We start from the raw sequence: 115,343 nt of genomic DNA on the forward strand, positions 1-115,343 counted from the left end.
ATTCCATTTGTATGGGTTTATAAGTTATGACGGTGCAAAGATGAAAACGATTTTTAAATTACACAAGAAAAAATCAATTTAATTTATTGATAATCAGATAGTTACATTGAAATATGAACAATAGAATCCCTGTCCGTCATATTGCGGATTTTGAACATTTATTACAACTGTCTGTCTACCAATTGTTTTCTGTTTCAACTATGCTATTTTATTCGTTTACTTCTTTTCACATTTAACTTTAAAAAATTCCACAAAAAAAGCGTCCAATTGTAATTGGACGCTTTCATTTTATCGCTTAATCGAGTTATTTCATAGAATCAACTGTTGGATAAAGTCACATAGCGTCCGTTTCGCTCACTATATTCTGAGCGAAAATCGCAGAGCCAAAGCTCTATTTGTTGCATGATATGTAACTTTCTCGGTGTCATTTGTTTTACAAAGATGTGATTTTATATGTATAACTTCCAAATATTATCGATTTCTGGGCTTCTTCTTCCAAGGCGCATTCTTCATCCAATCCCCAGCCATGATACACCCGTAAGGCATCACTTCATCTTGAACCGTACCTAAACCAAATTCATCCATTTGGCCTCTAACTGCAGCTGCATTTTTATAGGCACTAGGCAATTCAGAAACATCAATCTCATTCGAGAAGAAACGCACATCCAATCCTTTGGTTTCTTCAAAGAATACTTCTTCATTAGTGAACTCAGCTTTGTTTTTCTTATGCTGTGTTCTACTCATGTTTCGACCTGCACCGTGAGGCGCAAAACCTAAGTTTGTTGCTGTAGTACTTCCATCAACTATTAATACAGGTTCGGCCATGTTCAACGGAATCAATCTTGGACCCGTAATATCAGGCATAAATTTGGCATCCAAAGGTGTAGCACCTTTTGCGTGATAAAAAACATCATCATCTTGGAATACAAAATTATGTTCGTTCCAAAAACGGTTTTCAATTTTGACCCCCAAAGCTTCCAAAGTAGCATCATGAATAACTTCATGGTTTTTCTTTGTCCATGCTCTTATGATTTGCAAAGCATGCCAATAGTTTTCACCTTCTTCCGTATCAAAGGGAATCCACGCATTCTGCTTTAAGGTTTCTGGAGAAAGTTCTTTTCTGAAACGTTCAGCAATTTTCATCCCTTTGGTGTACAACCGAGCGCCAGGACCACGCGAACCGTGATGGGTAATTAACATGGCGTTTCCGGTTTCTTTTGAAATTCCAACAAACAAGAAATGGTTTCCATCACCTTGTGTTCCTAAATGTGTTCTCGCAATTTGAATCATTTGATTATCCCTAAGGAAATAATTTCTTTCAAATGCTTCTAACAGTTCCGTAGGAAATCGATACTGGGCATTTCTATCTCGTCCACCAGGACCAAAATGTGTACTGGTATGTGCGGCATTCAAGACATCCTTTGGGTCAGCTGAACCAAAATCCGTCAACATCACTGAGCAGCAGATATCAGCGCTATGCATACCTGGGTGAATGGCATTCTTAGCAGCAACAACTCCACCAACGGGAATAGTTCCTTTAGGTCCAGCCGGACAAGCATCAGGCATCACTGCCCCATCAACTAGGGTAGGCGTGCGCATCAAAATATCCATAGATTCCAATACGGAGTTTACATTTTTTTCATCGAACAGGATGATTTTTTTTCCGCAGTCATCACCACAATGGTAACATTGGTTACTCGTCATAATTACATTTGCTTATACCTTTGACAAAGTTGAGTACAGATGATTTCTTAAAACATGATATTTATCAGGTTTTAATTAATTGTGCCAGACTACCTTTACAACATCAGGTATAAAAAGCAAAATCATGGAAAGCAGATGTGAAAATTGTATCGTTCGACAGTTCAACTCATTACGGGCCATGAACAAGGAGGAATTGAAAAAGGTTTCCGATTCAAAAGTGTATAAGACAATCAAAAAGGGGGAAGCTCTTTTTCAAGAAGGGGAGAAGCTCGATGGAATTTTTTGCGTACGAGATGGCGTTTCAAAATTATCAAAACTTAGTGCAAATGGTAAGGACCAAATTGTAAAACTAGCAAGTAAAGGTGAGGTAATCGGACAACGTTCGGTAATAGCTGAAGAATCTACAAATCTTAGTGCGGTTGCCGTTAATGATATGGAAGTGTGTTTTATTCCAAAGGAAATCATTTCAAATACCTTGAATACAAATCCGAATTTTGCGGTTGAGGTACTTCGGCATATGGCGCATGACCTCAAAGAGGCTGATGACGTCATCGTGAATATGTCCCAAAAAACGGTAAAGCAACGTATGGCAGAGGCTTTCCTGTATTTAAAAAACAACTATGGGGAAACCGAAGACGGGTTTCTAACACTTACCCTGTCCCGTGAAGATTATGCAAATGTTGTGGGTACAGCCACGGAATCTTGTATCCGAATAATTTCTGAATTCAAGAAAAAGGGCTTTATCAAAACCTCTGGCAAACAAATAGGAGTTGCTAACGAGAAACAACTCCAAGATTTGATAGACGGATTTTGAATTTTCGTTACTTCATAAAAGCTAACAAATGTCATAGTCCGCGGCAAACTATCAATTTACTTTTACTTCAAAGATTACAATAAAATGTAGATGAAGAATATACTCATACCGACGGATTTTTCAGAGAACGCATGGAATGCTACGAAATATGCACTTGAACTCTTCAAAAACGAAGAATGCGTTTTTCACCTGTTAAATACATACACACCGGCGATTGCAAGTAGTCGCTTTATGGCGGCAACCCTTGATGGTGGTTCCATTGAAAATGGAGCTCACCTTCAATCAAAAAGAGGTCTTCAAAATTGGGTAGAACGTATTGGTAAAACATCTAAAAACTCAAAACATAATTTTAAGACCATCTCTTCTTTTAGCTTTCTTGTGGATGAAATCAAGGAAACAATTGAAGAAATAGGTATTGACTTAATTGTAACTGGAACCAAAGGTGCTTCTGGCATGGAAGAAGTTTTTATGGGAAGTAACACCGTTCGTATTATCAAAAGTGTAAAAGACTGCCCAGTTTCGGCCATTCCTCAGGATTTTGAATTCACTACACCAAAAGAAATAGCTTTTGCGACCGATTTTAATCGATTCTATACGACATCGGAATTGCAGCCACTTATCGAAATGGCAAAAACATTTGATGCGGTAATACGCATTGTTCATGTGCAATACAAAATTGAGGCATTGACTGAATTACAGCAGTTCAATCTAAACATGTTGCTTAAGTATCTTAAAGAAGTCGAGCATTATGTGCATACGGTTTCAGAACTGAATTCCGTTTCAAAAACCTTGGAGGTTTTTAGCGAGGAACTCGACATTCATTTGCTGGCGATGTTGAATTATCAGCACAGTTATATGGAACGTATGACACGTGAACCTGTTATAAAAAGAGTTGCGTTTCATACGCAAGTGCCTTTATTGGTGATTCCTGAATTAGGGATGTCAAAGATTACTAAAAAGGATGATGAGGTATCTGCCACTTCCATTTAGCAAGAGATTACAGGGAGGAGGATTATCTTCTTAATTATAATTTTATCTCAGATAGATTGATTTCAACTGTTTTACCATAAATCCTTTTCCAAATACGGTAATCTCACAAGTTTTCTCGGTAATCTTTTCAAGGTATTCAATTTCCTTCATTTTGAATAACATTTCGTTGTCTCCTTTGTTTTTACTTTACTTCCTCTTCTGGCTAACTTATATCGATACACCTCCAAATATTTAATTCCATTCTCTCTATCCGCAACGAATTCTAGTTTATGCTCGACGAATTCTAAAACGGGTCTAATAGGCCTTCCTTTTCACGGTTACATTTGGTAAAAATAACAGTAATCTAAATGTATTATTATGAAACTACTTTGTACAATTTTACTTTTCTGTAGCACTTACATTGGTTTAGCACAACAGACTGACAGTCCATATTTATTGATATCCACTAAAGATGCATCGATTCCGTTAAAGGCTTCCAAAACTGATGTCCAGATTTCTGGAGCTATCGCTCATGTCCGTGTTACTCAGGTGTATCAAAACAAGGGAACCCAAGCCATCGAGGCCAAATATGTATTTCCACTTTCAACGCAAGCAGCGGTGCATAAAATGCAAATGACGATTGGTGAACGCATCGTGAACGCCAAAATATTAGAGCGGGAAGAAGCTCAAAAAGTGTATAAGACAGCTTTGAGCGAAGGGAAACGTGCAGCAAAACTAGACCAAGACAGACCTAATGTATTTCAAATGAATGTCGGTAATATTATGCCGAAGGATGAGATTACAATAGATATTTATTATACCGAAATGTTGCTGCCTGTTAATGAGGAATACCAATTTGTGGCTCCGGCGGTTGTAGGACCCCGATTTACGGACGAAAGTTTAAAAAACACAGAAAGCTTCAACATGCCGTATACCACAAGGGGAATTTCCGACACTTTTGATTTTGATATGACCGTTGCCATCAATGCGGGAATGATTATTCAAAACATCAATTGCAGTAGCCATAAAGTAAATGTGAGGTATCCGGATGTCAAAACTGCGGAAATCTATTTATCCAAGAGCAATGAAAATCCATCGAATAGAGATTTTATCTTGAACTATAACCTCCGTGGAAATAAAATACAATCAGGACTACTCTTATACGAGCACGAAGATGAAAATTTCTTCACCTATCAAATGGAACCTACAAAGCGTTTTGTCTTAGAAGACATCCCCGCTCGGGAATACCTTTTTATTGTAGATGTTTCCGGTTCTATGAATGGTTATCCTTTAGATGTTTCCAAAGAACTGATGCGGAATCTACTTTGCAATCTCCGATTGACAGACACTTTTAATGTGCAATTGTTTGCTTCAAGTTCTACGGTTTTTAGTCCGACACCAGTTGAAACGAATGAGCAGAATATTGAAGCTGCAATCCGCTTTCTTTCCGAAGGTCAAGGAGGCGGAGGTACCCAATTGTTAAGTGCCTTGCATGAGGCTTATAAACTTCCGCGGAAAGACTTGAGTAGTGCTAGGTCTATGGTAGTAATTACCGATGGTTATGTGAGCATTGAAAAGGAAGCTTTCGAACTTATTAGGAGAAATCTTGACCAAGCGAACGTATTCACTTTTGGAATAGGGTCTAGCGTAAATCGGTATCTGATTGAGGGCATGGCCAAAGTTTCGAACAGCGAATCTTTTATCTCGACCTCGATGACAGAGGCACAAGAGGTAGCAAAAAAGTTTCAGGAATATATCGCGACACCTTTATTGACACAAGTGAAAATTGAATCGCAAGGTTTTGATATGTACGACATTGCTCCAAGCAGTATTCCAGATGTTTTTGCGGCAAGACCTGTGGTCGTTCATGGCAAATATCATGGTAAAGCATCGGGTAAAATTATTGTTACAGGATATCAAGGCAAGAAAAAGTTCAGGCAAGAATATAAGGTTTCCGATGGGCACTTAAGCAATGCCAACAAAGCGCTACGCTATTTATGGGCAAGAAAGAAAATAGCAGAACTAGACGACTATAAAAAGCTCTTCTATGAAGACATAAAAGATAGTGTTGTCGCATTGGGACTGAAGTACAGCTTGGCCACGAACTATACCTCATTTGTTGCGGTAGATGAATCTGTGGTGAACAAAGATGGCGGATTGAAAACTGTAAAACAACCTTTGCCTATGCCTAAAAACGTGAACAATTCAGCGGTAGGTGCAGAGGCGGAAGTGAACGAAAGAACAAAGTTTAAACCGTCATATACGATTGTCTTTGATGAAAACATAATCAAAACGGAAAAAAGAAAAGTTACCATGGAATTCAAATTGAAATACTCAAAACTGGTCATGAAATATTTAGAAAAATATGAAGGACTTCGGGTACGATTTAATGCAAAAGGAAAGCTGATTAGCATTGAGAAAAAGGAAAACGGAAAATGGATTTCAGACGAAACCATACTAAAAGAATTTACAACGGTTTCCGTCAAGAAAATGACGCTAAATAAGGAAATGACTTTGACCTTGAAAAAATAGTTTAGTCAGTGTTTGGTTGGTTTGTTGATTCCCTGTCTGGGGAAATAAGGCCTGTAAGTATCGAAAGAACTTGCAGGTTTTTCTTTTTGTAGCCATTTAAATTAGCCAAGTTTAATCCAGCGTCTTGATATTCTCAACGAATTCTAGTTTAGGTGCTACGAATACTAGAACACCCCCGATAACCCCTTAAGTCTGCTGTAGTTTAGAGGTATAGAAATCAAATAATTAAAACAAATATCATGAAAAACAGTATTCTTTTATCCCTTACATTTTTAACCTGCACATTTGGTCTTTCGGTTACAAATGCACAACAATTCCGGACTACGGAAAAGTACACCTTAATCAATGAACGCGGTATTGGTCAAGAAGAGGAAGGCGCTGCGCAAATTGATTTTGTAGCATTAGAGGATAACGGCGAGACAATTGCCATATTGGACATTGGCTCATTAGAGTTATTAGAAGATGTGCACGTCACTTTACTCTCAGAACCTAATCTAGAGGATATTAGTGAAATCTTAAAAGTAGAATTGGAATATTCTGCCTGCTGCACAAGTACAGATACCTATTACTTTTTGGTGACCGATGAAAATGATTTCATCGCCTTACCCAAACTAGAAAACGAGTATTGCGGTGAGACGCAATTAGACATGCATTACATTTTTCCAAGTCAGGAATGCGGACAGGAAGGTGCGATTCTCAAGGCAGAATTACAGTACACTGAAACATATACAATCAAAGACATCGATGTGCTTCAAAGCATTGTTTGGAATGATGATGACTTTGATTATGAAGACGCTATTACAGCAAATTATTAATTGATTATTAACCCTTTAAAATTTAGTATTATGAAAAATTTGAAAAAAAGTATCCTAATTTTAAGTCTGTTTGCGGCCGCAAATATTTTTGCTCAAACAGCTCCCGATGTACAATTTGAAACCAATTCCGATTCGACTGCAATAGAAGATGTATCCTACGAGTATCTTTTGGCTCACCGAGTCCATTTGCGCGAAAAACCTTCTTTGAAATCTAAAAGATTGGCAGTTTTAAATATTGGCTCAAAGTTATCCTTATGGGAAAAGAGCGCCAATTATGAAGAACTAAATGGTATTAGAAGCAACTGGTATCGTGCACGAGTAGGGGATGCTGAAGGATGGATTTGGGGGGGGATGATTGCCCAAAAAACCTTTGGAAGCGAAGCCAATTACGACGTTAAATTCGCATACGGACTTGAAAGCGTACGGGTAAACGAAGAAGGAGTTTTGGAGAAAAACCATCAGTTAAGAGCTTTTAAAAATGGACGGCAAATCGACAAGATTGTTTTTGACGGACATGAGGCTATTCCCATGGAAATCAAGAATATTGGAAACAAAGGTTTATTCAATGTTGAAGATATTTTGACGCTTCAAATCCCTAGTCTTGAACACGGAAGTTCCATAGGTGAAATGTATATTTTCTGGAATAACGGCAAGTTCACAAATGTTGCGAGCTTAATTGATTATGCTGATACGACCTATGCCAAAAGCGAGTCTTTCGTATTTCCTTCGGATATGGAAGGTTTGAAAAGCACCATAGTTTTAGAAACTACGATTACCGATTTTAATAAGGTAAAAGATGAGGAAATAGTTAAAGGCAGCAAAAAGCTAGTGGTTAGTTTCTACACTTGGGATGGGTATAAATTAGTTCAAAAAGAAACCTTACCCACTATTTCTAAAGACCTCGCTTTTAATACGAATGAATAATTAAAAGAAGAATGAAACAAATCATTGTTTTACTATCATTTATACTAGTAAATATAGGCTGCAAGAAGCCGTTTTCGCAAAGTCCGGAAACGGCACTTGCTTTGCCTCTAGAAAAAAAGCCTACTAACGGATCCGTTGTTTTTATTGCGGGTTTTGATGAAGGAACGAATGCTTACTACACTAAAGCCAAACAGTATTTTGAAGGCCAGGGAATACAAGTAATCGATAGTTTGTTTTCTTTGAATGAGATACTTACCTATATAAATCACCAAGCAGAAAACCGGATACATTTTGATGAAATACATATTGTTAGTCATAGCAACGCTTGGCTTGGAATGTCTCTAAAAACCATAAGAAACGGGGAACGTATTACCCTAAAAACCTTACAAAAAACTAGAGCAGAAAATCAGATTAAAGACGTGCAGAATGGTATCACAAATGACACAAAAATCATTTTTCATTCCTGCGGTCTGGGCGAAAACCAAGCCCTGTTACAAGAATTAAAAGACACATTTACAACAACTAAAGCCCCAAAGGTATATGCATCAACTTTCTTCAATGTCTTTGGCGGGAAATTTGCCGGACACTATTTAGCGAAACCCTATTATACATTTTACCCTACAGCTGAATCTAAAGGACCTGCGCATCTAGCGAAAGAATTTAAATCGACTTATCCCCAAACGCAAATTGATTGGTTTACAGCCATAAAAACAAGACGTGAAACTTCTCTTGGGGAGGCCTATAGTTTTAAGTTCAATATCCCCGTAAATTGGGAGTTTAAATTTGACAATTTTTCTGATATTCCAGTTTTAAAGGATAAAGATGCCATAATGGATTGGGTATCTGAATCTCAAGAAATGGCAGAAGTGCTTTTTGAACTGAATATTCCCATTGAAAAATATCGTTGGAAGACTGAAGTTCGAGGTAGAAAATTAATGATTAAAGGAAAAACCACAGTACTCTGCGTATTGGCACCTATTTTGCAAGATAGAGGTAAAGGAGAATATCAAAAACCAAGGGTTGAAGACCCAAACTTGTATCAAATATTATAGTGCTAAATTCGTTAGTCAAGTGAAGTTTAAATCACTTCAGCACTTAAAAATATAAGCTAAAACGTCTATTTGAGTCCGTATTTAAAATACCTATTTCTATGTCTGTGCTTTGCAATGGCGCACCAAACTGTAGCACAAAATAGTCAGCTACGGGCGTATACGATAGAAGATGGTTTGCCGCACTCTCAAGTCTACGATATTGTACAAGATGATATGGGCTATCTATGGTTGGGAACACAAGGTGGCGGACTCGCCAATTTCGACGGAGATAAATTCGAAGTCTGGAATGAAAGTGATGGCCTACTTTCAAACTACATCCATGCTTTATATGCGTCAAATGATTCCCTTTTTATTGGAAGTAAAAAAGGACTTTCTGTAAAGGTAAAGAACAGCTTTGTAAATTTTGAAGCTCCGCAAATACTGCAATTTCATCCCTCTAAAAAAAGCATCTTTATAGCAACGAAAAAGGGAGTGTATTCTTTTTCCAAGGAAGAAAACCTAAAAAATATTTCCATTAATCCAGAAATAGATGCAAGTGAAATCAATGCCATGCTTTTTGATGGAAACTACTATTGGCTAGCCACCAACAACGGATTGTGGAGACTTAGCGAATTAAATAGTTCCGCGCTTGAGATGACTAAGTTGGAAATTTACAATTTCTCGGCTGTTCTTTTACAAAAGGGCAAGATTATCGCTGCAACCTTTGATGATGGTATTTTTGTTTTGGATAGTAAAAACCCTGCTGATTCATTCTTATTACCCGAACCACCACGTATCAATTCGATGTCGATTCACAACAAAAATGAACTCTGGATAGCCACGGATAACGATGGTATTACCGTCTTAGAAACGGAAAAGTACGCAGAGATAAAACGTTTGAACATCTCAAATGGATTATCGACAAATCATGTGAGAAGAATTCGAAGTGATGACCGAGACAACCTTTGGATTGCGACATCTGGCGGAGGATTTTATAAGTATTTCCAGAATAATTTTAAGCATTTTGATAAAACTACAGGCTTAAAAGGAAACCGAATTTTTGCAGTTCACAACGCAAAGGATGGGGTATGGTTGTCGAGTTCAGAATCGGGTCTGACAAGGATAGATTCCCTTGGAATTCATCCGATTCCGAATGAAAATCCCTTTTTCGATGTAAAAGTCAAGACGATTACAAGTGATGCAAAAGGCAATGTTTGGGCAGGTTCTGATGATAGAGGCATCCTATTTCGGGAAACTAAAATGGTGGATAGTTTGGTATATACTGTAAGCAGTTCTCTCCAGATAAAAATTGATACGATTTCAAAAGAAGTAACGAAGAATCATATCATAGATGAAAGCAAAGGATTTCTATCGGATTGGGTTCGTAAGATTGTTGTTGATGACAATGCCATCTGGGCAGCTACCTATGCCAGTGGTATTGTAAAATTTAACTACGATTCAGATACCGACAGTCTTATGATTCAAAAAACTTTTGGAAGACAAGATGGTATCACCGACCTACTGATAAATGATTTAGCGAAAGATGCAAAAGGTAGATTTTGGTTCTCCTCTAAAAACGGACACTTAGCTTTTATCGCCGATGATAAAGTTAACTACGTTGAAACTGAGCTAAAGGAACAAACTGCTATTGGAACCCTACTTTTTCATGATGATACTATGTTCTTGGGTACTTCCGGAAAAGGAATTTGGTATGCTAATAGTAGTGACCCTAGCAATTTTCAACAATTGAAAGGTGCAAAAAAGCTATCCTCGAATAACATTTACCAACTAATTTTTGACGACCAAGGCTACTTATGGGCAGGCACCGAACGTGGCATAGATAAGATTGAATTAAATACTGCCAACGAAATCATTGATGTCTATCATTTTGGAAGAAACGATGGATTTTTAGGTATAGAAACCTGTTTGAACGCGGTGGATAAAGATGATAAAGGCAACCTTTGGTTTGGCGCGATTTATGGGTTGACACAACATGTACCCAATGAAAATGTAAAAATAGCCGTACAACCAAAAGTATATTTCACAGGAGTAGAGGAGCGTTATAAAAATATCGATTCCCTCAATCTAAAAGATTGGACGAATAGCGATAAAATATTGCAATTGACTCCAGAGCAAACTCAATTGGGCTTTTCCTTCAGAACTTTGGATTTGGACCATCCGAAGGAAATTGAATATCGGACGAAATTAGATGATACGAAATGGAGCCCTTGGGTGAAGGAAAACAAACAAAACTTTGCCGGTCTAGCCTTTGGTTCACATACCTTTTCGGTACAGTCTAGAAATTATCGTTGGGTGGAAAGTAGTCCCATTCAGTTTCGGTTTTTTATCGATAGTCCTCTGTACAAGAAAGACTGGTTTCAATGGGCAGTTCTGACCTTCATTTTTTTGGCTTTATTGGGAATAAGTCTGTTCTATATCAAAAAGATAAAGGCAAAAAACAAAGCAGCGCAAGAGCGTTTAGAAACTCAAAATTACTTATTGAGTTTAGAGCAAAAAGCACTGCGTTTGCAGATGAATCCGCATTTTGTCTTCAATGTTTTAAACGGTATAAAAGCCATGGCAAAAAGTAAACCCGAAAAGATGAATACAACCATCAATAGTTTTGCTGTTTTACTTCGGGAAACACTTCAAAATTCACGAAAGGAAACCATCAGTTTGGACCAAGAAATCAAAGCCTTACGACAATATATAGAAGTGGAAAAGTTAATGGCGACGAAAGCTTTTACATATGATATTGAAGTGCAAACAGAACCGAGTGCTGAAGAAATTTTGATTCCCCCAATGTTGATACAACCCTTTGTGGAGAATGCTATCAGGCATGGTATTTTAAAGGGAGATAAAGAAGGGGTACTCCAGGTTAGTTTCCATACCTCGGAAACTCGTTTGCATTGTACCATTTCAGACAATGGGATGGGTATTTTCAAATCGCAAAGTGAAAAGACCAAAACTGACCATCAATCGATGGCACTAGTGGTGACCAAGGAAAGGTTGGAGTCTATTTCTGGGAAAAATTCATTGCAAATTGAAGAAATCAAAAAAGAAGATGGTACTATTGAAGGAACTGAGATAGCTTTTGAAATACCTTTGTTAACTGATTATTAGAGAAAGTATGCTTACAGCAATTATTGTAGAAGACATGCCAGACGCGCTAGCTTTGTTGCGGAAGGATATTGAAACCCAACATCCAGAAATCGAGATTATTGCTACTGCCCGAAGTGTTGTAGAAGCTGCAAAGGTTTTGCGAAAAAATCAAGCTGATATTCTTTTTCTAGACATCATGTTAGGTGATGGGACTGGATTTGATATTTTAGAGATTTTCCCAGATTTAAAATCAAAAATCATTTTTGTAACGGCGAGTGACGAGTTTGCGATACGCGCCTTCAAATTTGCGGCCATAGACTATGTGTTGAAACCCTATTCCCAAGAGGATTTAGGTTTAGCAATCAATCGTGCGAAAGAACAAATACAGCCTAATAAAGAGCGTTTGCGGATTTTGAAAGACACCATTTCAGCACCCGAGCAAAAACCGGATAAGATTTCGCTACACACTTTAGACCAAATCATCATCGTAAGCCTAGATGATATCGTGCGATGCGAATCAGACAGCAACAATACTATTTTTCACCTTCAAGACAAGCGTAAAATATTCGTTACCAAGACCTTAAAGTATTTTGCTGATATGCTTCAGAGTTATGACTTTTTACGAATCCATCAAAGTCATTTAGTCAATTTACAATGCATCAGTGCCTACATCAAAACAGATGGGGGCTATCTCATGCTCAAAAACGGCGAAAATGTACCCGTATCCGTCCGTAAAAAAACCGAGGTTATGGAGATTTTAGATAAAATGCACAGATAATACTTTACCTAAGTTAAAGAACGACTTCACGTATTGAAAAGGACACTTCCCTAAATATCGATTGATTCATAAATGGTTCCGATGCTATTTTCGAGTAAAACAATAGTATGAGAACACTAATGAAAACTACTGTACTTTTAAGCTTTTTCCTTGTTTTAATGGGGTGTAAGGAAGAAGTAAAACCAGAAATAGCTCAAAATATTCCTCAAGAAGTATTTGCTGTAGATGGTATCACCATCAATGACCCAAAAACCGTAGAAAACCTGAGTCTTTTTATCCTAACAGGAAAAGAAAAGGTAATCGGTAAGAACTACAATACCTTATCTGAGGCAATGGAGCGAAAGCAAGTGACGGTTAAGGAAACGGGTTCCGTAAACGAACTTGCGATTGATAACAATAGTTCTGATTATGTATTCATACATTCCGGAGACATTGTAAAAGGAGGGAAGCAAGACCGAACCATTAGTTATGATGTAATCATTCCGCCGAATACAAAGGATATTCCACTAGAAAGTTTTTGTGTTGAACAGGGCAGATGGCAACAACGCGCCGATGAGCAAGTAGTAGCTTTTAGCACCAATACAAAAATGCTTTCTTCTAGGGATTTGAAACTAGCCGCTAAACATGAAAATAATCAAGGTAAGGTCTGGAGTAAAGTTTCAGAACAAAAAGAATATTTGAATGAAAAATTATCACTACGAAAGGGATATGACGTTGATGTTGCAGCTAATGAATCGAACAGTAGTTTGCAGTTGGCTTTGGAGAGCGATGAACTCAAAAAAAGCAGGGATTCTATTTATGAAAAATTAAAGGACTTGATTGATACACCGGATGCTATCGGCTATGCCTATGCCATTAACGGAGAGATTTATGGTGTCGAAGTCTATAACAACAAACAGCTTTTTGCCGATTTATGGGATAAAATATTAGAATCCGTGATTGTGGAAGCTATTAGTAAAGAAGGCGAGGAGGCAGAAGCTGAGAAAAGCAAAAAGGAAGTCCTAGTGTATATGGAAGCAGTAAAAGCCAATGACAAGAAGACGAGCAAGATATTAAACAAAGCCACCAAATTTAGAACCATTAAGAATGAAAAGGGAAATATCGTCTTTTCAACTGAAGACTTAGAAAAACAAAAATGGATTCATAAAAGTTATATGAAAGTTGATACTTCGGCGACTGCACAGCATGAAAATGGGTTGCTGAACACGCGATTGCGCATTGAAAATTGATAAAATTAGGTTTCTATAAATCACTAGTTAAATCATTGTTTAAATCAAAGCTTATGACTTTGTTCAGAGTTATCGCTCAAATTGGCAATTTGTGTAAATCTTACGGATTTTCAGCACGAGCTTTTTTTGTACCTTGTATTTTCACATCACAAGGACTTGAAAATGAATTTCAGAATCATAACCCTTATTTTCATTGGCTTAAGTAGTTTTTATGGATTAAGTCAGTCCCTTTCATTTTCAGAAATTAAAGCTTACGAGCGTGCTAATTACAATCGAGAAGTTACATTATGCGATAAACTAGCGGGTCATCCGAGTGATCCAGAGGGAGTCTCTGACGGTGTGACTCAAGAAGCAATGGATAAACCTGCGGCAATCTCGGCTTGTTTGAAAGCATTAAAAAAAGATTCTGAAAACCCAAGACTCAACTACCAATTGGCTAGAGCTTATGGATATTCAGGACGTCACGTCGAGAGTGACCCCTACCGCTTAAAGGCTTTACGAGCTGGTTATCCACAATCCCTGTTCGTGATCGGATACATCCGCATTGAGGGATGGGATGGTCGAGAGGCCGATCCCTGTTATGGCGGTGAATTGGTGCGGAGGTCTGCCGAAGCCGGGCGATTTGCTGGGTTGGTCGGATTTCCGCATTACGTGATGACGGGAACTTTTAAAGATTGCACAAGTTATCCAAAAATAGATAATAATGAGATAAGTTATTTTTTAGACGAAGCGGAGAAAAAAGCGGAAGACTATTATCAACAGATTTTGGTCAAAACTCTCAAGACCTATTTTGACAAGAAATCAGATAATACCGGCTATACTTCAGATGTTTTCAAACAAATTTTTGATGGTAAATCGTTAGAAGGTTGGCATGGCGACACGAATTATTGGCGTGTTGAAAATGGTACATTGGTTGGCGAAGTGACTCCAACAACACCCTTGAAAAGCAACACTTTCCTTATTTGGCAGGGTGGTGAGCCCGCTGATTTTGAATTGAAATTGGAATTCCGAATTTCCGAGGCTGGTAATAGTGGAATCAATTATCGCAGTGAAACTTTGGATAGTATTCCATATGCTTTGCGCGGGTATCAAGCTGATATCGATGGCAAAATAAGATATACCGGACAGAATTATGAGGAAAGAAAACGAACCACTTTGGCCTATAGGGGTGAAAAAGTGATTATTTCGTCTCAAGGCGATCCCGATGAGGTCGGCTCTTTAAGGGCCAATGTGAAAAACAATTGTTGGCAGAGTAGGGAAGTGGTTTCGCAATTGGGAGAATCGGATTCCCTAAAAACAAAAATCAAATTTGAAGATTGGAACGAATTGTATTTAATAGTTGAAGGCAATCGCATGCGTCATTTTGTAAATGGTATTTTAATGAGCGATGTTCAAGATGATGATTCTGTCAACCGAAAAATGTCTGGCAAACTGGGAATGCAGGTTCATGTTGGGCCGCCTATGAAAGTAGAATATCGGAATATTCGACTGAAAAACCTGTAGTTATTCAATCGCTACTTCCGAATTTTCACTCAAATAGCCCAAAGATTGTAGAAATTTATCCGTTTCGATAACTGTCTTTTTATAATTCTCTAATTTATCGTAATTGAAAAAACCGTGTGGCTCATTTTCATAAAGGTGTAATTCACATCTACTACCCACTTTTTCCATTACGGTTTTGTAATATTCCATCGTTTTTACAGGAATCAGTTTGTCTTTTGTTCCCAAGAATATAATGGTTGGAGGAGCATCTTTTTTGATGTTGTGTAAAGGTGAAAAATCTTTATAACTATCACCAACGCGTTCATACCCATACCCGCCGGGGCCATTATCAATAACAGGATTGTAAAGTACTAAAGCATTTGGAATACTACTTTGGCTTAAATCGTCTGTGGCTTCATTGTAATCATCAATCAAAGCCGTAGCCGCCGCCAGGTGCCCTCCAGCGGAACCTCCTGAAGCAATTAATTTGTCCGGGTCTATTTGAAATTTCTCTGCATTCGCTCTAACAAAACGAATTGCCGACTTGGCATCCTTTAATGATTCGAAGGGAGTAGTTCCTTGTCTACTTTCGACCCTATAATCTACCAAAAAACAGACGATTCCTCTTTTTGAAAAATATTGGGCATGATGTTCAAAATGTTTGATGGTACCACCCTTCCAGCCACCTCCAAAAAAGAAAACCATTGCTGGATAATTTATTGTAGAATCCATATTGGGCGGACGGTGGACTTCCATCACCAAATCAGTTGTATCAACTTGTTTATAAAGTATTTTTTCCTGTGCGAAAGAGCTTGCAATAACAAACATGGAAAATATCAGGAAGTATGTATATTGTTTTATACGCATCGATTTTAATGTTACATTTAAGGTAAAAGGTACCATTTTGAATTTTCAAATCAATGTATAAAATAATATTCTTTTGCTTGGGAATTACGCTATTACTAATGTTGAGTTGTAAGTCCAAAGAAGAACAGCCATCCGAAGCTAATACCCAGAAAAGGCCTAATATCATTTTTATTCTAACGGACGACCAAAGATTTGATGCATTAGGATACGCCGGAAATCCTTTGATTCATACGCCTCAAATGGATGAGCTTGCCAAAAATGGAACTTACTTTAAAAATGCCATGGTCACTACTCCGATATGCGCAGCGAGCCGTGCGAGTATCTTAACCGGACTTTATGAGCGAACCCATGGATATGATTTCACTTCAGGGAAAATAGGTTCCTCGTATATGCAAACTTCGTATCCAATTATTTTAAAAGAGAATGGATATCAAACGGCTTTCTATGGCAAGTATGGAGTAAAATACGACAGTCTTGAAAAGCAATTTGACACTTATGAATCCTACGACCGTAATGGTAAATTACCAGATAGAAGGGGATACTATTACAAAACCCTTGGGAAAGATTCGGTTCACTTAACAAGATATACAGGGCAAAAAGCACTTGACTATATCGATACTGTGGATAAAGGGAAACCGTTCTGCCTTTCCCTTAGTTTTAGCGCGCCACATGCCCATGACAATGCCGAGGAGCAATATTTTTGGCAAAAGAAATCTGATTTGTTACTTCAAGAAGTTGATATGCCCGAACCAGATTTAGCCGAGGATGAATTTTTTAATCAACAACCAAAATTTGTACGTGAAGGTTTTAATCGCTCACGTTGGTACTGGCGCTATGATACTCCTGAAAAATACCAGCATAGTTTAAAAGGCTATTATCGAATGATTTCTGGAATAGACAATGAAATTGGAAAAATACGTACTGAGCTCAAAAAAAACGGACTTGATAAAAACACGGTCATCATTTTAATGGGAGATAACGGATACTTCTTAGGAGAACGGCAACTTGCTGGCAAATGGTTACTTTACGACAACTCTGTTCGTGTACCTCTAATTGTATACGACCCGCGAGAAAAGAAACATTATGATAGTGATGAAATGGCTTTGAATATTGATGTTCCTGCAACTATTTTGGATTTAGCAGATGTAAAGAAACCTACTAATTGGCATGGAAAAAGCTTGATGCCTATTGTAAAGAACGGCGGTATTTCTTCGGAACGCGATACCGTATTAATAGAACACCTTTGGGATTTTGAACACATTCCCCCAAGTGAAGGAATCAGAACAAAAGATTGGAAATATTTCCGGTACGTAAATAACAAATCCTTTGAGGAACTATACTATCTAAAAGATGACCCAAAGGAAATTAACAACTTAGCATCCGACCCAAACTACAAAGATAAATTAGATGCTTTTCGAAAATCATGTGATGCTTTAATTGTAATCCATACAGAATAATTATCATAAGGATTTCCTCCCAATAAAAAAAACCATACTTAATACTATATTTGAATAGCAACCAAAATCCATGATTAACTTAATACGAAACGCTGAAAGCCATCTTCAACGAATTGCTATAAAGAGCGAAGGGAACTCCTACTCTTATCAGGAATTATTAGATGCCTCTGAAAATATCGCCTTAGAATTATTAAATACTAACGATGATTTGAGGGAGCAGCGAATTGCCTTTCTAGTCCAACCAGGCTTCATCTATACTACTATCCAATGGGGAATTTGGCGTGCTGGCGGTATTGCCGTTCCCTTATGTGTAAAACATCCGTATTCCTCCATAAAATATGTTATTGAGGATACTTCAGCATCTACAATTATTTGTTCTTCGGATTTCGAGGAACTACTATCTCCATTAAAGAGTAAATCCGAAATTCGATTTTTATCATCAGAGTCATTTTCTGAAAGCGAGGGAAGTCTTCCAGATATAGCCATGAATCGTCGAGCGATGATTTTATACACCAGTGGTACTACAGGAAATCCTAAAGGGGTGGTTACCACCCATGATAATATCGAAACACAAATCACCGCACTTACCACCTCATGGGAATGGCAGAAAGATGACCATATTCTAAATGTCTTGCCCCTACATCATGTACATGGCATCATCAATGTAATGTCTTGCGCTCTTTGGTCAGGGGCTTGTTGTGAGTTCTTACCCAAATTTAGTGCAGATAAAATATTTGAGATTTTTTGCAGAAAAGAAGTCAATGTTTTTATGGCTGTACCTACCATATATTACAAATTAATAGCCTTTTACAACGAACTTTCTAGTGCTAGAAAGAATGAAATATCCGAAGCTTTAAACCCCTTTCGATTAATGGTTTCAGGTTCTGCTGCACTACCAATATCGGTACTAGAAGAATGGCAAAAGATAAGTGGACATATTTTATTGGAACGATACGGGATGACCGAAATGGGCATGGCAATTAGTAATTCATATCGTGATAAACGGATGCCCGGGTATATTGGTCTGCCACTTCATAAAGTTACGGTTAGAATAGCCGACGAGCAGAATAATAGGGTTGAGGTAGGGAGTCAAGGTGAAATTCAGGTAAAAGGTCCTAACGTTTTTAAGGAATATTGGGGGAAACCAGAAGCTACGGCCGAAACCTTTACACAGGATGGTTGGTTCAAGACCGGAGATATTGCGGTCTTCGAAAATGGCAATTATCGAATTTTAGGGCGGAATTCTGTGGATATTATTAAGTCCGGAGGATATAAAATATCGGCCTTAGAGATTGAAGAAGTGCTTCGCAAACACCCACAAATAAAAGAATGTGGCGTTGTTGGAATTCCTGATGAGGAATGGGGCGAGATTATCGGTGCTAGTCTAATCCTGTCTTCGGATGAAATTGATTTGGATGAACTTAAAGATTGGCTGAAGGACAAACTCCCAGGTTATAAAACGCCCAGAAAATATATTTTCCAAGAGGATTTGCCTAGAAATGTAATGGGTAAAGTGACCAAAAAAGAGCTTCAAAAACTATTTGCCAACTAATTTAAACCAATATGAAAATTTACGGAGTAGCCCTTCTGGCTTTTTGCTTTCTTACCGGAAAGTTTATCGGTAATCTATTAGGGGCTGCTATAGGTATAAGTGGTGATGTGGGTGGAGTTGGTTTTGGAATGTTGTTGCTTATTTTGGGAAATATGTATCTCAAAAGAAAAGGTTTGCTGGAACCGCCTACGGAAAAAGGAATTCTTTTCTGGAGCTCAATGTACATTCCGGTAGTCGTTGCTATGTCAGCCACGCAGAACGTAAAAGCGGCAATTTCTGAGGGTCCTATAGCGATTATAGTCGGGGTAATTGTAACCATAACTGGTTTCTTCTTAGTTCCATTGATTTCCAAAATTGGAAGAAAAAAACAAAACGACTAGGCCATGGAAATCATCGAAAAACTAGTTGATAAAAACGGGTTGATTTTTGCCTTTTTAGTGGTTGGGCTAATCATGTGGGCTTCCTATTGGGTTTCGAAAAACATACTTCGAAAGAAGATTCCTGGAGTTGCTATTGCCATTATAGTAGGATTGATGCTAGCGTTTTTTGGAGATAAAAAAGGCATCGCCGACATATCTTTATTCTCTGGGATGGCTTTGTTAGGTGGGTCGATGCTACGAGATTTTACAGTGGTCTCAACGGCAATGGGCGCCGACCTTAATAAAATCAAACAAGCTGGTTTAGCAGGAACTGTTGGATTGTTCGTAGGAGTGATTTTTTCTTTTTTTCTAGGTGTAATACTAGCGTCAATTTTAGGTTATACCGATGTAGTTAGTTTAACCACTATTGGAGCTGGGGCTTGTACATATATTGTTGGTCCAGTTACTGGGTCGGCTTTGGGTGCTAGTTCTGATATAATTGCCATAAGTATTGCTACAGGAGTGGTTAAAGTAATTGTCACAACGATTGGCACCCCGATTATTGCCAAGAAAATAGGTTTGGATAATCCACATTCGGCAGTGGTTTTTGGTGGATTAATGGGAACCACAAGTGGTGTTGCAGCCGGTCTGGCGGCTACTGACCCAAAACTTGTGCCTTATGGTGCTTTAACGGCAACCTTTTCCACAGGTTTGGGATGTTTGCTTTGTCCTTCTATTTTCTACTTCCTCTTAAATGCTGTATTCGGTTAAATCGATGAACATGCCTATTCAAAATTTAAGTTTTAACGGGAAGTATCTAATTTTTCAAAGAGAATACCTTTTTTACTAAAATCAAATGCAGAGTTTACCACTTTTTTATACGCTTCATAGTGCTCAATATCCATTTTAAGTAGGTTATAGGTTTCACTTGCCTTGATAATTATTTTGTCATCTTGTACCTCGTAATTAGAAATAAATGAACAAGCTTCTTCACCCTCTATCATTACTTTTTCATCAATCTTAAAGGCTTCCAAACCACTTGGCTGAAACCCTTCAGGAATGTCAATTTCAAAATGATAGTCATACAAATTCGGAAATTGTATCTCTACCGGGTTTACTCTTTCTACTTCTTGGTAGAATTCCATCTGTGTGCCGATTACCTTTCCAATATTGAACATCAAATCATCACCTAATTCATCAACAAGACTTTCGGCAGTATACGTCCAATCGTTTACGAAAGGAACATTCTCTGTGATTAAATCGAGTCTTTCGTTTTCGACATCAAATTGGCTTATCTCAGCATCTTCAATTCCCGATGTGGCAAAAATTTCCTTGAACTTATTATAATCCTCCTTTAAAAAATATTTATGTGCTCCGCGAACTACATCGGCTTTATAACCGGTAAGTTCTTGTTTGCATTCTACTAATCCCACCATATCCTCATTAATGGAAAGATTATAGGTTCGAACGGTTTTAGTATGCTCTGCGTCGGGTGTGCCAATGGTTTTAAATTGATAATCATTATTAGTAATAAAGACACCCACATTAGATATGTATTTGTCAGGCGCGTAGTCCAACCTGGAATTTACACTACTCGGATTTATGTACTTATCACTCGCTGGAAAATAGAGTAGCAATTCCTGTAAATTAAAATTTGTATAGAAGGTTTCATCAAACTTATGACGGAATCTATTTGAAGTCAAAACCACTTCATAGTCAATATCATAATGGTTTAGTAAAGCAGTGAAAACCTTAGCGATTCCCTGTTCTGTTGCTTGTTTTTTACTAATTATTGTATTGATGTCATCGTACTCGGGAGCCCGACTTCTAATGATGTTATAGGTATTATGCACGTAGTTGGCAATGTCGTTTATTGGTTCGGAATTTTCCGTTTTGTTTTTATCATTGTATGCTGAAAAATCTGCAAGCAGGTTTTTCATCCTCCTAGGCTCTATATCAATGTAGGTCCGTTTAATGCCATTTTTGAGGTTTTGCCACATTCCACTTCCAAAGCTACCGCGAACAACATATGAAACCTTCATTCTATTGGCTTCGGGTGTAGCTGAGCCCTCATCTATCATTGCGGGAATATTTTTAGCGGTTGCTGTATAGGCATACTTATTCCCTTGAAAAACATTTCTTGCAAATTCTGGAAAGTCGTTATAAGATTTAATTTTAGAAGTAAGGGAAGCGGGCTTTCTTAGAATTACTTCAGCTTCCTTGACTTTATAATCTTTTTGAACGATGATACTACCCGTGGCAGTAATTTCCTTTTCCAAGGTATAGATGAATTCCAGTTGTGAATTCTTGGTGACTCCTTCAATAGCAAATATTTTGAAGCTACCGAGATCTTTTACATTCTTAACTTCTTTGATATTCTTTTTATTCAATACTTTGATTTTGCCGTCTTGTGTAAGTACGCGGGCCTTTATGTCAATTACTTTTCGAACACTTCTTATTGGAATGTAAACCCGATTATGTCGATTGACTCCCTTTTCTGAGTTCACTCGTATGATACTATGCTTGGTTTCAAAAAGACGATATGAATTACCCATTACCGGTTGGTAATATTGTATCATATACTTTTCCTTTATGGCAACGGACGCAAGGGCCTCTTCTTCTGCGTCGATTTCATAAAAAGTTGGCGTTTTTTCCCAATCATTGTTTTTATAAAATTGAGCGAAAGTTGCACTTGAAAGAAAAAGAAAAAGGATAAAGAATTTAAATTTAACTGACATAGAATTAGGCTTTTTGTTGAAGAACTATGGTCTTTTTATTTGCTTTTAGTAAAGATTTGATAAAGGTGTTCCATTGATTCATGGCTTCAACATCAATCTTTAAAGTATTAATAGTTATTTGTTTTTGAATGATAATTTCATCGCCCAGTTTTTCATAGGTAATCGAATAATTGAATTGTTCATTTTCAAAAACCTCGTTTTTAGGAATAAAATCAACATCATATCCCGCTGGAATCTGTAAAACCGTATGAAAGGTTTTGTTGGATTTATGATCTATTTTTTTTGCAAAGGCTTTGCTTTCATCTTTAACTAAGTCATTTAGCATATGGTGATCTATGTTGGGTTTGACATAAAGCTTCCCGTTAATGTTCTTGATAAATCCTTTGGTCTCAGAATTAAAGCTAATGGTAAGAGTGTCCTTGGCCCTTTCCATATCTTGATAATCAATATTGAAAAAAGAAGTTTGCTTTGTCCCTAATTTTAGATTCCAGTAGAGAAAATCAAGATCTTCCCTGCTTTTATTTTCAATGCGGTGCATGATGCCCAGTTTTTCATAGCCGTTCAATTTTGTGGTATGGGTTCCAACGAGTTTTTCATTTTCAATGTTAAGTTTGTTTAGGACAATAATTTTATTTTTTTCTGCGGCTACCTCAGGCACATTGGCTATTTTGTGTTCAGTGGTTGATAGCCCAATAAGTGCCTCTTTACCTTGTATGAAGGGAGAAGGATAACCAAACGGCAAATACTTCGCAGTGGCATCTAGGTAAAGTGTGTCTTTATTTTCGCTTATAACCGCTGTTATCATATGATTGTCAGTTACGGGCGTAGGAACATCTTTGTACGAGTATGGTTTTGTTCGTGTTCCTATCCAAGTGAGATGCGAATCGATTCCGGCATAGTGTAACATTTCATTTAGAATATTTGCCATATCCTTACAATCGCCATATTTATTTACAAATACTTTAGCGGCATCTCTGGGAATAAATCCATTAAGACCGTCTTCGAATGCAATGTAATTGATTCTGTCTTGAATGAAATAGTAGATGTTTTTTATTTTTTCCTCCTCGGATGATGCATTCTTTGTGAGTTCTTTGGTGATGTTTTGGAGTTCCGCCTGATTGGTTTTATTGATTTTTTCCGTTAGGGAAGTGTACCATTGATACAAATCCTTAGAACTATTTAAAACCGGAATTTTTTGACCACGATGCTCATAAGAGTCAATAAATACGATTATTTGGGGAATATAGAATAAAGGAGAAAAATCGTAATGTCTGTTTAATTTAGGTATTTCGGTTAGCGTCCAACTATAGATTGTTTTTCCGTTAAGCTCTTTCTTTTCAAACTTGGAATTTACCGTATCCAGATTAAACTCTTTAAAAGAGACCTTTACGTTATTTGGAAATTCTACGGATACTTTTGCATTCACAACTGGAATGCCGCTTCCAAAAATAAAAGGAGGAATAAAATGTGGGTCATTTATACTGAGCTTATATTCTAAATCTGTGATTGAATTCTCTTCAACATTTGAATAAATAATTTTCTTTTCTTTTTGATCATTAAAGAAAACATTGTTCATCAAAACATCTTTGTCGATAAAATCAGTTACCGGATATCTTTTTGGTTTACCATTTGACTGATTCAACGTATGTGCCTTTAGTTCGGCTACACGATTGAAGGTGTTATAGCTGATTCTATCCTCGGTGTGGCGAAGCGTATTAGTGGTTAAGAATAAATTCTGTTTATGAACATTTTGGCTAATGCTTAATTTACCTCGTACTTCTTTTATTTCAATATGTTTTTCTAAAGAGATAGTAATTACATCCTCATCAGGATATTGAGACCTGAAATCGTTAGGAGCTTGTGCATAAAGGCCATAGGCTATTAAAAAGCATACTAGCAGAGGGGAGAATTTCTTTGATTGCATAGGTTTTACAACGATAAAACCGAATAATTATTTGAATTTATAGACCAGTCGCATGTAATCTCGAAATATAGCAAAGAAACTCCGTTTTTGAAATTTTTTATTGAAATTCTTCAAACCGAATAAGTGCAATATCTTTGTAATATGGAACAAAATCAGCTTGCAAATAACCTAAATATGCTCCAAAAAGATGATTTTATGTAGAATCTTAAAATCACAAATAGACAAAAAACCCCAATGTGACCGAATATTGGAAGGAACCTTCAAAATGATGGGTATATAACAAATCAAATTCACCTAATATACTATTAGCCGCTTTAAACGTTAGCCATGATAACCCTGCTCTAATATAGTTTCCCGCATCCAAATCCAAATCAACTTCATTACAATTCGAACAATTGGGAATTGAACGTTCGGCGGAAAAATTGCGTTGGCCGTAGTTCGCGTTGAACTGCAACTGTTTAGTAATCGGTATTCTTCCGCCAATTGAATAATAAATCCCGCTAGAGGATATTTTCGACTTTCCATTTGATGGCAAGCCGGACAATTGTCCTGAAGTAAAAACCAATGCTTCGTTGAAGGGAAGCTCGTCTTTGAAATTGGATCCGCTCCATCCAATATCGAGATTGATATATTTAATGAAATTCAGTCTTCCTCGAAAATCTATCCAAGTCCCCCCAATAGCTGAAATGCCCACATCTTCTGCAATCGTTTTATCCATTGACTCCATACCAATACTCATTCCAAAACCAAAAGTTACTATTTTAGGTTTGTCACGTTTGGACGTCTGAGCAACCAAAGAGGAGTTTATCAAAAAAATAACTAATAGGATGTGATTTTTCATATGATTATTTTATTCTAATGCAGTCATCAACATTGCCAGTTGAGGGACAGTATCCAATAGTACAATCACCATTTTCAGGTTCGGCGGCCATTTGGCGACAACCTTCTTCCGTGCTTCTTACCGATTTAACCGTAAAAGAAGTGCCAAATCGAAATCCACCACATTCGAGGGTACATGTACCCCCTCCTGGACCATCTTTACTGCAAGAAATTGGTAGCACAATAAATATGAGGATAAGAAATATGGCGTGAAGCGTTTTTTTCATGGTTTATTTATTTAAGAATACAACTCGCAATTTCAATCAAATTAGATTGATAGTTTTCTTTTAGCACTTCAAAATCTATGAACATTCCAAGGTCATCGACGGTGCGATCATAGTCGGAGGTCTCTTTCTGTAAAGTGTAGTATATTTTTATGTGTTTAATAGAATTGGAAGCCAGTAGGTTTATCTGATTTTCGTCAACTTTATAATAGGCCTTATTGTACTCCGTCATTACTGGTAATGTAAATTTTCCTGGTATTGACTTATCTGGATAGAGGGTAAGAATACTATCATTTACGAACTGTAACTGTATAGGGTTGTCATCATTAAGATCGATTCTAACTCCCAATTCTCTTACAAGTACAAAACCGAGGTAATACCCTTTGTCTGATTGAACGAAAAAACCCGTTCCGGCCTTACTGAACTTTTTGAAAATCGGTTTGAATTTGGTTGCCCTAGTTATCTCTGCTTCCTTAAAATGTTTTTGAGCTATTTTACGCATTTTGTTAGGATATTTGCATTTTTGAGCGTTGCAGATACCTGATGAAAGGAAAAGTAATAGGGTAAGTATAAATAGTATTTGTTTCATAATGGTATGGTTATTTTAACGGACCTTATCTTTTTGAGTTTTAAAATTTAAATTCATGGGTAAGTTTAGACCTAGAAATTCTCCTCTATAGTAAATTTGCTTCCTTTTTGGAAAGGATGATCCAATAATGGCGCCAAAAGCCCCGGCTGCTGAGGTGATGCCAATATATTCTTCAATAGTTACCACGTTAGGCCTTCCAAAAGTATCCTCATCAATATCAACAAGCAGCCCTGTTAAAGCCCCTATTAATGCAGCATAGACTGCGCCTTCCCAAATATGACTTGTTTTTTGTACCCTACTCAGATTAATGTTGTCAAGGGGCATCGTTTCTGATTTGTCGGTGGCCTTATTGTAAAAAGAAGCTTTCATATCGCCGATTTTCAGTTTCCTGACATTAACTATACTATAATCATTTAAATACAATTTTGCCTTGTTGTAGGTGGACTGAGGGAATAGATCAAAACAGAAAATATTTACTAAGAGATAGAGTAGGGTGAACTTTGAATTACTCATTGGATGGTTTATGGTTAGGCTTACTAAATGTCACCACCAAATTATAAATTGGAGTCTATGCTCACGAACACATATGTTGCAGTTTCTTACATAAATGTGTCAAAATATTGAAGGCTAGGAGTGTACTAGGGATTATACTGGGAAGGGGGAACACCAAATGTCTCACTGAAACATTTTGAAAAGTAACCGACATTTTCAAAACCAACCTTATAAGCAATTTCGGTAACAGTTCCTGTATTTCCCTTAAGAAGTTGCGCCGCTCTTTTGAGTCGAATCAAACGGATAAATTCGGTAGTTGAATTACCGGTCGCTGATTTTAGTTTACGATGAAGTTTTGACCTACTCATAAACATTTCGTCTTTAAATTTTTCCACGTCGAAGGAAGAATCGCCAATATTTTCTTCCACAATTTGAATGGCTCGATCTAGAAATTTCTGATCCATTGATACTACCTCTTCATCTTTTTCCTGCAAGGATATGGCTAAGGTGCTTTTTGGAGTTACAGTCGATCCGTTTTCATTTTCCCAGTTGGTTATTTTCAATTCGAATTCCCTTCTCCTTTGTTCAAACCTTCGACGATTTCTGAAAAAGAAGGTACCAACTAAAACAACGGCCAACAAATAAGCTGCATATGCCCAATTTGTTCGCCATAAAGGAGGGCTAACAGCTATTTTAATTGATGCACCTTGGGTAGAATCGTTGTGAGCCCTTACCCAGAGTGTAGAACTTCCCGGATTTAAACCACTTAAGGTGATATTTTGCTTTCTGCCCAAATTATGCCATTGTTCATCATTACCAAGAAGCTGGTACTCATAATTATGGTCAAGATTATTTGAGTAGTTGAGTTCGGCAAACTTTATCGTAATGGTATTTCGGTTATATGGAAGGGAGATTCTTTCGGCTCTTGATATGTTTTTGTCTAAAAAGGTGTTGAGGTCTAAATTGTTTCTATCGTCGGGCAGTTCGAAAGAGGTAAATACGATTTTTTCTGTTTTCGTTTCCTTTTTAATTGAAAGGGGGTAAAAGGCATTATATCCATTGATGCCTCCAAAAAAGAACTCACCTGAATCACTTTGATAATATGCACCCGCATTAAATTCTTCACTTTGAATTCCGTATTCCGTTCCAAAATAATTAAATACTTCATTTTTAGAATCAAACCTGCATAAACCTGCATTGCTGGTAAACCAAACAAAACCTTGCAAATCAATTAAAATACCATAGATTACATCATTTACCAGACCATTTCGAGTATCATAATGTTTAAATGACTCGTTAGATGGGTCAAAAATATTCAGTCCGCCCCCATAAGTACCTGACCAGAGATAACCCTGTTTATCAAGTGCCAGACTAACCACGCTATTGTTGGCAAGAGATTTTGGTTCCGCAGGGTCATGAAGAAATTGTGTGAAAGCTCCCGATGAAGTATCCAAGCGAAGGAGACCATTTTCGTTGGTCCCAATCCAAAGAATGGATTTTTTATCGAAGCACAAGCTTCTTATGTAATATTGATGGTTACCTTTTTTATGAGTTAGATAGCGTTTGGATTGTTTTGTTCTGGGGTCGTATTTCCACAAACCGTTTGCACCAACCCACAAATTACCATGAATATCAGTTGTCAGCGCGGGAACATGATTGATGGAATCTTTCTGCCCTGGTAGCGTGTAATATCGTTTGAAAATCCCTGATTTTTTATCAAAACTGTTCAAACCATGGTCCCAAGTTCCTATCCAAATTGTTCCATCAGAATCTTCAGCAAGGGAGCGAACCACATTTGAGGAGATTGTGGAAGGTTTACCAAGAGTGCTTGTGTAAACAATATTGTTTCCAGAACTGGCATCGATTCGATTTAGCCCCTTGTGGGTTCCCACCCATAAGTCGCCATCGCGATCACGAAGCAATGCACGCACAGAGTTATCACTAAGGCTATTTTCATTACCAGGTTCTTTTTTGAAATGTTCGAATTTAGTTTGATTTGGGTCATATTTGTTAATCCCTCCAGAAATCGTTCCTACCCACAGTATTCCGGTTTCATCTTGAAATACAGAACCTACGGCATTTGAGCTTAGGCTTCGACGATTGTTTAAATCGTGTACATAGTTTTGAAAGCTTCCTGTTTTTTTATCAAACAAGATTAGTCCATTTCCAATTGACCCCAGCCATAACTTTTCATTTGTAGCTTTTCTAACACAAAAGATTTTGGTTGATCCTTTAATCGAATTTTGAAGGCCAAAGAAGTTAAATTTTTTAGATGCTTTGGTTTTTGTATTGAACTTCGTAATACCTTTATCAGTCGCAACCCACAAGTATTGTTCGTCAAATAGCAAATCTCCATCAAATGACTTTTCGAAAGACATTTGGATAATGGGTTCCGAAAATCTTCCATTTTTATAGTTTAATTTTTCAAGTGTCTCGGTAGTATGTACCCAAAGGTTTCCCTCTTTGTCTTTGGCCGTTGAAACGACATGATAGGGTTCATTACTGTTCGATGGAAGAATGGGAATGAAGCCTAAGGTCGCGTCATACTTATAGAGTCCATTTCCTGTTCCTACTAATAGGTTTCCATCGGCATCCTTTTCAAGAGAGGTTATACTTTGACTACCTGAGTTTTTTGAGTTTTTGGAATTTTGGAGAAATCGTTGAAATTTTTCGGTGTTAGGATTAAAGTAGTTCAGACCATTTTTTGTACCAACCCATAAAAATCCATCTTTCTCCTCCATAATAGAAAGAATATAACTGTTACTAAGACTTTCTTTATCGTTCGGTTGATGCCTATAAACTTTAAAATTACTACCGTCGTACCTATTGAGCCCATCTTCAGTGCCAAACCACATAAAGCCTTCGCTATCTTTTATAATTGGAGCTACGGAAGATTGGGACAAACCATCTTCAAGGCTAAGGTGTTTAAAATTGTTCTGTATTCCTTGTCCATTTCCGTAAAAGGAAAGAAGTAAATAAATATAACCAACGAGATTGAATCTCATAACTTTCTTTATAAAATCAATGGGACGGATAGAATTTGCTTAAAGACCATAATTTGAAGTAAGGTTTAGACCTTGTCTGGATATGGATGTTCATAACCATCCCGATAGGTTCTTTGCAATAATTTTGTGGCCTCAGGGTCATCAACCACAGTTCTAGTGATTGGATTATAAACTAATGCACGACCTAAATCCATCGACAAATTTGCTAAGATGCAACTTGCTGTGGAAATATGACCCTCCTCAATATCCGCAATAGGTCTTGAATTATTGTTGATGGCATCTATGAAGTCTAGCATATGTCTACGAGTAGCGGGAGCAGCATTCAACTCATTATCCTTTTCAATTAAATCTTCAGGATATTTTTCCTTTTCATAAAGGACTTCAAAATGAATAGGTTCCAAATCTTTGTCATATGGAACAAAATCAGCTTTCATTGTACTTCCTGAGAGAGCTCCTTTTTCACCATATAATTTAAAAGACCAAGGGTATTCTGGATCTGCGGGAGTTCCCCAAGTGCGATGTTGCCAAACACAGTTAAGCTCGTCATGTTCGAAAATTGCAGTTTGTGTATCCGCTATATTCGATTTGCCTTCGGTTTGAACGTATATCCCTCCAGTTGCCGTTATTTTTTTTGGCCAACCTAGTTGTAACATCCAACGAACCGTATCATACATATGTACGCACATATCTCCGGTTATGCCATTTCCATATTCCATAAAAGTTCGCCACCATCTGCGATGGGGAAGTCCGTCGTAAGGTCGTAAAGGAGCTGGGCCTGTCCACATTTCATAGTCCAAGAAATCTGGAACTTCCTGTAATGGCGGATTATCATTGGCTCGCATATGGTAGTAACAACACATTTCAACATGCTTGATTTTTCCTAAAAGTCCGGCATCTACAATCGTCTTTTTTGCATCAATAAGGTGTGGAGTGCTTTTACGTTGCGTACCTACTTGCACAACTCTGTTGTACTTCCGAGCGGCAGCTACCATTGCCTCTCCCTCTAATACATCAACACTTATCGGTTTTTGAACATAAACATGACATCCGGCTTTTAGCGCATCTATGCATTGCAGGGCATGCCAATGATCAGGGGAACCGATAAGAACGATATCCAATTTGCTTTCCGCGAGGAGTTTTTTATAATCTCCGTACATTTTTGGTTTCTTCTTGGATTTTTGCCGCTCTGCTACCTGTGACGCAGTACTTTCTAAAAAGTTCTTGTCTACATCGCAAACAGCAATCACATTAACATCGGCTACTTGTATTATTTTGAACAAGTCACTTGTACCATACCACCCACAGCCGATGAGGCCAACCCTCCATGGCTTATCGCGATAAGAAGATTCAAAGCCGTAAGCACCTATTGAGCTTAGGGCTAAAGCCGCGGAGGTACCTTTAATAAAGCTCCTACGGTTGATATAAAATGTTCTTGTTTCCATAATTGATAGTTAAGGATGTTCGTAATGTGCGTACTAATAAGGATGGTATAAGTTACTAAATCCATTTAAGTACTTGTGTTATTTAGATGTTATTAGGTGTGAATTTAATCGTTGTAGACAGACTTCAACAGAGTTATTTTGCTAGAAGAAAAGCCTAAAATAGGAAGATTAAAAAATTAAAAAGTACTGATTGAGCTGTTCTTAAACAAAGCAATTTCTATTTTACTTACATCAAAAATCAGAATATCCTACAACATTTTTAAGGGTTTTTACAACAAATTGTTTGATTAACAGTTGTTAATGTATATATTTATTAAAGTTAATTATTGGTTAGTAAGTATATATAAATTATCGATATGCCTGACTTAAAAAATTGTAAGAAATATTCCCAAATTTTTCTAGTAGACGACTTCGACATGTCGAATCTGTTCCATTCGGCAATATTTAAAAAACTTCAAATTGGGGAGAATATTAACATATTTATCAATCCTGAAAATGCCCTGAAAGACATTCGTTTGAAGCTCGATAAAGCTACAAAAATTTTAATCTTGCTTGATGTTAATATGCCTGAAATGAATGGGTTTGAATTTTTGGATATTATGGTAAGAGAGCATTTTCCTTGTAAGATTGATGTTATCATCGCAACGTCTTCCATTTCTGAGGTGGATAGAGCAAAAGCGCTGGAATACCCTGAATTTGTTAAGGGTTTTGTGACAAAGCCAGTGAAAATTGATGACTTGAAAGTTATTTTAGAACCTTTAAACAAAGCGATTTAAGAGCGATACATTCATATTTAAAAATTATGTCCTATGCAAAAATTCACTTATGATACCGTCTATATTGTTGATGACAATAATACAGCAAATCTTGTTCATGAACACTTGTTAAAAAGAATTTGTGTTGCACCTCAAATCAAAAGTTTTACCAATCCTTTAAGGGCATTGAAAAAATTGAATCTAGAGCTTTTGGCAGATGAGAAACAGATATTGGTTTTACTTGATATCCATATGCCTGAAATGAATGGTTTTGAATTTTTAAATGCCTTTTCACTGTTTTCTGTGAACAATGAGTTAGTTGATGTGGTTATGGTAAGTTCATCAATTGATGAAAAGGAAATACAGCAGGGATTGGAGTATCCTATTGTAAGAAAAATAATAACCAAACCATTGAAAGAAACTCAACTATTGGATTTCATTAAACAGAAGGGAATAATTTCTGCTTAGAACATTTTTTTGTCAAGAAAATCAGGTAGATAGTTGAATTATTACATCACCTTAAGATTGTAAGTAATGATTAAAAACACACTTAATCAGCAAAATGTGTCTTTCGCTCACATCAGAAAAACCATAATATTTGGCTTTTTTCTGGCTGGATTTCTTGTGATTTTTTTGACCATAGGTATGGTAGTATTTCTAAACGAAGCGCAAAATGATAGTATTACTAAAGATTTAACAAGTCGTCAAAGTTTTGAAAATTTGAAGCACTTTTTAACGCTTGCGATGATATCATTTACATTAACCTTAGTCGGTTTATATAAATTTTTGGCTAAACCAATAATGGAAACATTACGTGTAAATTTCGAGGAACTTAACCGCCAAGCCGAACAAAGTACTTCGATACTAGAGAATACATCTGACTTGATTTGGGCCATTGACTCTGATTTCAAATTATTAGCCTTTAACTCTTCTTTTGCTAAACTAATGAAATATCAGGGCGGTAACTCTCCTAAGATAGGTGATAGTATTCTTTCAAAGAATTACTCAATGTTAAGTTTTTCAATTAAAAAAAAGCTATACGAGAAAGCATTAGCAGGTGAAAGTTTTGAAACGGACTTTAAATTAAATGGAGATGATCGAACTCAATATTTCGAGCTCTCTTTTCATCCAATTTATGATAAAAACAAAGCTGTTTCTGGATGTAGTGTTTTTAGAAAAAACATCACACTGCGTGTTGAAATGTATCGAGAACTCGAGAAAAAAGAAGGATTCTTAAAAGAAGCCCAGGAAATAGCAAATATCGGGCATTGGAACTGGAATATGGTTACTGATGAAATTCAATGGTCTGATCAACTTTACAAGGTTTTTGGTCTTGATTACCAAACTTTTGAAGCAAACTATGAAGGTTTAATGAACGTTATTCATCCTGAAGACCAAGAAGCTTTCGGGGTAAGTGTTGAAAATTGCCTCACGAAAAAAGATTTGCTCGATATAGTACATCGTATAGTAATGCCCGACGGTAGTATTCGATATGTTCATCAAAAGGGAAAAGCTTACTTTTTAGAAGACGAAACACCTTCAAGAATGGCTGGTACCATTCAAGATGTTACTCAGCTTGAAGAAGCACGTCAACAGAACATCAGGCAATATAATGAACTCCAAAATTTCGTCTATATTATTTCTCATAATGTTAGAGCGCCCATAGCTACTTTACAAAGTTTAGTTGATATCATAGAACCGGGCAATGAATCTTTAAATGCTGAGATTTTACCAAGCATAGAAACAACTGTTGAAACTTTGGATCGAACCATCAAAGACTTGAATTATTCACTTGCATTAAAAAACATTCAAGAAAAGAATTTCGAAGAAGTAGATCTTCGAAAAGTATTCAGAGATATAGAGCATCTACTTGCAATTCATATTGACGCTTCTAAAGCCACTATAGAGTATAACCTTTCGAAAGCCCCAAAAGTAAAGGGCATAAAAAGTTATTTTACTAATATTTTATTCAATTTGGTTATGAATTCCATTGATTACAAAGCAGAAGACAGACCTCTCCATATAAAGATAACTTCTCAATCCAATTCACAGGAGGGAATGGAAATTATCGTTGCTGATAACGGCAAGGGCATGGATCTCAACTCGGAAAAAAGAAAACGCATTTTTGATATGTATGGAAGACTTAGTGGAACATCAAATGGCAGGGGTATGGGGCTCTATTTAGCAAAAACACAAGTGGAGGTTATGAACGGAGCTATTTGTGTTGAAAGCGAACCCAATAGAGGAACAACGTTTAAAGTAGTATTCTAAAATAATTAAAACTTGACTTTTCTAGTATTCATCAAAAAGCTCATTAAAATCATGAATGTCTCAATCAGATTGACTTACCTTTTACCTTTTTTCTTAGTTCTTTTTCAAACTATTCATGGAAATGTTTCTGATAATGAAAGGAAGATTTTATTGGATTTATACAAATTTACTTCGGGAGATAAATGGATAAAACCATGGCCGCTATCAGAACCCGTTTCAACCTGGCATGGTGTTGGTTTAGAGAAGGGGAAAGTGGTATCTATTTCGCTTTTTGATAACAATCTCACAGGGAAAATTCCAGCTTCTCTTGGAAAGCTTAAATATTTGAAGGAATTAAACCTAGCCTTTAATTCACTACAGGGGAATATTCCAGAAAACATAGTACTTCTAAAAAACTTAGAAATATTACGGCTAGGAAGAAACAAATTGACCGGTTCAATACCTAATAATATTGGATGTCTTGAAAAGCTCTCAATATTGGAGTTATTTGACAATAGCTTGAGCGGAAGCATTCCCAATTCCATAGGTGAACTAGATCATCTTAAATGGATGTTTCTTTCAAATAATTTTTTGTCAGGCCACCTTCCAGAAGCCTTGAGCAATCTATTGGATTTAGAGCGGTTGGAATTATCCAATAATCGTTTCGAGGGCAAGATACCTAGTAGTTTTGGCCAACTCTTGAATCTTGAAACTCTTACGCTAGCGGAGAATAAATTAACGGTACAGTACACAGATTATATATTGAAGCTTCCGAATTTGAAATTACTTCAATTACAAGGTAACAAAATTGATTTGAGACAGAACGGTATTTCAAATATCGATAACAAGAACTTCTCCCTTTTTCAATTCGAGGGGAAGCTTATTTATCCAAATCGGGAAAAAGTTGAAATTCATGATAAGATAATTAAGACTGGTTTGGCCGAATCGCACTTTGAAGACTTCAATGATTAAAACTCAACGAAATGAAAAAAAATAGCTTACTAAAGGAATTTTATAAAAGGACTCTACTTACCCTATTACTTAGTAGTTGCTATTATTTTGTTGTTGGACAAATTACAAATAATGAACATATAGCACTTCTTGAACTTTATGATAATACAAATGGGAAAGAATGGACTAATAAATGGGACTTAGAGAAACCTGTTTCCGAGTGGTATGGTATTACGGTGAACGAGGGCAATGTGGTATCAATCAATCTTTTTAATAACAATCTTGTTGGGAATATATCCGAAAGCATTAAAGAATTTACTCAGCTCAAAACCTTGAATCTTGCCTTTAACAAATTGAGCGGTGAGATACCCCAAAACCTAATGATGTTGTCGAATTTAGAAGTGTTAAAGCTTGAGATGAATCGCCTTAGAGGGAGGCTGCCAGAAGTTATGGGTAACCTTGAAAGCTTAACTGAATTTACGGTATTTAATAATTTTTTATCAGGTGAAATTCCACCAAGTATCGGAAAAATTAAAAAGCTTAAAGTATTGAACCTTTCCAGCAATAATTTTAGGGGTGCAATTCCAGATACAATTGGTAAGCTTGAAAATCTTGAGGTTTTGGGACTTTTCGAAAACTCTTTGGATGGTTTTATTCCTTCGGAAATTGGAAACTTATTTAAGCTTAAAGAACTTGTGCTCGCGAATAACCAGCTCAATGGGGAAATTCCGGAAGAGCTTGGTCAATTAGCAAGTTTGCGAATTTTTCAAATACAAAACAATCGTTTCGATTCAATTAAGAATTTGGATAAAATGAATTCAGAAACTTTTCTTGTCTTTGATTATGACAAAAAAGATACTGACTTGAAGTTCAAGAAAATTAACGCCACTAAGACTAGAATGGTTGATACAAAATTCGAGGATGATGACAATGACAACTAATAAAAGGAAAAATATGATGAAGAAGAAACTAAAAACAGTACTTCTATTAGACGATAATGGGGCAACCAATACTATTCACACAAAATTTATTACAAAAGTGAATTTTGCTGATGAAATCTTGAAATTTCAATGTGCCGTTAAAGCACTGGCATATTTGAAATCTGTAACTCCATTAACCCCCGATTTAATTTTTGTCGATATCAATATGCCGAATATAAACGGTTGGGAATTCTTAAGAAAGTTTGAAAAGATGAGTGATGTAGAAAAAAAGAATTCGATAGTTGTTTTGCTTTCAACATCACTAAGTACAGAAGATAGGGAAAAAGCAGGAAAAATGAAGATTATAGATAAAGTAAGATTAAAGCCATTAACTGTTAAAGCGGTACAAGAGATAGTCACCGACTTTTTTCTTTATAATGAGCCATTAAAAATTGCCTAGTTAACAAATGAAATAAGAAGTATAAAGTTTGATTTTTAAGAAGTAATGAACAACTAAGAAAAGAATTAAAAACCAAAAGAAATGAATGTCTCCGAAACCAAATTCCGTTTAAGTAAAGAAAAAGTTGTGAAAATAATAAAGAAAAACCCAAATTTTTATAGCAGTAAGAGTAATGCTATAAACACTTATATTTTGGTTTCTGAGAACTCTAATCTAATTACTTTTGATTCAAACTCAGAAAAAGCTGACTTCGCCCTATGCCTTGAAGAATTAAAAAAGGTAATTATCATAGAGAATAAAGAGTTATTTACCCAAAAATTTGCTGAAGTTACCTTTAAAATTGCAACACGCTTGAAAAAGTCAATATAGCCTTCACATTACAATTTGGTTACGTAATTTGGTTGAGTGGTTATCATAATCCGGTAAATGTCAATAATAGTTTAAAGAATTTTGTAAGTATATTTTATAGAGAATTAACAGCATAAAAAATTATAGGAATTAAAACTTTAGAACAGTATAAAATAATCTAAGCAAAGAATTAGATTTAGAGTTTTAGAATGGTAGTGTTAGTGCTTTTCGGTTGATGGTTAGGGCATCTCATTTTTAATTTGAGATGCCCTTTTTTTTAGCACAACTTGAAACCAAAAGAAATACATTAGCAAAAGATTTTATTTGACTTATAGGCGCTTAATTTTTCTATCACTAGAATATTATATTATTCTATGCTATTTCATTTAAATTAAAAATAATTCACAAATGTTAAACTCATAATATATATTTGTGTATCTGGGATGCAATTTTTCCTGTTCTGGAAAAGTTGATATTTGGGTTCTTAATTGCAATGAAGAAAAAAACTAAAAAGGAAATCTTTTTTGAAGAATCACTGAAGTTAATTCATAAGAAGGGGTTTAAAGGTACCACCCTTCGTGACATTGCGCAAAAGTTAAATTTTGAAGTTGCCAATGTTTACAATTATATCGACTCCAAAGATTCCTTACTTGACACCTATATTTCAGATATTACCAAAGAGTTTCATGATGGTATTGATAATGTTGTTAATTCCTCTTATTCTCCTGAAGTAAAGCTGAGATTAGTAGTTTCGAAACATGTACAATTGGCCGTCAATAGGCCTTACGAGTTGGCGCTTTTGGAAAACGACTGGAGACACCTTAAGGAACCAGCACTTTCAAAATTTATTGAAGAGAGAACGGCATATATGAATAAACTCGTTCATATTATAAAAGATGGTGTTGAGATTGGGCAGTTTAGAGCTATTGATATTGAAATAATTGCTTTTACAATCCTTTCTTCCATAAGATGGCTGTACCGAAAAATAGTCGATGATGAATCAAAAATTAACCCAGTAGAATTAGAAAAAGAAGTGGTTGATTTTATTTTCATGGGCATTAGAAAAGTATAACTTACATTATTTTTTAAATAAAAAAACTGTTTTAAAAAACGTTCATTTTATCTGTGAATTAGTAGAGATCATTGAAATTAGGATAGAAAGCTATTTCCAGCAAGTTTACAGATACGTCGAAGTCTTTATTCTGCAATTGACAAGTGATATTACCTGATTAATAAAAAAACTTAACATATTTTAACTTTTCTAAACTAACTGAAATGGCCATGTAATCCATTGACAGTGAATCAGTAGCGTTTTGTTTAAGTTTTTATGGATAAATAAAAGTAAAATAAATCGTACAATACTTGATATTATTCTTAATTTTATCTGGATTTAGCGTTGTTTTCAATCTTCTTATTCTACAGATTATGTAGGCAAAACACTACGATTTAGTAATCTAAGAAGGTAACGAAAAATTCTAGACCAAATAAAAATTGTTCAATTATCGTAAATAGCTAAACTAAGATATAATAATAAATAAAAATTTCTTTAGGTTAAACAAAACATAGAAAGTCCCTTTTGCTTGATTTGTTTGAGAGCTTAAATTAGGTCCCCAATTTTTAAAAGAAAACCATTTAACCAAATGCTTGACGGTATTATTTTCGACTCTGACTCCGGTTTGCCAGTAGAGAATGCTAAAGTGACCATATTTTGTCTAAAAAATAAAAAAGTTTTTGAGACTTGTTCAGACGAGAACGGAGCTTTTGATTTGGATGTCAATTGTGAGGAAAATATATATAAAATAATTGTTTTCAAAGAAGGTTATCATTTCTCTTATACCTTAATTGAAAGTAAAGATAAGCCCGTTCGCTCTTCGCTTGAAATAGCATTAAGAAAGCGTAAATAGAAATATCGTTTTTCATGTTCTTTTGTAGTACAATTTCGGACGATTCTTATTGCATGAAAAATATCGTACCTTATAATTTACTCACCGACACTTTTCTTTCGTTCATCGACACTTAATTTACACTGAACAGCATTCTTCTTGTTATAAGTAGAGAATTGCCGAGTTTTGTCTAACACAAATTAAATTATCAGCCTGATGAATATATTGCTTATTGAAGACGATAATATAGAAATAATGAAACTTCAACGTACAGTTGCTAAATTAGCGTTGAATCATAAGATTACTGAGGCAAAGAATGGAGAACAAGCCTTAGAAATACTGCGGTCTGTTGCGCAAATTCCTGATATAATTTTGTTGGATTTAAATATGCCCAGAATGAGTGGTATTGAGTTTTTAAAAATTTTAAAAGAGGATGATGTATTGAAATACTTGCCTACAGTTATTCTCACAACATCTGAAAATAGGGTAGATTTACTTGAATGCTACAAAGTTGGAATCGCGGGCTATATTATAAAACCCTTGAAGTATGAGGATTACCAAGATAAGCTTTCAAAGGTCCTTGCTTATTGGGAAGTCAACGAACTGGTGAAAGGCTAACAAAAAATCGCATTTCACAACATTTTTTCTTTTTAGAGTATTGATTTTCCTACTTTTAATGTAAATCAAATACCAATGAAAGGAATAGTTTTTACAGAGTTTTTAGAGATGGTGGAATCCAAGTTTGGATTGGAAACAGTTGATAACATCATTGAGAGTTCCAATTTAGCTTCGGAAGGCATTTATACTTCGGTCGGCACCTACGATTTCAATGAGATGGTAAGTCTAATTACCGGCCTTAGTGAAGAAGTGAAAGTACCTGCAGGAGACTTAATCTATACATTTGGGTTGTACCTTTTTACCAGTTTGGGAAAAGCTCATCCCGAAGTAATACAGAGTTATCAGTCTCCAATATCACTATTATACTCCATCGAAGATCATATACATGTACATGTAAAAAAATTGTACCCTGATGCTGAGTTACCCACCTTTAAAATTTTGGAAAAAACGGAGACCTCTATCTCTATGATATATTCTTCATCTAGAGGTCTTTACAGGCTGGCCCATGGTTTAATGGAGAAGTCTTTTGAACATTTCAACGGTAAAGCAGATATCACCTATGAATTACTCAAGGAAGATGGTACGGAAGTAAAATTTGATGTTGTCCAAAATGGATAGTAAAGAGGTATTACTTCTAAAGAAAGCGCTTGAAAGGCAAAAAAAAGCCCGCCAACAGGCGGAGCATATTTTAGAGGAGAAGTCGAAAGAACTTTATGATGTGACTCATCATTTACAGGAAACCAACAGTAAATTGGAAAACCTGTTAAGTGAGAAGACATCTGAGCTTGATGGTGTATTCATCAACATTATTGACCCATATGTGGTGATGGACCTGAAGTTTAATGTCATCAATATGAATACCTCGGCAAAGGAATTTCTGGGATATGATCATTCACGTGAAAGCCTAAATTTAGCCAAAATTGTGCACCCGGATTTCATAGCCTACACAGCCCAATCATTTAAATCACTTATCGAAGTAGGTACTCTCAAGAATTACCGCGCCAAAATATTTACCAAAGACAATAGTGTCAAATGGATTTTGATAAATAGTAGTCTTATTTACAACACTGAAAGAAAACCTATAGCGGCCCAAGGTATTGTGCGCGATATTACCCATGAAATGGAAATAAAACAATTGCTTTCTGAACAGAAAAAGCAATTGGATATTATTGTTGAAAATTCCCCATTAGGTATCGTACTTACTGATGAGGGAAAAATTGTTAAAACCAATGCCACTTTTGCTCATCTATTAGGTTACACCGAAGCGGAATTGAAACAATTGCATGTAAAAGATATCTCTGCTCCTGAAGATACAGATGATTCCCAAAATTTAATTCGTAAGATGAATAATGGGGAAGTGGATAAGTTTTCGATTATTAAAAGATATTATAAGAAAGCAGGAGGTTTTCTACTTGCTAAAACCCTTGTAAGTTCAGTTAAGGACGAAAAAGGTAAGGTTGAGTATCAAGTTGCTTTAATCGAGGATATAACCAAAGAACGGGAAGCAGAAGAAAGACTAAAAACGGAGAGGGAAAAATATAGCAGTATAATCGCTAATATGAACTTAGGTCTTATAGAGGTTGATAACCATGACATAATTCAACTGGTGAATCATAGTTTTTGTAAAATGAGTGGTTTTGAAGAGGAAGAATTGGTTGGAAAAAAAGCCTCTGATATTTTAAAGCTTAAAGACAAAACTATCATAGACGCAAAAAGAGATTTGCGAATGTCGGGTGAGTCTGATTCTTATGAAGTCGAGGTACTAAATAAAAAAGGGGAGGTTTTGCACTGGTTGATAAGTGGAGCTCCGAGATATGACCATACAAAAAGTGTAGTTGGGTCTATAGGAATCCATTTGGATATTACAAATCAAAAACTTTTGGAAATTCAGAAAGAGAAACTTCTTAAAGACCTTGAAAAAAGCAATGACGGTTTAAAGGAATATGCCCATATTGTCTCTCATGACCTTAAATCACCTTTAAGAAGCATTAGTGCTTTATCTAGTTGGCTTCTAGAGGACTATCATGATAAATTGGATGAAAATGGAAAATTTAACTTGCAGCAAATTCAAGAAAAAATAGAAGGCATGGACCGCTTAATTGATGGCATCCTCAAGTATTCAAGTATTACCGACGCCACTTTAGACAATTCATTGGTAGATTTAAACGAAGTAATCAATGAAATACGGGAAATAATTTATGTTCCGGATCACGTGAACATTGTCATGATGAATCAGTTACCAAAAATTAAAGTAGATAAGACTAAGATTCAACAACTTTTTCAGAACCTGTTAAGTAATGCTGTTGTAAATATTGAACGTCAAGAAGGGCTTGTAGAAATAAGTTCTATCGAAAATAATTCGCATTGGGAGTTTAGTATCAAAGATAATGGTGTTGGAATACCCAAAGAATATCATGAGAAGATTTTCAAAATATTTCAATCTATCGGCCATGATGAACGCTCTACTGGAATTGGGCTTTCCATTGTGAAGAAAATAATCGACTTATATCAAGGACAAATTTGGTTAGAAAGTGAGGTAGGTCAAGGAACAACTTTTCATTTCACTATAAAAAAATAATATGCAAGAATATCCAAATCTAAAATATATTAAAGAACTTTCTGGTGATGATGCAGCGTTTGAACAAAAGTTTATTACTATTCTTAAGGAGGAATTTCCCTTGGAAAGAGAGGCTTATCATGACCATATTGAGAAAAACGATTTTCAGATGGCAGCCGAAATTGTGCATAAACTCAAGCATAAATTTAATATCTTAAGTTTGTCAAATGCCTATAAGCTTGCAGTGGTATACGAAGAAGAGCTTAGAGCTGGCAATACAGATAGAGACGATAATTTACGAACAATTTTAAATCAAATAAAAGATTATCTAAACACCTTATAAAATGAATTGTATCATTATTGACGATGAAGCCACTGCCAGGGCAATTGTAAGTCAACTCTGTTCTAATGTACCAGATTTGGATGTTATCGAAGAATTTGACAATGCCATTGACGCCATTAAATTTTTAAACCAGCAAGAAATCGATGTTGTTTTCCTAGATATTCATATGCCTGGCTTCAGTGGTGTAGATTTTGTGCAAACACTAAAGAATCCACCAAAAATTGTCATGACTACTTCTGATACCGAATTCGCAATAGCGGCTTACGAATACGAGGCAATTGTAGATTATTTGGTAAAGCCCATAACATCTGAACGTTTTGAAAAATGTCTACAAAAAATTAAAAACTCATTAACCCAACGGCCTAGAACTAAGACGGGTGAGGTTTCTTCGTCAGGGGCAAATGAAGATTTGTACATCAACATTGATAGACGACTTATTAAATTAAAGCTGAATGAAATAATGGTCGTTGAGGCTAAAGGTGATTATATAGTCATAAAAACTGAGAAGGAAGACTATCGCGTACATACTACCTTAAAGAAGATTAAGGAGAAACTTCCTGAAAAGTTGTTTTTACAGATTCATCGTTCTTATATCATCAATTTTACTAAAATTATCGATATAGAGGATAATAGCGTGCTTATTGAAAAGAACGTTATTCCCATCAGTCGTTCCAATCGACCCGAGTTAATGCGTAGATTGAATCTTTTGTAAAACCTTCTTCCCTAGTTTAATGCCACTCGTCTACAGAAAATGTTTACCGACCTTTTCTCAATCAAATAGGATTGCAAACCATATTATATTTGAGGTATAAATAGATGTTTAACCTTAAATCTAAATATTATGAAAACGTTTATTCTTGTTTCAACTTTGAAGATTTTAGTAACCGGACTTAAAACTGTCATCAGTACTACCGTCGTTGGAGTGGCTTTCGCCATAGCCGGTTTACTATAATAGTCTTTCTTATATGATAACAAGCGCCAAATAAGGCGCTTGTTGTGTCTTTGTACTTTAGACCAAAGGTTTTTAAAACAATGGTTGTACAAGTACACATTTGACTTGAGCTGATTTCTAATTATATATGGGCTCATACCCCATGCACTTCCTTTTAAATTTGGGACGGGGGAGTGCCTACAGCAAAGAACAATCTTACATATTTGTTAGGTTGTTCTTTTTTATTTACGGCAAACGATTATTTTACCTTAGCTTCTGTTCATGATTGAAATATAAAGAATGGGTAAAGTTTAAAAAATCTATCTCGTTTTAGTTACAGTGTAATTGTGATGGACTAAAATAATTATCAACCCAAAAGAATAATAGCAAGAAATACAGGCATAATTATGGAGCTAAAGGTATGACGATTCGAAATCATACCAGGAGTTACCGAGGCAGGAATTAATTGTGAGAACTAAATGTCATTGTATAATTGAAGAGTTCCTAAATAGAAACCAATCAATACTAACCTATTAAACCGTTACCTTATTTTCATTGCACTGAAAACAAAGGTCTTTTCATGAACAACCATTTCAACTTTAAGCCTATCTCTGTGAACTCAAAACCTGCTGCCGTGGCAGAGGCAATGTTACTGTATTTACCATACAAGTTTGTACTCAATCGTTTAGAGAACTGATGTTGTAAGGCCCCCTCCGCTCGAAATATAGGCGTATTGGGGTCGCTTTCTACTCGTTGGTATCCGGTTGCCGCACTCGCGATATAACTGGTTTTTTCCGAAAACTTACCGCGTATATCGGCGAATAGTTCTACAGCTTGGTATTCGGCTGGACTAAAGTATATGGTAGGTACTTGGTCTTGAAAGGAGATGTACTGATAATTAACTCCCATTTTTAAAGCCGGCTTTTGACTTAGGGTATAGTACAAAGAGGTAAACAAAAGGTTTCTCGTATTGGCATCACTTTGCTGAGTGTACATTAATTGCGTGTACCACCCTAAATTGAAGTTGGTACCTAAATTATAATTGAGTCCGTAATGGTTTTGTACAATTTCACGTTCAATAAGATCTGCATTAAAATTCTGTACCTCACGTTGATAACCCAAAGCCAAATTTTGCAGTTTTAAGGGTTGTAGATTCAGCTTGACGTCCAATACAGGTTGTGTATAAGCTTCAGTCATAAACCGGGAATTGTTCAAACCCACCACCGTTTTTAAAGTAGTTTTAGGTAGTAACTTGAATTGTAACCCTGCCAATACCACATGGGAACTGGCTTGATTTCCTGTAACAGTGTTTTCCGTATTTCTATAGAAATACGAAACTGTAGTTCGAAACTTGGTAGACAAAGCAATATCTGCAGTAGTGTTTGTGTAGAATGCTATATTATCCCCATTGTCAAAAGTATAGGCTGCATGTTCCTCTATACTGGGGGTATACATTACATCTAATTTTTCGATAAAACCCTTGGCATCTTTTTGGTTCTTATAAATGGACAAAGTTTTAAAAGCTGCCCTATAGGCGGGTATAATTCTGTCGGAAGCAAAAAGTGCGTTGGCCTTTCCTAGATTGCCGTCAAAGGATGTACTATCTTTTGTCAGGATAGCCTCATATTCTTTTACGCTGACTTTGGTGTCTCCAGTGTAAAGTCCCAAGGTGGCTCTGAGAGCATGAATCCAGTTGCGTTTGGGATAGACAGTTTCTAAACTATCGATTTGTGTTTTGGCCTTTCTGAACTTTCGATTCCAAATCAAGGCTTGCACGAATCTATCATAGGTGCGTTCTGTCAGTTCGTAATCCTCAAAACGATGTACTTTGCTAATGGCGGCTGAGGCTATGTTCAAAGCTTGTTTATCATTTTCCGCAATATGCTCCGCCAAACTGATACCGTTCAAAGCAGTAATAGAATCAATCGGTGTAGTAGCGTATCTGGCATATACGGTTTTGGCGCTATCGGTTTGTTTGGTAATCAAATGTATATTGGCCAAGTTCAATAAAGCATCTTTATCCTTGGGAAAGTCATTAAAGATTTTTTTGAGTAAAGCCTTCCCTGTACTATAATCTTGATTATTTACATATTGATTTGCATATCCCAATCGCATAAACTTTCTGGAAACGAGTGCACTTGGATTTTCAGGTTGAAGTTGAAGCGCTTTTTCCAACCATCTTAGGGCTTCCTGATACTCTTTTAAATTACTAAGAGTGTTGGCATAACCTAAAATTGCTCCAAACTTGTTCGGGTAATCGATGACCATCTTGGCATACAAGGGTTTTGCGACTTCATATTGCTTATTCCAGAGAAAGGACTCATTATAGTTTATGGCGATTTCAAAATCATTGGGGTAGGTCTGAAGTAGTCCTGCGAATATGGCTGTTGCTTTTTGAGGTTCACCGCTTAAGCCGACTGCCCTTCCATAGCAGATTTGTGCGGTTTTATTCAAAGGCTCTTCTTTTAAAGTGTTTTTAAAGAAGGTTTTGGCAGCTGCAAATTCACCTTTTTCCAAAAAATCAAACCCCTTTTGCATATCACTTTGCCCAAAAACATATGAGGTGCTAAATATGATGACAAGTAGATTAAATAGTTTTTTCATTATTTGAAAGTAAAATAAGACAAGTATAGAACGCCTTTATGTAAGATTTATTGGTGTTTTATTCGGATATAAAGTTAAGGGTGGCTTTCAAATATTCAATCGTATGAATATCAGGGGTCTACCTACAGAAATTGGTTATTGGTCGATAGTGCATTAAAAAAAAAGTCAATATTGAAAAAGAAATGTCCTTAAAATAAAGCCTTTAACAAGAATGTTAAAATATTGGTGATTTGGTCGAAGACCTTAGCAGTTGAACAATATGTAAGTTTAAAAAATGTTAGGTATAGGAAAAAACACACAATTTTTAATTTGGAAATTGTGTAAGTCCTATTGAAAACCAATTTTTTAACCAAAAAATATTTTATGAAAATTCTTACGATTGATGATCAGACGTTAATTCTACTATCTGTGGAGAAAAAGCTACAAGAGATGGGATATGAAGTACGAACGGCAAGCACGGGTGAAGAAGGAATAGCGTTATTCAAAACCTTTCAACCAGATTTGGTTTTAGTAGATATCAATATGCCCAATATGAATGGCATAGATGTGGTTAAAAAAATCAAAAGTATAGAGAAGCGACAAACTCCCATTTTGGTAATGTCAGGAAATACCAATGAGGATGTCATCATGGAGGGTTTTGAACTAGGAGTTGATGATTACATGAAGAAACCTGTGAGTTTAAATGAGATGGTAGCCAGAATTAAAAGACTGATTGGTAGTCCTGAAACAAACACTATCCAAAATAACCCTGAGGCAAGAATGCTCCAAAAGCACTGTGTTGGGGTGGTCATTCCCTGTTACAATGAAGCGGAAAGGCTATCTAGTACTGAATTCAAGGACTTTGCACACCGGAATTTGGGATATCATCTATGTTTTGTAAATGATGGAAGCACCGATAATACCTTGGAGGTTTTAGAAGAACTAAAATCTGGAAATGAAGAAAATATAAGTATTTATGATTGCGTGCAAAATGGCGGTAAGGCTGAGGCGGTAAGACAGGGCATTCTACACTTGGAGAAAGACTCACAGTTAGATTACATTGGTTTTTTAGATGCAGATTTATCGACGGATTTCAGGGATTTTGATGATTTGGTCCAAACCTTGGAGAATTCTGAATACAAAATTGTCAGTGGTTCAAGAATGAGTAGAATGGGAGCAGATATAACCAAAGAATCCGCCAGGAAAATAATAAGTATGACGATTAATCTAATTATCAGGACAATACTTAAAATGCCTTTTAACGATACACAATGTGGTGCTAAGATTATGAAAAGGGATATAGTTAAAATGTTATTTACAAAACCATTTATTACCAAATGGCTCTTTGATGTTGAGCTGTTTATGAGAATGCGCAAACACTACGGCAAACAAGAGGTTAAGAAATTTATTTGTGAACAACCCTTGAAAAGATGGATTCATGCAGATGGTTCTAAGCTATCAATGAAAGACTCCATAAAAATTGTTGGTCAACTGGCCAAAATCGCCATCGCCTACAAATAATACATTTTTACAAACGATTTAAACTTAAAATAAGGTTAATATGAAATTAGCTATTGTAACGGCGTACCCGCCCAGTAAGGTAACCTTGACCGAATATGGATATTATTTGGTAAAACACTTTAGACTTCACAAAGAAATAACTGAATTATATATACTCTCGGATTATACCAACAAACCCAAAGATCTCGATTTTGAGGAGAATGGTTGCAGAATTATTGTAAAAGAATGTTGGTCATTCAACAGCTATACCAGTTTTTTCAAAGTAGCAAAAACAATTTCATCGATAAAACCAGATGCTGTACTTTTTAACCTCCAATTCTTAAAATTCGGGGACAAGAAAATTCCGGCTGCCTTAGGACTCATCCTGCCGGCCTATTGCCGATTTAGAAGGATTCCCACGATTTCATTGTTGCATAATATTTTGGAACAAGTAGATTTAGAAAATGCAGGTTTTACCAAAAATAAACTGCTTCAAACGGCCTATAACTTCATAGGTACAAGCTTAACTCGTTTTGTTTTAAGTTCTGATGTCTTGGCCGTTACCATAAGTAAGTACGTTGATATTTTAGAGGAAAAGTACAATGCTCGAAATATTGCACTCATTCCACATGGTTCTTTCGAAACACCACCTGAACCGACTTATGAGCTACCTGAGGGACCCAAACAAGTTATGGCTTTTGGTAAATTTGGCACCTACAAAAAAGTAGAGATTTTAATAGAGGCTGTTGAAATCATACGAAATCGTACCCAAGAAAATATTGAAATTGTAATCGCTGGTACTGATAGTCCAAATACGCCAGGATATCTAGAAGCTGTCAAAGAAAAGTACAAACATGTTCCTCAAATTCGATTTACAGGTTATGTTGCCGAAGAGGATGTGCCCCAAATATTTTCCGAAAGTGCTGTTAGTGTTTTTCCATATACATCTACCACTGGTAGTTCTGGAGTTCTGCACCAAGCCGGTAGTTATGGGAATGCCGTCGCTTTACCAGATTTAGGTGATTTGAGTATACTGGTAAAAGAAGAAGGATACATCGGAGAATTTTTTGAAGCCTCTAATGTTGAATCTTTAGCAAATGCAATACAAAAGATATTGACTGATGATCAATATCGCATATCGTTAGGAAAGGCTAATTACAAAGCCGCATGTTCTTTGCCAATGTCAGAAATCACCAAAAAATATATCGATTACTTCAGTGCTATTCAAATTTCTAAGTCTAATGGTTTTCGATTTGAAATCGAAAAAAAGAAAATGGAGGATGAGGTAATAATTGAAGAGGTATTGAATAATGAATAAAGAAAGAAAACCCCCATTGAACTACGGTAAGTCGTAATCCAACCCAAATTCAACTATTTTGAAAGGTAATCACTAGATATTTACCTTGTAAATGAAACAAAAACTTAACCTATAAAATCAATAGTTATGGCTTTACAAATAACAGAAACCAGAGGAATGTTTTCCGTTTTTGGAGAACTGAATAGTGCTAATGTCAACATCTTAGCTCGGCATATGCAAACGTATCTGAGCAACACAAACCCAGTAATATTGAATTTAGAAAGAGTAAAAAAATTAGATGTTACTGCGGCTCATATGCTCCGAGAAATGTATCACAGCGCCATGCGCGATAATAGTATTTTATCGATAGTCGGATTAAGTAATTCCAATATTTTAGGGGTACTTAATAAAACAAAGACCTCATTTATTTTTAGTGATGACCGCATTTAGGATTTTTCTAACAAAGATTTCCCCTGAGAAGTTGTTCATGGGTAGTGTACTTCTGGTAAACGGAGGTAACTACCTATACAACTTGTTATTAGGGAGGTTATTGGGGCCAGAAGTATTTGCGGAAGCAGCACTTTTAGTAACATTACTATTGGTATTGTCCTTTTTGGGAATGACCTTTCAATTGGCAACAGCAAAATTCGCTGTTCTCTTTTCAGGTACCGATTGGGATGCCTTTCAACAACTGATGTATAAGTATGCTTTGGGATTTGGAATGTTGGTCGGAATTTTACTTTTTTCCTTCGCTGGAACTCTAAAAGATGTGTTTCAGACAGAATCAGCCTTGTTATTTAAAACCTTTGCTGCTGCCGTTCCACTGTACTTTTTCATGTCGGTCAACCGTGGTAAATATCAAGGTCATCAAGACTTTACGAAACTATCAACTACGTATCAAACAGAAATGTGGAGCCGGTTGTTATTAACATTAGTGCTACTATGGTTTGTTCCTGTTTCGCCCTCTTTTTTAGTTGCCCTGGGTATTGCGTTGTCTTTTGTTTTTGGTTTGATTCCGTCTAAGTTCGATGGAAAAAAAATATTCAGGAAAATATCCCTTGAAGCTTCAAAGAAAAAACAGGTCGTACGATTTATGGTATTAACGGCTTGTTACGAATTTACTCAGATCATAATCAACAATAGTGATGTGTTGTTAGTGAAACATTATTTTGATGCCATGGACGCAGGATTATATGCCTCTTTAGCCCTAATTGGTAGAGTGGTCTATTTTGTAGCATGGATGTTCGTAATGTTGTTGCTGCCAACTGTAGTTGAAAAAAAGAAAAATGGAGAGGCAACTGCCCCTGTACTTTTTAAATATGTGAGTTATATTGCTGTATTGTCATTTACGATTGTTGTGGCTTGTGCAATATTTCCAGAACTAATTATAGAAATAATGTTTGGAAAAGCTTATTTAACGATGGCAACGCTATTATGGCAGTATGCACTTGCTACTTCCCTGTTTGCTGTGTCCAACATCTTTGCCTATTATTTTTTATCGTTGGATGAGTATACTCCGGTAATTGTATCTGGTCTTTTGGGTATATCGCAAATCGTATTAATAATGTTTTTCCATGCTAATTTGGCTATTGTAGTTCAAGTTCAAATCATTGCCATGGTAACTTTATTGATTGCTCAACTAATCTATTTCGCTCAGAAGAATATGAAAGCCTAACCCTATTTATGATATTTAGGAGTAGTAAAAACCCGGAAACTTTTTTGGTTCCCGGGTTTTCTGTTTTTTAAGGATGGCGATGTCGCAGATTCAATAAATATCTCAAAAAAAGGTATTTGATTAGTTGGTCTTAAGCTATCTCCCATTCGACTACAGTAATTCTTTATCCACCGTAAAATATCAATAAAATAGGGCTTTTTGGGGGATATTTGTATCAAATAGTCAACCTGACTTGAAATTAAAATTTAACCTATGAGACTAGCAATTGTAACCGCATTTCCACCAAGTAAAGTTACCCTCACCGAATACGGATACCATTTGGTAAAACACTTTAGGCTTCAAAAAGAAGTAACAGAAATCATTTTGATTACAGATAAAACGGAAGGCGAAAAAGATTTATCTTTTGAAGAAGATGGTTGTAAAATTACAGTTCAAGAATGTTGGAATTTCAATAATTACGCAAACATTTTTAAAATCAACAGGGTCATTTCCAAAACCAAACCAGATGCAATACTCTTCAATCTTCAATTTTTAAAATTTGGGGACAAAAAGATTCCTGCTGCATTGGGCTTAACGCTGCCTTTGATTTGCAAAATGAAAGGTATCCCCACTATTTCGCTTTTGCATAACATTATGGAACAAGTTGATTTGGATAATGCCGGAATAACCTCAAACAAATGGTTACAGCGTGCTTATAATTTAATAGGTAGCACATTGACAAAATTTGTGTTGACTTCTGATGTACTAGCAGTTACAATTAGTAAGTATAAAACCATTCTAGAAAAGAAATATAGGTCAAGAAACGTAGCGCTCATTCCTCATGGTGCTTTTGAAACCCCACCAGAACCGGATTATCGCTTGGGGGATGGGCCGAAACAAGTTATGGCTTTTGGAAAATTTGGAACCTATAAAAAAGTCGAAATATTGATAGAGGCAGTGGAATTGATTCGTGCAAGAACAAATGAGAATATCAAAATTGTCATAGCGGGAACAGATAGCCCGAATACTCCAGGGTATCTAGAATCCGTAAAAGAAAAATATCGCCATGTAGAGCAGTTGCAATTTACGGGTTATGTAGCAGAGGAAGATGTTCCCATAATTTTTGGCAAAAGTGCTGTTGTAGTTTTTCCATATACCTCTACGACAGGAAGTTCAGGAGTATTGCACCAAGCTGGAAGTTATGGAAAGGCAGTCGCTTTGCCCGATTTGGGGGACCTAAGTATTTTAGTAAAGGAAGAGGGGTATAAAGGTGAATTTTTCAACCCCGAATGTTCTGCTTCTCTAGCTGTTGCATTGCAAAATATTTTACAGCATGATTCGTATCGAATTCATTTAGGAATGACAAATTATAAAGCAGCATGTTCATTGCCGATGTCAGATATAACCAAAATGTACGTGGATTATTTCAAGGCCATTCATTTCTCTAAATCTACAGGTATGGAGTTGGATTTGACTGTCGAAGAATTAAAAGAAATAGTGTAGTAGTTTTTTTAGGTTAGGTTGAAGGGAGGCAGTTTGGTTAATTGTCTCCCTTTATTTATTGAACTAATGATTGATGAAATTTCTAGGGTATGTTCTTAATATTGAGCAGTTCAAAGTGTTTTTTTCGTCCTTTACTTTATTGTAGTACGGCCAATTTATGGACTTTGATTAAGCACATCAAATACTTTCTTTTTACTTCCTTTATAATCAAAACAACCAAAGTAATGTTGTTTTCTAGTACGCCAAGGTAGACTTCCAGCAACGGCATTTGGTACCTCTTCAAAATCATAAAGAGTCCAAAATAGAAAAGGCACATTATTTTCTGCCAACTGTTTCTGCATAGTTTTATAGTAGTCAACTTGCTCTTCTTCGCTACCTAGATATAAATTCCAAAAACCATCATATGAGGAGTAACCGTATTCCTGCAAAACTATTTGTTTGTTCTTAACCACTGATTTTAAGGTGTTGTGGGCCTCCAAAAAGTGCTCTGGTTCGCGATAATAGTGATACGAAACGAAGTCTACCTCTTCAGCTAAATGAATTGCCGCTTCAGGACTTGACCAACCTATGGTAACATGATGATTTGGGTCCCATTGCTTCATTTTGGTTGTCATTTCCTTGAGCCATGAAAGTACCCGGTTTTTCCCTCTACTATCAAAATCTAAATCTGGTTCATTTTTCACATCCCATCCCAATAAGGCAGGATGGTCTTTTAGACTGTTGACAATCGTTTCCGCATGTCTTTGGGTAAGAGTCCAATTGGTAATATCGTAATCACCGTAAAAATCAAAAAGAGTAACCATTGCCTTTAAATCATTATTCTCTGCTAAATCTAGTAGGCTTTTAAGACGCTTTAGTTTTTCTGACGGGACATCTGCCTTGCCAAAGTCATCGTACTGAACAAATACCCGAATTGTATTTAACCCCATTCCTTTTATGATTTCAAAATCTTTATTGATAATGGATTCATTGAATTTTTTCCCGAAAGTGTCCCATGGTGTATTCTTTGGATAATAATTAAGGCCTTTTACCTTTGTAATACTAGCTAAAACCGAATCAAGATTTCTCTCTTTATTTTGTATACCATTTTGTTCTATCTCAAGTTCCTGAAGATGTCGAATTCTCCAAAAGCCATCTTCGAGCAACATCATTATTTGATAATTGGTGGTGTCTTTTTTATGAAGTAATAGTGAATCTTTGTTATAAGTTTCTTGATATCGTTCAACATTTTTATCAGTGAAAACAACCAGTGTACCATCTTCGCTATAGAAGTCCAATTCAGGGTAATGACTCAAGGTAGTTTCCTTAAAAAAGATTTTGTTTTTGATATTTAGGTCTATATGTTCGAATATTCGAATTCGCGCACTATCCGTATAAAAATCAGATATTCCATATACATCGTTATCCTTTAAAGCAATATTACGAACGTGCCAGGCATTGAGATAATCTCTTTCAATTTCCTGCAAAGTTTGTTTTTCCATGGGTCTTCCAGGATTATCCAGATTCCCCCAAACAACTTTGGGAGCATACACTTTTTCCATGGGTTCTTCGAGATGCAAAATCGAAGCTTTGTCCGCACCAGTATTCAAATAAGATAGAACTGCACTTATTCCGGCAATTATTAAACCATTGATGGCAAGAAAAGAAGCCACCAAGAGTACACGATAGATATTTTTAGTTAATTTATTCTTCATCGAACGTCACTTCAAACTCTTTGATAATACCTGCTGCCTTACAAATAAAACGATATGAACCATCTGGATAAAATTCCTTCGGAAGCTCTATTTTTCCCAAACCTTTGATTGAACTTACTTTTTTGGTTTCTAAGTACTGACCAGTTTCAGAAAAAATTTCCAACTGAATCAAAATACCGTCAGGCACTAATTGATCCATAAAGCTCACCAAAGGCCCAACAGTAATTAGTCTATTGTTTTCTGAGAATTCATAAGGATAGTCGGTAATCGCTGTATCAAAATTAATGCTTAGCGAATTGCTTTTTGCAGCGCCGGTTATATAGGCATCTATCTGCCATTCCTCTTTTTCGGAAGGATGTAATATTGATGCTTTCGCGATTCCATTAATTGTAGGTGCCATAGACTTTAAAATGGCTCCTTTTGAATTTTTGATTATGAAATTTACCATTGTACCATCACCGACTATATTATTATACTTGTCTTGAATGATACCACTACGCAATACCATAATTTGATTGCCGTCGGCAAATGCGTGATTGCGATCCGTCTCAATTTCGAAGGCTTCCCCCAAAGTAGGAAAGACAATTGTTGTCAATTCTTTAGATGTAATGTTCTTGAAAGAAGTATTAACTAAAATCCTACCTGACTTCGTGGTAGAATAAATATTTTTCCATGAAATTAAGTCTTTTGAAGGAACTGTATATTCTGAAATTGAATTTAAAAATTGTGATTTGAAAATCACTTCTGTTCCTTCAGGATAGACATTGTCAAAAGGGTCCGTAGTGACATTTACGAGCATTGAATAGTCCTGAATTCCGGCTGTAATACTTCGTGGCCCAAAATAGGTTTCCAGTGTCGCCCGAGCACTTGTTTTCGGTTCTATTCTAAACGAATCTTTTAAAAGTTGTTCTCCATTTGCTACTAAAATCCAATGGCAAGGTCCGGTTTTTCGGCTAAAGTTTTTTGGAATCGCAAAATGTAATTTGTTTTTATCCTTTATCGGTGTCAACACCGAATTGCCAAAGGCGTTCGAGATGAGCAAATAAATCTCGTTAGTCGATTCAGTTTCAAATGACAAATCAATTTTATCTCCAGCCACATAAGTTTTTTGATGCTGAAGTAATTCTACACTTTGATTTTCAACTTCGTACGTATGTTTTTCATTGCTTGCGCAAGAAACAAAACAGAGAAAAACACTAAATAAGTATATCAGTCTCATATTAATTTGGATTTCCGATATAACTATTAATATCAAACTTTAAGAAAGAATATCCTTTGCCTGCATAGGGCTGAAGCTGGGCATGTCCGTGTGAATAATCACGTCTTGGAAATACTTTTTTGGTAATGGATTCGTTGGGTAGTCCGTTTACAAAACAGTTCTCAAGACTACTCTCGATAATACATAATTCGACTACAACAAGGGGTTGATAGTTGAAAAATTGTTTTCGTTGTACCCTTACACCTTCATCTAGGAATTGATGGTCGACCCATAGCAATTCATGTTTGTCATCATAATAGGATACCAACAGCTGTGGTATAGTAACTTCCTGTATTCCTCCATTATACAAGCTTCCATTAATTCCGTAATCTGAGAATTCGAGATTCTGAAGTGCAACACTTTTATATAAATCGGTATTTGCAACATTACCTGCGGACTGCAAATTAAATTTTACAGGTTGTTCATCTAATGCTATGGGTGTAAAATGGTCAGGGTCAAACGTTGGTGGCATGGTATCTTTAGTAGAAGACCATGCGATGCCCTCAAAGTTGATTTTAAATGGAGTGGTCTCCTTAGGCATTAGTTTATGCTTCATATGATATTTTGCGTTGTGGACCGCAAGTTCTTCATCAACATCATTATAAAGAGTGGCCTTTATAACCACATCTGCTGGTACATCATCAACATTTTGTAATTCACCAATTATACTATACTGTCCTTTGTACTTAACAAGTTTCGCGGCTAATATTTCCAGTACCGGTTGTTTAAGAACATCTTCATGATGAGTTTGTTGCGTAGTGATCTTTCGCCTACCATGATTGTAAAAAGTGGTCGAATTTGTTATAAATAATTGGTCGGGAGGAATATCGCTATCTTTTTTCTTTGGTTTTATATACCATTTTCCGGAGTCTTTGATTAACTCATGAAAATAGTCTTTCTTGATTTTTTCCAAAGGAGTTATCCAGGTTGTGCTCACCTTTGCTTTGGCACCCGCTTGGCTTATATCTATAATATCGATTCCAATAGAGTCTAACTTTGCATAAGAACTTAGGATGCCGTCGGTCACTGAAACTTCCAACATATATTGATCTATGGTAACTTCGGCCTCCGGGTCAAGATACGAGTGAGCTCGCTTGAATTCTTTGAAGTCCAACGCATCGTAATAAGACTGAACAACGTTTTTGGGCGAAAGTTGAGCTGTGTTTTTTATGTAAAATGCATAGAGACCGAAAACAAGACAGGCTAAAATTACAACTGCCCAAACATGACTTATAATAATTAGTCTTTTAGAAAAACTGTTATATGCTACCGATAGTTTCAAAAAGTTAGGTGCTTCGCCTTTTCGAGCTCTTAATTTTCGTAACCAAAGCATCATAATATTGATAACAAAGGCTAATATTACCGTGAGTATAGGTATTGTACCCCACATAATATTCAAGAAAAGGGGCGTTTTTTCCTTAGGGAGTATTTCTGGTAATGGAGGCACATTGAGTTTTTCCCAAACCATAATTCCATTTTCCAATTGCTGTAATCTTTGCCAGCCACAGAAATATAGAATGGGATCATAGAATTTATCGTTGGAAAAAATATATTTCAAATTATACTTTTCAGGCACAGTTAAAAATTGTTGTAATGAACCAATACCTTCTACTCCTCTGAATTTTGAATTTTCAATACGCTCGATTGCTCTTGTGGTAAGTTCTGGTAATCTGCGGGCAGAATGATAATTTCCATCAACAGTCATTGCATTTGTTTGGGCACTAAGCCAAGCCATTTGATCTCCAAAACCCAAGGGCAAATAGCGCCATGAGTCGTGCGAATCTTGACTAAGGAAATTAACGATGGGCAACATTTTGATTTTACTTGGTTGCGACGGCCTGAAATATCCTAGTGTCATTGTGAAACCTACCATTAGAAGCAGACCTCCGGCAAGTGAACCCCCTAAAATTCGGTGATAAACCCTGCCCAACATACCTTGAATTCTGTCTTTAAGATCACCTTCGGTCATACGAAAGGCAAATTCTCCAAATATAGGTAAGGCCATGATAGTTGCCCACAAGGTAAACCTATCTAGGGTTAGTATATTAAAGGCTGTTTCTCCTAATAATTTCAGAGGAATGGGGGTGGTTCCACCCGTTCCTAGTAAGGTGAGTGCTGAAAATGACAGACCAAAAAACATATAGCGCTTGCTATAAAATCGATACAGTATATAGGGCAGTATAAACAATAGAATTCCCCATGGAATGACAAAGAATACCAACCCGGAAGAAGTAACTTCCAAAAAGTTATCTCTTGAGCCATGTGGAATAGGCACTTGGGTTATCGGATTTCTTTTTGAATTATACCAGTAAGGTAATATGCAAGTGATAATTAACATCAACGAACAACCGCCAAAGACCACAATTCTCCAGAAGCAACTTTTAAATGCTTTGTAAAAAACTTTGAACGATACCCGTTTCATCGTTTCAACCTTTTCACGAGCTTCATCCATTACCGCCATTCCCAAAAGCGGGAAGATGAAAAAAACCATCCCGAAAATTGGTGTAACGTGGTGTGAAGTTACCGTAACAGCTATCAAAGAAAGTGATGACACCAAGTATCGGCGCTTACCTGTTTTGGTCCAGAGGTAAATTTCAGGCATGGCATGGAGCAAAATAGATAATGCACAAACACTAGGTAATTGCCCAAAAATGTGTAATGTTTCTATGAAAGTTGAAGAAAAAACAGCCAATAATGCGGTATATCCAGCAACTCTTCTATTGCCCGTGAGGAGTAGTGCAAATCGATAAATACCTGTAATAAAAAGAATAATACCTATTATGGCTACAGTAAACATGCCGAACTTTAAGCCTCCTATATAAGATAAAAGCCCTATGGTTTGATGAATTAAGGGAGGGTATGATTGCACAGTAAAGCCCGTATACCAGCTATAATCCCAGGGTTCGAACCAATCCGCGGCATAATGACTTGCAAAAAAAAGGTGTATTAAGGCGTCATAAGTATATTCTAGTGTAAAGAATATACTAGACCCATGAAAGGCAAGCCCTATTATTAGGGCCAAAATCAGCAGAGTATTGGTCTTTTTAAGCGCTTCCATTGTAGGAAATTATAACAAAATAAAGGTATTAATATTGTATGGATAGGCAGTTATCAACTAACGTCACAAAACTGCATTTTAACTATCGAAAATTACTACTCGACGCTACGGGACCAAAATGGACATAAAATCGATATACATTTGAATTGTAAATTCTTCAGAGAATGGAAGAATTAGCATTAAACCTAATAGAAATTAAAACTTAACCTATGAAAATTTTGACCATTGATGATCAACAATTGATTTTACTCTCCGTGGAGAAAAGATTAACCGAATTGGGCTATGAAGTTGAGACTGCGAACAGTGGCAAATCTGGCATTGCAGCCATTGATGCTTTTGACCCTGATATGGTAATAGTAGATATAAATATGCCTGACTTATCTGGAATCGAAGTAATTCAACATATTCGAATAGTTAGGAAACTGGAAATACCTATTCTAGTAATGTCTGGTAATACCAATGAAAAAACCATTTTAGAAAGTTATAATCTCGGAATTGATGATTATATGAAAAAACCGGTTAGTCTTGATGAAATGGTCGCTAGGATCAATAGAATTTTAGGTAATAATTTTATTCAACAGTATACCGAAACCAATGTAGATACAAAAATCATTGGTCAATTCGGTGTGGGTGTGGTCATACCCTGTTATAATGAGGAAAACCGTTTGTCAAGTGCTTTATTTCAAGACTTTATAGATAAAAATGTTGGGTATCATTTATGTTTTGTAAACGACGGGAGTACCGATAATACCCTTGAAGTTCTCAAGAAGCTTCGTAAAGGTAATGAAGATACCATATCCATTTTTGATTGTGAAAAAAATGGAGGAAAGGCCGAGGCAGTGCGTCAGGGCATCCAATATTTAATTGCGAACAAAGAATTCGAATACATTGGATATTTAGATGCTGACTTGTCAACCGACTTTAGAGATTTTGATGATTTGGTAAAAACTATCGGAAATTCAAACTTTAAAATCGTTAGCGGCTCGAGAATAGCTCGTATGGGAGCCAATATTGCCAAAGAGTCAGCGCGTAAAATTATAAGTAAATCCATCAACTTTATCATACAAGCCATCTTAGGGATGCCTTTTAAAGACACACAGTGTGGAGCAAAAGTTATGGATAAAGAGATTGCCTCTTTAATGTTTCAAAAAAAGTTCATTACCAAATGGCTTTTTGATGTTGAGATTTTTATGCGCATGCGAAAACACTACGGTAAGAATGATGTCAAAAAGCTCATTTGCGAACAACCTTTAAAGCGATGGGTTCATGTTGATGATTCAAAATTATCGATGAAAGATTCGGTTAAAATTGTGGGCCAATTGGGGCAGATAGCCTTGCATTATAAATAATGATTTACGTCAATATAAAAATCCAGTTCATTTTTGAACTGGATTTTTTTTTAATATGCTACTCCTTTTAGTAAAAACTAATTTTTATCTGCAGCGCGAATAACCAATCGCCGTTAGTAATTCTGATGTTGTTTGTATAATTTTTCCAGAATAATTTTAAAAAAATCTTAAATTAGGGCAACTAAACAAACAAACTATGCAAATAAAGGAATCATCGGAAGTTTATGATGTAATAATTGTAGGTTCAGGTGCTGGAGGTGGAATGGCAACCAAGCAACTTGCTGATGCCGGATTCAATGTCGCCGTTGTAGAAGCGGGGCCATTTTTTGACCCAGCTGACCCAGTAACCCAAACACAATTGAAATGGCCTTATGAGTCCCCTAGAAGAGGTGCGGGAACTGACCGAGCTTTTGGAGAATGGGATATGTCTTGGGGAGATTGGGAAGTTGAAGGTGAGCCTTATACGCAAGAAGAAGGATCAAATTTTATGTGGTGGCGTGCTAGAATGTTAGGCGGGCGAACCAATCACTGGGGTCGTATATCCTTACGTTTCGGACCAAAAGATTTTAAAGGGAAGACTCGAGATGGACTTGGTGAAGATTGGCCAATCGGGTACGATGATTTGAAACCGTACTATGATAAATTGGATAAATTAATTGGTGTTTTCGGAACTAATGAAGGACGTGAGAATGACCCTGATGGATTTTTTCTTCCTCCGCCGAAACCTAGACTTCATGAATTATTTTATATCAACGGAGCAAAGAAATCCAATATTCCAGTAATTCCGGGAAGGCTTTCGATGTTGACAAAAAAAATTAACAAAGATCGTGGTGTTTGCTTTTATTGTGGCCAATGTGGACGTTCATGTTCAGTTTATGCCGATTTCTCTGCAGGGAGCTGTTTGATATTCCCAGCACAGAAAAGTGGAGGAAAAGTCAAGATTTTTGTAAACTCCATGGTGCGCGAAGTGACGACAAATGAAGAAGGAAAAGCAACCGGGGTTTCCTATATCAGTAAAGATGATAGAAAGGAATACAAACTTCGTGGTAAGGTTGTCGTTTTAGCAGCATCTGCCTGCAGTTCAGCACGTATTCTTTTGAATTCGAAAAGTAAACAACACCCTAACGGCTTGGGAAATAGTAGCGATGTTGTTGGTAAATATTTACATGATTCTACCGGCGCAAGCGCTGCTGCAGTACTTCCTGGATTATTGAATAGAAAGACTTCTTATAATGAAGATGGAGTAGGGGGCATGCATGTATATTCACCTTGGTGGGGTGATAATTCCAAACTGAATTTCCCAAGAGGCTATCACATTGAAGTCTGGGGTGGTATGGGTCAGCCGAATTACGGTTTCGGATGGGATCCCAATGGAATGAACAAATACTTCGGACTAAAGGTTGGTGGATATGGTGATAGCTTACGTGATGATGTAAAAAAATACTATGGCTCGGTAATCGGATTTGGTGGACGAGGTGAAGCCATAGCATACAAAGAAAACTATTGTGAAATTGACCCGACAACGGTAGATCAATTTGGTATACCTGTTTTAAAATTCAATTATAATCATTCAGATCATGAGATTAACCAGGCAAAACATATGCAGGATACTTTTGAAGAATTGATTCATAATATGGGTGGTATTCCATTAAGTGAAAAGCCTGGTAAGGATAAAGACTACGGACTTTTAGCTCCTGGTCAGATTATTCATGAAGTGGGTACCACTAGAATGGGTGATGACCCAAAGACTTCTGTAACCAACAAATTTCAGCAGTTACATGATGTAGATAATGTTTTTATCGTGGATGCCGGTGTGTTCGTATCACAAGCAGATAAGAATTGCACATGGACAATTATGGCACTTTCTTGGAGAGCTTCAGATTATATTATCGAACAACTTAAAGCACAAAATATTTAAGCTATGGATAGAAGGAAAAGTTTACAGACTATGATTCTTGGGGGAGCTGCGGCCAGTACTGGTTTAGTATTCAACTCCTGTAAGACGGAAACTATTGATAAAGCGGTTGCCGAGAGCAGTGAAAAGTATTTTGGAAGAACTCCGAAGGAATTAGAGCGTATCGAAAAATTGAATGCTGAACAATTGTTCAACGAACATGAAATGGAGACCATCGCCGCACTTAGTGTGGTAATTCTTCCACCAAAAGAGCCCCATGGGGGACCTATTGAGGCTGGCGTTCCTGATCTTGTGGAATTTATGGGGAAAGACATTCCGACCATGGCACCCACCTTATTGGGTGGTTTGATGTGGTTAGATCATAAAAGTAACACGGAATTCGGAACGGAATTTAAATCAGCCACCTTAGAGCAGAAAAAGCAAATCTGTGATGAAATTTGCTGGCATGACACGGAAGTTCCCTTGGATAAGCAAGCGCTTGAAATCCAATTTTTCTATATGATGCGTGGTCTTACAGTAACGGGATACTATACTTCAAAAGTTGGAATTGCTGATTTAGGATATAAAGGCAACCAACCCAATGTTTGGGATGGCGTTCCTCAAGATGTCCTTGATCAACATGGTGTCGCCTATGACCCAGAATGGATCGCAAAATGTATAGACCAAAGTACGCGAGGAACTATTGCTACTTGGGATGAGAATGGAAATCTGTTGACCTAGTAAGAAATAAAATAACACATTATGAAAAGAATAATAGCAATTGCCTTATTTACTTTAATAACCATACCAGTATCTGCTCAGGAAGTAGGTTTACAATTATATAGTCTTAGAAATCAATTCAAGACTGATGTTACCGGAAGTCTTGATATCATTCAATCATGGGGAATAACCAAGTTGGAAGGTGGAGGTACCTATGGAATGTCTATGGAAGAATTTCAAAAGGAGCTTACTTCTAGAGAAATGTCTGTGGTAAGTGTTGGTGCAGGTTTTGAGGATTTGGAAAATAATCCGCAAAAAGTAATTGATAATGCGAAGGCTTTTGGAGCGAAATATGTAATGTGTGCTTGGGTACCGCACGATGATAATAAATGGGATTTGGAGGAAACCCAACATGCCACCGAAGTCTTTAACAAGGCAGGTCAACTCTTAAAGGAAAATGGATTGACTTTAGCTTATCATGCCCATGGATACGAGTTCCGCCCTTATCAAGACGGCACTTTGTTTGATTATATGGCTGAAAATGCAACAGATTTTACCTTTGAATTGGATGTGTTTTGGGCACATCACGGCGGTGGAGATCCTTTGGCTTTGATGAAAAAATATCCAAAGAAGATGACCTTGATGCATTTGAAAGATATGAAGCATGGGGTCGAAGGAAACAATACAGGACATGAGGATGTTGAGACTAATGTCGTACTGGGTACAGGGCAAGTCGATATGGTCGGAGTAGTTGCGGAAGCTAAAAAATTAGGCATCGAATATATGTTTATTGAAGATGAATCTTCAAGGGTCGTTGAGCAAGTACCACAAAGTCTAGACTGGTTGAAAAGTCTGGATAAATAAAAAACTACTTTTTCTTCAAAAATTTAGGTATGAATAAATCAATATTGATTTTAATAGCGTATGCAGTAATATCACAATTTGCTGCAAGCGAGGTTAACGCCCAAGAAATAGGGTTACAGTTGTATAGCTTGAGAAATGAATTCCCAAAAGATGTTCCGGGAACGTTCGCTAAAATCAAAGCATGGGGAATCCATAATTTGGAGGATGGTAACGATGGTACTTATGGATATACGCAAGAAGAGTACAACGCCATGCTAGCCGAAAACGAATTGAAAATAGTTAGTGTAAGTGCTCCTTTTGAAGAATTGCGTGATTCCCCGGAAACAGTTTTGACACGAGCAAAAAACTATAACGCCGAATATATCGTTTGTTTCTGGATTCCTCATGATGGAAATAAATTTACCCTCACAGACACTCAAAATGCCTTGGCCGTATTTAACAAAGCGGGTGAACTTTATGAGAAAGAGGGCGTCACTTTGGTCTATCATCCACATGGTTATGAATTCAGATCCTATGGGGATGAGCTATTAATTGATCATTTAATTAAAAACTCCAAATACTTTGATTTTGAGATGGATGTATATTGGTTCGCCCACCCCGGGGAAGATCCTGTAGCTTGGTTACGGAAATATCCGAAAGAATTCAAACTTATGCATTTGAAAGATTGTCAAAAGGGCACCAAAGGCAATCAAAATGGTCAATCAGATGTTGAAACAAATGTAGTTCTCGGTACTGGTCAAATAGATATCGCTGGTGTAGTAGCCGAAGCAAAAAAGATGGGAATTGAATATCTTTTTATTGAAGACGAATCCTCAAAAGTTATCGATCAAACGCCTAAGAGTCTTGCCTTTTTAAAAAGCTTAGAAGAATAATACCATTTTATAAGAATGAAGAAATTTAGATTCCCAGTATTCATCCTTTTAATCCTTTGTGTAATTGGTTGCAATGAGAAAGAGAAATCTGGGGAAACCGCCCAAGAGTCACAACCCAACATTATTTGGTTAGTTGCCGAAGACCAATCTCCAGATTGGTTTCCTATGTATGGCGATAGTACAATGCGTTTGCCCTATATAGAAATGCTTGCTCGAGATGGTGTTACCTTTGAAAATGCCTATTCGCCTGCCCCTGTTTGTTCTCCAGCACGGAGTGCGATTATTACGGGAATGTATCCAACGACTTTAGGAACACATAATATGCGTACTTATAATGCATATCGAAAAGATAACCAGCCCCAAGTAGGTATCCCCAGTTATTCACCGATTGTTCCTGATGGTGTTAAAATGTTTACTCAATATTTACGGGAAAAGGGCTATTACACTTCAAACGGACCTAAAGAAGATTATAATTTTGAAAAAATGGAAGCCGCTTGGGATGACAGTAGTAAAGAGCATCATTGGAGCAAACGAAGGGTAGGTCAACCCTTTTTCTCGGTATTTAATTTTTCCGTTTGTCACGAATCACAAATTTGGGCTAGGGGCAAGGATCAACTTTTTATATCGCCATCTAAGGTGACCATTCCACCTTATTTTCCTGATAATGATACTATTCGACATGATTTGGCAGTGAATTACAGCAATTTAAAACGCTTGGACAATCAGATTGGGCAAATCATCAACGGACTTAAGACAGACGGACTATATGAGAACAGTATCATTTTCTTTTATGGTGATCACGGAGGTCCTTTCCCAAGACATAAAAGAGCCTTATATGAAACAGGCACCAAAGTTCCGATGGTTATAAAATTTCCTAAGAATAAAAAAGCTGGAAGTACAGATGACCGATTCATAAGTTTTATAGATTTAGCCCCTACCGTTCTTTCCCTTGCGGGGATAAAGCCTCCAAAGGTCATGCAGGGTGTTGCCCAATTTGGAAAATTCGAAGTTGAAAGGAAGCCAAAGTATACCTTTCATTCTTCGGACCGTTTTGATGCCTTATACGATAGGTTAAGGGCAGTTCGTTCAGAACGTTATAAGTATATTAAAAGTTTCGATACTTCAATAAGTCATGCTATTTCTAATAAGTATAGACAACAAATGCCTATGATGCGGGAGCTAAGAAGACTCTATAATGAAGGGAAGCTTAATGAGGAGCAATCAAGCTGGTTGCATCCAACAAAACCTGAAGAAGAACTATATGATTTACAAAAGGACCCCTACGAATTAAATAATTTAGCAGATTTGCCAGAAATGCAAGATACCTTGACCCATTTACGACAAGTGTTGGAAAAATGGATATTTGAGACCAACGATTTGGGGCGTATTCCAGAGGACGAATTAATGGCAAAATGGTTGCCTGATGGCAAACAGGAACAACTACCTGCTTTGGAAATGGAAGTTAAGAATGGAGAAATCCGATTGATTTCTAAAAAACCGGACGCCACGATCTTGTGGAGACAAGGGAAAGATTCACTTTGGAATATTTACACAAAACCATTGCCCAAAGATGTTTCATTTGAAGCGAAATCTGAACGAATTGGGTATTTAGATAGTGAGGTGCTAAAGGTTGATTCTGATTAATCCAATCTTCTAAACATTAAAAGCCGAACATCCGGACCCTCTTTTCCATCCATATGAGGTACTTTTAAGGTCATAGTTCTTCTTCCTTTCCTCAGAAAAATTTCACCCAAACGTTTGGGTTTAAAATCTTTTACATAAGATTCCATACGAGGGTCACGGTCGTTTTCCATACCGGTGAGGGGAGGGTCATGTACTTCAGCAATTCGGGTAACGAGCATACTTGTTCCGTTTGTCAATTGGACCGCAACTCCTGCATTTTCTTGTGCAAGGGTATAGTAAATTTCTACTTCAAATTTTCCATCTTCAAGTACGTCGATATCCCAAGTGATTGAGTCTTTTACACTTTTCCAATTGGTAAAAAAGGTATTATTAGGATAACGGTTACTACGTTTAATGTTTCCATGAGGTATTCCATCTCGAGCCGGAATCTGTGTATACGGAAAATCGGGATGCCCCAGTGTAATGGGGCGGTCATCTGTTTCCGAGGTCATAGGTTTTGTTTTATCAAGCCAGTCGATTTTAGTTTTTCTAAGGGAATCAACAATTATTGGAAACTGCTCCGAAAGGTCAATCTTTTGTCCACGGTCATGGTCTATATCATAAAGTCTGTTCTCATTATCCAAACGATACTTTTGTGTACGAATACTTGTTTTTCCATTCCAATGATTAAAAATCAATCTATCCTCCCATTTGGGTTTCGAATCTACCAGCAAAGGAACTAGGCTTTTTCCATCCAAAGGTTTTTCAGTATTTACAGCTACACCAGCAAGACTCACCAAGGTTGGAAATATATCTATTGCACTTCCGATTTGAGCTATAGTTTTATTCTTGGCAATTTTACCTTTCCATTGCATCAGAAACGGAGTTCTCACACCTCCCTCATCCGTAGAACCTTTCCTACCACGCATATTTCCGTTCCATCTCCAACCATTTGGGCCATTATCGGATAGATAAATAACAATGGTATTTTCCTCTAATTCCAACTCCGTTAATTTGTCAATTACCCGCCCCACATTGAAGTCTATATTTTCTACCATTGCTAAAGCAGCCTTTGTATGATTAATCGTAGTCGATTCTTCACCCAAGTATTTCAAATCTAGATCCCTGTCATTGAATCTATCCCAAAATCCATCAGGCACTTGCATGGGGCTGTGCGGAGTATTCAAAGGCAAGTATAAAAAAAATGGATTCTCTTTATTTTTGGTCATAAATTCCATTCCGTGATTAACTAAATCATCTACTAGAAAACCATTTCCTTTTACAATCTTCCCGTTGTGTTCCAACATCGGACTAAAATAGTTTCCCCAATGGCCTGAAGTAAATCCGTAGTAATCATCAAATCCCCGTGCATTTGGGTGATAGGGAGCTTGCATCCCATTGTGCCATTTACCGTAGGCTGCAGTTTGATATCCCGCTTGTTTTAGAACTTCGGCGAGCGTAGTTTCATTCAAATTCATTCGTTCGCCACCAGCGGAGGTCTTGTGAACACCTAATCTTGTAAAATGTCTTCCCGTCAGTAGTTCGGCTCGGGTAGGAGAGCAGACGGGTTGCACGTAGAAGTTTTCAAATGAAACCCCGTTGTTTGCTAGCGCATCAATATGGGGTGTGTCGATATCAGTATTGCCATTCATGCTTAAATCACCCCATCCTTGATCGTCGGCCATGATGAGAATGATATTCGGTTTTCTCTGCGCTTCTTTATTTTCGGAATCATTGGTTTTGGAGTCTTCTTTACAAGAGCTTAGTAGCAATAGAAGGCCGATGACAATAATTGGAAGGTTCTTTGTCATAAAAACTTGATTGGGTTTTGAATTAGGAAAAGATACTCACTAAAAGTCTAAAAAAATTGATACATACCCAAATTTGAGGGGTGACGGCCATTTTGTCTGGAATTATAATCTGATTATCTTCAAGGTTTAATATCCTATTAAAAACAAATGCATAGTTTAAAGTCAATTATCCTAGTAGTAGTTCTCTTTGCACTTACAGTTACAAGTTGCGGTAGCGAGGAGCCTTTGGAGATGGTCTTTCCGATGGATACGTGGCAGGAAATGACACCCGAAGAACTGGGAATCAATAGTGCGAAAATGCGAGAAGCCTTGGATTATCTGGCTTCAGAATCTGGTGAGGATGGTTTAGAAGAAGTTTTTATTGTCAGGAACGGATACGTAATATATAAAGGGGATTCTATCTATAAAAAACACAATATCTATTCTTCAAGTAAATCTTTTACAAGTACGGTTTTAGGAATTTTATCAGATCAAGGAAGTCTTTCAGAAGAGACCTATGCCAAGGAAATTGATACTTCAATGGCGTTGTTGTATCCTGATGTTCAACTAAAGCACTTTTCCAGTATGACTTCTGGATATAGCGGTAAAGGTTCGACCCGTTGGGATGAGATAAGTGAAGATTGGTCCTGGACACCCTATGCCATTGATTCCGCACTTTTTACGCCTGGAAAGGAATACGCCTATTGGGATGAAGCGCAAATGATGTTCGGACGTTTATTGACCATGCACACAGGTAAAACCCTAAAATCTATTTTTGATGATAACATCGGGAAAGCAATTGGAATAGGCGATTACAAATGGAATCCCGAGCAGGAAGTTAACGGAATTGAAATCAACAACGGTTGTACCAATGTGATGATTAATGCAGAGCAACTAGCCCGTTTTGGACATTTTTATTTGAATGAAGGCAATTGGAACGGCCAACAATTGCTTTCCGAAGAATGGATTGCTAAGGCAACCCAAAATCAGGTTTTCGCAGATAAAGTAGCAGATACAGATAGGAATAACGTAGATGGACGTGGCTGTTATGGATATAATTGGTGGGTCAATGGTGTGACGCCTACAGGAAAATACCATATGCCAGATGCGCCCAAATCCCTTTACTATGCTAGCGGCTTACATAACAATATGTGTTTTGTAATTCCAGAATGGAATATGGTTTTTGTGCGAAGAGGAGAAGATGGGAATCCAGAAAAAGGGAAACCATTTGTGTATAATGAATTCTTCAAGAGAATGGTTCTTGCAATCGAAAAATGACTTTATGAATTATATGAGAATTGTTGCTGTTTTTGTACTCCTTTTGATAATCAGTTGTAAAGAAAAGTCTTCAAAAAGTGTAGAAATTAAAATTTCCGACGAAAATGGTATTGAAATATTAGATGAGACACATAAAGCAGAAAGAATCCACAAGAAAGCTTTTAAATCTTTGGAAGGTTTAGCAGATTCCACCTTTGTTCGATTAGCGGATTTTAGTGATGGTTTTGCCTATGATATGCGCTATGCAACCGATAATAATTTTCTAAAAGCTCAGGTTTACGATTGTGCAGAATGTTACACCCGTGTGAAAACAGTCAAAGCTTTACTGGCGGCTAATAAAACATTTCAATCTAAAGGTGTAAAGATTAAATTCTACGATTGTTATCGCCCCAATTCGGTACAATATAAAATGTGGAAGATTGTTCCGAATCCGCAGTATGTGGCGAATCCGGTAAAGGGCTCGATACACAACAAGGGAGGAGCCGTAGACATCACTTTGGTTACCTTGGAAGGGGAAGAATTGGATATGGGAACAGATTTCGATTTCTTCGGAAAACGAGCCTATCATGATAATTTTGATTTACCTCAAGAAATCTTAGATAACCGGAAACTCCTTAAAGAAACCATGGAAAAGCATGGGTTTTGGTCTACAAGAACGGAGTGGTGGCATTACAATTTGCAGGGTGCCCACAAAGACCCGATTGCTAATTTTAAATGGGATTGCCATGAATAAGTTCGGTTTTTCACGGTTGGTTTTACTAATCGGTTGTATTATTTGTTCATCTTGTACAGAAACCAAAACCAACTCAACCTACGAAAAACCTAATGTATTGTTTATTGCAATAGACGATTTGAATGACTGGGTGGGTTGTCTAAAAGGGCACCCCCAGGTCAAGACTCCGTATATAGATAGGCTTGCTTCTATGGGCACCTTATTCACTAATGCCCATACGCAATCTCCAATCTGTAATCCATCAAGAACTAGTGTGTTAACAGGCTATCGGCCTTCTACTACAGGTATTTATGGATTATCCCCATGGATTCGGGAAGTACCTGAATTAAAGGGCTTGGTCACGATTCCGCAGTATTTCACGAAAAATGGGTATAAGACTTATTCTGCTGGAAAGATATTTCATGGTGGATACGGGCGAAGAGGTACGGATTCCGAATTTGATAGCTTAGGTCCCGGTTCAGGAGTGAAAAAACAGCCGCGTACTAAATTAGCTGAAGAGACCCCAAGAGGTAATAATCCTTGGGTGGACTGGGGGAGCTTTCCTCTGCAAGAAAATGAAATACAAGATTACGACGTGGCAACCTGGGCAGTGGATGTATTACGTAACAAACCAGAAGCGCCATATTTTTTGTCTGTTGGATTTTTTCTTCCGCATGTTCCGTTATATGCGCCAGAATCCTTTTTTGACTTATATCCGAAGGAAACCCTTCAAATGTCACCAATGCTCGAGAATGATAGAAAAGATACACCCAAAGCTTCGTGGTATAATCATTGGGATGTGCCAGAACCCCGATGGAAATGGTTTCAAGAGCAAAACCAAGATTCAGTTTTCGTGCAGTCGTATTTAGCTTCCATTAGTTTTATGGATAAGCAAGTTGGGCGGGTTCTCGATGCTTTGAATGAAAGCGGGCAAGCAGAAAATACAATTATAGTTCTCTGGTCCGATCATGGTTTTCATTTGGGAGAAAAAGAAATTTCGGGTAAGAATACCCTATGGGAAAGGTCCACCCGAGTTCCTCTCATTTTTGCAGGCAAAAGAATCGGTCGTGGTAAAACGGTCAGTGCACCGGTTGAACTTCTTGATATTTATCCAACATTAAATGAGTTGTGCAATTTCCCCGAGAAGAAGGATTTGGAGGGGCACAGTCTTGTTCCACAATTAACAAACGCCAAGAGTAAAAGAAATTGGCCGGCAATAACCACAAACAATTATCAGAACCATGCTGTCCGTACTGAAAATTGGCGTTACATTCAATATGCCAATGGTTCGGAAGAGCTATATGACATGAAAAACGACCCCAATGAATGGCATAATTTAATCGGTGTCGATGTTCATAAAAAATGGACTGATAGTCTCAAAAAATGGATTCCAAGAGAAAGTAAACCACCTTTTGTGGGCAACTATCAACGCATATTAGAAAACAGAACCGGAAAAGTATTTTGGCAAGGCAAAGAGATTTTGCCTCAGGACTCAATTCCGGGTTTTAACTAAAAATTTAAATTATGAATAAAAAATATGTATTAATCCTAGCACTTTCTTTTTTCATGGTATTTAAAGGAATGACCCAAGACATAATCATTCCTATATGGCCTGAAAAGAAAATTCCAAATCGAATAGAGAGCAACGAAAAAGAAGAGCATAAGCGAAACGGAATACTACGGATTAGCAAGGTTCAAGAACCAACTATTGAAGTCTATTTACCGGCGAAATCGAATGCAACCAAAGATGCAGTTTTGATTTTTCCAGGTGGCGGATATGGCATTTTAGCCTATGATTGGGAAGGTACCGATATTGCAAAATTTCTGAATGGAAAAGGTATTGCAGGTATTGTAGTGAAGTATCGTCTGCCTTCATCTAAATCGCAGAAAGACAAACACAATGTCCCACTTATCGATGCGCAACGTGCTTTGCGTTTAGTTAGGAGTAAGGCAGAAAGTTTTCATATTGATGCGAACAAAATAGGAATTTTAGGTTTCTCGGCCGGTGGACATTTGGCCTCGACTTTGGGTACTCATTTTGACGAAAAGGTTTATGAACCAATTGATGAAGTAGACAAGGAAAGCGCACGCCCAGATTTTATGGCTTTAGGATATCCAGTAATTTCTTTTGGCAATATGACTCACGGAGGCTCCAAGAAAAATCTTATAGGGGAAAATCCTAAACCTGAGATGGTCGATTATTTCTCTAATGAAAAGCAGGTAACCGAAAATACGCCGCCCACGTTTTTATTTCACGCCACTGATGATACGGCTGTTCCCGTTGAGAATAGTTTGCTCTTCTATCAAGCACTTAAGGATAAGGGAGTTTTGGCAACAATGCACATTTATCCAAAAGGCGGTCACGGATTTTCTTTGGCAAGAAATGATGACCATTTACGAGGCTGGACCGAACGTATGTTCGAATGGATTCAAAGCCTTAATTAAGCCAACTATTTTTTTGAAAAGATAGAACTAAATCTATTCTACTTTTATATTTTTGCAATCCGAATTCGGGATGTAGCGCAGTCCGGTAGCGCACTCGGCTGGGGGTCGAGTGGTCGCAGGTTCAAATCCTGTCATCCCGACGAACCGCCATTTTGGCAATATCAAAACCCTGCTAATCGTATGATTATCAGGGTTTTTCATTTTCCTTGCATTCATATGATATCATCTGAAACCACCCTTTTGGTGTGCAATTCGGTGTGCAAAGCGGTACGCATTTTGTGCTAAATTTATGTAGCATTTAAGACATTTAGATGTAGTCTTTAAACAAAAGATGTTTAATTAAAAAGACTTGCAACATGCGTACAGACAGCACTTTAGGAGTGATTTTCTTTACTAGAAGAAAACGGAGTAACCCCGAAAAATTGGATATTTATGTCCGAATTACGGTCAACAAACAGCGGGCTGAATTCAGTATAAAACGTGACATAGCGGTGTGCAATTGGGATATTTTCAGATGTCGGGCTAAAGAAATCGACCATAACCACATTCTACTCAATTCGTATTTGGATGACGTTCATGCCGAAGTTCTCAATGCCCAGAAGCAGTTACACTCAGAAAGAAAGGTAATTACAGCTAAAGGAATTAAGCTAAGGTACTTCGGGGAGGACGAAGAGCGAATGACCTTGATGAAAGCCGTTGAATACCACAGTAAGAATATCAACAATGAACTTAAGGCTGGAACTTTGAAAAACTATTTCTCAACAGAAAACTATCTAAGGGAGTTTCTCCAAGAAAAACACAAAACGAATGATATCTATTTGGTACAACTCAACTATAGGTTCATTGTCAATTTCGAGAACTTCATCAGAACCTATGTACCGAAAAAGGAAAGAAGGACATGTACGAATAATGGCGTAATGAAACATATGTCCAGATTGATGAAAATAGTTAACATGTCCATTCGTATGGAATGGTTGGTGAAGGATCCTTTCAAGAATTACAAACTAAGGTTTGTTAAAAACGAACGTGACTATCTTACCGAAAGAGAACTAGAACTAATGGAAGAAACCTCTTTCATGCCAATAGGTTTAAAGCGGGTCAAGGATATCTTTTTATTCAGTTGCTATACAGGTCTTTCGTATATCGATATTAAGGAACTAAACCCGAATCAAATTCTAGTTGGAATCGATGGAAATAAGTGGATACATACAAAGCGAACCAAAACGAACGAGCTACTTAAGATTCCACTGCTTCCCAAAGCAAGGGAGATTTTGGATAAATATGAAAATGAAATCGTACCCACAGGCAAACTACTTCCAGTTTATAGTAATCAAAAGACTAATAAAATTTTAAAGGAGATTGCCAAGGCATGTGGTATCCATAAAAACATAACCTTCCATGTGGCCAGACATACTTTTGCCACCACGGTAACTCTGTCTAATGGAGTACCTATTGAAACCGTATCAAAACTATTGGGCCATACCAAACTTACGACGACACAGATCTACGCAAGGGTACTACAAAAGAAAGTAGGGGAGGATATGCAAAACCTAATGGATGTATTCGAATCAAAAAAGAAACAAAGAAGCGAACCCCCCAAATCTTACCATAACTAAAACGCGCTCGGTTCCTGTTGGATTTTTGTAGCGTCCCGATAGGTAAGCGTTAAACAAAAATAGAATAGGGCGCGTCCTACTTTTTGGTTATGAAAAGCCCTTTCAAGGGTATTCAAAACTTAGGAGTGAAACGAAGAAGATTTGAATAGCAAGAGGACAACGCGCTAAAGCGACGTTGTGTATTCAATTATTGATTTAAATAACTAAAAATCAATACATTAAAATGCATTCTAAAAAGATTGAAATTGTCAAAATTGTAACAATATATACCACAGCCCCAATGAGAAGGGAAAGAAATTGTAACAATCGTATGGATAAGAGGTGAAAAATGGACGGATTCGGAACCATAAGGCTACATCATAGAACTATTAAAAGGTTCAAGGGGTTTTCTAGGAAATTCAAAAGTTCCTATTCGGAAACCCTTGAAGCGGTTATGGACTTTTTCGAGTGGCATGGAATCTTACCATCGAAACGTTTTGCTGACCAAATCAACAAAGAAGAAGCGAAAACGAGGAAGAGGGTAGAAGCGGCTATTGCGATAATCCGCAACATTGAAAAGACCCAGACCCTGCCTACTAATATTATGCTTGAAGCCCTGTTCGGAAAACATGAAATCGTCCGAGAAAGAAAAGAACCAAAATTGATAGAAACGAAGTTCGAAAAGCTAACAAGGGAAGAATGGAACAAAAAGGAAAACAAGGTCTCAAGGATTAAATATGATCGACTAAAGGAAAAACACATTTCCAGTTTAGAGCGAATGATGACTATGTTAAATAAGGTTGAGAAAATCAAGCCAAGGTTTGGAAAACCCTATCTAAAATTGGAAATCAGCCCAATGGAATTGGCTAAAATCAAAAGACAACTTAAAAACCAATTATAAAATACCTCGCAAGCAGATTAGTTTGGTAAGGATTTGGGACTTGCAGCACGAAACTTCGTTTCGCTCGCATACCTATGTTAATCCATTCTGTTGTCTAGAATTCAAAATTGCTAAATGAAAACAAATCAATAAAAAGTTGATTAACGAAGAAACTAAAAGAGATAATGAATGGGACACTTATTAAAATAATCATGCTTTTGAAAGACTGTCACTTAAAAATGGCTTTTTTACGAGTGGGTTTTAAATAGAAAATTCTAAATAAAAACCCTCGTATTTTTCTTTACTAAACCTCTTAAAAAGCTAATATAATGCTTTTTATGGGAGCCAAAATGGATTTCTATAAGATGTGTTTGAACATAAATCATCAAGAATATAGGTAGTTCATCGAATAACCAAAATTTTGAGTAGGGTAGGTTCGTTTGCTATTGTTTATAAGCACCAAGTCTTTAAATTTTGAAGTATGGTCTTATTTAATAATCCTAAATCTTAAACCTATGAAACTTAGCATTTATTCAATTGTGTTCATTGTGATTGGTACATTTTTCATTAGTTGTTCCGACAACAATGACCCAAGTAATTTTGGTAGACTTTCGGTTCAATTAACCGACGCACCTTTTCCACATGATCTTGTTGCAGAAGCCAATGTAACTATTTTCAAAGTCGATGCACGCTACAAGGGGGATGTTGAACTTGACATGCAGGCTATTGATAGTACAAATGCTGTTATTGAAACCGATAAAGGAAAACCTTTCGTTGTGCTGATGGAAAATGAAGTTGATGTAAACCTTTTGGAGCTTACGAACGGGGTAACCAAAACTTTAGTAGATACTGATGTACCTGTTGGGTCGTATGATTTGATTAGGGTTTATGTAAGAGGAATCAATGTGGTTCTGACTGATGGAACAACCTATAATTTAGATGTCCCTAGTGGTTCACAATCGGGAATCAAGGTTTTTATCAAACCCGAACTTATGGTTAATGGCGGACTTTCTTCTGATCTTCTGCTCGATTTTGACGTGAGTAAATCATTCGTTCAAAAATCAGGCGGTTTTAATTTTAAACCTGTAATCAAGGCAAGTAATTTATCCACCGCAGGTACCTTAATGGGTACCATTACAGCGGTAGAACAAGATACCATTGTTGGCGTCGAAGGGGCTCAAGTAGCCGTCTTCATTGCCGATACTTTGAATACAACTACTTTTTCAGATATTGATGGCGGGTATATGCTCATGGGCTTGGAAGCTGGTTCATACAAGGTCGAAGTCGAAAAAGATGGGTATCTTACGCAAACAGCTGAAGAAGTCCAGATAAATGCCGCTAATAAGACGATTCAAGATTTTGAGCTAGTTTTAGAAGAATGATAAGCATGTTAACATAATAACTTAGCGGGGTATATACTCCGCTTTTTTTTATTTCAATAATTAAAGAATATTAGTTCAGGTAATTCTCCTAAATAACTGAACACCATACAATTTAGATTTCGTTTCCTCGTTATGGCACTACTAATCATTTAAAAAATAATCATGAAGAAATTAAGTACGTTGGTGTTTTCTATTCTTTTTATGGGAATCATCTCCTGCGGTGATACCAAGAAAGAGGAGAAAGAACTAGAAGCAGCCCTTGACAAAATAGAGGCGGTAGAGCAAGAAATTGACCAGACCACCGAAGCGTTAGATCAGAAAGCGGAAGAAGTAGAATCTGCTCTTAGTGAATTAGATAATTTATAAAACTAAAGTCAAGGAGATATGAAAAATATAGTAAGAATAATAGGATTGATGCTTTTTGCCTTTGTTTTAACAACAACTTCTGGGTATGCCCAGGGAAAATCTCAAGAGAAAGGAAAAGCGAAAAAAGAGAAAGTCGAAAAGGTTAAAAAAGATGTTGCCGAAGAGGTTGATGAGAAGGTTGAGGAACGAAAAGGTAAAGCCAATGAAATGAAGGAGAAGGCCAAAAAGAAGGTTAAGGACAAGAAGGATAAAATGAAAGGAGATGATGAGGTTGAAGACGCGGTGGAATATGATGATGATTCAGAAGAGGATAAAGAAGAGAAAGCTGAAAAGAAGGCGAAAAAAGAGAAATCGAATAAGGGTAAGGCCTATGGACGCGACAAGGGTGATATGAGTGGTAAGGAGTTTGGTGAGTATAGAGCGTCCATGGCCAAAGAAAAGATTAATGAATCGGAAGCTACCCTAAGCGAAAAAAAAGAAACTCTAAATCGAGGTCGTAAAAAAGTAAAAGAGGCTAAAGATAAAGTTGCGAAGGAACGTGAAGAGAAAAGTGCTGATGAAGAAGTTTTAAAGGAGAAAGAAGAGAAAATATCAAAAGCAGAGGAAAAGTTGAACGAACTAGAGGGTATTATCAAAAAAGGAAAGGAAAAGATTAAAAAACAACGTGAAGAAATTGAAGAAGTAGGTAACAAGTCTATTGAATAAATTGGTAGGAATAGGTTTTTATAAAAGACTCTTGTTTTTCGAAATGAGGGTTTTTTTTATGGACTTAGGATATTAATACGTTGCTTGATTCAAGCACTATAACTTCATATACTCCTCAAAATAACTCACCTGAGATATTGAATAGTAATAAACGAATATCTTTTGTTACTAATGTTAGTAGACCCCTTTCCTTGCTCAGTAAAAGTGAATTTGGCCCAGTTAAATTAGCCATGGTGAGAATAAGGTCATTTTTCCTACAAATCTCTAAAAATCAGTCATTAACAACAAAATTCAGGCGGGTCACAACAATAAATTTTATTCTTTGCTTTTTTACTTGATTTTTGTTAATACCGTTCAATTTTAGCTTAATCTGTAATTGACAATTAGCTATTTGTAGAATGTTATAACCTTACTAAGCTAAAATTGCTTATTAAAAAATTAGCCCCCAAATGCTAGCCAAACCTACCAAAAATATACTACTAGTCCTATTGTGCTTTCTAGCCAATCAGGCAATCATTGCTCAGAGCAACCCGATAATTGATTTGGTTAACAATCCCAATAATAATGTTGATGGAAATATTTCCACCTGTGCTAATGATGGGAGCCTATTGCCCAAAATATTTCTCTGCGGGGATAATGATGTGGCCGACCTTACGGTTAGCTATCCAGGTGCGCAAAGTATCGCCTGGCAAAAATTAGATGTAAACAGCTGCACAAATTTTGGCGATGACTGTACCAACAGAAGTCCGTCGTGTAGCTATAGCACATTATCCTCAGGAAATGCTTTTGTTGTGAATGACGAAGGTAAATATCGTCTTAGGGTTGATCAAGGTAATGGGGTTTTCGAAAACCACTATTTTCATGTGTATCAGAATTCTTTGGAGGTATTATACCAAACAGCTGATATTGGGTGTGAACCTACGGGTAATATAACCGTTACCAATCTCGGTAGCAACTACGGCTTTCAATTGGTCAATGCTGATTCTAATCAGATATTGGTTCCTTTTAGCGCAGACAATGGCCCTGCCTTCATTATTACGGCTGACGGTAATTATCGAATAGAGACCATGCAACTCAACCCCAATACGGGTGAACCAATAGAAAATGGATGTCTTTTTAGTACCCCGGATATAGCCATTGGCACGAGTAATTTTCAAGTACAAGCAACATCCACAGAGGCCGATTGTGATGGTGTAGGCACGGTTACGGTAACAGCATCCAACGGTACTCCGAACTATGCCTATGAATTGCGTTTAGATGATGGGCTCGATGGTGGCCGTGGAACATTGATAGACGTAGTAACCAACCAAACAGCGAATACCTACACCTTCACAGGTGTGGGGCAAGGCGATTATCTTTTGGTAGGTCGTAATAGTGACGGTTGCGAACAATCAGCTCCTACAACTGTTGTTGTGGACCCCGATAACACCTTGACTTTTGACGCAAGGGTTTCACAACATATAACCTGTAAAGAAGGTAATATTCTGGTAGACCCTGATGGAGGCAAACCGCCTTACAGATATGCTGTTTGGAAATATGTTGATGAGTCAGACAACGTAATTACTACCTATGATTCCCCTTCTGATATTCCTAACTCGGAGTTTCAAACTAGGGAAATCATGGACGTTCTTGATCCAGGCAACTATAGCTTTGTAGTTATCGACCGTTTTGGTTGTTTTACCATTTCAAATTCGGTAGATATCGAATTCGTTCCGCCCGCGGAATTTGATATCGCTACGGTCACTAACATAGCCTGTTTTGGTGACGCTAGTGGAGAAATTCAAATGAATCTCATTGATAGCAATGGGTATCAAATACAGTATTACCTGTTCGATGATACCATAACTACACCGGAAGCTAACGCAGATGGCTTCTCTTTTGCTGGGGCCATCGCTTTCAATTCTTCGGGCTATTTTCCTGGGTTAATTGCGGGTGAATATACCGTGGTAGCCAATATGCGCAAAGGAAGTGCTGAATGTAATTTTGCCGAAAACATGCTTGTGACAGCGCCGAGTAATGGATTGGCGGGAGAGGCCATAGTAATACTGCCCTATACGTGTACACAAACTGGTACCATTCGCGCCGATAATTATGGAGGGGGCACCCCTTTTCCTTATGGCGTTGGTGTTCCAGGGTATGACTTTAGTTTAAACGGCTCGCAATGGCAATCGGGTAATGATACATTTATAGGCCTTCAGCCCGGTATTTATACGATATTTATCAGGGATTCTCAAGGCTGTAGTATAGAAACAAATTCTGTTGAGATACTTGCGGTTGATAGCCCTGATGATTTAGTTTTTTCATCCACTCAGATCACATGCAACGACCCTACATCTGATGTAACTGTGACCATTGTTGGTGGCACAGCTGACTACACTATTCAAATAACGTCACCTTCAGTGCAAAGCTCCAACAGCATTGTTGATAATGTTGCGGTTTTTGAAAATCTTACCCCTGGCACCTATACTTTTGAGGTGACCGATGTTAACGATTGTACTTATGAGGAAAGTTTTACCATCCTACCTATTACAGAAATCGGAGTTGTAGGAGAATTACTTGAAAATGTAAGTTGTAGCGGACTTAGCGATGGTGCTTTAAGGTATACCGTAAATGGTTTTGAAACCACGTACTCCTATACTGTTATCGATGGTTTAGGAACTACGATTGCCTCGGCGAGTTCAGTTACCAACAGCGTAATCCCTTTAAATAATCAACCGGGAGAAACTTATACGATCACAGTTACAGACGATATTACTACCTGTTCTGCAACCACCACGATAACAATTGAAGTACCCGATACCCCTCTTACGGCTACCTTAGAAGTAACAGATCTTAGCTGTACCGCCACGGGCACCAATCCAGGTTCAGTAATGGTTACTGCTATCGGTGGATGGGGTGGCTACCAATATGAACTGGAAGACCCATCTGGTACAGTTGTGGGACCACAACCCACAAGTTCTTTTACTGGTTTAACGGATACTTCAGGCAACTACACGGTGACGGTTACAGATACTGGTGGCTGTGAGGTAACACAAACTTTCGTGCTTACGCCTGTAGTTGTTCCTGTTTTGGAGGTAATGGCAAATAGCCTATGTTACGATAGTGCAAATGGCCTAACATTAACGGCTAATGTAACCTCAGGTGGTGAAGCTCCTTTTCAGTACCGCCTTGCAGGTGGTGCATACCAATCCAATCCTGTTTTTTCCGGATTAGCCCCAGGCAACTATACCGTTGAGGTAATCGATAGCAAAAATTGTACGGCAAGCGAAAGTATTGAAATCTTTCCCACCTTGACTGCGGCTGCAAATTTGGTTAAGGACCTTGATTGTTCCGCAACTCCAGATGCGGAAATAAGCATAAGTATCTCTGGTGGCAATCCAACATTTACCTATGAAGTAATTAGGGATGGTAACTCGGTTCAAGCAACTACTCCAGTACCAAGTATACCTTTTTCCTACTTTACTACAACTGCTGGTATTTATGAATTTATAATTACGGATATCGAAAGTTGTACAGTTACAACAAATCAGATATCAGTTACGGCGAATACAGCCCCTACCTCAATTGAGGTAATTACCGAACCTTCATGTAACACGAGTTCAGACGGTATTGCAGAACTACAAATTTCAGGAGGAACGCCACCATACCAAATCGTTTTTGATGGAAGTGCGCCCTCTGCACAAACAACTTATCCGGGACTAGTTGCAGGTACCTACAATTATACGGTAACCGATCAAAAAGGTTGCGTACTTACGGATCAAGTTACACTTACAGCACCAGATGCATTGATTCCTGGAACCATTGATGTCCTGCAAGACTACAGATGTGATAACAGTTCAGCAATCCTTCAAGTAATCAATTATTCTGGGGGAACACCTGGGTATACCTTTAGCATTGACGGGGTTAATTTCCAGCCTTCGGATACATTTAGTACGGGAATTACCGCTGGACAATATACTATTACAGTAAGGGATGCAAATGGTTGTACGGAACAAACTCCGGCAACCATAATAGACCCATTGAATCCGCCTAGCGAGTTGACATTTACGGCAACAGCATCGACCTGTCCTGCAATAGTTTCAGATGTTACCGTCACGGTAGTAGACGGCACTGGTCCTTTTACTTATGAAATTACCGCTCCAGCATCGGCAACTTCGAATACAACCGGTGCATCTACCGGTGTATTCACAGGTCTTACGGCAGGTACCTATACGTTTCATGTTATCGATTCAAGAGCTTGTGAAATTGAACAAAATTATACTGTTGTTGACATTCCAGAAGTTTCTGTCTTATCACAATTAACGAGTAACGTAAGTTGTGTTGGTACGGGGGATGGTGAATTCTCATTCACCGTAAGTGATTTTGCCTCTACTTACAGTTACATCGTGGAAAACAGTGGTGCATCTGTGGTACAAAGTCAAAATAATATCAATGTAACAACAGCAATCGCCGTAGGAAGTCTGCCTGCCGATACCTATACGGTTACCATTACCGATGACACTACCAATTGTACGGCGACGACTGTAACTACTATTAACGAACCGGCTACTGCGTTAGACTTTACCTTTACCAATACACCTGTTACTTGTATTGAGAATGCAACAATCACGGTCACTCCAATTGGTGGGTGGGGTGGTTATGAATACCAACTTGAAAATACGGTTGGTCCTGCCTTGGTTTATGCTTATCAAAGTAACAACGTATTTACCAATGTACCTGCTGGCTCTTACACTATCTATGTGCGTGATTCAGGCGGATGTGTCGTTGATAAACCTATAACCATTGACCCTGCCGATGCACCAACTATCGCCTTGGACCCAACATCTGATTTTTGTTATGATGGCACGGATCAGGCTTCATTGGTAATTAACGTTACAGATGGCATAGCTCCATATTCATATCGGATAGATGGTGGTAATCCCATAACGGCGATTGGTAATCCGTTTACAATTTCAAACTTGATACCAAAAACCTATACTATTCAAGTTATAGACGCGTATGGATGTGTATCGAATATACTTACGGAAACTATAAACCCGCATTTAACAGCTTCGGCGGTTGTCACAAAAGCTTTGGACTGTTCTGCTTCGCCCGATGCTATAATAGATGTAACCATTTCAAATGGGTATACGCCATATGCGACTTACGAAGTCAGTTCAGATGGAGGTGGCAGTTGGGGAGCGCCTGTTGCAATTGTTGGTAGTAACTTTAGCTATAGTACAGCGGTCGATGGAACGTATGACTTCAGAATTACCGATAATAGTGGATGTGCCGTAATAACCCAAGCTACTGTTGCACCGATTCTTAACCCGGTGATTACCTCTTTGGTTCAAACCACCGATATATTATGTAACGGCGATGCTGGGGCAACGATCCAAGTCAACTTAGATCCCTCACAAGGTGTTGCTCCTTTTACCATTGCAGTAGTTAATACAACAACAGCTACCAATTATGGTACACAAACTTCTGGTCTTCCGGCCGGAACTTACGAAGTAACTATTACCGATTCGAACGCATGTACAGATATGGACGTAATTGTAATTACGGAACCAGATGTAATTACATACGCAATTGCCTTAACAGATATTCAATGCGATGCAGCTGGCACAGATCCTACAAATAACACCATTCCCGGTTCAATATCGGTTACCAATGTCGCAGGTGGAACAGTTGAATATACCTATTATCTAACGGCAAATAATGGTATGCCGACACAGACCTATACTACTTCTCCTGGCAGTCGTGACCATACTTTTACTATTTTAAATTTTGGTATCTATCATGTTGAAATTATTGATGCCAACGGTTGTACGGTAACCAGTAATGAAATTATTGCCTCTCCACCAGACGATCTGGATATTGATGTGAGTACGGTGACGACAGACTGTTCCGTAGGCGGGACAGCAATTGTATCGGTATCCTCGGCATTTTCAAGCAATGATTATGAGTTTGCCATTCTAGAGTATTTTTCACCGCCGTATTCGAATAACTACCAAGGCCCCGACGTGGTCAATGGTGATACGGCAACTTTTACGGGATTAGTACCGGGAACGACCTATACATTTGTAGTTTTTGATAATGCTACTAGGTGCTATTATTTTGAAACTGCGGACGCCCCTATCGATTCTCCATCAAACTTAACTTCAACTTTAGATGCCGTAAATAATGTTAGTTGTAAAGGTAGTGCCGATGGCTCGGTTAGTTTCACGTTTGACAATTATGATTCCGGAGCTACGGGTGTTTCTTATGAAATATTCAATGCGCAATCCAATATTTCTACAGGTCTGGGAAATCCAAATATTTCGGTAAACCCTCCCGCCCCGGGAACGGGGGTTCAAATCTCAAACGCGGGTCCTTTACTTCCGGGCGTATATTACATCTTATTTACCGAACTAAATGGTGCATTCCCAGGTTGCTCCGTAGCTTCTGAACAATTTACGATAGAGGAGGCTTCAGTACAGCTAGTTGCCAATGCCAATTTGGTAAAAAACGATAATTGTAATCTTAATGCCGGTGAGGTATCTGCAAGCGGCCAATTTGGTCGGGCACCTTATGAATTTCAAATTGCCCTGAGTACTGATACGGCACCTACCCAACTTACTTGGGCCGGATCTTCTACTAATGTTTTCAATGTTGAAGGAGGGAACTATATCGTTTATGTAAAAGATGCTTTTGGTTGTATTCAACCAGCTCCAGTACTCGTGCCAACAGATCCAGAACCTGAAATTTCAGTAGTAGTTCCCAACGAGTGTACAGCAGATGAAGGAGCCTTTAGTTCGGTTATTACTTTGGATGTTGCTGGTATTGTGCCACATGCCATTCGTGTTGATGGCGGCGCTCCCCAAGCAGCACCTGCTTTGGTTAATGCAGGAGATACCATGACGATTTCTAATTTAAGCTCAGGTCCTCATTCTATTGAAATTTTGGATTTGAATGGGTGTGGTGAAATAGAAAACTTCACGATTTATCCTCCGCTAACTATTTATGCAAACATAACAGCAGGTGAGAATTGTGACCCTGCCAATTCGGGTGAGGTTTCCGTTTTTGCAAATGGTGGTTCAGGCAACTATTCTTTTAGTCAGATTACTCCAGCCGGCGCAACAAACACAACTGGAATTTTTACTGGGCTGACACATTCCATCGCCTATACTTTCGAAGCGAGAGATACGACAACAAACTGTTCGGAACAAGTTACCATAACCATACCTACACCAGCTATTCCAACCTTTACTTTAACACCAACACCGGTCAGTTGTTTTGGGGGTAGTGATGGTACCATAACAGTAAACCTTTTAGCGGGTAATATCGATACACCATATTCATATAGCCGTGATGGCGGTACTACAACACAAACATCAAATGTTTTCAATGGCTTAGCAGCCGGTACCTATACTATTACCGTAATTTCCGATAAGGGATGTCAAGATACCGATACAATTGACATTGCAGAACCAACTCAGTTAGATATAAGCGCAAATCGTTCGGACTTCAGTTGTGATGATGATGCTAGTACAATTACGGTAACAATCAATGAAACTACTCCAGGAAACCCTTCTGGTACTGCGCCTTACGCGTATAGTTTTGACAATGGCGTAAATTTTCAGCCAACAAATACCTATCAAGTACCTTTTGGCTCTCCTGATATCAACGTGGTAGTGCGTGACGCTAACGGATGTCTAGATACTGAAGTGGTATCGATTCCAATCCGTCAAGATGTAACGGCAACGATTACCGCCGATGCACCAATTGATTGTGCAGATAATCAACAGGTAATTTCAATTAATGCCATCGATGGTTCAGGTAACTATACCTACACCGAGTTGCCGAGTGGTGCAACTGTAGCGGATCCAAACGCTATTATTTTGAATCAACCAGGGACTTATGTCTATGAAGTTTTGGATACCACTACAAATTGCTCTGTAACAGTAGAACATATTATTGCGCCATATGATGTTATTGAGGTCACCGCAACAGTAGCCTCTGAAGCTTTGTGTAGTGATAGTACTGATGGCACAATAGAAGTAACCATCACAGGCTATACAGGAACGTTTGATTATGAGGTACTTGATGCTTCAGGAAATGCTATTGCTGGAACCGCAGACTCCGATAATGCCACTAGCGACCCGTATGTCTTCACCGTCTCCACTACAGTAGATGCCGGAATCTATTCAGTACAAATATCAGAGACCGCATTCCCTGAATGTGACGGCATATCAAATCAAGTTACCGTTGATGCGCCAGAACCTTTATCCTTACAATTGGTAAGCAATGTAAATGCCAATTGTAATGAAGCCAACGCTATAGTTACCGTTCAAGCTACTGGTGGTACAGCTCCTTATTCATATGGAGTTTCTGTACGTGGAGCCGGTGACCCAGGTGCTTACCCATTTGACAATACTGTCGAATTGGATCCAACTACTGGTCTTGATTGGGACATCTATGTTCGTGATGCCAACAATTGTGTTATTGCCCTACCGCTTGAAATTACGGTAGATACGGATACCATACCAGATATTGCCTTGGCAATCGATGATGAGTGTGCAGCAGAAGGTGCTTTTGATATTATTGTTTCTTTAGATGCCGTTAACTTCGGTATCGCACCCTACACGATGAGTATAGATGGTGGCGCTTTCGAGAGTATTGGTAGTTTTCCACATACCTATTCCAATCAGCGTTCTGGGTCACATATCGTAGTTATCCGAGATGCCAATAATTGTGGTGAAACTGAGAATATAATCATTGATCCAGAGTTGTTAATAAGTACTTTAGTTGTGACACAACCAACTTGCACCACTAATGACGGAGTAATTGAATTTACAATTACAGGAGGCGATGCTAGTAACATGGTAACACTATTAAACGCTGGAACATTAACGGATACAGGACTAACACCAACAGGAAACCAATTTGTAGGTGTAGGTTCTGGAGACTATATTGTTCGAGTTACAGATACTCCTTTAACGCCATCGTCATGTTTTGCAGATGCCCCGGTATCTTTAGAAATCCCTACTCCAGTTACCCTATTGCCCACAGATTGGACAGATATCAGTTGCACCGGAGCTTCTGATGGAACAATTACCATCAATTTGGAACCTTCAAGCGTTGGAGTTAATGATAATCCTATTTATTCCTATACCATTGAAAATACTACCCTCGGTTCAGCACCCGTAAATCAAGATACTGCATTATTCACCAATTTAGCACCGGGAGTATACAACATCACCGTCACCTCTGGTCGTGATTGTATTGCTACCGACCAAGTGGAGATAGTAGAACCTAACCCTTTAACAGCGGATAATCCGGTCGTAAATCCATTTACTTGTGATGTAAATAATTTGGTAAACGTTGCCACAATCGACGTTGCGAATATAAGTGGTGGAACTTCCGACTATTTCTATTCCGTTGATGGTACAAACTATTTTCCCATTTCAGGTACTTCTTTTAGCCATTCCGTAACGGTATCGGGAGATTACACATTTATTATTCGAGATGATAACGGTTGTGAACTTCCTTTGCCTACGGTTACTGTTGAACCTTTGCCAGTTATTACACTTTCTGTTACAGAAGGTTTTGCAGATTGCCCAACCGGACAGGAAATTTCGGTAACTTCTACTGGACATTCAACACCTACCGATCTTACATTTGAACTGTTGGAGAAAGGCGAGATACAAGCGAATCTGACATCAAGTACTGCAACCTTTAATTTGACGGATCCGGGGACTTACAACATTAAAGTAACGGATAATGTAACTGGGTGTTATGAGTTAATAGGATATGAGATTGATCCTAGGCCGCAATGGGATATTGCCCTAACAGCGACCACCCCAATCACATGTTTTGGTGATACCAATGGTACATTGGAGGTTACCTTTACTGGCTACGCCGGAGCTTATGACTATGAGGTATTCAATGAGGATGGTACTACAGCAGGTGTAAGTAGTACAGGTGAAACTTTACATCCGTTATTGATTTCTAACATGCCAGCAGGTAACTATTATGTAAGCGTAACTCCTACCGATTATCCATATTGTGAAGTAAAAGAGACTTTAGTAGCTACAATACAATCACCCATAGAACCTCTTACAGCGGTAACAGAAGACTTATTGGCCTCAGGTTGTCCCAATGATATGGGCGAAATTAGTGTGGTTCCTGAAGGAGGATACGCACCTTATGATATTACATTGACGCCTTCTTCTGGTTCACCGATTGTCGTATCCGATGTTTTTGCTCATGTGTTTACTAGATTACCTGCAGGCGGGTATACCATTCTTGTTGTTGATTCGCAAGGTTGCCCTTGGAATGGAACTGGAAATGTTGCCCTTACCCCTGACATAGATGCATCGGCTACTGGCACACCGCCAGTTTGTTTCGATGACCCCGATGGCATCATTGTGGCGAATGCTACAGGTGGTTCAGGAGAGTTTAACTATTTTATAAATTATTATGATGAAACTGGAACCTCTATAGAGTTTACCCCCAGCGTTCCACAACAAAGCAATGAATTCAACTTCCTTGGTGAAGGATATTATAGTATTACAGTAACCGATGATATGGGATGTAGCGATACTACGGCCATTATTTTCTTGGATGGTCCTGATCAGCTTTTGGCCGAAGTTGCTCTAACAACCGCCATGACCTGTGATAGCCCAGCGATAGTTACCGCAACTGCCGCAGGTGGTACAGCACCTTACTTATATCAGTTAGAAGATGATTCAGGAAACATTGTAACCGCGTTTCAATCAAACAATGTGTTTTCCGTAAGTGATGCAGGAACGTATAGGGTTCGTATAACAGATGCCAATAATTGTGAAACCTTAGGCCAAGTACCCGTGGTAGTTCCAGAAATTCCACCGGTGCAATTAACTATTGATTTTGCAAGTACATCCGTTAGCTGTGCTGACGATATGACGGCTTCTATTTATGCTTCGGCTATTGGAGGCATTGGCGAATATACCTTTGATTTGATTTTAGGAGGAACCGTTGTACAAAGTCAAATAGACTTTAGGAAAGTTGTTTTTGAAGATTTAGCCCCAGGGGAATATACGGTAAGGGTAACTAGCGAAGGTGGATGTCCCCCGGACGAAGAACTTGTAAGTATTTCAAACCCAGAACCCTTGATTTATAATAGTGAGGTTACACCAGAAACTTGTGTTGATGAGCAAGATGGTTCAATTACGCTAATGTTATCAGGTGGCGGAGGCGGCTACCAATATTCAATTTCTCCGAACCTTGATCAATTCTTTAACGAAGACCCTGAACAAGGGCTTCCTACTGGGCAGTATCGTTTTGAAGATTTAGCCCCAGGTGTATATACTATTATAGCGCAAGACAGTAATGGTTGTTTCTTTGTTCGAGAATATCCTATTGAACCTGCTACTGAGATGATGATTAATATTGAAACGACCCCCGAGACCTGTGAAGGTGATATGGACGGTTCTATTACACTTGATATCTCCGGTGGAACAGCACCATACAGTACACGACTAAGTACAGAATCTAGTTTTATTCGAGATAGGCTTACCTTTCCTGATATGGCTGCAGGAGCTTATATCATCTTCGTTGAAGATGCTAATGGTTGTCCAGTTGATTTAGGTGTCACTATTGAACCAGGCGTTAACTTGAATGCTATTGTAGAGCCAATTTACGAGTGTACTGGTAATATTCCTGAAAATTATATCAATATTACCTTCGAAGACCCAAATATTATAGGAGATGTTCTTTATGCTTTGGACTCAACAGATCCAAATGATTTGCAATTAACACCAGACTTTAGAAATATTGCTCCAGGTTCACATTATCTGAGAATACAGCATTCAGGGGGTTGTCCAATAGATATTCCATTTGAAATACAGGCCTTTGATCCGCTTACTTTGATGTTGGAACAAAATAATCTGAATGAAATTACGGCTATTGCCGATGGTGGTGAACCAGCTTATACGTTCTATTTTAACGATTACAATAATGGCTCCGATAATACTTACCATATCAATAGAAGTGGTACTTATGTGGTCAGAGTTATAGATCAAAATGGTTGCGAGGCAATGGCCAATATAGAAATGGAGTTTATAGACATTGAAATACCTAACTTCTTTACCCCAGATGGCGATGGACAGAATGATCGCTGGTTGCCTGAAAATACTGAAGGCTGGCCTGAAATTGTAGTCAAAATTTACGACCGCTATGGTAGGGTAGTGGCAGATGATGTAGTCAATAGAAATGGATGGGATGGGCTCTATAAGAACAGCGAATTGCCTACAGGTGATTATTGGTATGTCATAAAACTTCATGGTGAAAATGACGATCGCGAGTTTGTTGGGCATTTTACATTATATCGCTAATATTTGTGCAACTTAGCTAACCATTTCGTTTATGTATAAAATCGAGATAAAAGGCTCCTTTGAGCACCTACAGAGAATTTCAACATTTCTCGACAACAACCATATTAAGCACAATGTAGTTGGGGATATTGATGGTGGATATTCGATTGAAGAAATTGAAGAGAGTATTAATTGGCCATTTTAATTAGGAGAATAACCAATTGTTAAGGTCAATTGGGATTCTTTTGTAAATGCGGTTCCTTCATCACATCTACAAAATAGAAAACACATTAACTACTGAGGTGCTACAGTCTGCAGAACTTAAAAAAACTTGAAGTATTATCGGTAATGAAGAAACAACCTAAGAAACCAGGTTGTACGAGACTAGTTGAACTCAGAAATTACTATTTGATAAGAATTGATTTTGACAATTTGTTTTATTAACTTTATTTAATAAAGAATTACATCATTTGCGTCTAATTAGTTTAAAAATGGCAATACGGTGTACAGCTTTAAACAAGCAGGGTAAAATATTGAAAGTCAATGTGATAGATTGAATGTTTTCAGTCTGTCATCCCGACTGAATGAGAAAGTGAATCGTAGATACGGTTCACTTTTTTTTGAAAGTTTTTAAAAAGGAGAGTTCACCTCATTTTCGGATTCGGATAGTTATCCGATTGGTCTTCTTCGCGCTCATCCATACAGACAAAATCCTTTTCGATTAAAAGTTTGAGCTCTGAACCGTTTAGTCCTCTTACGCTACGACTAAAACCAATTTGATTGGATTCAAACCAAATTTTGCTCATTCCTGTTTCTAAAAAGAGGGTTATAGTTTGGTCCCGAAATTGAGCGGCTAGGGTATCAATTCCTTCCTTTGCTTCTAGAGCATAGGTGAATATCGTATTGCCAAAATCTGTAGTTTCTTCTAAACGACCAGTATTACAGAAGGTCTCCACTTCTGATTTGGTAAGTCTATAGCGTATGGAATTTCCTCTTATTCTAATTTTCATCCTTCATTTTCTTTTCAACCAAACCTTTGGTAAATTCATTTAGTGTTTCCACCTTTTCTTCAAAGTCTCCCTTGATGGTCTTCCTAAATTCGTTGAGGTTTTTTACCAAATCATCAATATTTTCAGGAATCACATCTTCAAAAAACTGTCGCAAACGTTTCGCAGTAGTGGGGGACTTCCCATTGGTGGAAATCGCGAATTTTACATTGCCCTTAGTCACGATACCACCCATATAAAAGTCACAATAGGGAGGGTTGTCCGCTACATTTACCAAAATATTCTGAGTTCTGCAATCATGATAAACTTGTTCATTAACCGGAATGTTATCTGTTGTTGCGATTACCATATGCATTCCCAGCAAATAATTTGAATCATATTCTGCCAGATGCATTTTGATTCCGAATTTTTCGGCAAGTGCTTTAGTTCTCTCTCGAAATGTGGGTGAGACCATTTCGACCTTTGCATTTGGACTCGATTTCAACAAGAAGGTCAGTTTTTCTTCCGCAACATTGCCACCTCCCACGATTAAAATGTTCAGCTGTGATACTTTGAGAAAAACGGGATATAGTTCGTTACGCTCCATGGAATTCTTCTTTTTTATTACTTCTTTTAATTTTCACTCTCTAGGAGGTTAGAATCTATGGTTTTATAGTTTATCGTTACCCGTGTGCCTTTACCTTTTTCCGAATTGATAAACAGGCGTCCATTGATATAACTAATTCGTTCTTTCATAAAGAATAGCCCCATTCCACCCTCACTATTGTTTTTTGGAACTTTGTCTAGAATTGAGGCGTCAAATCCTTTGCCATCATCATCAATGACGATGCTTAGTATATCATCTTTAAAATTGATTGTCACTAAAATATAGTTGGCTTGTGCATATTTAATGGCGTTATTTACCGCTTCTTGGGTAACTCGATACATGTTGGTTTCTGCAAGAGAATCGAATCGGATATGCTCATCTGTTTTATTCTCGAAAAGAATAGTTTTACCCGTCAGTTTTGAAAGTTCTACGGTCATCTTATGAAGGGCAGGAAAGATGCCATGGTCACTCAATTCAGGTGGTGTCAAATTGAAAGTTGCTGTGCGAACACCTTTTATCAAGTCAGAAGTAAGGTCTTTTAAATAGGAGATTTTCTCTCCTGTTTTTTCAATGTTTTCCAAATCAATGGATTCAATATTGAACTTTAAGGCCGTGAGCATCTGTCCTATACCGTCATGGATATCTTTTGCGATTCGTTTTCGCTCCTCTTCCTGTCCTTCAACAATTTGGCTCGCCTGCAATTTTTTCTGTAGCATTCGCTCCTCGAAGTTCTCTTTGGTCAGTTGTTCTACTTTTAGCGCATTTTGTTTACGTTGCGTAATATCTGAACATAAAATCAAGATACTCTGCTCTTTGCTGGCCTGGTGCATGGGTATGATAGAAATATCTAACCAAATTTGATTGCCGGAGCCAGTGGATATCTGTATTTCCTCATTTCTAATAGTGTTCTTTCGGTTGCTTTTTAAGACTTCCTTCAGGTATTGTTGCTGTCCCTCATCCCTAGTTAAGAGTTCCGATAGAGGAGTATTTAGTTGCTCTTTTTTAAGTCCCAAAAGTTTCAAAAATTTCTTGCTAATAAAAACAATACTTCCATCTTTACGGGCACTGGCAAATAGCGCCGCATTGTCAATTACAAAATTCAGCTCTTGTAATTCTCGTAGGGATTTCTCTTTTTCGGTTAATAGGGTCTCAATTTTTTGCGCATTGGTGTCGGATTCTAATTGGCTTTGCATCAGATTTGAAATGGTCTTTCTAATCTGTATGGATAACGGCTTAAAAATAAAGAGCATTTCTAGCAACAAAATCAAAAGGGAAAAGGCTAATAACCAGTATTCCTTCTGTTTTAAATTTTGAAGTTGGGCATTACTACGTACATCGTATTTGTTTACAATATTGTCCATCAAACTTAAAAATGAACGCTCATTTTCTAAGAGAATCGTTTCCAGTTCGAGAAAGTCAATAGTTGCTATTCCTTCATTGGATAGTATTTTTTCAGTCGCGCCTACCATAGCTGCATGATGGGGGTCTAAATCTTGAAAAAGACCAAGGATTTCGGCATCTTTTTCGGGAGGAAGATTCAAAGCTTCATCTCCCATTTGAAGTCCCTTATGAGAAGCTTTCCAAATGGACAAGGTTTTTTCAATTTCGGATATAATCTCTTGTTTTTCCTTTGGGGAAGACGCATTATTAAGCAACAATACTTCTTTTACCAATTTTTGACTGAATGCTCTCTGACGACCAGCAACATTAATGACGCGGGAATCATTAAGTTGGGAATTTAAATGTGTTTGGATTAATATTTGCGCCACAACAATGGTAAGTGCAATAGCTGCTAACGCCAAAAGATACCACTTCCGAATCCGTAGGAAAGTTGTGGTGTCGAGAGCCTTTTGATGTTTGCTATTTGGCATAAATTGTCGCTATGAAATTGCTTTGGTGACCAAACCAAGTGTATCTTCTGATAGGTTTAGTTTTAGTGCTGCATCCTGACCTTTGTCTGACATTTTCCGCCATGTTTTTTGAAGAATGTCAATAGTTTTTTCTTCCGGATGTTTCGCTGCGAATGGTTCGAAATAATATTCTAAAAATACCAAGCAGATGACATCCTCCAAAGTTTGGGTTTCTGCGTTCTTTTTTAATTGTTTCTTTTCCAAAAGAAACTGGACCTTCTTGATTACCTCCTCGGAGTAGCCTACTTCTTCTAAAAGTGAGGTCGCTTTTTTTGCATGGAATTTCTTTAACTCCCGCCGCCATCGTAAATACCCCTCCCGATTCATTTCGTAGGAATCACGTGCGATTTCCCAGCGACAAATATGTTGACAACGTGCTGTTAGCTGTAAAGCTTCAGAGGCATCTGGGGCAAAGGTGTTCAACTGCTCCGTCATTCGTTTAGCGTACAGTAATTCTTTCGGATATGGTTGCCCTTGAAAGGTTTCCGTATGCGGATCTTCTTGATTGGCTGCATCAAAAAGTTGAAATGCCCGCTGTAATTTATCTGAAGTTGCCATACGATTGGAGTTTGGCCAAAGCTATTCAGAAAAGCCTACATACACAAAGCCATCTTTTACTTTAACGGGATATGTGGCAATCGCTTCCAAATCTCCATTTAAGTGTTTTCCTGTTTTTAGGGAGAAGTTATTTTTGTGAAGGGGACAAGCGACTTTGGCCTCCATATTTTCTTCTCCAATCATCCCCCGAGATAAAACCATTTCCATTTTGTGGGGACAAAGATTTTGACAGGCGTACCAAGTACCTTCTCGGGTAAAATTGAAAATTGCAATTTGCTTGTTTTTGTATTTGATACAGGCGCCGCCATTTGACGGAAATTTCGAAACACTAGCTGCCTTGAACCAGAACTTTACATCTTCTTCAGTAACGGTTTTATATGTGCTTAATCCTAACGTAGTCATTCTTTTGGTTTTTATTTCGTACTTCGTATTTCAACCTTTGTATTTTTATTAGGCCCATTCTTTAGGCATCTTTTGCTCTCTAAGGGAAACAAACTCAATATTGTCATCCGTTTCCTCGGAGTTCACAAAGTGGGTGTAACGTTCCCGTATTTCGGGAGTTTCTACGGCTTCTTTCCATTCGCATTTGTACGAGTCTACCAAGGCTTGCATTTCGGCATCGAGTTCCTCGACAATTCCAAGGGAATCATTGATAACCACATTTTGCAAATAGGTAATGCCTCCCTCTAATTTTTCCAACCATGGTGCGGTTCGCTGTAAGGGTAGTGCTGTTTTGATATAGAACATTATAAAACGGTCAACATATTTTATGGCGGTCTCTTTGTCAACTTTTTCAGCAAGCAGTATCGCATGCTTCGGGTTTGCTCCGCCATTTCCACCGACGTATACATTCCAACCGCCCTCTACGGCGATAAAACCAAAATCTTTACCTCTGGCTTCGGCACATTCGCGAATACAACCGGATACGCCTCCTTTAAATTTATGCGGTGAACGAATACCTTTGTAACGGTTTTCGATTTCGACAGCAAAGCTTACACTTTCATCCATTCCGTAGCGGCACCAAGTGGAGCCAACACAACTTTTGACGGTACGAAGGGATTTTCCATATGCCTGTCCGGTTTCAAAACCTTCTTTGATGAGTTCTTCCCAAATTAGGGGAAGCTCATGTAACTTTGCGCCGAACATATCAATACGTTGGCCACCCGTAATTTTGGTATATAAATCATATTTCTGGGCGATTCTACCCATCGCCATAAGTTGTTTGGGTGTGATTTCTCCGCCAGCAACTCGTGGTACAACAGAATACGTTCCATTACGCTGTATATTCGCTAGGTAGCGGTCATTGGTATCTTGAATGGTATTTTGCTTATTCGCCGTCTCATTGTAAATACTGGCAAAAATTGCTGCCACGGCAGGTTTACAAACTTCGCAACCATGTCCCGTTCCTACCGTGTCCAGCAATTCATCATAATCTTGAACACCTCTTAATTTTACAATATCAAAAAGTTCTTGGCGTGAATATTCGAAATGCTCACAAATCTGGACTTTTACCGTTTTTCCTAGAGTTTTTAAACTCTCAGTAATCAGGTCTGAAACCATAGGTTTGCAACCTCCGCATCCAGTGGCTGCTTTAGTAGCTTGGGCAACGGACTTTAAATTCTCATTGCCGTCTTCTAAAACGGAACAACAAATAGCTCCTTTGGTAACCGCTTCGCAGGAACATACGACTGCCGTATCCGGTAAATCCATGGCACTTCCGAAGGATACGCCTCCTTCGCCTCGACCTCCAATAATGAGTGCTTCTGGATTTTCAGGCAAAGGCATCTCATTCTGATACATTTGAAGCAACATATTATAATCATCGGCTTCCCCTACCAAAATACCTCCCAATAGTTTTTTGCCGTCATGAGAGACATTAATCCGTTTGTACAGACTTTCGGTTTTGTTTTCAAATATGATGGAATGCCCTTTATCTGATGGCATAAATGGTGTTCCAAAACTAGCGACGTCAACACCGATTAATTTTAGCTTGGTTGACATATCTATTTCAGCGGCCATTTTGGTTTCTTCCTTTCCAAGAATTTGGTCCACGGCAACCTGCGCCATTTCATATCCGGGAGCGACCAAACCATAAATCATTTGATTATATAGTGCTACCTCCCCAATGGCGACAATATTAGGGTCTGAGGTTTCCATTTTGTTGTTGACGACAATACCACCACGTGTGCCCATATCTAGCCCCGCACTTTTCCCCAATTCGTCACGCGGACGGATTCCTGCAGAAATAACCAACATATCCACATCTAAAGTATCGTCTTCACCGAATTCCATTCCGGTGATTTTGCCATTTCCTAGAATCTGGTTGGTAGCTTTGCTCAAGTGAATATTGATACCCATCGATTCCAATTTCACTTGTAGCACTTTACTACTTCTACTATCCAATTGACGCGGCATTAGTTTTGGGGCAAACTCTACTACGTGGGGTTCGAGACCCATGTCCATGACCGCCTTAGCAGCTTCCAAGCCTAAAAGTCCGCCACCAAGAATGGCAGCTTTGCCACCTTTGACAGTGTTTGCATAGGCTAAAGTCTCTTCCAAATCTTCAATGGTACGGTATACAAAAACGCCTTTCTTTTCTACACCACGTATGGGCGGTACAAAAGGAACGGACCCTGTAGCCAATACCAAATGGTCATACGAAAAGGTTCTGTTTTTTGAAGTGGAAATTGTTTTAGTGGCTCTATTGATTTCAGAAACGCGTTCGTTGGTATAGAGTTCAATGGTATTCTCTTGATACCAGCTTCTGGGTGCCAAACTTAAACGCTCGGCATCACCATCTTCAAAAAATTCACTGAGGTGAACGCGGTCATAGGCGACTCGTGGTTCTTCGCCGAAAACGATGAGCTTGTATTTTTTGGTATCTGCTTGTGCTACAAATTTCTCACAGAATTTATAACCTACCATCCCGTTTCCAACGACTATAATAGTTTGCATGTGCTTCGATTTAAAAATCAAAATTAAGTATAAATACGTATTTTTAATATAATTATATGAAAAAAAATACGTACTCTTGTTATGGATTTGATAATCTAATTCAAAAATTATGTCAAGTATGAAAGCGGATAAAAGACTAAAAGTCAGTTTGGTTGGTGCAGGGCCTGGAAGCGAAGACCTTATAACTGTTAGAGGTTTAAGATTATTAAAATCTGCCGATGTAATACTTTACGATGCTCTGGTAAGTAAGGAACTGCTTTCACAAGTTGATGATTCCATACCGAAAATATACGTAGGAAAACGTTGTACTCAGCATTCCTTTAAACAAAATGATATCAATATCTTAATTGTGGAAAATGCCTTCAAATATGGACACCTGGTTCGCCTAAAAGGAGGAGACCCTTTTGTCTTCGGAAGAGCGCATGAAGAGATTGAGTATGTAGAATCTTTTGGAATTCCTGTATCAGTAGTACCAGGAATATCCAGTGCATTATCCGTTCCGGCTAGTCAAGGAATACCGATGACCCGTCGTGGTGTAAGCAGTAGTTTTTGGGTAATGACTGCCACGAAAAGGGATGGTTCTTTTTCCGAAGATTTGAAATATGCTTCACAGTCGTCTGCTACGATGGTTGTTTTAATGGGTGTTCGAAAATTACAAGAAATTGCTGATGAGGTAAGTAAATACAGGAGTTTTGAAACACCTATTGCTGTAATTCAAAATGGCACTTTACAAAACGAATGTTGTGCCGTTTCTACCTTAGGTGCTATAGATATGTATAGTAATACCATTGACATTTCTAAACCGGGTATTATCGTTATCGGCAATGTTGTGGCCGAGCATCCTTCCTTTTTTGAAGAAGAAGTGCAGCGCGTACTTCATTCTAGTTTATAGGTATACCTTATTATATAGGACTAGGTAACTCATCCTTTTTCCTTATTACAATTTTTTGAATTCTTCAATTTCAGTATCTCTTTTTTCACAATTCTCAATTTTCGGAGAACACTTTATTCCATCCTCATAAAAATACGTATATAGGTCGATAATAAGTGTTGAGAATACGTATAAATACGTATTAGTACGTATTTTTGAATCGTCGAGAAGATGTATAACTAAATAAATCGTGTTGAATATGAAATCAATTTTGAAAAAATCCTTCTTTCTATCGGTAGCATTGCTAATGGTAGCCTGTGGAGGAAAGGAAGCAAAAAAAGAAACTGCTCAAGCAGCAACGGAGGCAGTTACTTCTAAAACAAAACAATTGGATATTGAAAAACCACAACTCACTTTCGGTTTTATCAAATTAACGGATATGGCGCCGTTGGCCATTGCGAAAGAAAAAGGCTTTTTTGAGGATGAAGGACTTTTTGTTTCCGTGGAAGCGCAGTCGAATTGGAAGAATGTATTGGACCGGGTGATTGACGGACAATTGGATGGTTCGCACATGTTGGCCGGACAGCCGATAGCAGCAGGGGCAGGTTTCGGAAGACAAGCACAATTAGTTACTCCTTTCTCTATGGATTTAAACGGAAACGGCATCACAGTTTCCAACGATGTTTGGTCTAAAATGAAACCGAATGTTCCCAAAGGGGAAGATGGTAAACCAATTCATCCTATTAAAGCGGATGCTTTAAAACCTGTAATCACTGATTACAAGAATAGCGGTAAGCCTTTTAAAATGGGAATGGTATTTCCTGTTTCAACACACAACTACGAAATACGCTATTGGTTAGCTGCGGCTGGAATTCACCCTGGTATGTACACCGCTGATAATGTACAAGGACAAATCGATGCCGAGGTTTTACTTTCAGTTACACCTCCACCTCAGATGCCAGCTACCTTGGAATCTGGAACTATCTACGGGTATTGTGTAGGTGAGCCTTGGAACCAACAAGCCGTATTTAAAGGGATTGGTGTTCCCGTAACTACGAACTATGATATCTGGAAAAATAATCCAGAGAAAGTTTTCGTGATGACTAAGAAGTTTGTTGATGACAATCCGAACACGGCGATTGCGGTTACCAAAGCTTTGATTCGTGCGGGTAAATGGTTGGATGAGCCTACGAATAGAGCAGAGGCAGTAAAGATTCTTTCTATGTCTCAATATGTTGGTGCTCCTGAAGAAGTATTGGCAAACTCCATGACAGGAACTTTTGAATTCGAAAAAGGTGATAAGCGTGAGATGCCTGATTTCAATGTTTTCTATAAGTACAATGCCACCTATCCTTTCTACTCTGACGGTATTTGGTTTTTGACGCAGATGCGGAGATGGGGGCAAATTCCTGAGACAAAAACAGCAGCTTGGTACGGTGAAACCATTAAAGACATTTATCGCCCAGATATCTGGAAAAAAGCGGCAGACTTATTAGTGGCCGAGGGGCAGATTCCTGCAACCGATATTCCGGCGACAGATGGGTACAAGCCTGCCACAGCAGATTTTATCGACGGCACGACCTATGATGCGAAAGACCCTATTGGATATATCAATAGTTTTTCCATAGGAAATAAAGACGATAAAGACATCCAGTAAACAAATCGAAATCGAAGCAAAGACAAGTAGCATGGATCAAGAAATCATATTAAAAAAAGAAGGGCAGGGGCTTGCATTTTTAAAGCCCTTGGTAGCAAAGTTTACCTCGAAGTTTCAGAAGGGAGATATCATCTCCTCCTTAAAGAAAACAGGAATCACCATAGTCTCTATACTATTGTTTTTAGGCTTATGGCACTTAGGCTCGAAAGCCCTTTACAATAAAGAAGCGGCGTATAAGATTGAAAAGGCACTAACCGAGCAAGGGCAGGCAGCTGCAGATGCAGAACGCGCTTGTATCGCATCAGGTGACAGTAGCTGTCAACCGAATACGCTGCCTTCTCCAGCTCAAGTATGGAGTTCATTACAATCGTTGATTGCGGACCATAAGGTAATTACTGCGGACAAGGCGGCATTTGTTGAAAAGATGGCGGAAACGAATGCTAAACTGGTGGCCGAAGGTAAAGATGCGATTGTCTATACGGGTCGTGCCTCGTTTGTAGATATTGTTTTAACAAGTATCAAAACGGTGTTCGCTGGCTTTCTATTGGCACTTCTAATTGCCGTACCTATCGGAATTATTATCGGTTTGAGTCCGTCATTGCGGAGTGCTTTCAACTGGTTTATTCAAGTTTTTAAACCAGTATCCCCAGTAGTTTGGTACCTGTTGGTTTTTATGATTGTAAAGACCTTGTATATCGGTGATAGTTCTGATAATGCTTTTGTTATCTCCTTTATTAGTGTAGGTCTTTGTGCTATGTGGGCGACGCTTGTCAATACAGCTATGGGTGTTTCCTCTGTTGACAAAGATTATATCAACGTGGCCAAAGTATTAAAACTGGGCACTTTTCAAAAGGTGTTTAAAGTGATTTTACCTTCTTCTCTGCCTTTGATTTTTACAGGACTGCGAATTACCCTTTCGGTAGCTTGGATGGTATTGATTGCGATTGAACTTTTGGCACAGAGTCAAGGATTAGGACTCTTTGTTTGGGAGGAATTCCAAAACGGAGCAAATGATTCCAACGCTAAGATTATCGTGGCAATGTTCATCATTGGTATCATTGGTTTCCTGTTGGATAGACTGATGCTAACCGTGCAGAATATGGTATCCTTCAATAAAAACGAAGGAGTTTAGGAAAGAAGTACGAGGTACGAATTACGAAGTAAGAGGTTGAAATACTTAAAATTCAGCACTTATAACTTATAACTAAAAAAGATGGCATACTTAGAACTAAATAACATCTATAAAACCTATGGAGAAGGAGAAAATGCAACTGAGGTACTTTCAGACATCAATCTCTCCATAGAAGAAGGAGAATTCGTTGCCATCGTCGGCTTTACCGGAAGTGGAAAAACAACTTTGGTAAACCTAATTAACGGACTCTTAAAACCAACCAGCGGGAAGGTTTTGTTCAAAGGAGAACCTGTGGTGGATACGAGTCATGAAAGAGGTGTGATTTTTCAAAACTACTCTTTGTTGCCTTGGTTAAACGTTGGACAGAACGTCTATATGGCGGTCAAAGAAGCCTTTCCAAAAGAAAGTAAAGCGGTATTGAAGCAGCGGGTGAATGAGTATGTCGATATGGTAAGCTTAACACCAGCGATTAACAAAAGACCAAAAGAATTGTCCGGAGGGATGCGTCAGCGTGTAGCTGTAGCCAGAGCCTTAGCGATGAATCCTGAGATGATAATTATGGATGAACCTTTGGGAGCTTTGGATGCCTTAACTAGGGGGAATCTTCAAGACGAGATCTTGAATATCTGGAGTAAAGACAAGCGTACCGCTTTGTTGATTACCAATGATGTAGATGAGGCTATTTATATGGCGGATAGAGTAATTCCTTTAAAGCCAGGGCCAAATGCAACTTTGGGTCCTGAGTTTAAAATTGACATTGACCGTCCAAGAGATAAGACGGCTTTGAATGACAATCCGAATTACAAGAAAACTAGAAATGCAATAATCGAATATCTGATGGATATCGGAGCTGAACGGAAATCTGTTTCTACTGAGGAATATGAACTTCCAGAGATTGCACCGAAAAGCTTTGTAGCCTAAAAAAGGAAATCATGAGTACAGCAACCATAGCACAATCAACAACTGAAAACGGAATCGTATTTCCATCAAAAGTAATGTTGGATTTGTCAAAATTGAAAAAGGTCTACCCAACACCAAAAGGAGATTATGTGGTGTTGGAAGATTTGAACCTTCAAATTATGAAAGAGGAATTCGTAACCATTATTGGTCATTCTGGTTGCGGCAAAACCACGATGCTTTCTATGATTGCGGGATTGAATCCGATTTCGGGTGGAAATATTGCGGTTTTGGGAAATCCTGTAAAAGGTCCCGGCCCGGATAGGGGAGTGATTTTTCAATCCCCCAGTTTAATGCCTTGGATGACCGCTTTGGAAAATGTTTTGTTAGGCGTTAACCAAGTATTTCCACATGCTACAAAATCCCAACGGAAAGATATCGCCAAATACTATTTACACAAAGTAGGCCTTGATGGCGCCTTTAATAAAAAAGCTATGGAACTATCGCAGGGCATGCAACAACGTGTTGGTATTGCCAGAGCCTTTGCGATTAAACCAAAAGTATTGTTACTCGATGAACCTTTCGGAATGTTGGATTCGCTGACCCGTGGAGAGCTACAAGATATTCTGATTGAAATCTGGAACAAAGAAAAAATTACCGCCGTAATGATTACCCACGATGTTGATGAAGCTATTTTCTTAGCTGACCGTGTTGTAATGATGACTAGTGGACCAAGAGCGAAAATCGGAGATATTCTAGACATCGAATTTGAACGCCCTCGGACCCGAAAATCAGTATTGGAACATGACGATTATTACACCTACAGAAAACACTTGATTGACTTTTTAGAACATTAAACCTTAAAACAAACTCATTTTATTAAAAACTGGATTATGAAAAAACAACACTTTATAGTTGTCATGGCATTGCTATGCTCGACATTAAGCTTCGCACAATTTATCCTTGATGGAGAATTCAAACCTCGAACTGAATATCGAAATGGTTTTGGGAGTATCATTCCCGATGAGGCAGACCCTGGTTTTGCTATTGCTACGCGTTTGCGATTGAATGCGAGTTACCAATTTGATTCCTTCAAATTTTACATGAGTCTACAGGATGTGATGGTTTGGGGGGAGAACAGGCAAATCAAGCCTGAGGATAGTAACAATTCCTTTTCCGTATTTCAAGCTTGGGCAGATATCAAATTAGGGGAAGGTTTTTCTACCAAGTTGGGGCGTCAACAGTTAGCGTATGATGACCAGCGTATTTTAGGAGGATTAGATTGGGCCATGCAAGCACGTAACCATGATGCAGGATTGTTGAAGTATAAAAAGGGAGGTTTTATGATGGATGCAGCCTTTGCTTTCAACCAAGATTTTAGCGGAACCACTGGAAACCCAAGCGGATTCCAATCGGTAGGAACAGCGTATAACACCGCAGGTTTCTTTTCGTATAAAACAATGCAAATGTTATATCTAAAGCAAAAATGGGAAACCTTCTCAGTAAGTGCTTTGTTGATGAACAACGGCTTTCAGAATTTTACAGGTGACCCAGCGGTTGCTGACGGATTAAGCAATCTATTGACCGTAGGAACACATTTGAATTATAAAAAGGGAAGCTTCGGAGCCGCTTTTAACGGCTATCTCCAAAGTGGCGAACGTCAAAATAGTCTTGATGTGAGTGGTGCTTATTTATTAGGATTAGACTTTAGTTACAAAGTTTCCAAAGGAGTTACGCTTGGTCTTGGCGCAGAAATCATAAGTGGTAACGATGCCAGTACAGCGGACCAAACGGAGGCCTTTTTTCCACTCTACGGCACTAACCACAAGTTCAACGGATTTATGGATTACTTCTACGTAGGCAACCACGCGAATTCTGTGGGACTAACGGACATTCACGCCAGTGCAAAATTTGCCTTAGGAAAAACTTCAAGCCTGTTGGTTAAAGTCCTGAATTTTAGTGGAGAACAAGAATTGGCCAGCGGAGAAAAGTCCTTAGGAACAGAGGTAGACGTAGTATTCGCCAAAAAATTTAAAGGCTACGGTTTAGCCATCGGCTATTCCCAAATGTTCGCTAGCGAAGGTATGTATGAATTAAAAGGCGTGACAGAAGCCGATGCCGCAGGAAGCCAAAACTGGGCTTGGGTGCAACTCACTATGAAGCCAAAATTTCTAAACACCGCTCCAAAAGACTAAGATAATATTAGTGCTTTGCTTCGATTGGCTATCATGACCCGTGGGGGTTGTGGTAGCTTTTTTATTCATGGTGTCATCCTGAGCGGAGTCAAAGGGCCAGGAACACAAATGGCCTTCGACAGCGCTCAGACTGACATAAGTACAGATAACACCCAACTTCCTACTTCGTATTTCGTACTTCGAACCTTCTAGAGTATCTTTGTACGTATAACTACTTATATTTCTATCCATTTTGAACAAAACCACCATAGTTTTAGTAGATGACCACGTTTTAGTAAGGGATGGTATTCGTGCCCTTTTAGAAAGTGAAGACGATTTGGTTGTGATTGGCGAAGGTGCCGATGGTAACGAGGCGATAGCACTTGTTGAATCGAAAAAACCAGATGTATTGATTATCGATATTCGAATGCCGAAAATGACAGGTATTGAAGCGGTAGAAAAATTAAGTGCGGCAAATACCGAAGTCAAGTGCATTATTCTCTCCATGCATGATTCAGAAGAGTATATTCTACAATCCGTTGCTGCCGGAGCTAAAGGTTATTTATTGAAGGACACCGGAAAAGCTGAATTCATCAAAGCAATTCATACCGTTCAAGAAGGAGGTAAGTACTATAGTGGTGATATATCCAATGTCTTGGTCAATAACTTATTGAACCCAACAAAGAAGCCTTCAGAAAGCCCAAAAAGTGATTCGAGAACGAGTAAACCTTTTGACCTAACGAACAAAGAAATTCAGGTCTTAGAATTGGTCTTATCAGGCCTCACCAACAAACAAATCTCTGAAAAACTACAAAACAGCAAACGCACCGTAGAAACCCACCGTTTTAATTTGATGCGAAAAATGGAAGTTAAAAATTTGATTGACCTTTCCAAAAAAGCTCAAGAGGCTGGATTGATGTAGTTAAAATCTTCAAAATCAATTTAGAGAATCACATAATGGCCCTTTGGTTTTTAGTAATCCCTTAAACTAAAGGCCTATTATTGTGATATTATCACTACGTATTAGTACGTAAATTTCTAATTTGCATATTGCTATTTCGAAGCAGTGGCTATGCAGAAAAAGAAAACGGAAAAGACGATTTGTTCCTATTGTGGTGTGGGTTGCGGTATTGAAGTATCTATTGATACCAAGGGTACGATAACGGTTGAGGGTGATGCTGATTACCCGACGAACAAAGGAATGCTTTGCTCGAAAGGGCGCAACCTCAATTATGTCGCACAAGATACCAGTGACCGTATTTTACACCCTGAAATGCGCTGGAGTAGAAACCACCCCCTTCAAAAAGTGCCGTGGGATACGGCTTTCGAGCGCGCTGCCGCCGTTTTTAAAAGCATTATTGCCAAACATGGCCCTGATAGTGTAGGTTTCTATGTGTCCGGTCAATGTTTGACGGAGGAATATTACCTCGCGAATAAGATTATCAAAGGTTTTATCGGAGCGAATAATATTGATACCAACTCCCGTTTGTGTATGAGTTCGGCGGTAGTAGGTTATAAAAAGACGCTGGGAGAGGATTCCGTACCGATTTCTTATGCCGATATTGAATTGGCGGATACTTTTTTAATAGCAGGTGCCAACCCTGCATGGTGTCATCCGATATTATATCGTCGTTTGGAGCAACGCAAAGCAGATAATCCCGAAGTAAAGGTTATTGTAGTTGACCCACGAAAAACGCAAACAGCCGCAGCGGCTGATTTGCATTTGCAAATACTACCGGGTACTGATGTGATTCTGTTCAATGCTATTGCCCGTTGGTTGATAGAGAGACGAAAAATCGATAAAAATTTTATAAAGAAACATACGGTGAATTTTGAAGCGGTCAAAGAAATGGCCTTTTCGCTTTCTATTCGGAAAGCGGCTGAAAAGTGTGGTATTCCTGCTTCTGAAATCCGTAAAGCAGCGCAGTATATTGGTGAAGCTAGTAAGCTTTTGAGTATGTGGACGATGGGACTCAATCAGAGTGTGATTGGGGTTTCCAAAAATGTATCCCTATTAAACATTTCCCTGTTAACAGGTCAAATCGGAAAGCCCGGTTGCGGTCCCTTTTCCCTTACAGGACAACCTAATGCGATGGGAGGTCGTGAAGTAGGAGGGATGGCGAATCTATTGGCAGCACATAAAGATTTGGGCAATCCCATCCATAGAAAAGAAGTATCCGATTTTTGGGGTGGTAAAGAAATCCAAGCAGAACCCGGTTACACCGCCACTGAAATGTTCGATGCCTTAGAAAAAGGAAAACTAAAAGCCATTTGGATTATCTGTACCAACCCTGCCGTAAGTATGCCCAACGTACACAAAGTGGAACGAGCATTAAAAAATGCGGCTTTTGTAGTAGTACAAGATATTTCCCATAACTCAGAAACAACAAAATTTGCAGATTTACTGCTGCCGGCAGCCGGCTGGTTGGAGAAAGAGGGAACGATGACCAACTCCGAAAGGCGTATCAGTTATTTGCCCAAAGTAATTGACCCACCTGGAGAGGCTTTACCCGATGTAGAAATTTTGTGGCGCTTTGCGCAAGCAATGGGTTTTAAAGGTTTTGACTATAAGAATGCCAGCGAAGTCTATGACGAACATTGTCTGTTGACCAAAGGCACCAACATTGACATCTCTGGTCTCAATTATGAACGTTTGAAAAGCGAAGGTAGCTTTCAGTGGCCGGTGCCGCATGCTACGCATCCGGGTACGCCAAGATTATTTACTGATTTTAATTTTCACACGAATGATAAAAAGGCGCATTTCAATGTTCCGCAAAGTTTATATAATTCATCCGAAGAAACCGATGTCAACTTTCCTTTAATCCTAAATACAGGAAGGGTGCGTGACCAATGGCATACCCGAACCAAAACGGGTAAAGTAAAACGTCTTTCGACCCATATACCGCAGCCCTATCTTGAGATGAACAAGGTGGACGCCTATCTAAGAAAATTGAAAGATGGTGATATTGCCGTTATCAAAAGTCGTAGGGGTGAGGTGCAGGTGAAGGTAAACGTGACCAGCGATATTCGTGATGGTGTTGTTTTTCTACCTATGCATTGGGGCAAAGTATTGAACAATGATTTTGGCCGCGCCAATAACATTACGAATGATATCGTCGACCCTGTTTCCAAAGAACCCGATTTTAAATACTGTGCGGTTCAGGTCGAAAAGTTTGTGAAGCCAGAACAGAAAATAATAGTGATTGGCGCTGGCGCTGCATCGTATCGTTTTATACAATCCTATCGGGAGAAAAATCAGAAAGATGAACTACATGTATTTTCCAAAGAGAAAGACCCTTTTTACAATCGGGTTTTACTTCCGGAATATGTGAGTGATGAATTGTCATGGGAATCCCTAGAAAAACTTAAGCAAGGTGAACTGCAAAAGTTGCATGTAAATCTACATCCCGACATCGGAATAACAAACATTGATGAAACTGCAAAAAAGGTTACCGATACGAATGGCGATGAACATTCCTATGACCTATTGGTTATGGCTACAGGTAGCCGCGCATTCGTGCCCAGTGAAGTGAATATGGCTGTACCCGGTCGGTTTACCATGCGAGAACGCAGAGATGCCGATAAACTAAAGCACTACTTACAAGAAACCGGCTTAGTAGCTGAAGAGCAGCACGTTGTCATTGTAGGCGGTGGTCTATTGGGATTGGAACTCGCAGCCGCCTTAAAGAAAATAAACATCAACATCAGTATCGTACAACGGGCTCCCCGATTGATGGAGCGACAGTTAGATAATATAGCGAGCCGCCTATTGGCAGAGGATGTTGTTGAACGTGGCATCAATATCTATTTTGATAACGAGGTGAGTACCGTTTTTGAAGAAAAAGAGAATCCGAATTCCCTGCTGGTTAATCTGAAAACGGGGCGGACCATACAATGCAACGCTATTGTATATGCGATTGGTACGCGGCCCAATATCGAATTGGCAAAACGAGCGAATTTGAAAACGCGACGAGGAGTGGTGGTCAATTCGTATCTGCAGACAAGTATCCCTTCGATATATGCCCTAGGTGAAATTGCAGAGTTTGAAAACGCACTATTCGGCATCACATCTGCTGCGGAACAGCAGGCAGATATTGCCGCCAATTATATACTGGGAGATTTTAGCAGTATTTATAAGGGCTCTGTATTGATGAATATTCTAAAGTTCGAGAATCTGGATTTGTGTAGTATCGGTATGGTGAACGCCCCAAAGGACGATAGTACTTATGAGGAAATTATTTTGATGGATGTCAGTAAGCGTTTCTATAAAAAATGTATTGTCAAAGATGATACTTTGAAAGGAGCGATTCTGATGGGTGATAAAAATGAATTTGCGGAGTTCAAACGCCTTATCGAAGAAGAAATCGAACTTTCTGAAAAACGAAATGAACTGTTGCGGGGAGCATTAAATACAGTTCCCCTAAAAGGAAAATTGCTTTGTTCGTGCAGTCAAGTAGGAGAGGGTAATGTATTGGATGCAATTACTGCTGGCTGTGATGATTTTATTAAACTCTGTTCAGAAACCGGAGCAGGTTTGGGCTGTGGTAGTTGCAAACCTGAAGTGAAGGCTTTGTTGGACGGTCAATTGGTTAACGCATAAAAAATGAACGACGATTTACATCGCATACTCATACGCGGAGGAGTAACCTCTCCAGGGGAATTGAAAGATGTTATTTCAATGCTGGAAACTGCAGGGTTGAAAGAAGTCAATTTTGGTTCGCGCCAAGATTTGCTTTTTCCCATTAACGCAGCTGATGAGGAACAATTGGAAAGTATTTCGCAATTCAATACAGATATTATCGGAGAACGCAAGTATCAGAATATCGTTTGCAGTTATGTTTCGGCAGATATATTTGATATGACCTATTGGTTGAAAGGGTCCACCTATCTCTATATTCTTGAGGGGTTTGATTACAACCCCAAACTTAAAATCAATATCACGGACCCGAAACAACGCTTGGTACCTATTTTTAGTGGGGACCTGAATTTTGTGGCTTCAGAAAGTGAAGACTATTGGTATTTGAATGTCAAACTTCCCCATTGGGAGCGGTCAGGGTATTATCCCGTATTGATTTACACGTGGGATATCGCTAACATTTCCCAAGCTATTGAAACCATTTATGAGGATATTCAAGATGTAGAAGAGCTCTTTTTTGTACTCAGTAAAAAGTTGGATACGAATAACAAAGCCATTGAAAAAGAATTGAAAATAGAGTACATAACTTTCCCCTATTACGAGGGAATGAACCGCATGGGGATTGACCAATATTGGTTGGGCTTGTATTGGCGTAACAACAAATATGACCTCGCTTTTTTAAAGGAATTCTGTGGTTTCTGTTTGGACAACAGTATCGGTAAAATATGTATTACCCCATGGAAGTCCTTCATTGTAAAAGGAATAAAAAAAGACAGTCGCTTAGAATTAGAACGCTTTTTAGGTCAATGGGGAATCAATGTGCGCCACTCCCAATTGGAGATGAATTGGCATGTACCTGTAGATGATGCTGAGGCACTGGAGCTGAAAAAATTCTTAGTCCGTAGTTTTGACCAAAATGATATTAGCACATACGGATTAACTTTCGGAATTAGTAACGATGTCGGTAAACGTTCTCATTTTGCTTCTGTGATTATTGAAAAGAATGCGCCCCCAGCGATTGTAAAAGACTTCGAAGTTCGACCAACCTATAATGTGCTCCACTTTGAAAACTTTGACCCCAATACTCAAAAATACATCGCCTATGCTCAAGATGTGGATAAAATAGAACTCCCGGGACTGTTGATGGAACTCAGTAAAAAGTACTTTGCCCAATTGGGTAAATCGACAACCAAAGAAGAACCTGTCAAGAACAAAAACGAAAAACAAACCCAGAAGGTCTATCAATGTAAATCTTGTTTCACTATATATGACAAATTGTATGGCGATGCTAAAGCGGGAGTATCCGCGGGAACCATTTTTAAAGATTTAAGCGAATCGTATCAATGTCCGGTTTGTAATTCTCCAAAGGATAATTTTGAGAAAGTAGAGTTAGAAGTCAATAGTTTTTAGTTCAAGAAGTTTTTTTGCTATATAAATTTTATTGATTTATTTCCTAATTTAGTAGAGCAAAAGACGCATAAAATTTGCATCGATTTGTACTATTTTGAACCGAGTTTAGAGTTCGGTTAATCATTTAAAATAAGAGTTGTAAAAACCCTGACAGTTAATATATTATGATGATAGAATTAGTTCTGTCATCCCGACGAAGAAAAAGTGATTTGCATTGGCAAATCACTTTTTTTGTTTTTGGAAATAGGTCGAATTAAGTTCTTAGTACTTTAGAACCCTATTTTATTTATATCAAGGCAAGTTGTCAAGTGAGCATCCCCGCCCGCGATCATAATTAATGGCCGCAAATACCGCCTCGATAGTTGCTTGGTAATGGTTGAGCCCTCCTTGTATTGCCGCTGAATAGGTTCTGCAACCGCAATCTTTGGCTGCTGGACTAAAATCACTATTCTTTAAAACCTCGCATACTGATGGTGCATCTCTAGGTTCTTCGGGAAGATCAGGATATAAGGATGGTAATTCAGGAAAAATGGGTCGTATCGGACCAAATGCGGGATTTTTATAATAATGGACTTTAAAAGCTTCCTGAAATGAGTTTAGGGGGAAATCAGTTTTAGCATAACTCTTTTCAAAGGTTTTAAAAAGAAAAGTATCAAAAAAGCGTATTTTCTTTTCAAAGTCATAAATATCTTTAATAGGATATTCCATTTGAGAAAGTACCTCGATACTACGTTGTATTTTTTCTAGATTCTCCTTGGACATTATTGGCTCTTCCTTCTTTTGTTTCAACCTACTTTTGGCCAAAACCTGTTCTATTTTGTTGGAACCCTGGTCGTCTTCAAATGAAGTATCTCCACGTTCTTTAGAACATGAAGCTAAAACCAATGCAGCTATCATTAAGGCTGCGCTAAAAAATTTGATAAACATTCTCATAATCGTATAGTTTATAATTACACCATCTTTATGGTAGGACTCAGAAAAGGTTAACATCTGTATCTATTTTTCTTCAAGAAGTATGTGAAACCTAACTTTAGAAAATGTTTTCTAGAGGCAAAAGGGGTGTTTCTTGTCAATTACTCAACTTTTCTCTTAACTTTATGAGAATATGACACAATCTTTAGCCAATCATTTTCAAGGTCCCATTCCTAATGTTTTTGACGAGGTACATGCCTTTTGGATTGCAGGAGGCAGCTGCGATGGATGTTCTATTGCTACCGTAGGGGCTACAAGTCCATCTGTGGAAAATCTCTTAAATGGAACGATTCCAGGAGCGGCAAAAGTAATTTTACACCACCCGGTTTTAGCGGTCAATGCAGGCGAAGCATTTATAGAACCGTTTAGGCTAGCCGCCAAAGGAGAGCTTGGTGCTCCATTTGTAGTACTGTGCGAAGGCTCAATTATGGATGAAAGTTTGGCAGCCGAAACAGGCGGTTATTGGTCAGGACTTGGAGCTGATGAGGACGAAAATGGAGATCCACAGCCCATTCCTTCCTCCAGTTGGGTTACCCGAATGTCAGTACATGCCGCGGCAGTAATAGCAGTAGGTACTTGTGCAACTTGGGGAGGTGTTCCAGCCGCAGCGAATAATCCCACCAACGCGGCAAGCGTGATGGATCTATTAGGAGAGGATTATCGAAGTATTCTAGGATTACCAGTTGTAAATATACCAGGATGTGCACCACAAGGAGATAATATTACAGAGACAATTGCCGCCGTACTTTTATTCTTAAACGGATTGGCTCCCCTCCCTGAATTTGATGAGCTCGGAAGACCTCAATGGTTATTTGATGAAACGGTACATAGAGGTTGTACGAGGGCAGGCTTTTACGAGGAAGGCACTTTTGCCGAAGAACATGGCGATAAAGAATGTCTTGTTGAAATTGGTTGTTGGGGTCCTGTTGTACAATGTAACATAAATAAAAGAGGAGCTATCAATAATGCTGGCGGATGTATGAATGTTGGTGCACCATGTATCGGTTGTACAATGCCAGGTTTTCCGGATAGCTTCGCGCCATTTTATAAAACACCTCCAGGAACCATGGTTTCTTCAAATATTTCTAGAGTAACCGGAACGGTTATTCGTAATTTGAGGGAAATGTCAATGGGTAATCTAAACCGAACCACAAAATGGGACAAAGATGGTCATGTACCTTCAGGGTGGGGTCATGTTAAAGAACCTAATCTAGTAAAGAAGGTGGTAAAGTATGCGTATCAAAAAATGCAGTTTAGTGATAGCCCAAAACCAGGTTCCAAATAATAAGCATAGCAATGGAAAACGAAACACTTTTTAACGAATGGTTAATCGGACTTGGATTGGTCTCATTAATTGTAGTGATTGCCGCAGTACTTTTGATATTGGTATTCCTAGCGGCAAAGCGAATCTTAAGATTGGCTGGATCTGCTTTGGAAATTGTTACTCAAATAAAAAATAATACGCTACCCATTTGGGAATTGGAAACTACTAACAAGGTTGCAGTTGATATTCAAAATGAAGCGGAAGCAATTCAAGCACATGCTACCTTGGTAGCTGAAGCCTTGGAATAATTAAGAGAATAAAATTATGAGTACAGGAATACAGTTATGGATAATCTCTTTGATCATCGGCCTAGTAGTCATTGGCGTAGTGGCTTTTCTTCTCAGTTTGGTTAAGAAAACTGCCATTAAGATTGATAATACTGCTGCAGACATTTGGACGCAGGGAAAACTAACGGCAAACAATACGATTCATATCCCTTTGTTCTTGACCAAAACGAACCAGGTGGCGGGTAAAATCCTAAAAGCCGCAGTGGCTATTGTTGGTGGTTCAAAAGCGATAAACCAGCATATTGAAGGTTGCCCGGGCTGTCCTCATTGTATCCTACAATCCTCTGAAAATAATGTCTTATGAGCTTATTATTAATGGTTATTACAATTCTGGCGGTACTCCTTTTGGTTTATGTTTTGGTGCATTATCTGCGAGGAATCATCAAACTCTTAACCAGCATTGGTGGTAGTGGCTCTAGTTATTTGGCTAAATTAAGACTTGGTCTTAGAGCGATTGAAACTGAAACCGGACACCTTCCTGTGCAAGTAACAAAATTGAATGGTGCCTTGACGGAAGTAGCAGGTGGACTTAAGGTGGTTGACGAGCAATTGGAGGAATCTATAAACGCTGCAGTAAAACAAAAAGTTTAGTATGGAAGCTGTAAACATTTTATGGTTGATATTATTAGTAGTTACGGTACTTGTACTACCGTATCTAATATACTTGTTACATAAAACTTGGCAGGCATCCAGATCCATAGAGCGATATTTTAAGGAAATGAAAGAAGCAGGTATTGGAATTGCAAACAATACAGAACATGTCAAAGCTTTAGATGATACTATAGGTGTCGCTTCAGGTATTTTAGGAGTTGCTGGATCTATAAATGAACATTCGGATACCTTAAAAACAACCTTAGCTGCCAGGGCTGAACAAATAAATTAGAAATTCAATGGATTCGACGACACTATTTATAGCTACCTTAATTATCGTTACCTTGTTGGTTTTGGTATTGGTCATATATCTGATATTGATTATCGTTGCCCTTAGAAGGGCTGGTACCCATTTGGAGGGTCTGGCAGGAGGGCTTCAAAAAATACAAGATGATACTGGACCCTTAGGGGAAAAAGTAGGTGTCATTAATGGTGCATTAGGACAACTCCACGGTGGATTATCTTCTGTAGATTCTCATTTAGTGGCCATTGCAAAAGTTTTAAAACTAGCCTGATTAAAAAATAATTGAAATAACAAGAACGCCTATGTGCTTTAAAAATTTACCGATTGCATTTGATGATGAGGGAAACGCCTATTTAAAGGAAGGTCTTAAAGACCCATATGAGCACAAAGTGGTCGATTTAGGTGAAGAGCAAGAAGTCTTAAAAGGCTTGTTGGAACGCAACGGATTTATCAGAAATATCGACTATGATCCGGTAACCCGGGTTGCCGGGGCGCTTGCTTTTCACAGCGTTGTTGACTTGGAAAAAAAGAAAGTATTGTCTACGAATTCCATGGCTACCCTATTTCGTGGTTATGAAGTAATTTTAAAAGGTAGAGACCCAAGAGATGCCGCTTATATAAGTAGTAGAGCCTGTGGAGTATGTGGTGGCGTGCACGCTACAACGGCAGCTTTGGCTATTGAAATGGCTTTGGATATCAAGCCACCACCTTTGGGCATTGTTATGCGTAATATTTTATTGGCAATTGAATACCTATACGATCATCCGCTACACCTTTTCTTGTTGGCCGGTCCTGATTATTCAGAAGAATTGGTTCGCGAGACTAATCCTGAACTAATAGATAAGGCAGCAGAAACTAAAGCTAAGAATAAGGATGTTCATGGTTATGATACCGTTTTGGATATCATGAAAGATTTGAACCCGCTTAAAGGCAAATTGTACCTAGAGGCATTGAGTATGACCCGTGTCGCAAGAGAAGCATACGTTTTAATCGGAGGTAAATATCCCCATCCCCAGTCGGTTGTGCCAGGCGGACTTTCGGTTACAGTTACTGCTTCAGTTCTTAATGAAGTTTACAGTAGGTTGATTAAGTTTTTCGATTATAGCCAAAAGGTTACGGGGATTTGGGATGATGTATTTGATTTCTTCCTAGAAAGTAATCCCGAATATGCGAAGTGTGGCATTCGACCCGCTACCATGATGGATACCGGAGTTTGGGACAGACCGGACCATTACGATGCCTCATTTGCGAATTGTGATAAATGGGGAGAAGCAAGATGGTCTACGCCAGGCGTTTTAGTTGATGGCGAGGTGGTGACAACAAAACTTACCGAATTGAACGCTGGTATAGAAGAATTTGTAGAACATTCTTACTATGAAAAATGGGATGGACATCGTTTTAAGGAGGATGCTAATGGAATGCCTTTGAGTCCAAACCATCCTTGGAACAAGGAGACTATTCCGAAACCAGGAAAGCAGAGTTGGAAAGATAGATACAGTTGGGATACTGCGCCTACTTGGGACAGAATGCCAATGGAAGCGGGTGCCTATACCAGAATGTATATGACTGCAAAAGCACAAAAAGCGCCTGCTAGCAAATTTTTGGAAAATACAGGTACGAGTATGAAAATTAAAGTACCGAAGCATTTTTTACCTGAAAAAACCTTGGAATGGAAAATTCCAGAACACTGGAACGCTTTTGAGCGCAACAGAGCAAGGGCTTATTGTATACCTTATTCAGCGATGGTCGCCATGGAAAATTGGTTGCTTGCCATGGATCTCATCAAGAACGGAGAAACAAAGGTTAGTGTACCTTATGAAATTCCTAAAAAAGGAACACATATTGGATTTGGTGCATGGGGTGCCGGTAGAGGTTTCCTAACCCACCACCTTATAGTTGAAAATGGTGTCATCGAAAATTATCAAATTATCACTCCTTCTACATTGAATGCTGCGCCAAGAACCCCTTGGGGTGAAATGGGTCCGTATGAAGAAGCTGTACTTAATACACCCATTCTTGAAAAATTCGATAAACCTGAGGATTATAAGGGCATCGATATTCTAAGGGCTATCCGCAGTTTTGATCCGTGTATGCCTTGCACAACTCATATCATGGCCAAGGATTCAGATCATATGGTAACAAGAGAGGTAACGACCTGTGCCTGTGGTGTCGAATAATGTTCTAATTGGTACAGTTGGTTATCATCTATTGCGTAATCATTCTGTCGGCCCTATCTTGCTTCCGCAACTAAACGCAAAAGCTTGGAATGAGCAAGTGAGCATTGAAGAAATGAACTGGGGCCCAATTGCCATTGTTCAATATTTTCAAACACTTGAGATTCCGTTTGATAGAGTTATCTTTTTAGTGGCATTGGAGAGACAAGAGCGAAAAATTGGTGATATCTCCGTTTATCAATGGTTGGGAAAACTACCTGATGAACAGCAAATTCAAGCTTGTGTAGGTGATGCAGCGACGGGTGTAATTTCAGTTGAAAATCTACTTGTGATAGGTGAATTCTTCAAAATTTGGCCCAAAGAGGTGTTTTTAGTCGATGTTGAGCCCGGCCCGGAGCAGGCAGGTGAGCATCTAACTGATGAAGTAAAAGATAAGATTCCTGAAATTTTACGTATTTTAGAAGAGCTAACGCTGGATGGAGAAGTTTTGATGGAAACTGAAAAGTTGCAAGGCGATACGCTATTCGAAGAGTAAGAATATGAATGATAAAATAGAAGACAGCCCATTACGTTCCCTTTTTTGGAAAGATGAAATTCTTCAGGTGCTTTACTGGATGCGTGGTGAAGGTATTGGGTCAGAAGTTAGTTTACTCCAAATACTTCCCTTTTTAAATACTTCCTATCAAAATTTAGAGTACCACCTCAACAAAATCAAGGATGAGGGTTTACTTATTGGTGAAAAGAAAGATGGTACCATCCATTATCAATTATCGGAAACTGGCAAAAAACTAGGAGGACGTCAGTTTGCTGAGGCATTTCAAGGCATGCAAAAAGCGGGTCATGGTGAATGTGGTCCTGATTGCGAATTTTGTTATGGTACCGATGGTGTAAAGCTAGAAAATTGTGTTCATAATTGTGCTAGCAGTCCCCAATCAATATGAGACCAATCCTATTCAATAATGTAGAGTTCAAAGAAATCATGGAGTATGTGCAAGAATTGGTGAAGCAAGCAGACACTATCCCTGACGAGGAAACTAAGGAACTTACAAAGGAAATATTGAAGTATTTTGATTTAATGCATCGTGAGCCACTATCCCGAATGCTACAGGCAATAGAGAGCAGCTATCCTGACTTAAAAGACACTCTAAAACAAGACTATACCATAAATACTTTGTTGGAATTATATGATTTTGAGAATACAAACCTCCCGAATATTGAAAAAGAGACCTAACGTATTTTTTATTTTAATAGTAAGCTTTCTCATATTGAGTTGTAAAAGAGAAGTCAAAGAAGAAGCTATAAAACCCAAACAGGTAAATCGTGAATTGAACCAAGCTGAAAAACTGGTCAATGAAGCCATAAATCATGCTGGGGGTATGGACAAATGGGCCTCCAAAAAAACGTTGACTTATACGAAAAATATTCAAAGCTATGATTCCATAGGCAACTTGATTCGGACTGTGGCGCAGGTACATAAGTACCAATTAAAACCTTCGTTTAAAGCGAATATGAGCTGGGAACAAGATGGGAACAAACATGAAATAGTCAATAATGGCAAGCAGTCATGGAAATTACTGAACGGGAAAATTCAAGATGACAAGGCTTCAGTAAATATTGCCTGGAATTCTTCATTCG

The 115,343-nt window shown here is 38.1% G+C and carries 93 protein-coding genes and 1 tRNA gene (1 of these 94 running past the window's edge); 71 read left to right on the forward strand and 23 right to left on the reverse strand.

Annotated elements, in window-relative coordinates; translation table 11 throughout:
- Positions 1–471 precede the first annotated feature (471 nt).
- On the reverse strand, positions 472–1,704 hold the full coding sequence (locus tag FEE95_RS08950) for an RtcB family protein (protein ID WP_138657605.1): 1,233 nt from the start codon (positions 1,702–1,704) through the stop codon (positions 472–474).
- Between the two features lie 124 nt (positions 1,705–1,828).
- On the opposite strand from FEE95_RS08950, the gene FEE95_RS08955 reads away from it, so the two are divergent.
- The 10 genes from FEE95_RS08955 (at position 1,829) to FEE95_RS22315 (ending at position 15,401) form a co-directional block, all read left to right on the forward strand.
- Positions 1,829–2,518 carry a Crp/Fnr family transcriptional regulator gene (locus tag FEE95_RS08955; protein WP_138657606.1) on the forward strand — a complete coding sequence of 230 codons (690 nt, stop codon included), beginning with the start codon at positions 1,829–1,831 and terminating at the stop codon, positions 2,516–2,518.
- A 90-nt stretch (positions 2,519–2,608) separates the two neighbouring features.
- A complete protein-coding gene (locus FEE95_RS08960) occupies positions 2,609–3,508 on the forward strand; it encodes a universal stress protein (protein ID WP_138657607.1) in 900 nt (299 codons plus the stop codon).
- 357 nt (positions 3,509–3,865) lie between these two features.
- Complete coding sequence (locus FEE95_RS08965) at positions 3,866–6,019, forward strand: VIT and vWA domain-containing protein (protein WP_138657608.1); 2,154 nt, start codon at positions 3,866–3,868, stop codon at positions 6,017–6,019.
- 239 nt (positions 6,020–6,258) lie between these two features.
- The gene (locus tag FEE95_RS08970; protein WP_138657609.1) at positions 6,259–6,834 is read left to right on the forward strand and encodes a hypothetical protein; all 576 of its coding nucleotides are present in this window, start codon (positions 6,259–6,261) and stop codon (positions 6,832–6,834) included.
- A gap of 30 nt (positions 6,835–6,864) precedes the next feature.
- Complete coding sequence (locus FEE95_RS08975) at positions 6,865–7,758, forward strand: SH3 domain-containing protein (protein WP_138657610.1); 894 nt, start codon at positions 6,865–6,867, stop codon at positions 7,756–7,758.
- Between the two features lie 11 nt (positions 7,759–7,769).
- Complete coding sequence (locus FEE95_RS08980) at positions 7,770–8,810, forward strand: hypothetical protein (RefSeq protein ID WP_138657611.1); 1,041 nt, start codon at positions 7,770–7,772, stop codon at positions 8,808–8,810.
- A 69-nt stretch (positions 8,811–8,879) separates the two neighbouring features.
- Entirely contained in the window at positions 8,880–11,912 is a 3,033-nt protein-coding gene (locus tag FEE95_RS08985; protein ID WP_138657612.1) for a ligand-binding sensor domain-containing protein, read from the forward strand.
- 7 nt (positions 11,913–11,919) lie between these two features.
- Positions 11,920–12,669 (forward strand): LytR/AlgR family response regulator transcription factor, encoded by a 750-nt coding sequence (locus FEE95_RS08990; RefSeq protein ID WP_138657613.1) that lies wholly within the window; start codon positions 11,920–11,922, stop codon positions 12,667–12,669.
- Between the two features lie 107 nt (positions 12,670–12,776).
- Entirely contained in the window at positions 12,777–13,898 is a 1,122-nt protein-coding gene (locus FEE95_RS08995) for an ARPP-1 family domain-containing protein (protein ID WP_138657614.1), read from the forward strand.
- Positions 13,899–14,060: 162 nt separating this feature from the next.
- Positions 14,061–15,401 carry a 3-keto-disaccharide hydrolase gene (locus FEE95_RS22315; RefSeq protein WP_238474542.1) on the forward strand — a complete coding sequence of 447 codons (1,341 nt, stop codon included), beginning with the start codon at positions 14,061–14,063 and terminating at the stop codon, positions 15,399–15,401.
- Here FEE95_RS22315 and FEE95_RS09005 read toward each other — a convergent pair whose 3' ends face one another.
- Positions 15,402–16,247, reverse strand: a complete 846-nt coding sequence (locus tag FEE95_RS09005; RefSeq protein WP_171037017.1) for an alpha/beta hydrolase — start codon at positions 16,245–16,247, stop codon at positions 15,402–15,404.
- Positions 16,248–16,300: 53 nt separating this feature from the next.
- On the opposite strand from FEE95_RS09005, the gene FEE95_RS09010 reads away from it, so the two are divergent.
- The 4 genes from FEE95_RS09010 (at position 16,301) to madM (ending at position 20,386) form a co-directional block, all read left to right on the forward strand.
- Complete coding sequence (locus FEE95_RS09010; protein WP_138657615.1) at positions 16,301–17,704, forward strand: sulfatase family protein; 1,404 nt, start codon at positions 16,301–16,303, stop codon at positions 17,702–17,704.
- Positions 17,705–17,774: 70 nt separating this feature from the next.
- Positions 17,775–19,256 (forward strand): acyl-CoA synthetase, encoded by a 1,482-nt coding sequence (locus FEE95_RS09015; protein ID WP_138657616.1) that lies wholly within the window; start codon positions 17,775–17,777, stop codon positions 19,254–19,256.
- An 11-nt stretch (positions 19,257–19,267) separates the two neighbouring features.
- A complete protein-coding gene (madL, locus tag FEE95_RS09020; RefSeq protein WP_138657617.1) occupies positions 19,268–19,636 on the forward strand; it encodes a malonate transporter subunit MadL in 369 nt (122 codons plus the stop codon).
- A 3-nt stretch (positions 19,637–19,639) separates the two neighbouring features.
- Entirely contained in the window at positions 19,640–20,386 is a 747-nt protein-coding gene (madM, locus tag FEE95_RS09025; protein WP_138657618.1) for a malonate transporter subunit MadM, read from the forward strand.
- Positions 20,387–20,418: 32 nt separating this feature from the next.
- Here the strand turns inward: madM and FEE95_RS09030 are convergent, their stop codons facing one another.
- From FEE95_RS09030 to FEE95_RS09065, 8 genes are all read right to left on the reverse strand, one after another.
- A complete protein-coding gene (locus tag FEE95_RS09030; RefSeq protein WP_138657619.1) occupies positions 20,419–22,353 on the reverse strand; it encodes a DUF3857 domain-containing protein in 1,935 nt (644 codons plus the stop codon).
- Positions 22,354–22,357: 4 nt separating this feature from the next.
- On the reverse strand, positions 22,358–24,277 hold the full coding sequence (locus FEE95_RS09035; RefSeq protein WP_138657620.1) for a DUF3857 domain-containing protein: 1,920 nt from the start codon (positions 24,275–24,277) through the stop codon (positions 22,358–22,360).
- 211 nt (positions 24,278–24,488) lie between these two features.
- Complete coding sequence (locus tag FEE95_RS09040) at positions 24,489–25,118, reverse strand: hypothetical protein (protein WP_138657621.1); 630 nt, start codon at positions 25,116–25,118, stop codon at positions 24,489–24,491.
- A 4-nt stretch (positions 25,119–25,122) separates the two neighbouring features.
- On the reverse strand, positions 25,123–25,383 hold the full coding sequence (locus FEE95_RS09045) for a hypothetical protein (protein WP_138657622.1): 261 nt from the start codon (positions 25,381–25,383) through the stop codon (positions 25,123–25,125).
- A gap of 7 nt (positions 25,384–25,390) precedes the next feature.
- Positions 25,391–25,969, reverse strand: a complete 579-nt coding sequence (locus FEE95_RS09050) for a hypothetical protein (protein WP_138657623.1) — start codon at positions 25,967–25,969, stop codon at positions 25,391–25,393.
- A 15-nt stretch (positions 25,970–25,984) separates the two neighbouring features.
- Entirely contained in the window at positions 25,985–26,482 is a 498-nt protein-coding gene (locus FEE95_RS09055) for a hypothetical protein (protein WP_138657624.1), read from the reverse strand.
- A gap of 125 nt (positions 26,483–26,607) precedes the next feature.
- Positions 26,608–29,466, reverse strand: a complete 2,859-nt coding sequence (locus FEE95_RS09060; RefSeq protein WP_138657625.1) for a two-component regulator propeller domain-containing protein — start codon at positions 29,464–29,466, stop codon at positions 26,608–26,610.
- A 65-nt stretch (positions 29,467–29,531) separates the two neighbouring features.
- Positions 29,532–30,908 carry a Gfo/Idh/MocA family protein gene (locus FEE95_RS09065; RefSeq protein ID WP_138657626.1) on the reverse strand — a complete coding sequence of 459 codons (1,377 nt, stop codon included), beginning with the start codon at positions 30,906–30,908 and terminating at the stop codon, positions 29,532–29,534.
- A gap of 356 nt (positions 30,909–31,264) precedes the next feature.
- Here FEE95_RS09065 and FEE95_RS09070 point away from each other — a divergent pair, with 356 nt between their 5' ends.
- The 14 genes from FEE95_RS09070 to FEE95_RS09135 all read left to right on the forward strand — a co-directional run bounded on the left by FEE95_RS09070 (position 31,265) and on the right by FEE95_RS09135 (position 42,705).
- Positions 31,265–31,684 carry a response regulator gene (locus FEE95_RS09070; RefSeq protein ID WP_138657627.1) on the forward strand — a complete coding sequence of 140 codons (420 nt, stop codon included), beginning with the start codon at positions 31,265–31,267 and terminating at the stop codon, positions 31,682–31,684.
- A 33-nt stretch (positions 31,685–31,717) separates the two neighbouring features.
- Complete coding sequence (locus FEE95_RS09075; RefSeq protein ID WP_138657628.1) at positions 31,718–32,131, forward strand: response regulator; 414 nt, start codon at positions 31,718–31,720, stop codon at positions 32,129–32,131.
- Between the two features lie 66 nt (positions 32,132–32,197).
- Entirely contained in the window at positions 32,198–33,934 is a 1,737-nt protein-coding gene (locus FEE95_RS09080) for an ATP-binding protein (RefSeq protein WP_138657629.1), read from the forward strand.
- 51 nt (positions 33,935–33,985) lie between these two features.
- Positions 33,986–34,885, forward strand: a complete 900-nt coding sequence (locus tag FEE95_RS09085) for a hypothetical protein (RefSeq protein ID WP_138657630.1) — start codon at positions 33,986–33,988, stop codon at positions 34,883–34,885.
- 11 nt (positions 34,886–34,896) lie between these two features.
- A complete protein-coding gene (locus FEE95_RS09090; protein ID WP_138657631.1) occupies positions 34,897–35,805 on the forward strand; it encodes a leucine-rich repeat domain-containing protein in 909 nt (302 codons plus the stop codon).
- Positions 35,806–35,818: 13 nt separating this feature from the next.
- Positions 35,819–36,244: a response regulator gene (locus FEE95_RS09095; RefSeq protein ID WP_171037018.1), complete on the forward strand. Its 426-nt coding sequence runs from the start codon at positions 35,819–35,821 to the stop codon at positions 36,242–36,244.
- A gap of 81 nt (positions 36,245–36,325) precedes the next feature.
- Entirely contained in the window at positions 36,326–36,613 is a 288-nt protein-coding gene (locus tag FEE95_RS09100; protein ID WP_138657633.1) for a hypothetical protein, read from the forward strand.
- A 472-nt stretch (positions 36,614–37,085) separates the two neighbouring features.
- Positions 37,086–37,664 carry a TetR family transcriptional regulator gene (locus tag FEE95_RS09105; RefSeq protein WP_138657634.1) on the forward strand — a complete coding sequence of 193 codons (579 nt, stop codon included), beginning with the start codon at positions 37,086–37,088 and terminating at the stop codon, positions 37,662–37,664.
- Positions 37,665–38,232: 568 nt separating this feature from the next.
- Complete coding sequence (locus FEE95_RS09110; protein ID WP_138657635.1) at positions 38,233–38,496, forward strand: carboxypeptidase-like regulatory domain-containing protein; 264 nt, start codon at positions 38,233–38,235, stop codon at positions 38,494–38,496.
- Between the two features lie 195 nt (positions 38,497–38,691).
- The gene (locus FEE95_RS09115) at positions 38,692–39,093 is read left to right on the forward strand and encodes a response regulator (protein WP_138657636.1); all 402 of its coding nucleotides are present in this window, start codon (positions 38,692–38,694) and stop codon (positions 39,091–39,093) included.
- 75 nt (positions 39,094–39,168) lie between these two features.
- A complete protein-coding gene (locus FEE95_RS09120) occupies positions 39,169–39,711 on the forward strand; it encodes a heme NO-binding domain-containing protein (protein WP_138657637.1) in 543 nt (180 codons plus the stop codon).
- Positions 39,704–41,671 (forward strand): PAS domain-containing sensor histidine kinase, encoded by a 1,968-nt coding sequence (locus FEE95_RS09125; protein WP_138657638.1) that lies wholly within the window; start codon positions 39,704–39,706, stop codon positions 41,669–41,671. The genes FEE95_RS09120 and FEE95_RS09125 overlap by 8 nt, the downstream gene beginning before the upstream one ends.
- 1 nt (position 41,672) lies before the next feature.
- Positions 41,673–41,993 carry an Hpt domain-containing protein gene (locus FEE95_RS09130; RefSeq protein WP_138657639.1) on the forward strand — a complete coding sequence of 107 codons (321 nt, stop codon included), beginning with the start codon at positions 41,673–41,675 and terminating at the stop codon, positions 41,991–41,993.
- 1 nt (position 41,994) lies between these two features.
- The gene (locus tag FEE95_RS09135; RefSeq protein WP_138657640.1) at positions 41,995–42,705 is read left to right on the forward strand and encodes a LytR/AlgR family response regulator transcription factor; all 711 of its coding nucleotides are present in this window, start codon (positions 41,995–41,997) and stop codon (positions 42,703–42,705) included.
- Positions 42,706–43,476: 771 nt separating this feature from the next.
- Here the strand turns inward: FEE95_RS09135 and FEE95_RS09140 are convergent.
- Positions 43,477–45,528: a tetratricopeptide repeat protein gene (locus FEE95_RS09140; protein ID WP_138657641.1), complete on the reverse strand. Its 2,052-nt coding sequence runs from the start codon at positions 45,526–45,528 to the stop codon at positions 43,477–43,479.
- A 363-nt stretch (positions 45,529–45,891) separates the two neighbouring features.
- Between FEE95_RS09140 and FEE95_RS09145 the strand changes: the two genes are divergently transcribed.
- From FEE95_RS09145 to FEE95_RS09165, 5 genes are all read left to right on the forward strand, one after another.
- Positions 45,892–47,028 carry a response regulator gene (locus FEE95_RS09145; protein ID WP_138657642.1) on the forward strand — a complete coding sequence of 379 codons (1,137 nt, stop codon included), beginning with the start codon at positions 45,892–45,894 and terminating at the stop codon, positions 47,026–47,028.
- Between the two features lie 40 nt (positions 47,029–47,068).
- Positions 47,069–48,325, forward strand: a complete 1,257-nt coding sequence (locus tag FEE95_RS09150) for a glycosyltransferase (protein ID WP_138657643.1) — start codon at positions 47,069–47,071, stop codon at positions 48,323–48,325.
- 126 nt (positions 48,326–48,451) lie between these two features.
- A complete protein-coding gene (locus FEE95_RS09155; protein ID WP_138657644.1) occupies positions 48,452–48,754 on the forward strand; it encodes an STAS domain-containing protein in 303 nt (100 codons plus the stop codon).
- A gap of 37 nt (positions 48,755–48,791) precedes the next feature.
- Positions 48,792–49,979 (forward strand): oligosaccharide flippase family protein, encoded by a 1,188-nt coding sequence (locus FEE95_RS09160; protein WP_138657645.1) that lies wholly within the window; start codon positions 48,792–48,794, stop codon positions 49,977–49,979.
- A 252-nt stretch (positions 49,980–50,231) separates the two neighbouring features.
- On the forward strand, positions 50,232–51,461 hold the full coding sequence (locus FEE95_RS09165; protein WP_138657646.1) for a glycosyltransferase: 1,230 nt from the start codon (positions 50,232–50,234) through the stop codon (positions 51,459–51,461).
- Positions 51,462–51,616: 155 nt separating this feature from the next.
- On the opposite strand, the gene FEE95_RS09170 is transcribed toward FEE95_RS09165, so the two are convergent.
- From FEE95_RS09170 to FEE95_RS09180, 3 genes are read right to left on the reverse strand one after another with little or no spacing between them, the layout of a single operon-like run.
- Positions 51,617–53,155: a glycoside hydrolase family 2 TIM barrel-domain containing protein gene (locus tag FEE95_RS09170; protein WP_138657647.1), complete on the reverse strand. Its 1,539-nt coding sequence runs from the start codon at positions 53,153–53,155 to the stop codon at positions 51,617–51,619.
- Positions 53,145–54,374, reverse strand: coding sequence for a hypothetical protein (locus tag FEE95_RS09175; protein WP_138657648.1), 1,230 nt, complete (start codon positions 54,372–54,374; stop codon positions 53,145–53,147). Before FEE95_RS09175 ends, FEE95_RS09170 begins: the two co-directional genes overlap by 11 nt.
- 1 nt (position 54,375) lies before the next feature.
- Positions 54,376–57,471, reverse strand: a complete 3,096-nt coding sequence (locus FEE95_RS09180) for a hypothetical protein (RefSeq protein WP_138657649.1) — start codon at positions 57,469–57,471, stop codon at positions 54,376–54,378.
- A gap of 209 nt (positions 57,472–57,680) precedes the next feature.
- Here FEE95_RS09180 and FEE95_RS09185 point away from each other — a divergent pair, with 209 nt between their 5' ends.
- The 6 genes from FEE95_RS09185 to FEE95_RS09210 all read left to right on the forward strand — a co-directional run bounded on the left by FEE95_RS09185 (position 57,681) and on the right by FEE95_RS09210 (position 64,814).
- On the forward strand, positions 57,681–58,820 hold the full coding sequence (locus FEE95_RS09185) for a response regulator (protein WP_138657650.1): 1,140 nt from the start codon (positions 57,681–57,683) through the stop codon (positions 58,818–58,820).
- A gap of 196 nt (positions 58,821–59,016) precedes the next feature.
- Positions 59,017–60,738, forward strand: a complete 1,722-nt coding sequence (locus FEE95_RS09190; RefSeq protein ID WP_138657651.1) for a GMC family oxidoreductase — start codon at positions 59,017–59,019, stop codon at positions 60,736–60,738.
- Positions 60,739–60,741: 3 nt separating this feature from the next.
- Entirely contained in the window at positions 60,742–61,455 is a 714-nt protein-coding gene (locus FEE95_RS09195; protein ID WP_138657652.1) for a gluconate 2-dehydrogenase subunit 3 family protein, read from the forward strand.
- Between the two features lie 21 nt (positions 61,456–61,476).
- Positions 61,477–62,298 carry a sugar phosphate isomerase/epimerase family protein gene (locus FEE95_RS09200; protein WP_138657653.1) on the forward strand — a complete coding sequence of 274 codons (822 nt, stop codon included), beginning with the start codon at positions 61,477–61,479 and terminating at the stop codon, positions 62,296–62,298.
- Between the two features lie 29 nt (positions 62,299–62,327).
- Positions 62,328–63,170 carry a sugar phosphate isomerase/epimerase family protein gene (locus FEE95_RS09205; protein WP_138657654.1) on the forward strand — a complete coding sequence of 281 codons (843 nt, stop codon included), beginning with the start codon at positions 62,328–62,330 and terminating at the stop codon, positions 63,168–63,170.
- Between the two features lie 15 nt (positions 63,171–63,185).
- A complete protein-coding gene (locus FEE95_RS09210; RefSeq protein WP_138657655.1) occupies positions 63,186–64,814 on the forward strand; it encodes a sulfatase family protein in 1,629 nt (542 codons plus the stop codon).
- On the opposite strand, the gene FEE95_RS09215 is transcribed toward FEE95_RS09210, so the two are convergent.
- Entirely contained in the window at positions 64,811–66,604 is a 1,794-nt protein-coding gene (locus tag FEE95_RS09215; RefSeq protein WP_138657656.1) for an arylsulfatase, read from the reverse strand. The genes FEE95_RS09210 and FEE95_RS09215 overlap by 4 nt on opposite strands.
- 147 nt (positions 66,605–66,751) lie before the next feature.
- Here FEE95_RS09215 and FEE95_RS09220 point away from each other — a divergent pair, with 147 nt between their 5' ends.
- The 12 genes from FEE95_RS09220 to FEE95_RS22120 all read left to right on the forward strand — a co-directional run bounded on the left by FEE95_RS09220 (position 66,752) and on the right by FEE95_RS22120 (position 88,468).
- Complete coding sequence (locus FEE95_RS09220; protein WP_138657657.1) at positions 66,752–67,861, forward strand: serine hydrolase domain-containing protein; 1,110 nt, start codon at positions 66,752–66,754, stop codon at positions 67,859–67,861.
- 4 nt (positions 67,862–67,865) lie between these two features.
- A complete protein-coding gene (locus FEE95_RS09225; protein ID WP_394347954.1) occupies positions 67,866–68,594 on the forward strand; it encodes a M15 family metallopeptidase in 729 nt (242 codons plus the stop codon).
- Complete coding sequence (locus tag FEE95_RS09230) at positions 68,587–70,086, forward strand: sulfatase (protein ID WP_138657658.1); 1,500 nt, start codon at positions 68,587–68,589, stop codon at positions 70,084–70,086. Before FEE95_RS09225 ends, FEE95_RS09230 begins: the two co-directional genes overlap by 8 nt.
- A gap of 11 nt (positions 70,087–70,097) precedes the next feature.
- Positions 70,098–71,018: an alpha/beta hydrolase gene (locus FEE95_RS09235; protein ID WP_138657659.1), complete on the forward strand. Its 921-nt coding sequence runs from the start codon at positions 70,098–70,100 to the stop codon at positions 71,016–71,018.
- 66 nt (positions 71,019–71,084) lie between these two features.
- Positions 71,085–71,158 (forward strand) — tRNA-Pro (locus tag FEE95_RS09240).
- Positions 71,159–71,374: 216 nt separating this feature from the next.
- A complete protein-coding gene (locus FEE95_RS09245; protein WP_138657660.1) occupies positions 71,375–72,634 on the forward strand; it encodes a site-specific integrase in 1,260 nt (419 codons plus the stop codon).
- A gap of 328 nt (positions 72,635–72,962) precedes the next feature.
- The gene (locus FEE95_RS09250) at positions 72,963–73,514 is read left to right on the forward strand and encodes a BfmA/BtgA family mobilization protein (protein WP_138657661.1); all 552 of its coding nucleotides are present in this window, start codon (positions 72,963–72,965) and stop codon (positions 73,512–73,514) included.
- A gap of 494 nt (positions 73,515–74,008) precedes the next feature.
- Positions 74,009–74,875, forward strand: coding sequence for a DUF4382 domain-containing protein (locus FEE95_RS09255; protein WP_138657662.1), 867 nt, complete (start codon positions 74,009–74,011; stop codon positions 74,873–74,875).
- A gap of 162 nt (positions 74,876–75,037) precedes the next feature.
- Complete coding sequence (locus FEE95_RS09260; protein WP_138657663.1) at positions 75,038–75,241, forward strand: hypothetical protein; 204 nt, start codon at positions 75,038–75,040, stop codon at positions 75,239–75,241.
- 18 nt (positions 75,242–75,259) lie between these two features.
- Positions 75,260–75,946 (forward strand): hypothetical protein, encoded by a 687-nt coding sequence (locus FEE95_RS09265; RefSeq protein ID WP_138657664.1) that lies wholly within the window; start codon positions 75,260–75,262, stop codon positions 75,944–75,946.
- Between the two features lie 449 nt (positions 75,947–76,395).
- Positions 76,396–88,284, forward strand: a complete 11,889-nt coding sequence (locus tag FEE95_RS09270) for a T9SS type B sorting domain-containing protein (RefSeq protein ID WP_138657665.1) — start codon at positions 76,396–76,398, stop codon at positions 88,282–88,284.
- Positions 88,285–88,315: 31 nt separating this feature from the next.
- Positions 88,316–88,468, forward strand: coding sequence for a hypothetical protein (locus FEE95_RS22120; RefSeq protein ID WP_171037019.1), 153 nt, complete (start codon positions 88,316–88,318; stop codon positions 88,466–88,468).
- A gap of 439 nt (positions 88,469–88,907) precedes the next feature.
- Here FEE95_RS22120 and FEE95_RS09275 read toward each other — a convergent pair whose 3' ends face one another.
- The 6 genes from FEE95_RS09275 to nirB are packed head-to-tail and all read right to left on the reverse strand — an operon-like array spanning position 88,908 to position 95,279.
- On the reverse strand, positions 88,908–89,273 hold the full coding sequence (locus FEE95_RS09275; RefSeq protein WP_138657666.1) for a DUF7009 family protein: 366 nt from the start codon (positions 89,271–89,273) through the stop codon (positions 88,908–88,910).
- Positions 89,263–89,856: a precorrin-2 dehydrogenase/sirohydrochlorin ferrochelatase family protein gene (locus FEE95_RS09280; protein ID WP_138657667.1), complete on the reverse strand. Its 594-nt coding sequence runs from the start codon at positions 89,854–89,856 to the stop codon at positions 89,263–89,265. The genes FEE95_RS09275 and FEE95_RS09280 overlap by 11 nt, the downstream gene beginning before the upstream one ends.
- A gap of 26 nt (positions 89,857–89,882) precedes the next feature.
- Entirely contained in the window at positions 89,883–91,727 is a 1,845-nt protein-coding gene (locus FEE95_RS09285; RefSeq protein WP_138657668.1) for an ATP-binding protein, read from the reverse strand.
- A 9-nt stretch (positions 91,728–91,736) separates the two neighbouring features.
- Entirely contained in the window at positions 91,737–92,324 is a 588-nt protein-coding gene (locus tag FEE95_RS09290) for a DUF4202 domain-containing protein (protein ID WP_138657669.1), read from the reverse strand.
- Between the two features lie 21 nt (positions 92,325–92,345).
- Complete coding sequence (gene nirD, locus FEE95_RS09295; RefSeq protein ID WP_138657670.1) at positions 92,346–92,726, reverse strand: nitrite reductase small subunit NirD; 381 nt, start codon at positions 92,724–92,726, stop codon at positions 92,346–92,348.
- A gap of 48 nt (positions 92,727–92,774) precedes the next feature.
- Entirely contained in the window at positions 92,775–95,279 is a 2,505-nt protein-coding gene (gene nirB, locus FEE95_RS09300) for a nitrite reductase large subunit NirB (RefSeq protein WP_138657671.1), read from the reverse strand.
- 118 nt (positions 95,280–95,397) lie between these two features.
- Here nirB and cobA point away from each other — a divergent pair, with 118 nt between their 5' ends.
- The 6 genes from cobA to FEE95_RS09330 all read left to right on the forward strand — a co-directional run bounded on the left by cobA (position 95,398) and on the right by FEE95_RS09330 (position 102,031).
- On the forward strand, positions 95,398–96,171 hold the full coding sequence (cobA, locus tag FEE95_RS09305; protein ID WP_138657672.1) for a uroporphyrinogen-III C-methyltransferase: 774 nt from the start codon (positions 95,398–95,400) through the stop codon (positions 96,169–96,171).
- Between the two features lie 238 nt (positions 96,172–96,409).
- Entirely contained in the window at positions 96,410–97,807 is a 1,398-nt protein-coding gene (locus tag FEE95_RS09310) for a CmpA/NrtA family ABC transporter substrate-binding protein (protein WP_138657673.1), read from the forward strand.
- 31 nt (positions 97,808–97,838) lie between these two features.
- Positions 97,839–98,939: an ABC transporter permease gene (locus FEE95_RS09315; RefSeq protein ID WP_138657674.1), complete on the forward strand. Its 1,101-nt coding sequence runs from the start codon at positions 97,839–97,841 to the stop codon at positions 98,937–98,939.
- Between the two features lie 81 nt (positions 98,940–99,020).
- Positions 99,021–99,860 carry an ABC transporter ATP-binding protein gene (locus FEE95_RS09320; protein ID WP_138657675.1) on the forward strand — a complete coding sequence of 280 codons (840 nt, stop codon included), beginning with the start codon at positions 99,021–99,023 and terminating at the stop codon, positions 99,858–99,860.
- 11 nt (positions 99,861–99,871) lie between these two features.
- The gene (locus FEE95_RS09325; RefSeq protein ID WP_138657676.1) at positions 99,872–100,693 is read left to right on the forward strand and encodes an ABC transporter ATP-binding protein; all 822 of its coding nucleotides are present in this window, start codon (positions 99,872–99,874) and stop codon (positions 100,691–100,693) included.
- A gap of 36 nt (positions 100,694–100,729) precedes the next feature.
- Positions 100,730–102,031 carry an alginate export family protein gene (locus FEE95_RS09330; RefSeq protein WP_138657677.1) on the forward strand — a complete coding sequence of 434 codons (1,302 nt, stop codon included), beginning with the start codon at positions 100,730–100,732 and terminating at the stop codon, positions 102,029–102,031.
- Here FEE95_RS09330 and FEE95_RS09335 read toward each other — a convergent pair.
- Entirely contained in the window at positions 102,008–102,262 is a 255-nt protein-coding gene (locus tag FEE95_RS09335) for a hypothetical protein (protein WP_138657678.1), read from the reverse strand. The genes FEE95_RS09330 and FEE95_RS09335 overlap by 24 nt on opposite strands.
- A 1-nt stretch (position 102,263) precedes the next feature.
- On the opposite strand from FEE95_RS09335, the gene FEE95_RS09340 reads away from it, so the two are divergent.
- From FEE95_RS09340 to FEE95_RS09350, 3 genes are all read left to right on the forward strand, one after another.
- Positions 102,264–102,932 carry a response regulator transcription factor gene (locus tag FEE95_RS09340; protein ID WP_138657679.1) on the forward strand — a complete coding sequence of 223 codons (669 nt, stop codon included), beginning with the start codon at positions 102,264–102,266 and terminating at the stop codon, positions 102,930–102,932.
- Between the two features lie 150 nt (positions 102,933–103,082).
- Complete coding sequence (locus tag FEE95_RS09345) at positions 103,083–106,610, forward strand: nitrate reductase (RefSeq protein WP_138657680.1); 3,528 nt, start codon at positions 103,083–103,085, stop codon at positions 106,608–106,610.
- A gap of 3 nt (positions 106,611–106,613) precedes the next feature.
- The gene (locus FEE95_RS09350; RefSeq protein WP_138657681.1) at positions 106,614–108,056 is read left to right on the forward strand and encodes a rubredoxin; all 1,443 of its coding nucleotides are present in this window, start codon (positions 106,614–106,616) and stop codon (positions 108,054–108,056) included.
- 291 nt (positions 108,057–108,347) lie between these two features.
- On the opposite strand, the gene FEE95_RS09355 is transcribed toward FEE95_RS09350, so the two are convergent.
- A complete protein-coding gene (locus FEE95_RS09355; RefSeq protein WP_138657682.1) occupies positions 108,348–108,989 on the reverse strand; it encodes a hypothetical protein in 642 nt (213 codons plus the stop codon).
- Positions 108,990–109,161: 172 nt separating this feature from the next.
- On the opposite strand from FEE95_RS09355, the gene FEE95_RS09360 reads away from it, so the two are divergent.
- The 11 genes in view from FEE95_RS09360 to FEE95_RS09410 are tightly spaced (at most 34 nt apart) and all read left to right on the forward strand, a layout consistent with a single transcriptional unit that may run on beyond the window.
- A complete protein-coding gene (locus tag FEE95_RS09360) occupies positions 109,162–110,313 on the forward strand; it encodes an NADH-quinone oxidoreductase subunit B family protein (protein ID WP_138657683.1) in 1,152 nt (383 codons plus the stop codon).
- Positions 110,314–110,324: 11 nt separating this feature from the next.
- Positions 110,325–110,600, forward strand: a complete 276-nt coding sequence (locus FEE95_RS09365) for a hypothetical protein (RefSeq protein WP_138657684.1) — start codon at positions 110,325–110,327, stop codon at positions 110,598–110,600.
- A 16-nt stretch (positions 110,601–110,616) separates the two neighbouring features.
- On the forward strand, positions 110,617–110,943 hold the full coding sequence (locus FEE95_RS09370; protein ID WP_138657685.1) for a hypothetical protein: 327 nt from the start codon (positions 110,617–110,619) through the stop codon (positions 110,941–110,943).
- Positions 110,940–111,230, forward strand: a complete 291-nt coding sequence (locus FEE95_RS09375; protein ID WP_138657686.1) for a hypothetical protein — start codon at positions 110,940–110,942, stop codon at positions 111,228–111,230. Before FEE95_RS09370 ends, FEE95_RS09375 begins: the two co-directional genes overlap by 4 nt.
- A gap of 1 nt (position 111,231) precedes the next feature.
- Positions 111,232–111,522 carry a hypothetical protein gene (locus tag FEE95_RS09380; protein WP_138657687.1) on the forward strand — a complete coding sequence of 97 codons (291 nt, stop codon included), beginning with the start codon at positions 111,232–111,234 and terminating at the stop codon, positions 111,520–111,522.
- Positions 111,523–111,529: 7 nt separating this feature from the next.
- Complete coding sequence (locus FEE95_RS09385; RefSeq protein ID WP_138657688.1) at positions 111,530–111,805, forward strand: hypothetical protein; 276 nt, start codon at positions 111,530–111,532, stop codon at positions 111,803–111,805.
- Between the two features lie 31 nt (positions 111,806–111,836).
- Positions 111,837–113,711, forward strand: a complete 1,875-nt coding sequence (locus FEE95_RS09390; RefSeq protein WP_138657689.1) for a nickel-dependent hydrogenase large subunit — start codon at positions 111,837–111,839, stop codon at positions 113,709–113,711.
- Positions 113,701–114,243, forward strand: coding sequence for a hypothetical protein (locus FEE95_RS09395; RefSeq protein ID WP_238474543.1), 543 nt, complete (start codon positions 113,701–113,703; stop codon positions 114,241–114,243). The genes FEE95_RS09390 and FEE95_RS09395 overlap by 11 nt, the downstream gene beginning before the upstream one ends.
- A 4-nt stretch (positions 114,244–114,247) precedes the next feature.
- Complete coding sequence (locus FEE95_RS09400) at positions 114,248–114,649, forward strand: helix-turn-helix domain-containing protein (RefSeq protein WP_138657690.1); 402 nt, start codon at positions 114,248–114,250, stop codon at positions 114,647–114,649.
- Positions 114,646–114,939 (forward strand): hypothetical protein, encoded by a 294-nt coding sequence (locus tag FEE95_RS09405; protein ID WP_138657691.1) that lies wholly within the window; start codon positions 114,646–114,648, stop codon positions 114,937–114,939. The genes FEE95_RS09400 and FEE95_RS09405 overlap by 4 nt, the downstream gene beginning before the upstream one ends.
- A gap of 34 nt (positions 114,940–114,973) precedes the next feature.
- A protein-coding gene (locus FEE95_RS09410; RefSeq protein WP_212748430.1) for a DUF6503 family protein crosses the window boundary here: on the forward strand, positions 114,974–115,343 show its 5' portion. The gene runs 401 nt beyond the window's last position; only the first 370 of its 771 coding nucleotides appear in the window; its start codon is at positions 114,974–114,976; its stop codon lies off the right edge, out of view.

Origin of the sequence: Maribacter algarum (ex Zhang et al. 2020) (assembly GCF_005885635.1) — a bacterium.
Lineage (GTDB): Bacteria > Bacteroidota > Bacteroidia > Flavobacteriales > Flavobacteriaceae > Maribacter_C > Maribacter_C algarum.

What these genes read in the sequence shown, in the direction of transcription:
- FEE95_RS09105 (WP_138657634.1), top strand. Translation starts at nt 37,086, where the DNA reads ATGAAGAAAAAAACTAAAAAGGAAATCTTTTTTGAAGAATCACTGAAG.
- FEE95_RS09085 (WP_138657630.1), top strand. Translation starts at nt 33,986, where the DNA reads ATGAATGTCTCAATCAGATTGACTTACCTTTTACCTTTTTTCTTAGTT.
- FEE95_RS09050 (WP_138657623.1), bottom strand. Translation starts at nt 25,969, where the DNA reads ATGAAACAAATACTATTTATACTTACCCTATTACTTTTCCTTTCATCA.
- FEE95_RS09370 (WP_138657685.1), top strand. Translation starts at nt 110,617, where the DNA reads ATGAGTACAGGAATACAGTTATGGATAATCTCTTTGATCATCGGCCTA.
- FEE95_RS09280 (WP_138657667.1), bottom strand. Translation starts at nt 89,856, where the DNA reads ATGGAGCGTAACGAACTATATCCCGTTTTTCTCAAAGTATCACAGCTG.
- nirD (WP_138657670.1), bottom strand. Translation starts at nt 92,726, where the DNA reads ATGACTACGTTAGGATTAAGCACATATAAAACCGTTACTGAAGAAGAT.
- FEE95_RS09070 (WP_138657627.1), top strand. Translation starts at nt 31,265, where the DNA reads ATGCCTGACTTAAAAAATTGTAAGAAATATTCCCAAATTTTTCTAGTA.
- FEE95_RS09210 (WP_138657655.1), top strand. Translation starts at nt 63,186, where the DNA reads ATGAAGAAATTTAGATTCCCAGTATTCATCCTTTTAATCCTTTGTGTA.
- FEE95_RS09315 (WP_138657674.1), top strand. Translation starts at nt 97,839, where the DNA reads ATGGATCAAGAAATCATATTAAAAAAAGAAGGGCAGGGGCTTGCATTT.
- FEE95_RS08990 (WP_138657613.1), top strand. Translation starts at nt 11,920, where the DNA reads ATGCTTACAGCAATTATTGTAGAAGACATGCCAGACGCGCTAGCTTTG.
- FEE95_RS09345 (WP_138657680.1), top strand. Translation starts at nt 103,083, where the DNA reads ATGCAGAAAAAGAAAACGGAAAAGACGATTTGTTCCTATTGTGGTGTG.
- FEE95_RS09015 (WP_138657616.1), top strand. Translation starts at nt 17,775, where the DNA reads ATGATTAACTTAATACGAAACGCTGAAAGCCATCTTCAACGAATTGCT.
- cobA (WP_138657672.1), top strand. Translation starts at nt 95,398, where the DNA reads ATGAAAGCGGATAAAAGACTAAAAGTCAGTTTGGTTGGTGCAGGGCCT.
- FEE95_RS09225 (WP_394347954.1), top strand. Translation starts at nt 67,866, where the DNA reads ATGAATTATATGAGAATTGTTGCTGTTTTTGTACTCCTTTTGATAATC.
- FEE95_RS09175 (WP_138657648.1), bottom strand. Translation starts at nt 54,374, where the DNA reads ATGAGACTGATATACTTATTTAGTGTTTTTCTCTGTTTTGTTTCTTGC.
- FEE95_RS09385 (WP_138657688.1), top strand. Translation starts at nt 111,530, where the DNA reads ATGGATTCGACGACACTATTTATAGCTACCTTAATTATCGTTACCTTG.
- FEE95_RS09035 (WP_138657620.1), bottom strand. Translation starts at nt 24,277, where the DNA reads ATGCAATCAAAGAAATTCTCCCCTCTGCTAGTATGCTTTTTAATAGCC.
- FEE95_RS09200 (WP_138657653.1), top strand. Translation starts at nt 61,477, where the DNA reads ATGAAAAGAATAATAGCAATTGCCTTATTTACTTTAATAACCATACCA.
- FEE95_RS09365 (WP_138657684.1), top strand. Translation starts at nt 110,325, where the DNA reads ATGGAAAACGAAACACTTTTTAACGAATGGTTAATCGGACTTGGATTG.
- FEE95_RS09205 (WP_138657654.1), top strand. Translation starts at nt 62,328, where the DNA reads ATGAATAAATCAATATTGATTTTAATAGCGTATGCAGTAATATCACAA.
- FEE95_RS09260 (WP_138657663.1), top strand. Translation starts at nt 75,038, where the DNA reads ATGAAGAAATTAAGTACGTTGGTGTTTTCTATTCTTTTTATGGGAATC.
- FEE95_RS09005 (WP_171037017.1), bottom strand. Translation starts at nt 16,247, where the DNA reads ATGCGTATAAAACAATATACATACTTCCTGATATTTTCCATGTTTGTT.
- FEE95_RS08950 (WP_138657605.1), bottom strand. Translation starts at nt 1,704, where the DNA reads ATGACGAGTAACCAATGTTACCATTGTGGTGATGACTGCGGAAAAAAA.
- FEE95_RS09130 (WP_138657639.1), top strand. Translation starts at nt 41,673, where the DNA reads ATGCAAGAATATCCAAATCTAAAATATATTAAAGAACTTTCTGGTGAT.
- FEE95_RS09270 (WP_138657665.1), top strand. Translation starts at nt 76,396, where the DNA reads ATGCTAGCCAAACCTACCAAAAATATACTACTAGTCCTATTGTGCTTT.
- FEE95_RS09140 (WP_138657641.1), bottom strand. Translation starts at nt 45,528, where the DNA reads ATGAAAAAACTATTTAATCTACTTGTCATCATATTTAGCACCTCATAT.
- FEE95_RS09090 (WP_138657631.1), top strand. Translation starts at nt 34,897, where the DNA reads ATGAAAAAAAATAGCTTACTAAAGGAATTTTATAAAAGGACTCTACTT.
- FEE95_RS09290 (WP_138657669.1), bottom strand. Translation starts at nt 92,324, where the DNA reads ATGGCAACTTCAGATAAATTACAGCGGGCATTTCAACTTTTTGATGCA.
- FEE95_RS09375 (WP_138657686.1), top strand. Translation starts at nt 110,940, where the DNA reads ATGAGCTTATTATTAATGGTTATTACAATTCTGGCGGTACTCCTTTTG.
- FEE95_RS08975 (WP_138657610.1), top strand. Translation starts at nt 6,865, where the DNA reads ATGAAAAATTTGAAAAAAAGTATCCTAATTTTAAGTCTGTTTGCGGCC.
- FEE95_RS08965 (WP_138657608.1), top strand. Translation starts at nt 3,866, where the DNA reads ATGAAACTACTTTGTACAATTTTACTTTTCTGTAGCACTTACATTGGT.
- FEE95_RS09190 (WP_138657651.1), top strand. Translation starts at nt 59,017, where the DNA reads ATGCAAATAAAGGAATCATCGGAAGTTTATGATGTAATAATTGTAGGT.
- FEE95_RS08980 (WP_138657611.1), top strand. Translation starts at nt 7,770, where the DNA reads ATGAAACAAATCATTGTTTTACTATCATTTATACTAGTAAATATAGGC.
- FEE95_RS09080 (WP_138657629.1), top strand. Translation starts at nt 32,198, where the DNA reads ATGATTAAAAACACACTTAATCAGCAAAATGTGTCTTTCGCTCACATC.
- FEE95_RS08955 (WP_138657606.1), top strand. Translation starts at nt 1,829, where the DNA reads ATGGAAAGCAGATGTGAAAATTGTATCGTTCGACAGTTCAACTCATTA.
- FEE95_RS09360 (WP_138657683.1), top strand. Translation starts at nt 109,162, where the DNA reads ATGACACAATCTTTAGCCAATCATTTTCAAGGTCCCATTCCTAATGTT.
- FEE95_RS09245 (WP_138657660.1), top strand. Translation starts at nt 71,375, where the DNA reads ATGCGTACAGACAGCACTTTAGGAGTGATTTTCTTTACTAGAAGAAAA.
- nirB (WP_138657671.1), bottom strand. Translation starts at nt 95,279, where the DNA reads ATGCAAACTATTATAGTCGTTGGAAACGGGATGGTAGGTTATAAATTC.
- FEE95_RS09045 (WP_138657622.1), bottom strand. Translation starts at nt 25,383, where the DNA reads ATGAAAAAAACGCTTCACGCCATATTTCTTATCCTCATATTTATTGTG.
- FEE95_RS09155 (WP_138657644.1), top strand. Translation starts at nt 48,452, where the DNA reads ATGGCTTTACAAATAACAGAAACCAGAGGAATGTTTTCCGTTTTTGGA.
- FEE95_RS08960 (WP_138657607.1), top strand. Translation starts at nt 2,609, where the DNA reads ATGAAGAATATACTCATACCGACGGATTTTTCAGAGAACGCATGGAAT.
- FEE95_RS09185 (WP_138657650.1), top strand. Translation starts at nt 57,681, where the DNA reads ATGAAAATTTTGACCATTGATGATCAACAATTGATTTTACTCTCCGTG.
- FEE95_RS09195 (WP_138657652.1), top strand. Translation starts at nt 60,742, where the DNA reads ATGGATAGAAGGAAAAGTTTACAGACTATGATTCTTGGGGGAGCTGCG.
- FEE95_RS09235 (WP_138657659.1), top strand. Translation starts at nt 70,098, where the DNA reads ATGAATAAAAAATATGTATTAATCCTAGCACTTTCTTTTTTCATGGTA.
- FEE95_RS09250 (WP_138657661.1), top strand. Translation starts at nt 72,963, where the DNA reads ATGGACGGATTCGGAACCATAAGGCTACATCATAGAACTATTAAAAGG.
- FEE95_RS09400 (WP_138657690.1), top strand. Translation starts at nt 114,248, where the DNA reads ATGAATGATAAAATAGAAGACAGCCCATTACGTTCCCTTTTTTGGAAA.
- FEE95_RS09380 (WP_138657687.1), top strand. Translation starts at nt 111,232, where the DNA reads ATGGAAGCTGTAAACATTTTATGGTTGATATTATTAGTAGTTACGGTA.
- FEE95_RS09335 (WP_138657678.1), bottom strand. Translation starts at nt 102,262, where the DNA reads ATGGATAGAAATATAAGTAGTTATACGTACAAAGATACTCTAGAAGGT.
- FEE95_RS09010 (WP_138657615.1), top strand. Translation starts at nt 16,301, where the DNA reads ATGTATAAAATAATATTCTTTTGCTTGGGAATTACGCTATTACTAATG.
- FEE95_RS09320 (WP_138657675.1), top strand. Translation starts at nt 99,021, where the DNA reads ATGGCATACTTAGAACTAAATAACATCTATAAAACCTATGGAGAAGGA.
- FEE95_RS22315 (WP_238474542.1), top strand. Translation starts at nt 14,061, where the DNA reads ATGAATTTCAGAATCATAACCCTTATTTTCATTGGCTTAAGTAGTTTT.
- FEE95_RS09355 (WP_138657682.1), bottom strand. Translation starts at nt 108,989, where the DNA reads ATGAGAATGTTTATCAAATTTTTTAGCGCAGCCTTAATGATAGCTGCA.
- FEE95_RS09030 (WP_138657619.1), bottom strand. Translation starts at nt 22,353, where the DNA reads ATGTCAGTTAAATTTAAATTCTTTATCCTTTTTCTTTTTCTTTCAAGT.
- madM (WP_138657618.1), top strand. Translation starts at nt 19,640, where the DNA reads ATGGAAATCATCGAAAAACTAGTTGATAAAAACGGGTTGATTTTTGCC.
- FEE95_RS09095 (WP_171037018.1), top strand. Translation starts at nt 35,819, where the DNA reads ATGATGAAGAAGAAACTAAAAACAGTACTTCTATTAGACGATAATGGG.
- FEE95_RS09115 (WP_138657636.1), top strand. Translation starts at nt 38,692, where the DNA reads ATGAATATATTGCTTATTGAAGACGATAATATAGAAATAATGAAACTT.
- FEE95_RS09135 (WP_138657640.1), top strand. Translation starts at nt 41,995, where the DNA reads ATGAATTGTATCATTATTGACGATGAAGCCACTGCCAGGGCAATTGTA.
- FEE95_RS09265 (WP_138657664.1), top strand. Translation starts at nt 75,260, where the DNA reads ATGAAAAATATAGTAAGAATAATAGGATTGATGCTTTTTGCCTTTGTT.
- FEE95_RS09285 (WP_138657668.1), bottom strand. Translation starts at nt 91,727, where the DNA reads ATGCCAAATAGCAAACATCAAAAGGCTCTCGACACCACAACTTTCCTA.
- FEE95_RS09065 (WP_138657626.1), bottom strand. Translation starts at nt 30,908, where the DNA reads ATGGAAACAAGAACATTTTATATCAACCGTAGGAGCTTTATTAAAGGT.
- FEE95_RS09100 (WP_138657633.1), top strand. Translation starts at nt 36,326, where the DNA reads ATGAATGTCTCCGAAACCAAATTCCGTTTAAGTAAAGAAAAAGTTGTG.
- FEE95_RS09120 (WP_138657637.1), top strand. Translation starts at nt 39,169, where the DNA reads ATGAAAGGAATAGTTTTTACAGAGTTTTTAGAGATGGTGGAATCCAAG.
- FEE95_RS08995 (WP_138657614.1), top strand. Translation starts at nt 12,777, where the DNA reads ATGAGAACACTAATGAAAACTACTGTACTTTTAAGCTTTTTCCTTGTT.
- FEE95_RS09255 (WP_138657662.1), top strand. Translation starts at nt 74,009, where the DNA reads ATGAAACTTAGCATTTATTCAATTGTGTTCATTGTGATTGGTACATTT.
- FEE95_RS09125 (WP_138657638.1), top strand. Translation starts at nt 39,704, where the DNA reads ATGGATAGTAAAGAGGTATTACTTCTAAAGAAAGCGCTTGAAAGGCAA.
- FEE95_RS09060 (WP_138657625.1), bottom strand. Translation starts at nt 29,466, where the DNA reads ATGAGATTCAATCTCGTTGGTTATATTTATTTACTTCTTTCCTTTTAC.
- FEE95_RS09165 (WP_138657646.1), top strand. Translation starts at nt 50,232, where the DNA reads ATGAGACTAGCAATTGTAACCGCATTTCCACCAAGTAAAGTTACCCTC.
- FEE95_RS09310 (WP_138657673.1), top strand. Translation starts at nt 96,410, where the DNA reads ATGAAATCAATTTTGAAAAAATCCTTCTTTCTATCGGTAGCATTGCTA.
- FEE95_RS09220 (WP_138657657.1), top strand. Translation starts at nt 66,752, where the DNA reads ATGCATAGTTTAAAGTCAATTATCCTAGTAGTAGTTCTCTTTGCACTT.
- FEE95_RS09215 (WP_138657656.1), bottom strand. Translation starts at nt 66,604, where the DNA reads ATGACAAAGAACCTTCCAATTATTGTCATCGGCCTTCTATTGCTACTA.
- FEE95_RS09180 (WP_138657649.1), bottom strand. Translation starts at nt 57,471, where the DNA reads ATGGAAGCGCTTAAAAAGACCAATACTCTGCTGATTTTGGCCCTAATA.
- FEE95_RS08970 (WP_138657609.1), top strand. Translation starts at nt 6,259, where the DNA reads ATGAAAAACAGTATTCTTTTATCCCTTACATTTTTAACCTGCACATTT.
- FEE95_RS09275 (WP_138657666.1), bottom strand. Translation starts at nt 89,273, where the DNA reads ATGAAAATTAGAATAAGAGGAAATTCCATACGCTATAGACTTACCAAA.
- FEE95_RS09040 (WP_138657621.1), bottom strand. Translation starts at nt 25,118, where the DNA reads ATGAAAAATCACATCCTATTAGTTATTTTTTTGATAAACTCCTCTTTG.
- FEE95_RS09145 (WP_138657642.1), top strand. Translation starts at nt 45,892, where the DNA reads ATGAAAATTCTTACGATTGATGATCAGACGTTAATTCTACTATCTGTG.
- FEE95_RS09075 (WP_138657628.1), top strand. Translation starts at nt 31,718, where the DNA reads ATGCAAAAATTCACTTATGATACCGTCTATATTGTTGATGACAATAAT.
- FEE95_RS22120 (WP_171037019.1), top strand. Translation starts at nt 88,316, where the DNA reads ATGTATAAAATCGAGATAAAAGGCTCCTTTGAGCACCTACAGAGAATT.
- FEE95_RS09230 (WP_138657658.1), top strand. Translation starts at nt 68,587, where the DNA reads ATGAATAAGTTCGGTTTTTCACGGTTGGTTTTACTAATCGGTTGTATT.
- FEE95_RS09170 (WP_138657647.1), bottom strand. Translation starts at nt 53,155, where the DNA reads ATGAAGAATAAATTAACTAAAAATATCTATCGTGTACTCTTGGTGGCT.
- madL (WP_138657617.1), top strand. Translation starts at nt 19,268, where the DNA reads ATGAAAATTTACGGAGTAGCCCTTCTGGCTTTTTGCTTTCTTACCGGA.
- FEE95_RS09055 (WP_138657624.1), bottom strand. Translation starts at nt 26,482, where the DNA reads ATGAGTAATTCAAAGTTCACCCTACTCTATCTCTTAGTAAATATTTTC.
- FEE95_RS09110 (WP_138657635.1), top strand. Translation starts at nt 38,233, where the DNA reads ATGCTTGACGGTATTATTTTCGACTCTGACTCCGGTTTGCCAGTAGAG.
- FEE95_RS09325 (WP_138657676.1), top strand. Translation starts at nt 99,872, where the DNA reads ATGAGTACAGCAACCATAGCACAATCAACAACTGAAAACGGAATCGTA.
- FEE95_RS09390 (WP_138657689.1), top strand. Translation starts at nt 111,837, where the DNA reads ATGTGCTTTAAAAATTTACCGATTGCATTTGATGATGAGGGAAACGCC.
- FEE95_RS09150 (WP_138657643.1), top strand. Translation starts at nt 47,069, where the DNA reads ATGAAATTAGCTATTGTAACGGCGTACCCGCCCAGTAAGGTAACCTTG.
- FEE95_RS09350 (WP_138657681.1), top strand. Translation starts at nt 106,614, where the DNA reads ATGAACGACGATTTACATCGCATACTCATACGCGGAGGAGTAACCTCT.
- FEE95_RS09330 (WP_138657677.1), top strand. Translation starts at nt 100,730, where the DNA reads ATGAAAAAACAACACTTTATAGTTGTCATGGCATTGCTATGCTCGACA.
- FEE95_RS09405 (WP_138657691.1), top strand. Translation starts at nt 114,646, where the DNA reads ATGAGACCAATCCTATTCAATAATGTAGAGTTCAAAGAAATCATGGAG.
- FEE95_RS09160 (WP_138657645.1), top strand. Translation starts at nt 48,792, where the DNA reads ATGGGTAGTGTACTTCTGGTAAACGGAGGTAACTACCTATACAACTTG.